Raw genomic sequence first — 115343 nt, forward strand, 5'->3', positions numbered from 1 at the left:
AAACAATCGGAGAGATTCAACGAAAGGAATCGCAGCCTGTTCATTTTTTAGTGTAAAAGAAACCATGCCACTATAACCACTCATTTGTGCTTGCGCAATTTCATGATTTTTATGAGTGACCAAACCAGGATAAAAGACTTGTTCAACTTCAGGACGTCCTTTTAAGAAGTGTGCGACCGCAAAAGCATTTTTTTGATGTTCTGCCATTCGTACACTTAATGTTTTGATTCCTCTTTGAAGTAGCCAGCTGTCTTGTGGCCCTAATACACCGCCAATGGCATTTTGATAATAGCCGATAGCATCCGCTAAGGTTTCATTATTTGTAGTAACCAAACCTGCGACGAGATCACTGTGTCCTCCGAGATATTTTGTCCCGCTGTGTAAGACGATATCTGCCCCTAAGTCAAGTGGTCTCTGGAAATAAGGAGTGGCAAAAGTATTATCAACGATTGTTATCAGTTGGTGTTTTTTTGCTAGTTGACTATTTTTTTGGAGATCAGTGATTTTTAATAACGGGTTACTTGGTGTTTCTAAATAAAGTGCTTTTGTATTGGGTTGAATGGCTTGCTCTACTTGTGCCAAATCACTCGTATCGACAATTGTATATTCCAGACCACTTTTGGTTAGGACTTGATCAAAGAGTCGAAAAGTACCACCATAAACATCATCGCCTAATAAAATGTGGTCTCCTGATTGAAAAAGAGAGAAGACTGCATGAATACCGGCTAAACCAGAGGCAAAAGCAAATCCTTTGATTCCACCTTCCAACTCAGCAATCAATTCTTCAAGGGCAAAACGTGTGGGATTCCCAGAACGAGAATATTCATATTGCTTGGGATTTCCCACGCTATTTTGTCGATAAGTGGATGTTTGATAGATCGGAACACTAACTGCTCCAGTAGTAGGGTCTTCACTGATTCCGCCATGTATTAGTTTTGTTTGAATATGCATTATTTGTTCCTCCTAATTTTTTATATCTGTATTTCGGTCAAAACGACTATTTGTTTTATGAATAGATTCCTTTTGATAAATAACGGTCTGCTTCATCTGGGAAAATAGTTACCACTGAACTTCCTAAAGGTAATCGTTGGACTTCATGTAAGGCTGCCGCAAAAGCAGCGCCGCTAGAACTACCAACTAATAGACCTTGTTGCTTGGCTAGCTGCTTCGTGTAAGCAAAGCCTTCTTGATCAGAAATCGTTTCAAAACCATCTATGGTGATTCCAGAAAGAAATGGTGGGGTAAATTCAACGCCAATTCCCTCGATCTTGTGACTATGAGCAGTACCACCATTCAAAATTGAGCCTTCTGGTTCGACACCAATTAAACGAATGTCTGCATTTTGTTCCTTTAAATATTTAGCGGTGCCCGCAAATGTACCGCCACTACCAATCCCCGCTACAAAGCTAGTGATTGGTTCTGTAAGTTCTTGACTAATTTCCGGTCCGATCGTCTGATAATAGGCCATGGGATTCGCCCAATTCTCAAATTGCATTGGTAGAAAGCTGTGAGGAATGGTTTTCGCTAATTCTTTACTTTTTTCAATCGCACCAACGATGCCCAGTTCACTTGGTGTGTGGATGATTGTTGCGCCTAATGCTTTCATCACTTGTTGTTTTTCCATACTGAATTTTTCAGGAACAACAAAGATTGTTTTGATAGAATAACTTAAAGCAGTTAATGCTAAACCAATTCCAGTATTACCAGCAGTAGGTTCAATAATTGTTGTCTCTTTTGTGATCTGTCCGGTTTGAATCCCTTGTTGGATCAGATAATGACCGAGTCGATCTTTGATACTTCCGCCGGGGTTCAAATACTCTAATTTCGCATAAATAGCTGAATGTTGGGGCATAGGATAATCTTTAGCAGTAAATTTAAAAAACGGGGTGGAGCCAATTGCTTCGGTGATTGTTGTAATGATCATAATTCCCTCCTAAAAAAATAGAATATAAAAAGGAGCTGACTATTAAATCAGCTCCTTGAAAAAATCATGAAATAAGTATTGGAAAACGGAAGAAGGCAATACCAATTTATGAAGGGCTATTAATAGACATGACAAATCGTATGCTGCTTTTATGCACCATACAACAACAAATATTCATTTGTTTTGATTTGCTGTTTGTCATGTGAAGTCCCTCCAAAAATGAATTTCATTAAAAATAGCATGATTAAACGAGAAAGTCAAAGAGTAAAACTTAAAAATAGATAATTCCCTAGTTTTCTAAGCGGTTGTCTGATACAATAAAGTTGATTATGATTAAGTTAAGAAGGAGCAAAAATAATGATCTCAGCAAGTGATTTAAGAGCCGGTATGACATTTGTTCAAGACGGTAAATTAATTAAAGTTTTAGACGCAAGCCACCACAAACCTGGTAAAGGAAACACTGTGATGCGTATGAAACTAAAAGATGTTCGTTCAGGAGCAACATATGACACAACTTTCCGACCAGAAGAAAAGTTTGAAAAAGCACATATTGATACGAAACCAGTACAATATTTATATACAATGGACGACACAGCATTCTTTATGGATCTTGAAACATATGAACAATATGAAATTCCAGTAGAGACTGTAGAAGAAGAAATGAAATATATTTTAGAAAATATGGAAGTAAAAATTCAATTCTTCGGCAGCGAAGTGATTGGTGTTCAACTTCCAACAACGGTTGTTTTGCGTGTTGTTGAAACACAACCTTCAATTAAAGGAGCAACCGTGACTGGTTCTGGTAAACCAGCTACAATGGAAACAGGTTTAGTCGTTAACGTTCCAGACTTCATCGAAACAGATGAACTACTTGAAATCAATACAACAGAAGGCACATACGTAAAACGTGCATCAAAATAATAATAAAGGCTTTTGTTCAAGATCCAGTAGGATACTTGAGCAAAAGCCTTTATTTATAGCTGTTTTTTTAATTTTTCATGGTGGGCATGTGAAAGTCGTTGATACAATGCCGTTTCAAAATCATTGTAACGACAAAAATCAATGACCGCATATTTTGCTGGGTCTAGCTCTGGAGGAATAAGCAAGGGTGAACCAATAATATAAAAATCATACTGTTTCGTGAGTGGCAGATGGGCTTTTTCAATCTCGATAAAAGGAATCTTTTCACCTAGATTAAATATCTCATAAGTGATCAAGTATTCTGAAACGTTGATAAAGCCAACTTTCAATTTATAGTCTTCTTCCAGCTTGGTATAATACGGATAAAGTAAACAAGCTTGGATGAAAGCTAATTCACTACTACAATTTTTTAACCAAAGGAAGTTTTTACGATTCGCAATCTTTTTCCAATAACTTTCGACTTTAGTAGCTAAAATTTGGATCATAGGATATTTCTTTTGGATATACGTAGAAATAAAAAAGGTTGTTAAAGGGATTTTTTGTTTGAATACAGTAAAATTCAACAATGAAAGGTAGATATTCGCATGAAGGGAAGGCTCTTCATGAAAGTTGAAATTACTAATATATTTTTGACAATGCGTTTCAAACTCTTCCAAGACTTTTTTTAAATGGTTGTTCGCCTGCAGATAAGAATGTTCCACGATTGGTAATTGGACATCTGATTTGGAATTTAGAAAAGGCCAATAATAGAACAAATAAAAAAGGGAATTGATTTCTAAAATATCGAGCTTCAAATTAGCAAGTTGAAAGAAATCATAAAAAAATTCAAGATCTGTTCCACTAGGGATAAAAGAAGTGGGAGTTAATTCATAAATATCAGTGAAATGACCCTCTTTAATTCGTAAAAGATTGATTTTACAATGGAGCATAGCTTGCTTCTTGCCGATTGCATATTTATCTTTCAGGTGTTCCGCTTCGTATAACTCAAATAGTGTTTTTAAATCATCGCTAAAATAGAGATCATCTAGACTTTCACCTAATGAAACAAACCAAAAAAAGTTAAAAAACATAATCCGGATCAGTATTTCCGAACCTGTTAGTGTTAAGTTCGTTAAGTTCAAAGTGATATGATAGTCTTTAAAATACTGCGCTAATTTTTTGGTTTGGCGAAAACAAGTGGAACGGCTAATATAGTTGCGTTGACAAAAAGAAGCAAGATCTTCATCTTGCTTCTTGATGATACTAAGCAATAACTGATAAGGGATACTTTGTGTGGTTAAAAAATTTTGATATTGATTGTAATGGATCATTCTTTCACGAATGATCAACTTATTTTTAGCCGTTAATAATTGTTTATTACTTATCTTTGCCAAGTCTTCTTGAATAGAAACAAGGATTTTTTTTAGTTTAACCATACTGATTGTTGTTTCTAAGTTTTCTCTTAGGTTATCGATCAAGTGCTCTCCTGGAGATAACGTTAATAGTTGACCATAAACAGCTAATTTTCCTCGCGAATGATCATCTAACAATAATTGCTCGATCAATAAATCACCATCTTTTCTAATTTAGTATTATTATTATTAACTCATTTTTATCATCTTGTAAATATGTATCTCAGATTTTTATATTTTTTCAGTAATTGTAGAAATGAGAAGAAAGTCAGTGTTTCAAAACCAAGTCTATTCGATCAGTTATTTTGAAAATATAAACTATATCATTATATAAAAATAACAGAACGTTTATAGATATATTTTTTACTTACATATCTTCTATAGATTTAATATAACTAAAAAATCCACTTAAAAATTGAATGAGAATAAAAAGAGAAAAAATAGAGGTTTTTTCTCTTTTTTTATATTATCTAACTGAATTTTAAATAATTTTTAAGGAGGATATCTATGAGAAAGAAACAATTATTCTTTTTGTTAGGGTCTTTAGGAATCATTGTTGTACTCAATTTTTTCTTTCAGAATAGGAAACTTGTCGAAGCAAGTAATGAGGCTACTATGGAAATAATGGCTAATGAATATGGCCAAGTCCAAGCTCATCAATCTGCGGAACAATTGACCGTCGAATTAGGGCTTTCTGAGAATGACCAAGGACATAGATACTTGGTACGGGTTATTGATTCAGAAACAAAAGAAATGCTTCTACCAATTCCAACAACTGAATATACGGAATACCTTAATGAAACTAGTGGAAAATGGCTCACAACTAGCCAATTTTTCAAGCAAGAGTATCACGAGAAGTGGATTTTTGCAGGCATCAAGCAGAATCAGTCAGTTGACGTAGAAGTTTTAGTGGAACAACAAACGGCAGAAAATGAGCAAGGAAAAGCACTCACGCCGATTGTGAAGGAATCATTTAAGTTTCTGGAAAATAATACATTAGAGCAACAAAGTAATAAGGAAACTTCGCTGGAAACAACGGAGCAATCGACTAAATCTAACGAAGCAGACACAAAGGAATCAACAGAAAGAGGAAATGAAGAACAGCAAGCAAAGGAACAAGATCTTGAAGAAGAGAAAAAAGAAGAGGTTGTACGTCCATTTGAATTTCCCGCTCTCTTTTCTGCTGGAAATAATAAACAAATTGTCACACCTATCGTACCAAATTATACCAACGATTCTACCGGGGTCTACCCACAAGCAGCGTGGCAGCCGACAGGAAACAAAACGGTTCTCAATCATCAAGGAAATCAAAATGGTCAGTGGGATGGTGTGACGTCATGGAATGGCGACCCATCTAATCGGTCAAATTCTTATATTGAATACGGGGGAACAGGAGAAGAATCCTCTTATGCTATTCGTAAATATGCACGAGAAACGGCTACACCAGGATTATACGATGTTTTTTTAAATGTACGTGGGAACGTTCAAAAAGAGTTTTCACCTGTAGACGTTGTATTAGTAGTCGATTGGTCAGGCAGTATGAATGAAGACAATCGTTTAGCCGAAGTGAAACGAGGGGTCAATAGTTTTGTAGATACCCTTGACCATAGTGGTATAGCTGAAAAAATCAATCTTGGCTATATTGGTTATTCTAGTGTGGGTTATAACAACGGTTCAATCCCTCTAAGTTCATTCAATTCTGTAAAAAATCAGATTAAAGCGATCACTCCTTCAACGACACAAGGGGGAACCTTTACTCAAAAAGCGTTGAGAGAAGCTGGTGAGATGTTGGCTGAACAAAATAATCATGAAAAAGTGATTGTGTTATTAACGGATGGTGTGCCAACCTACTCCTATCACGTAAACAAAGTGTTTACAGAACAAGATGGTAGTTATTATGGAACTGAATTTAGCGATGTACGAGAAGGAGCCGGAAATACTTCTCTTTTAAGTAGATATTACGATGTTCCAGATCAAAACAATCGAGAGAAGCAAATTCGGAGTACGTTTATAGCGACGATTGGCGAAGCATTAGCGTTGAAAGAACGAGGAATCAAGATCCATGGCTTAGGAATCCAATTGCAATCAGATATTCCAGCTGGCTTATCAAAAGCGGATGTGGAAACAAATATGAAGAAAATGGTATCAACGGATGAATCTGGTCAATTCTATTACGAATCGGCTGATCGTGCCACAGATATTTCTGATTATTTAGCGAAAAAAGCGGTCCATATTGCTGGAACCATCAGTAATGGAAAAGTGATTGATCCGATTGCTCAACCCTTTGTTTACGAAGAAAATACCCTCACGATCAAAGATGTAGGGAAAAATGCTGTCGCAGTAATGCCTACGATTGGTATTTCTGGTTCAACGATCCAAAGCAATCAGCTATATTTAGGGAAAGATCAGGAAATTCAAATCCATTATCAGGTACGAATCCAAACTGAAAGTAAAACGTTTAAACCCGATGTATGGTACCAAATGAATGAAAAAACAACCTTGCAACCGACGGCGGATGCTTCAACAATTGTTGAATTTGGCGTTCCTTCCGCAAAAGCACCAGGCGTAACATTGTCTTTCACAAAAGAATGGGAAGAATATGATCATGATACTAGCCTACGACCAGATCACATCACTTATGAAATAAAACGAACGCCAACAACAGATAAAAATAGTTGGAAAACTGGATTTATCCAGTTAAATAAACCAACTAATGATACCGAGGGAACTTGGAGACGTGAAGACATCAAGTTACTCTCAGCAAGTAATGGCACTGACTATCAAGAAAACATGATGTTGCCAAAATTTAATAACCAAGGACAAGCGTTTAACTATCAAGCAAGTAACGAAATGACCGTTGAAGGCTATGAGGCTGCTAAAGTCAACGATACGACTTGGAAAAATACTAAAAAGTTTACACCATTTGATTTGAACATCACCAAACATTCTTCATCTGGAGCAAAAAATCTTGTAGGAGCAGTTTTCGAATTAACTGGTCAATCTAAAACGATCCGCTTGATCGATAACAAAGATGGCAGTTATCACTTGCCTGCTGATGTTCGATTAATGAAAGGGGAAACCTATACGCTTACAGAGGTACAGGCACCAGACGGACATGAACTTGCTCAAAAAAACACCTGGAAGATTGCGGTATCAGCCGAAGGAAAGGTAACGATCGACGGACAATCCGCAAAAATCGAGGAACAGGCGATTCTTCTAACGATCGAAAATCCTTTCAAAAAAATTCCTTTGGCGATTCACAAATATACGCTTCATGGGTCAGAAAAAGTCCACTTAGCAGGTGCTGCTTTTGAATTACAGAAAAAAGATGCTGCCGATAGTTATCGAACAGTAGCGACAAACGTATCGGAACTAACGGGATTGGCTCATTTTACAGTAGAGGAACCAGGAGAATATCGAATGGTAGAGACGAAAGGGCCCGTTGGCTATGATACGATTGCTGGGAATTATGAATGGACGATTGATCAATATGGCAGGATCAACTATGAACATGAAAATGTTGAGGTAGATCCGCAGTGGACATTACAGCATCAAAACCATCTCAAACCTTTTAATCTTACGGTCTATAAAAAACAAGATAACGGGCAATCATTAAAAGGGGCTAGCTTTAAACTAGAGGGGGAAGGGTCAAGTGTCGAACTACCTCAAGCAGGTGAATCAACGGATACATTTACATTTGAAAACCTTCAACCTGGTTCTTACACGTTAACGGAAACCAAAACACCAGATGGGTATCAAGGATTGAAAAAGCCAGTCTTGATCGTGGTGAAGGAAGATGGAACAGTGACCGTGGATGGGTCCAAACAAGAAAGTGGATTAGTAGCTGGAGACGAAAATAATCAAATTACGTTAACGATTACCAATCAAGTCAAAGTTCCTTTACCTGAGACTGGCGGAATGGGACGTATTTGGTTCTATTTAGCTGGTTTCCTTGCGATAAGCAGCACATGTTTCGTTGCCTTTTTCAAAAAACAAAGAAAGGGCGTGGCGTAATGAAAAAAAGAATCTGGTATATCTTGTTCCTCATTCCGCTGTTGTTGACGATTGGATCGCAAAGAAGTGCGGCTCAACATATTCCGAACCAATCTTCGAATGAGCAGGTACAGATTATCTTGCATAAACTTCTGTTTACGGAAGGGAATTTACCTGATCCACAAAAAAATACGGGTGAAGAGCAAGTATTCTTCCAAGAAGCTCAGGGGCTAAATGAGGTGAGTTTTTCGGTTTATGATGTCACAGCTTCTTTCTATCAATTGAGAGAACAAGGGATCGATGTCACAACAGCACAACAACAATTAGCAAAAAAGGGACAAGAGATCGGAACGTTTGTAACAGAACAAATCACCAAAACCGTTGGTAACGAAGCTGGTATCGCTCAATTTCAATTACCAAAGCAAGATGCACAAGGAAGAGATCAAGTGTATCTTTTTCAAGAAACGAAGACACCAGTAAACGTCAAAGAAAAATCAGCCAATTTAGTTGTGGTACTCCCAATTAATAATGAGCAAGGTCAAGAATTGAAGACGATTCATTTATATCCTAAGAACGAAGAAACGACTCCACTTTCTTTTTTGGAAAAAAAGATCCAAGGAGATTCCAGTGTTTCGTTTGGTGAAATCGTCACTTATACAGTAGATACCATTGTTTCTGACTGTCAAAGCTATCAACTCATTGATGAAGCTGATGATCATTTGTTCTTCTTACCTGATACATGGAAACTCAAAATTGGCGGACAAGAAATACATTCCGGGTATAAGATGGTTTCTCATCAAAATGGCTTTGAATTGACATTGGCCAAAGAGACACTCCAAAAAATGGTTGGACAACCACTTTCGATTACCTATCAGATGCAAGTATCAGCGACAGCAATTCCAGACGAGGAATTGAAGAATAACGTCACGGTCACTACAGAACGTGAGTACCTCCAACGATCAACTGCCATCCGTACGGGAGGAAAGCATTTTTTGAAAATTGATAGTCGAAATCAAAGACCTCTACAAGGCGCTGTATTTCTAGTAAGAAATCAAAGAGGTAAATACCTTCATCAAACGAAGGAAGGCGTTACTTGGCGAATGAGTAGTGAAGGAGCGTATCGACTAACTTCCGACCAATCAGGGAATTTTTCAGTTCGAGGGTTGACCGATGGGAATTATTACCTTGAAGAGATCCAGTCACCGAAAGGTTATATCAAAAGTGAAGAGCTAATTCCTTTTGTAGTTGAAAAAAATTCGTTTCAGCAAAACGGACAACAGGAGGATCCTTTGAAGGTAAAGAATCGTAAAGCAGATTTCGGTTTGCTGCCTAAAACAAATGAAAAAAATAGCCAGTTTTATGTCATCGTTGGGCTAATACTAGTTAGTATCAGTCTGTGGAAATGGAGAAAGAAAGGTGAAAATAAATGAAAAAAGAGTGGAAAGCAATCGACATTTGTTGGGGAATATTATTCGTGTTATCAGCTGTTTTAGGTAGCTGGGTAGGGCAATCGCCTGTCTTTGCAGCTACCGATCAAGAAGTTGCACAAGTGATCTTGCATAAGAAAAAAGCACTTTCTTTACCCAATGTTATTCAAAACAGTGGGAAAGAGATGACAGAGTTTGACCAATATCAAGGTCTAGGAGATGTATCATTTACTGTTTATAATATAACGAATCAATTTTATGAACAACGAAATAATGGTAAATCAGTCGAAGAAGCGCAACAAGCAGTTCAAGAGCTGACTCCTGGAGAACCTATCACGTCGGGAACGACAGATGCACAAGGAAGCGTAACGCTGGAATTGCCAAAATCTCAAAACGGAAAAGATGCGGTTTATGTCATCAAAGAAGAACCGAAAGCAGGAGTAGTCGCAGCTGGCAATATGGTATTGGCTTTTCCTGTTTATGAAATGATCAAACAACCAGACGGCTCTTATCAGTATGGTACAGAAGAATTAGACACGATTCATTTATATCCTAAAAATCTTGTTTCTAATAATGGGGTATTGCAAGTCAAAAAAGTGGGGACAGCCGAAAATGAACCATTGAATGGCGCAGTCTTTAACATTTCAAAAACCGAAGGATCAGTAAAAAAATACCTTCATAGTGTGAAAGACGGTCTTTATACTTGGACAACTGATCAAACCGCTGCTAAATCTTTTTTGACTGGGAAAACGTATCATATCGGAACAGCTGACTTCATTGAAGAAAACAGTGAAAAAGGTCAGATGGAAATTCACGGATTAGAAGTTGGCCACTACCTTTTGGAAGAAGTTAAGGCACCAGATAACGCCGCATTGATTGAGAGTCAAACGAAAACAGCATTTGAAATTACCGAAAATAATCAAACGCCTGTCGAAAAAACGATTAAAAATGATACATCAAAAGTTGAAAAAAGTACGCCAAAATTAAATGGCAAAGATGTAGCAATTGGCGAAATGATCCAGTATGAAATCAAGGTCAATCTTCCCGAAGGAATTGCTGATAAAGAAGGTTCAATGAACAAATACACGAAATTCAATTTAATCGATCAACACGATGCAGCATTGACTTTTCATCATGCAGTCAATGGCGCCAATGGCTATGCACTTTACGATGGAGAAACAACAATCGATCCAAGTCATTATACAGTGATTGAGCAAGAAAATGGCTTTACGGTGGCAGTTGATCCAGCGTATATTCCTTCTTTGACGCCTGGAGGGACATTGAAATTTATTTATTATATGTATTTGAATGACCAAGCAAATCCAACTGCAGGATATCAAAATGAAGCAAATGTAGAAAACGACTATACGAAAGACCAAACACCACCAACTGTTGAAGTAGTTACAGGTGGTAAGCAGTTTATCAAAGTTGATGGAGCGGTTTCAACAAACCAACCGTTAGCAGGTGCTAGCTTTGTCGTTCGAGACCAAGATTCAAGTGAGGCGAACTATTTGTTGATTGATCCTCAAACGAAAGCCGTTAATTGGACGAAAGAGCAAGGAAAAGCGACTGTTTTTACTACTGAAAAAGATGGGTTGATTACCATCATTGGATTAGCTTATGGAACCTACTATTTAGAAGAAATCAAGGCACCAGAAAATTATGTACAGTTGACTAACCGCCTTTCATTTGTAGTCGATGAACAATCTTATCATTTGTCTGGACAAGTCATTTCACCAGAAAAGGTACCAAACAAGCATAAAGGAACATTACCTTCTACAGGTGGCAAAGGGATTTACCTTTACCTAACAATTGGTACAGTCTTATTAATCATGGGAATTGGTTATTTTGTAAAAGTAAAAAAATCCCATCAATAAAAGGAAAAACTAGACAAAAAAGGATGACGATCAATGAGTAACAAAAAGCGGCGATATTTGGATAGTTTCATGACCTTGTTATTCATCACAGGAATCGTAATTTTTATGTATCCTTTTGTTAGTGATCGTATCAATGATTACCTGGATCAGCAAATCATTAGAAAATACCAACAACAAGCACAACAACAAAAGACAGAAGAGTTAGAGAAAATCCAACAAGAATATCTAGAAAAAAATCGAGAACTTGCAAAAAGTAATTCTTCCCCAGGCTCTGACCCATTCGCCGAAGAAGAACCGGAGAAGGTAACACAATCAACGATCCAAAAACATACCATTGGTGTGTTATCAATCCCTAAAATCAATGCGCGACTACCGATTTTTGACCAAACGACTTCTTTTTTTCTGGAAAAAGGTGCCACTTTATTGGCAGGAACTTCTTATCCAGTTGGGGGTGAAAGTACTCATGCCGTTCTTTCCAGTCATCGTGGATTACCCAAAGCCAAACTATTTACGGATTTAGATCAACTAGAGAAAAACGATTTGTTTTTTATCGAAAGTCAGAATGGCAAATTAGCGTATCAAGTGGATCAAATCAAAATTATTGAGCCTACAGATCTTGATGATCTGATGATTGAAAAAGGGCAGGACTTAGTTACATTATTAACGTGTACCCCTTATATGGTCAATAGTCACCGGTTGCTGGTACGAGGACACCGTATTCCCTATGAAGATCAAGACATTGAAAAAGAAGTCAAGAAAATCGATAGCCAAAAAAAACGATCTCTTTTGATTCTTGGATTCGTATTGATTGGATTGCTAGTGGTCGGGATAGTGTGTTTCATTTGCTATTTTAAACATTAAGTTTTAATATAGTTTTGAAAACTAGATGTAAAAGTCTTATAAACAGTATATAATAGGTTTATGAGAAGAAGGCATCAATGATTGGAGGAAATACAAAAATGGAAGTAGAATTTAGTCGGAAGTATCAAATAGTGAATGAAGTGTTGAATGCCGTCACCCATGGAATTGCAGCGTTTTTAAGTCTCATTTGTTTTGACTTGCTGATGGAACAAGCTCATTCAACCCTCGATTATGTTGCGTTTATCATTTATGGCAGTTCGCTGTTTTTGCTTTTTTTCAGTTCTACGTTGTTCCATAGCTTGATTTTTACAAAAGCAAAAAAAGTGTTTCAAATATTCGATCATTGTTCGATCTATTTACTGATTGCCGGGACCTATACGCCTTTTTGCCTGTTAATCGTTCAGGGACTTTCTGGTGTACTATTACTTAGTGTAATCTGGGCAACAGCAGTTATCGGGATCATTTACAAGTGTTTGACTTTAGCGAAAGCCAGTCAGGTTTCTAAAGTATCAACGATTATTTATAATGTGATGGGCTGGGGAATCGTGATTGTTTTACCAAAACTTTATCAAAACATCAATTTGACCGGTTTACTTTTATTGGTCGCTGGTGGGTTAGCTTACTCGATCGGCTCAATTTTTTATAGCATGAAAAGTAAGAGATTCACACATGTTATTTGGCACTTATTTGTGATGTTAGGTGCATCATTGATGTTTTTAGCCGTTTACTTTGGGTATGTGGTTTAAATAAAATCAATTTAAGAATGAATTTTCTGATGAACAAAGGAATAGCTCTCATTTTTACAACGAAGGATTAAATTAAAAAATACGTTTGGTTTCGATGGAATGATCGCAACCAAACGTATTTTTATTTGATGGAGCAGTTGCTTTCACTAGATTGTATGATTGAAATAGTGAGATTTATGAGCATATCCATTGTTTTTTAATCTTTTATTCGCTAGTTTTGTATTTATACAAAAAAATGTATGAATGCACTTTTTTTATTAAATTTATGAATATAGTAGACAATCACTGAGAATTTGTTTAATATTATTCAAATAAAATTCAAATCTTAATGAGAGAAATTTTAAAAAACATTGCGGAAAAGAGGTAGTCTCGAATGTCAGAATTAATGATCGGTGAAATTCCTGTTAGTCAATTAGTAAAACAATATCAAACACCCCTTTATGTTTACGACGAGAAGCAAATGGTGGAGAACATCAAGGCATTTAAACAAGGATTTCAATCAGATCATTTTAAGACAAAGATTTTATATGCATCAAAAGCATTTCAGACCGTCGCCATGTTAAAACTGATTCAATCACAAGGATTAGGTTTAGATGTAGTTAGTGGTGGTGAGATTTATACAGCTGTGTGTGCTGACTTTCCAATGGAAGAGGTCTATTTTCATGGAAACAATAAAACACCTGCGGAAATCCGTTATGCTATCGAAAATGGACTTGTTCATTTTGTAGCGGATAATCTCATGGAAGTTGAATTGTTAGTCGCACTTAGCCAAGAATATCAAAAAGAACTCCAAGTAATGATCCGGTTGAATGTAGGGATCGAAGCACATACGCATGAATATGTCGTTACCGCTCATATTGATTCAAAATTTGGTCTACTCTATGAAAGCGAAGAGTGTCAAAAAGCGATCCAATTTATTCAGGATAGTGAATTTTTACAATTAGAAGGCTTTCATGCCCATATTGGTTCGCAGATTTTTGAACTATCGGCATGGATAGCAGAAATCCATAAACTGATTGGTTATCTTAAAGATTTTGATGAAGTACTTTCGCTAAATCTTGGGGGAGGATTCGGTATTCGTTATACCGAAAGTGATCAGCCATTGCCCATTGAAGAATCTGTTCGAGAATTAGTACGTTTTACGGAAGAAGCTTTAAAAAAACAAGGATTAGTAATCAATGAATTGTTGATCGAACCCGGAAGAAGTATCGTTGGGGAAGCAGGAACGACGCTTTATACGGTAGGATTTATTAAGCAAACGCCAAATAAAAAATATTATTTTGTCGATGGGGGAATGACCGATAATATCCGTCCAGCACTCTATCAAGCGAGCTATCAATGTGATCTGGCAACCAAATTAAGGGAAAAGAAAACCGAAAAAGTCACGATCGCTGGGAAAATGTGTGAGTCAGGTGATGTGGTTATTCAAGAAGCTCTTTTGCCTATCGCTGAACCCGGAGATATATTAGCGGTATATGCCACAGGCGCTTATGGTTATTCAATGAGTAGCAACTATAACCGAGCTTTGACGCCTGCTGTGGTATTCGTCAACGGTGAAACTGCTCGATTAGTGGTACGTAGGCAAGAATATGAGGATTTATTGCGAGGTGAAGTTCAATGATCCTGCATAAATATAATGGTTGCGGCAATGATTTTATCTTAATGGACTATGAAGAAGGAATCGATTATCACCAATTAGCCAGCAAATGGTGTGGACAGGATCGATTTGATACAGATGGGTTGATTGTCGTTCGAGAGCAACCTTTAACGATGCTTTATTTCAATAAAGATGGCAGTCAGGCGCCGATGTGTGGGAATGGGATTCGTTGTTTTGCTCGGCATGTATGGGATAAAGCTATGGTAGAAACTTCACCTTTCGACGTACACACATTAGCGGGTGTGATTTCCATTGAAATTTTGACAGAAGACCCTTTTTATTGTACCGCTCAGATGGGACAACCCGATTATTCGACAGAAAAGTTAGCGGTCAATCAAACAGAACCCATCGTGGATCAAATAGTACGTATTGGACAAGTGGATGTCCAGCTAACTAGTTTGTTTATGGGCACGATCCATACCGTTGTTTTTGTAGAGGATGCAAAAGCGCAACAAATGAAAGCGTTAGGGGAACAGATTTGTCACCATCCATTATTCTCAGAAAAAACCAATGTTAATTTTGTCCAACGAGTCAATGAACAGGAACTGATCGTACGCACGTATGAACGTGGCGTTGGTTGGACATTGGCTTGTGGTACTGGCTGTTGTGCGGCTTATGTCGTAGCTAGAGATCATGGATACTTAGCAAGTGCTAAGGCCATGATCCACTTAGAGCAAGGAGAGTTAATGATTACTGGGGAGACACAAATACAAATGACGGGACCAGCTGTTCATGAATGGTCACAAAAGGAGATGTCGTATGATTAAAGGTTCGATCGTTGCATTGATTACACCGATGGATGCGCTTGGCGAAATTGACTATCAAGGATTAGAGAAACTAATTGAGTTTCATCTTTCAGAAGGTACAGATGGCCTGTTAGTGTTAGGAACAACTGGGGAATCTTCGACGTTAACGCCAGAAGAAGAAGAGGAGATTCTACGTTTTACAGTAGCAAAAGTAAATAAAAGAATCCCAGTCATCGCAGGCGCAGGAACAAACGATACGAAAAAAACAATTGAAAGAGTCCAACGTTTAGCAGCGATTGGGGCGGATCAATTGTTAGTGATCACGCCTTATTATAATAAGACAAGTGATGCAGGTTTGTTGGCGCATTTTACTGCAATTGCTGACCAATCACCACGACCGATCATTTTATACAATGTACCATCTAGAACTGGAATGACGATTCCAATCCCAGTCCTGGAAAAATTAGCGACACATCCACAAATCAGCGGGATCAAAGAAGCATCAGGTGATCTGGCTTATGTGATGGCAGTTGGTCGTCTTTTGACAGACTCGTTTGTCCTTTATAGTGGCAACGATGATGCTATTTTGCCGATATTAAGTGTGGGTGGAACTGGGGTTATCAGTGTTTGGGCCAATATACAGCCTAGATTAGTCCATGAATTAGTCGCAACGTTTGAGCAAGGGAATCTTCGACGAGCGCAACAAATCCAATTAACTGCCTTACCATTGATCCATGCCTTGTTTAGTGAAACAAATCCGATCCCAATAAAAGCCGCAATGGAGATGATGGCTCTTCCTTCAGGTGTGTTACGGCTACCACTTGTTCCTCTGTCTGAGGACAAGCGAGGAGTATTACAGGAATTATTACCTATGAAAGGACGAGAACAGGTATGAAAATTGGTGTAGTCGGACATGGACGAATGGGTAAAAAAATCCAAGAAGTCATTGAATCTTATGAGCATGAAGTCGTTTTTCCAAAGGTCTCCCTTAAAGAAGCGACTGCTTTATCTTTTCCGAGTAATATCTCACTCCTTATTGATTTTTCTCACGCAGATAATTTGGAAAAAGTGCTAGATTATGGAGCAGCACACCAACTTCCAGTCGTGATCGGAACGACTGGCTATAGTGAGGAACAATTCCAGGCAATCGAAGCGTTTGGGCAACGTTTCCCCATTTTATACAGTGCGAACTTTTCTTTAGGGATTTTTGTCATGAATCAATTAGTGAAGCAGGCTGCTGAATTATTGAAAACATGGCAAATCGAATTGATTGAAAAACATCATGACCAAAAAAAAGATGCGCCTTCTGGAACGGCTCAATCACTACTCGCTAGTATGCAAGAAGTCCGTAAACTATCGCCTGTTTTCCAATGGAAAGATCAACCTAGAAAAACCGATGAAATCGGAGTACACAGTTTACGTATTGGTTCTGTACCTGGAGAGCACGAAGTTTTATTTGCATCTACGGATGAAGTATTACAAATCAAACATGAATCGTTTTCCAATCAGATTTTTGCAGAAGGAGCAGTAAGTGCAGCTTTTTGGTTAAGCAATCAACCAGCTGGATACTATCAATTAGCAGATACTTTAGATGGATAAAGGAGAGAAAGCAAATGGACGCACAAGCAATTATACGTTTGATTCAAACAGCTGATAAAAAAACACCGGTTAAAGTGTATTTAAATGTCACTGAACCAATTAAATTTGAAAAGTGTAAAGTATTTGGTCAGGGGAATAGCCAAATTATTTTCGGTGATTACCAAGAAATCGCACCAATCCTCGCAAAAGAATCCGCTAAAATCATTGAGATCGAAATAGAAGAAACAGCTAGAAATAGTGCCATACCTCTGCTTGATTTAAAAGAAATCAATGCTCGGATCGAGCCAGGAGCAATTATTCGGGATCAAGTAACGATCGGTGATCATGCGGTCATCATGATGGGAGCGATCATCAATATCGGTGCGGAGATTGGGGAAAACTCGATGATCGACATGGGGGCAATCTTAGGCGGAAGAGCGATTGTCGGCAAAAATTGTCACATTGGTGCGGGTGCAGTGTTGGCGGGTGTGATCGAACCGGCTTCCGCTCAACCAGTGGTGGTTGAAGACGGTGTCTTGGTTGGTGCGAATGCTGTCATTGTTGAAGGTGTCCGTATTGGCAAAAATGCAGTCGTGGCGGCTGGAGCAGTTGTTTTAGAAGATGTAGCCGCTGATACCGTAGTGGGTGGAACGCCTGCCCGAGTATTAAAAATTAAAGACGAACAAACGAGGGAAAACACCGCATTGATCGCTGCATTACGGGAATTATAGAGAGGATGAAAAAGATGCGCAAAATAGATACCTGTATCGTTGGAGCAACTGGTTTAGTTGGTCAAACGATGTTGAACGTGTTAGCAGAATATGATTTTCCAGTAGGTCGTTTGAAATTATTAGCATCCAAGCGTTCAGCTGGAAAAATCTGTGTGTTTAAGGGAAAAGAATACACAGTAGAAGAATTAACAAAGACATCATTTGACGGGTATGATTTAGCGCTTTTTTCAGCCGGAGCAGAAATTTCACTTGAATTTGCGCCACTTGCTAGAGAACATGGGTTGGTCGTCATTGATAATTCTTCTGCTTGGCGAGAAGATGCGTCGATTCCGTTGATCGTTCCAGAAGTCAATCTAGCAGATCATGAAATGAACCGATTGATTGCCAATCCAAACTGTTCCACGATCCAAGCCGTTTTACCATTAAAGGCATTGCAACAGACATTTGGTGTCAACCGCGTGAACTACTCCACCTATCAAGCGGTCTCTGGTTCGGGGCAACAAGGGCTAACTGATCTTCACGCCACTCAAAAAGGGCAGGAACCTTCGCTTTATCCGTATGATATCAGTCAAACAGTCATCCCCGAAATTGATGCACCGTTGGTTGATGGGTATACGAAAGAAGAACACAAAATGATGGCTGAGACAAGGAAAATCCTGCATTTGCCTAACTTACCTGTCTCGGCTACTTGTGTACGTGTCCCCATCGAAGTTGGTCATGGTGTTTTAATCGCAGTCCAGTTGGCGCAGCCATTTTCACTTGCAGCAGTCCGTCAATGTCTACAACATTTTCCGGGAATAACAGTCGTGGATGATTTGCCCAACCATAGTTATCCGACCAGTATCCTTGCTAAAGGAACAGATGAGGTATACGTCGGCAGACTCCGGCATGATCCTACATTGGAAAATGGGCTGTTGCTGTATACCGTAGCGGATAATATCCGTAAAGGCGCAGCTGCGAATGCTGTACAAATCGCCTCTGCATTGTTATCACCAATCAGGGAGGTGATCCAATGAAAGTCGCAAAATTTGGTGGCTCATCGATGGCTCATGAAGAACAATTCAAAAAGGTAAAATCTATTATTTTAGCTGCCTCTGAACGAAGTGTGATCGTTGTTTCCGCTTTAGGAAAACGAACAAAAGAAGATGACAAAGTCACGGATCTCTTGTATTTGATCCATGCCTATCTTCATCATGGAGTCGACTGGACACCTTTGTGGGAAAGGATCTGTGAACGATTCATTCAAGTGAGAGATGTCTTGTCGTTGACTTTTCCGATTGAAGATGAATTGTTAGAGATCCAAAAAAAATTACAGCGAGAAAAAGTCTCACAGGATTTTTTGGTCAGTCGGGGAGAATATCTCACTGCGAAGTTATTAGCTGAATATGTTGGTTATACGTTTATAGATGCGAAAGAACTGATTTTCTTTGATTATACGGGTGAGATCGATGAAGAACGGACGAAACAAGCAATAATAACTATTTATCAAGAAACAGGCCCACTAGTAGTCCCAGGATTCTATGGTGCTAATCCAGTTGGAAAAGAAAAATTGATGGGGCGAGGTGGGAGCGACATCACTGGCGCAATCTTAGCCAAACTATTGAATGCCGACTGTTATGAGAATTGGACGGATGTTTCTGGGATTATGATGGCTGATCCACGAATCATTGACACGCCAAAAATCATCAAAGAAATTTCATTTAGAGAATTACGAGAGATGGCGTATATGGGGGCAAATGTTCTCCATGAATCAGCTATTTTCCCAGTACAAGAAGCAGGTATCCCGATTCAAATAAAAAATACGAACGATCCAGAGGCGCAAGGCACTAGAATTTCCAGCAAAGAAGTCGAAAAAGAAAATGGCTTAACAGGGATTGCTGGAAAAAAAGATTTTCTTTCGCTAACACTATTTAAACGACATATGTCTGATGAAATCGGGTTTATTTGGAAAGCAATGAGTGTCTTTGCGAATCATGGTATCTCGATCGAACACATTCCTTCGGGGATCGACAATATTGGAGTAGTCGTTTCAGCAGAAGCCATTGCAGATCAATTATTTTTGATTACCAAAGAGTTAAAAGAAAATTTGGGTGTCGAGGAAGTCGAAATTATCGAGAATCTGGCATTGATCTCAGTTGTTGGCGGACCACATAAAGAACTGATTGGACTTTCTGGCAAAGTCTTATCCATCTTAAATCAACTAGAGATTCGGACATCGATCTTATCCCAAGGGGCACAAGAATTAAACTTGATCATTGTGGTAAAAAATGAAGAATATGAAACAGTCGTTAAAGGGCTCTATGAAGGGATGGTGAATGTCGATGTTAGCAAAACATCGCATGGCGTTACATCAAATTCCTGAAATCGGCTTTCATGAATTTAAAACCAAAGCGTATTTGCATGAACAAATCAAGGATCTTGGGGGAGTCCTGCATGAAATCGGCGAGACTGGTTTATTGCTTTATTTTGATCATCAACAAAACGAAACGATTGCTTTTCGGACAGATATTGACGCCTTACCGATCCAAGAAGAAACAAATCTTCCCTTTGCTTCTACTCATGAAGGGATGATGCATGCGTGTGGTCACGATGGACATATGGCAATGTTATTAGGGTTAACGGAATATATCGCAGATCATAAAGAACAGTTAATGTACAACGTTGTTCTGATTTTTCAACCTTCGGAAGAAATATCTGGCGGAGCGGAAAGTGTTATTCAAACAGGTTTGTTAGAGGACTATCAAGTCCAAGCCATTTTCGGGTTTCATTTATGGCCAGGTCTTCCCAAAGGCGAGATCTATTCACGATCGGGCGCCTTTATGGCACAAAGTAGTGAGACAGATATCATTGTCAAAGGGAGATCTGCCCATATTGCCTCTAGTGAACAAGGGATCGACAGTATCCGAGGAGCCATTGGTTTTATGGATGAAGTATACGAGTTGGAACAATCTTTACCTAAAGAATGGCGACGTTTAATAAAGTTTGGACAGATCACTGGTGGTACGATTCGAAATGTTTTAGCAAATGAAGTGACTATCTCAGGCAGCATCCGTTCTTATGATCAGCAAATCCAAGATTCGATCAAAGCACAACTGGCTGATTTAGCAGAGAAATTTCAAAAAAATTCGCAGGTATCGATCCAATTCCGTTATAATGATGGATATCCAGCGGTCATCAATGATCCTCACTTATATACAGCCTTGAAGCAATCAGAAAAATTACATGAGCTTGAACAACCGGTCTTGCAAGCAGAGGATTTCGGTGTTTATACCCAGAAGTATCCATGTGTTTTTTTCTTTCTCGGTGTCGGTGATACACCAGCACTTCATGATGCACGATTTGATTTTGATATGGCTGTGTTAGAAAAGGGTGTCGCTTGGTATCAAACGATCCTTCATACAAAAGGACTTTTGCTAAAAAAGGATCAGTGACAAAGAAGTGATAAAAAGGAGAAAACCACATGAATTTAACCAATCGTTTTAATCACAGGCTTGCAAAAATAGCAGTGTCACAAATCAGAAGTCTTGACCAACAAATTTCTGCTATCCCCGATGTCATCAAGTTAACCTTAGGAGAGCCTGATTTTCCAACACCCGAACATGTTAAACAGGCGGGGATCACTGCTATTGAAGAAAATTATTCCCATTATACGGGGATGAGGGGACTACCCGAACTTTGTGAAGCTGCTTGTTTATTTCAAAAAGAACGTTATGGGTTGGTATACGATCCTCAAACTGAAGTACTAACGACAGTTGGTGCCACAGAAGCAATCGCTGCTTCTTTACTAGCGATTTTAGAAGAAGGCGACAAAGTATTGATTCCTGCGCCTGCTTATCCTGGCTATCAGCCGATAGTGGATCTTGCTGGAGCGGAATTGATCACGATCGATACGTCAGAAACAGGCTTTATTTGCCAACCAGAACAGTTAGAAGCAGCCTTTGCTACTTATGGCGACTCGATCAAAGCAATTATCTTGAACTATCCAAGCAATCCAACAGGAACACTGTTAACTTCAGAACAAATGGCAAAATTAGCTGAAGTCATCAAACAACGATCGGTCTTCGTGATCAGCGATGAAGTCTATGCAGAGTTGAATTATGTCGGAGACCATGTTTCGCCAGCGTCTTATCTTCCGGAGCAAACAATTGTGATTAGCGGTTTATCCAAATCTCATGCGATGACCGGCTGGCGGATCGGCTTTATTTTTGCTCAAAAATATGTGATTGATGAAATCATCAAAGTCCATCAATATTTAGTCACTTCAGCCACTACGATGGCTCAAAAAGCTGCGGTTGAGGCACTTACTACCGGAATGTATGATGGGGAAAAAATGAAAGAACAGTATGCGAAGAGAAGAGATTATCTTTTAGGTCAATTAAGTGAGTTAGGGTTTGAAGTCATACCACCTGATGGCGCCTTTTACCTGTTTTGTAAACTGCCAAAAGAAGTTACCCTAAATTCTTGGGAGTATTGCTTACAGTTAGCAGAACAAGGCAGAGTCGCCTGTATCCCTGGCTCAGCTTTTGGTCCAGAGGGTGAAGGCTATATTCGGATTTCTTATGCAAGTAGTTTGGCAGAACTTACGGAAGCTTGCCAACGGATTCGCCTTTTTTTAGCTGATATGTAATCAAAAAAAATGAAAAGCTACGTTCATTTTATGGAACGAAGTTTTTCATTTTTTGTTTACTTTGTTGATTGAAAGAGGAACATTTGTCATTTTTCTTTTTTAATGGTGTACATTTTTTAGTTTTATTTGGCATAACGAAAGATTATGATCCAATTTAAGGTGCTTAAAATATATACTGGATAATCTGATCAATTTTAGCCATATCTTGTAAAGGTAAATTTTCGACCTTTTTGAGTTTTCTTTCCTTGAAATCAAGTGATTTTAATTGAGAAATAAGTACTTGTCCCTTTGTATCTAAATCTTTGGGAAGCGAATAGCGTGTCGGTAGATTTTTTATAGTAGAAGTAATTGGACAGATTATTGCAAACATTGTTGTGCAATTAAATTCATAAAGAGATACAACCAATCCTGGTCTTTTCTTTTTGAATTTCTTTGCCTGTGGATGGATCAAAATCGATCCAAACAATATCCCCTTTTTTAGGAATATAATTTCTAGCTTTAGGCACTATAAAATTTCTCTCCCTTTAGGAGTTAAGTCTTTCCATTCATCTTTTTCGTAATACTCAGCTTCTTGTCCAGCACTAAATGGATCTTCGATTTTAGGAACTAATGTGATTGTCCCATCTTCAGAGTAGACAACAATATATTCTTGATTTTCTGAAGGTTTTTTACCATTGTCAGACGGTAGAGTAATTACTACAGAACCACCTTGTAATCTAGATTTTGTAATGAGCACATATACCACCTCTTTACTCTTATAGTACTATACAACATTAAGTAACGAAAATTTTTTCCTATATTTATTTGTAAATGTTAAGTGTCCTGAAACGATCTTTTTTGTACAATTATTATTTTTGGTATGTTTTTTTGTTTTTTTTCTAATTTCATGGTTGAGGAGGTCTATAGTACCAACTAACTTTATTAGTATGAAAAATGTCTTTTACATAAATTTTACAAGTTAAGTCAAGTGATATAATTGACAAATAATAGCATAACCGTTTTATTTTTCTGTACGGTTATTTCTTATAAAAAATATTGCCATCTAAAAAAAGTTGATAAACATTTAAGTCAAAAACTTAATAGAGAAAGTCTTATTTTTTCTGTCCAATATTTGGGCATTTCTTTTGATTTATAAAAAATCGAGTGTTATGTTTGAATTGTTTAGAGTTATTCTAAATAATTGAACAAGGAGGTTTCATCAATGGAGAAAACAAAGGTTATTATTGTCGGCGCATCTCATGGCGGACATCAATCGATTTTAGAATTGCTATCTAGATATGGTGAAAATGTCGATATCACCTTATTTGAAGCAGGGGATTATGTTTCGTTCATGTCATGTGGCATGGAATTATATTTAGAGGACCAAGTGACAGATGTTAATGATGTACGAAATTTCAGACCAGAAAACTTTCCACAACCCAATGTTCACATTTTAAACAATCATGAAGTAAAAGCGATTCATGCAGACCAAAAGACAGTAACGGTGACTAGTATCTTAGATAAGAGTACCAAAGAGTATGAATATGATAAATTGATCTTAAGCTCAGGAGTAAAACCAAATTCATTGCCAGTACCAGGAACAGATTTAGAGAACGTTTATTTGATGCGTGGGTACGATTGGGCTACTAGAATCAAAGATAAATTAACTGATCCAGCGATCAAAAATGTAGCTGTTATCGGTGCAGGCTATATCGGGATCGAAGCCGCTGAAGCTTTTCAAAAAGCAGGGAAAGAAGTGACGTTATTAGACGTGATTGATCGACCATTAGGCACTTATTTAGATCCGGAAATGACGGATATTTTAACCGAACATTTAAAAGAAAAGGGTATCAAAGTCGTGACGGGTGCGAAAATCACTGCTTTCACTGGTGAACAACAAGTCGCTGCGATTCAAACAGCAGATGAAGAAATCGCGACAGATCTTGTGATTCAAGCAGCTGGAGTCAAAGCGAATACGGAATGGCTAAAAGGAGTCGTAGATTTAGATGATCGTGGTTGGATCGTTACCGATGAATATTTGCAAACCAATTTACCTGATGTGTATGCAGTAGGGGATGCAACCCTTGCTTATTCGATACCTGCCCGCTCAAAAATGCCGATTGCACTAGCAACAGTGGCAAGAAGAGAAGCACGATATGTAGTCAAACATCTATTTGAGGATACACCAAGCCAACCATTTGGAGGCGTTGTAGGTTCTTCGGCATTAAGTGTTTTTGATTATCACTTTGCAGCTAGTGGTTTGAATAGTTTTACAGCAGGAAAAGCAGGCGTAGCCATTCGCACAGCTTATTATGAAGATACTATTCGTCCTAAATATGTACCTGAAGAATATGGGAACACGAAAGTTTCAATCCAATTATTCTTTGACCCAATGACACATCAAGTCCTTGGCGGAGCTGTTTTATCTACTTATGATGTGACTGCTCAAGGCAATGTACTAGCGCTAGCGATCCAACAAAAACTGACGATCGAAGATTTAGCAGAAGCTGACTTTTTCTTCCAACCAGGTTTTGATCGCCAATGGAATATGATCAATCTAGCCGCGCAACAAGCATTGGGAGAAGAACCATTTGTAGAATAAAATCAAACAATTAGAGACATTCATTAGACATGTTGTATTTTACGTAAAATATAAATGAACCGCCTGAAACACTTCAATTGTTTCAGGCGGTTTTTGTTATTTTTTTGTGTTAATAACTTTTCGCCACTGTTTTACAGTTGGAATTAGTAAGATGCACCATTCATGTTTAAACTACTCTTTTTACATCCGTTTTTTTCGGAAATAATCAGGTGTTTTTCCGGTTTCTTTTTGGAAAAGTTTGAAAATCGAAGGGACACTTTTATAGCCGATTTTTAAGGCAATCGTACTTAAACTATCGTTTGTTTCTAGCATGAGTCGCTTTGCTTCAGATAAGCGTTTTTGATCGATCAACTCTTGGAAACTACTACCGGTTTTATTTTTTAACAAGTTGCTTAAATAGTTTTTGTTATAGCCAAAAGTTTCTCCTAATTGCTGTAAGGTGATTTCTGCATAGTGATCATTGATATAATCTAAGATTTGAATCAGCGGCTCATTACGAATCGTTTTTTTATTCGTGATAATCACTGGTGCTTGGGCGCTTTCTACCATCAGTGAAGAAAATAATAAATTCAGCAAAAGTTGCTTATGCACAGACTCTTTTTGATAAGTGGTCATCATCAGACTTTTAATTAGCTGATACGCTAAGGGACTCATTGATAAGTCTAGGAGGATATAACTAGTATGTTCAGTAGGCGAACGAGTTGCTTGAAAGAAAAAATCTGTGATTAGATTATTGGATTTTGGTAGATTAGGCAATAGAATATTTTGAATAGCTGGAATATCAAGGAGGAAATTGATCAAGATATCCTCTGCTCCTACATAATCGATTTGTTGGATAACCTTACTATCTAACAGAAGTAACTGTCCTTTTTCTAAATGAAAAACGTCACCGTTCAAACGCTGGGTGCACTGCCCATTGAATAAAAAATTCAACTCAATAAAATGATGGGTATGCGCGGGTGTGTAAGAAAATCTTGGATGTTTGTTAATTGCGATTGATCCAAACTCAAAGAACTTACTTTTAGGAATTTCTGGAACGATCGAACGATGATAGTTGAGGTTCATTGTATTAATATTTTTACCTGATTTTTTTTGCAATTTTTCGATTTCCGTTTCTTTGAATAACTCTGCGATCCATTTCTCCATGAACTTCACCTCTTGATGATTATCTTACCTTGCTATTAATGTAACACAACTTTTTAACCAAAAAACCTGTAGATTTGATATAAACATTCTGGATTTTGGAAATTGTTCCCCGAATATGAAAGCGGTTAATATGTAGAGGGAGAAAAAGCATAAGTGTTTAGGAAGTAAAACTTAAATCTTTTAGCTGTTGATTGATAACGACTGTTCCTGTTTTTTTCAAGTGATGGAAAGCGCAAAACGGAAAATTTTAACTTATTTTTGAGGAAGAGTGAGCTATCAAAATGACTAAACAAATGTGTTCATTTGGCTTAACTTTCGCTAGTTTGGGTGAGACGTACGGGGCTGTTTCATTTGTTATTAATCAATGTGTTCAAAAGGCTTAGACTATCAGTTATTGATAATGAGAAAAAAGAATCGTGCATGATTACCATTGCTACGATCCAAAACCAAGGAGTGTGGAAGATGAATAGTGAAAAACAAACAAGATGGTTATGGTACCCAGGAGATTTTGAAATCAGACAAGGATTATTACAAAATTTTTCAAGAGAAGAAAGAGGCTATGACTGGCCTGCTTATTGGAACGTTGATGATTGTCATAAAAATGTGAAATTCAAACGTTACTACGAACTGACAGAACCAACTTCTTTTATTGTTTATGCAACAGGGATTGGCTATGTGGAAGTGAATGGGAAAAAGTATCCACTTAAAGAAACAATCAATTGTCAGCCTGGAAAGAATAAAATCAGGATTTTTGTAGGCAACGCAACTGGATTACCCGCTGTCTTTGTCGAAGGAGAGGTTATCAAGAGTGATGTAGGTTGGCGAGCAAGTAACTTTATTGAAGAACTACCAGCTGGTTGGAGCTCACTTTATTTGGATAAAGCAAACGATCCAAATCATGTCTATTTTGAAAAAAAAGTGGTTACACCTGTTTCAATCAACGAACAGAATGATGGGGTATTGATTGATTATGGTCGTGCGGTTTACGGAACACTGGCGATCAAAAAAATGACACATGGGCAACCGATCATGATTTGCTATGGTGAATCTGCATCAGAAGCATTGGATGTGGAGATGTGCTATTACAAGGAAAAAGCAGCTACTGTTGAAACAATCCCAAGAAAGCGTGCTTTTCGGTATTTGTTTGTTCCAAATGTTGCGAAGGAAGAAATTGAGATCGAGGCGATCCATGAATCCCTTCCTTTAACCAATCATGCTGCTTTTTCTTCAGACAATGTCCTTTTAAACAAGATTTGGGAAGTTTCTGTGGAAACTTTTACCCTATGTAGCGGATTGTTCTTTATCGATGGGATCAAGCGAGATCGGTGGATCTGGTCAGGCGATGCTTACCAAAGCTATTTTATCAACCAATATCTCTTTTTCGATGAAGAAATCAATACCCGAACGATGTTAGCGCTTCGTGGGCAAAATGAAATCAAGCAACATATGAATACGATCGTTGACTACTCGATTTTATGGATCATCGCTGTTGAGAATCACTATTTAATGACGGGCGACACGGTTTTCTTGAAACAAATCTATCCTAAGATGAAGACGATGATGGACTATCTCCAAGCACAAACGAATGAACTTGGCTTTATTTATGGGCGAGAAAAAGATTGGTTGTTTATTGACTGGACGGAGATGGATCGAGAAGGAACCTTGGCAGCAGAACAAATTCTATTGCTTAAATCTTACCAAACGATGATGACTTGTGGAGCTGTTTTGGGTGAGGTAGATGACTACGAACAGAAGTATCAACAACTAAAAGAAAATGTCATGAGCTATTTCTGGGACGAAGAAAAGCAGGCATTTATTGATTCCTATGAATCGAAAAAGCGCCACGTAACTCGTCATGCCAATATCTTTGCCATTTTATTCGATTTAGTGGAACAAGAAAAGAAAGAACAGATTTTAACCCATGTATTGTTAAACCCTGAAATTACCCAGATCACGACACCTTATTTCAAATTTTTCGAGCAAGATGCTCTATGTAAAATGGGTCAAACAGACCAAGTGTATCAAATCATCTGTGATTACTGGGGCGGAATGGTTGAAAGAGGGGCAGTGACATTCTGGGAAGAATATATCCCTGAGGAAACGGGCGAACAAGTGTATGAAATGTATGGGGATCCTTTTGGCAAAAGCTTATGCCATGCTTGGGGAGCAAGCCCAATCTATCTATTAGGCAGATATTTCGCAGGTGTCCGACCACTTTCACCAGGATATCAAACTTTCGTCGTTGAACCTAATCTAGCTGCCTTTGAAAGTCTAAACATGCAAATACCAATCAAAAATGGACTTGTCACAATCAATAAAGAACAAGAACAGTTACGCATTTCAACGACACGAGAAGGAGGGATTCTCCGTATCAACCAGCAAGAGGTTCATTTAGAGCCAGGAAAAAATTATGATATCTCCCTTGAAACAACTAAGAGCAAACAACTGATTTGAAAAAGGAGAGGATTGGAATGCAACAAACACGAATCAGTGTAAAGGAAAAAATTGGTTTTGCTTTAACAAATCTCGGAAATATTCCAGTGATGACGTTGTTGAATACGTACCTTTTGATTTTTTATACCGACGTAATTGGCATTAATCCTGCTGTAGTTAGTACGCTTTTTCTAGTCTCCAGACTACTTGATGGTTTCAGTGATCCTTTATTAGGTTTTTTGATCGATCGTTTCCCAGTGACGCGCTTTGGGAAATATCGCCCGATTTTGGTGCTGGGAACAGTGATTTGTTGTATCAACTATTTACTTGTTTGGTTTGCGCCGTTACTTTTTACTAGTCAAAAAATCGTCGTTATCTATATTTCTTATATTTTGTTAGGTATCACTTTTGATTTAATGGATATCCCATTAAATAGTTTGATCCCAGTATTAACCAATCAAGAAGCCGATCGAAACATCTTGTCGTCCATAAAAGGCGTGGCGTATACAGTAGGACCTACTTGTTTGAATATTTTGGCACCGTTGATCCTTTCCGCTTACAATAATGGACTTTCTGGGTATACCTTGTTGATTATCGGAACGGTACTAGTCGTCTTGTTCTTCACGATTTTTGGTACATTAGCACTGAAAGAAAGAGGGAATGAAGAGCCCGCTGAATTATTGCAAGAACGCGGCTATTCTTATAAAGAAGCGCTTGCTATCTTAAAAATTCGACCAGTAATGACACTATTTATCAGCATGCTTTTTATTACCGCCGCAAGCAATATCTTTAGTGGATCGCTTTTGTATTATTTGAACTATATTTTGAATGACACAAAATTGCTAAGTTTCGCTAGTTTTTTAGGACTGTTTGGTGCTTTAGGAGCAGGTGTGTTGGTCCCTAGTTTATCTAAGCGATGGGGGAAGAAAAAAGTATATGTTGGCGCATTATCTTTACTCTGTTTAGCGATGATCGTGATGATCGGTGTGCATCAATCAAAAATGATTTTCTTAGGGGCTTATCTTGCTGTCCAAGTTGGCTTAGGGCTGACCAATACTTTGCAGTATAGTTTATCCGCTGATAACGTGGATCAAATAAAACACGAGTTGGGAATTGAAACAGCAGCGCTGATCGCTTCATTGAATTCTTTTATCATGAAATTTGCGATGGCGATTGGTGGAGCTATCCCAGGATTTGTTTTGAGCTATACAGGCTATGTAGCGAATCAGGCGCAATTATCTAGCGCATCATTTGGCATTATTTTCTCTACTTTTGTAGTACCACTTGTTTTTTACCTAATCACGCTCGGTGTTTTCCAAATCGGTTATCCAGCGAATTATTTATTTGTTACGACTAAGGAAAAACCTTCCATTGGTTGATTTGCTGCTTTTTCGTTCGTTAGACTGAAAGATAGTTACCTAATTACCTAAAAGATCCGGTTGCTATTGACGAAAAGCTAACTGAAAATGAAGAAAAAGGGGAGGATGCCAGTGTTTACCTTTGAGCAACTAAAAACATTTTTGATGGAAAATAACGAAATTGAATGTCGACAACAAATTGATGGTCAAAATATCAATGACCAACAGTTGCCCTATGAGACAGTCGCAGTACCTAAAATGCCCAAAAACCAATTTTTCAAAGAGGGTAATATCTTTATCAATAAACATCATCGTTACGCTGAAATGCCTGCACATACGCATGAATTTGTTGAATTTAACTATATGTTGTCTGGTTCATGTGTCCAATATGTCAACGATAAGAAAATTCACTTGAAAGAAGGTGAATTGCTGTTATTAGACAAAGAAATCGTTCAGCGTATCGATCCTTTAGGAGAGGAAGACCTTTTGATCAATATTTTATTGAAAGGGGAATCGATTACGACTGACATCGTGATCAATATGGTGAAGTCACGTGGATTGGTCAATGAATTTCTATTAAATGCTTCGCAGGAAAAAGGAAAACATGATGAATTTATCCATTTTCATTGTGGTGATAACTTAGAAGTGCAAGGGTTATTGCACAAAATGATTTTGGAATATTACAACAAACAAGACTATTATATGCGGGCACTGAATCTGAGATTGTCTTTACTATTGATCGAACTTACCCGTGATTTAGAAGAATATGTTACGCAACGTGAGAATCAGGAATTATTAGAGATTTTACGATATATCGATCTTCATTTTCGAAAACTGACACTGAAAAATCTAGCGAAACATTTTGGTTATAATGCAAATTATTTAAGTAATAAATTGAAAAAAGAAACAGGGAGTTCTTTCCAAGAATTGGTCAATTCTTTGCGGTATAAAACGATGATCGAGTTGATGAGAGAAACAAATAAAACTTTTGAAGAAATCTCGTATGAACTTGGTTTTGAAACTCTTGCTTCTTTGTATAAATTAGTCGGAAAATACACAGAACTGACACCTAAAGAACTCAAAGATAGTCTGTTAAAAAAATAGAATAGGCAGTTGTGATGCAACGAGTCCTTTTTCTCAGGTGATCTGTAAAAAGATTTGACCAATCATGAACTGGCAATGAAAAGCGAAGATTAACGAAAGCGTATTCCAAATGTATTGGACAAGTGTGAACCTTCTTTTCATTTCCTGAATGTTCGAAAAAGAATCGCTTGTTTGATTCGCTGAAGCATACGAATGTGATTTGGATAAAAAGAACACTTTTTTTGCTATAGTCCTGAGTAATTCATACGTTTACAATTCTAACTGTTCGAACTTATAAAACTTATTTTAAGGAGTGTTTTTTATGAAGAAACAACAGGCATCAACTACTACCACGGTCAAAGAGTATTCGCCTCTAGCTGTCGCTGCTGGAATTGGCTCCATGCTTGGATCTGGCTGTATTGTTGGACTCTCAGCGACGATTCCCGTTTGGCAAAAGGGACTAGAGCTGACAATTGGACAAGTCGGGATCGTTTCTGGCGGGCTAACTTTTGCAATCGCTTTCGGATCGCTGTTTACTGGACAGATATCAAAAGCATTTGGCTTGATCCGTTCATTTAATTGGATCAATTTGTTCTATGCGATCGGAGCTGCGGTCTGTATTCTAGCCACAAGTTTCCCAATGCTCTTATTAGGCGTGATTATCATGGGCGTAGCATCTGGAGCAGACTTACCATTAAGTTTGACCGTTGTTTCTCATGATGCACCTGATGAGCATACTTCTGCTCGTTTGATTTCTTCCACACAGATTTTTTGGCAAGTGGGGATATTCATTTCTTACATCTGTTCATTTCTTTTATCGGGAATCGAAGGTGTGTTAGGAGCAAGAATTGTTTTTGCCATCTTATTTACGTTTGCAGTGATCACTTGGTTATGGCGGACACTTTCACCTAAGTTTAGACAATTTCATGAAGCCGGAGCTGCTCGACAAGCAATGACCAAAGTGACAAGCGACTCGAAAGAAGTTTCTTTCAAGACAGTACTATTTGGGGAAAACAAACAAAAATACCTTGGCTTTTTCGCCGCTATCTTGATTTTTTATGTGTGTTGGAACCTTTTAGCGAATACTTGGGGACAATTTCAAACCTATGCTTTGACAAATGCCGGAGCTAGTCAAGCACAAGCTACAGGATTAGGGATCGGGTTGAATGTGATTTCTTTAGCAACAACGATTGCATTTGCCTCTGTTGCAGGTGGTAAATTTAGAAACAAAGCTTTCTTTATTGGGGCAGTCGTTCAATTTGGCGCAATGTTAGGTATGGCATTGATCGGTGGTGGTGCAGGATTTATTGCATTAGCGATCACAATTGCTTTTTATAATTTTGGGAATCCACTAGCCGGAGAAGCAATCTACAAAGTGTGGACACAAGAATCTTTCCCAGCAGAAACACGAGCTTCACTTCAAGGGTTCATCAATGGTTTTTCAAGAATGTGTTGTGGATTATTTGCTTTTGTTACCCCTTACTTAGTTGCTCCTGATCGTATCCAGACGTCTATGTTTGGCTTTGCGGGAATCGTTTTAGTAGCAACAATTGCTGGAGTGATCATGATGCGTCTACAGAAAAAATACCCAGTGATTGATCCCGTGGATAAAGAGCTGGCTGAAGGAGAAATGACTGCATCGTTCACCAAGTAAAGAAGAGGAGAAAGCAAGATGGCATTTACTTTTCAAATCAATCAAGATGTGCGTTGGAAGAAAGACGAGGCACTGCTAACCAAAGCACAACAACATGTACCAAATCTTCTGAAAACGAAGATCGAACCAGTAGCAATAACTGAAATCGTTGAAGACCCACATGGTTTGAATGGGTATTCAGCAATTAACAGTGACAAAGAAATCAAACAACTAGCTGATTATACTTTAAAAAGGGATGAAGCGATTATCTTAGATTTAGGGGATCATTATGTTGGGCATTTTAGTCTGTCCATTGACTCGGTTGGTTCGCCAATGGATGCGCCCTTATATTTACAACTGAAATTTGCGGAAGTACCCGCTGAACTTGCGGCAGATTCTAGTGTATATGATGGTTGGTTGTCAAAGTCTTGGATTCAAGAAGAATTTATCCATCTAGATGTTTTACCGGCACGTTTAGAATTACCAAGAAGATATAGCTGTCGTTATATTGAGCTAAAGGTGTTAGATACTTCACCCAAGTGGCAAGCTAGTTTTTCTGATCCGCTTTTTATCGCAGAAAGTTGTGTGTCACTCGACCAATTACCAAAGCCTGTGATTGCTGATGAAGAACTTGCTTCCATCTACCAAGTTTCTGTTAAAACATTATTTGATTGCATGCAAGAAGTCTTTGAAGATGGGCCCAAACGAGATCGCCGATTATGGATTGGTGATTTACGTTTACAAGCGTTAGCGAATTATGCGACTTTCGGTGATTTAGCTTTAACGAAACGTTGTCTTTATTTATTTGGTGGGATGACGACCAGTGAAGGGAAGATTCCAGCCAATGTTTTCACAGCCCCGCAATTGACACCAGATGATACGTTTTTATTCGACTATAGTTTGTTTTTTGCAGTGATCTTAGCTGATTTTTACCATCAGACGAAAGATTCAGTTGTCTTGCAGGATTTATATCCAGTAGCGAAAAAGCAGATGGAACTAGCACTGACATGTGTCGATGAAGAGGGACGCCTGAATTTGTTAGAAGAGTGGCCAGTATTTATCGACTGGTCGAATGAGTTTGAAAAGAGTACAGCAGGGCAAGCAGTGTTGATCTATGCGATGAAACGATTCAACCAGTTGGCAGAACAAGTGAAAGATCCACAACTGAGTCATTACCAAGAAACAACAGAGAAACTGATTGCGTTTGCGAAGCAACAATTATTTGATGAAGAACAAAAGCAGTTTATTATTGAAACAACCGGAGAAATCAATGTGGCGAGTCAAGTTTGGATGGTTTTAGCAGAGGTCTTTGATCAACCAATGAATCGAGAAATTTTGGAGACGATGATTGCGCATCATTTTCCAATCACAGGGATTGCTACACCTTATATGTATCATCATGTAGTCGAAGCGCTATTTGTAGCTGGACTTCAAGAAGAAGCTATCCAGTTAATGAAAAACTATTGGGGAAAAATGATTCAGCTGGGAGCAGACACTTTTTGGGAAGCTTTTAAACCAGAAGAACCAGATTTTTCTCCTTATGGCAGCCCGATCATCAGTAGTTATTGCCATGCGTGGAGCTGTACGCCAGCGTACTTGATCGAAAAATATCTAAATTGAAAAAGCAGTCAGTTACTTTACATTGTCAACTGAAAAAAAGACAGTTGGATCGTTAAGTAATGATTCACTGATTCATCCTAGACATAAGCAAAAAATCTCAAAACCATTTTTGCGGTTTTGAGATTTTTTGCTGTAGTATGAAACGGACGAGCAGTTTATCCGTATAATCAAAGGTTTATCGCTTACGAGAAGACTTGTACGTTTTTTGGGGGGAGTCCATGCGTTCCATATAATAGGATTAGGTGTTCCAATTATATGGCTTTGTTAGGATGTCGGTTCCTTTAGATGTAAAATATCTTCCCAAAAGTGAAAGTATTGATCGGTCAATTGGATTTCCACGATGTCCACCCAATGAATCAATTGCTCATCTAAGGAAAATCCTTTTTCTGTCATGTCTCGTTGGACAAATCCTCGATAAGAGTTGTTATCCTTACAGCGGACAATGATTTCTTGTTTGGCAATAAACGCAGTGATAGCGATCGTTTCAAAATGTTGATGGACTGTTTTCAAAAAATCACTTCTTTCTAGTTTAATGAAATAGGCATTTTATGCTGATCAATGGCAAAACGCTACTCTTCTTCAGGAAAACTTTGGTAAAATTCATCTTTGATCGGAACGATCTCTTCGTTAAGACTTCGGTTACTTAACGTTTCATGTTGTGTGACTGACTGGGGAAAATAGGAAACATCAAACCACTTATCTTCCTGTTTTATTTGAACATGTCGGACGTCACACCAGTGAACGGTCTGTTCTTCAAGGATAAAATAGTCGTGATAAGCTTCACCAGTAAAGAAACCCTCGATGCTTTCTAAGTAGCGGCCAAATTCATCCTTGGTATTTAATTGCAGACTTACTTTTTTATGGTAAAGAAAAGCCTCTAATAAAACACTATCCATTTCTTCTCGAGACATTTGTTCCAACGGACGAATCTCTTTCACTGCCCACGCTTCATTTTTTTTGATCCCAGTGACTAGCTCTTCCATAGCGAATGCGGTGCCCCATTTTAATCCGAATGGGCGATCTCGGTATTCATTGTAGTCGAGAAATTCTTTTTTTGTTCGACGCATAGCCCTCACCTTCAATACCGGCATGACCACCAGCGTGTCCGCCAACGAGTGAACTCCTTGCGATCGCACGGCCACCTTCTAATAAGCTATGGGCATGGACAATTGCACTGAACCCATATTTTTGGCGAATACGATCAACGACAAAATCGATTTTGGCATCGTTGACTTGTTCATCGGGATCTGCAAATAGATTCAATTGCAGACTGTCTGTGTAAATTAGTTTGGAGCAGTTGACACCGATACTGCGAATGTCTTGATGCTGGTAATGTTTACGAAAAAGATTCAATAAAATGAGACTGAGTTCATGACTAGAATTTGTCGGCTCAACTTTTAGTTGTTGATGAAATCCAGTTTTCCCTAGACGATCTCGATAACCTAAAGAGTAGCCCATCCACAAGCTAACAACTTGCGCTTTCGCATGTTCACGCCGCAGACGAGTTCCGACTTGATCAGCCATTTCTTTAAGAACGATTTCAAGTTCTTCACGCCTTGTATAATCACGATTCAAAATTTGACTATTCCCAATACTTTTTGATTTGGGGGTATAGTCTTCTCCCAAAAAGCTTCGATCAATTCCCCAAGCATGGGCAAAAAGCTGGGTGCCAATCACTCCAAATTTTTCTTTTAGTTGGTAATAATCCGCATGAGCTAAATCATGAACAGAATGAATCCCCAGTCGTTTGAGCCGTTTGGCTGTCCGATGACCAATTCCCCAAAAATCGGTGAGAGAAGGAATACGCCAAACGTTGTCTGCCACATCTGCATAGCGCCATTCGGCCTTTCGCTCTTTTCCTTTAGAACCGTTATCCAACGCTAACTTAGCTAGTAGTGGATTATCACCAATCCCAATAGTTGTATGGATTCCTGTTTGTTGGTAGACATCCTGATAGATGATTTCAGCTAGATCCCAAGCACTTTTGACTTTAAAAAGTTTCAAGCTGTTGGTGACATCAAGAAAGCTTTCATCGACAGAATAGACATGGTGATTCTCTTCATCCACGTACTTTTTATAAATAGCATTGATCTCGGTATTTTTTTTCATGTAGTAAGCCATTCGTGGAGGGACCATATAAAGATCGTCGGGATAGGGAAAGGGTAAATCTCTTGCTCGACTGATATTTGTAATATGATAGGCTTTTTTTGCGGCTGGACTGGCAGCTAAGATCAAGCCACTCCCACGTTCATCGGTTTTCCCTGACGGATAGGACATGACGACGAGTTTGGTTGTTAGAGGATCTAAATGACGTTCGGCACACTCAACAGAAGCATAAAACGACTTACAATCGATGCAAAGAATATCTCTCGAAGGTTCTTTTGTGTAATCAAAGACTGGATTTTGATTTCGAATCATATTCGTCACCTCTTCTTATTGATTAGAACACATGTTCGTGTTTTGTGTCAATGAAAAAAACGTGATGGAATGGGTAAAAAAAAGTGGGAAAGAAGATTGTTGTCTTTTTATCGTTTAGAGAAATGGGTAGTATCTGAAGCAAAATTAATTGAAAGAAAAAACAGCTGGATGACCTCATTAGTTAATAAAAAAAGTTATTTTATTTTTTGCTGATCAGAAAGTCATTAGGAAGTTTTACACTGAAAAAAGAATGAGCCTAGATATACTCATCATTAGAATGGTAAAAAAAGATTTGCTTTGAAATTATCGTGTAAAAGTGCACAAAATCGTTTATAATGAATCCGATCGAATGAGAACGATTCTCAATGAAGGAGGAAGTAAAATGAGAGAGATCGATTTTTCCAAAACATTATTTGAATTAGTTACTGAATATCCAGAAATCAAACAAATCATGGCAGAGCTAGGATTTAATGCCATCAACCAACCTGGGATGTTGCAAACTGCTGGTCGCTATATGACGATTCCTAAAGGGGCTCAAATGAAAAAAATCCCTTTAGAACAAATTGTTACGGCCTTTGAAACATCAGGATTTATTGTGAAAGGATTGGTAAAATGAAACCCACGAATCAACGACAAGAACGGATTGTTGAAATCCTGTCACTTTTACATAAAGGTGGTTCTTTTGAAGAAGCAAAACGATTGTTCAATGAAGAATTTGAGGGAGTCGATGTTACGGAAATCACTGCTGCAGAAAAAGCATTGATCCAAAGCGGTCTTGATCCATCAGAAATCCAAAAGTTATGTAATATCCATGCAGCTGTTTTTAAAGGAGCGATCAATGAGATCCATCATTCCAATTATGAACACGCACAACCAGGACACCCGATCCATACCTTAAAGTTAGAAAACCAAGTGTTGCAGTCGTTACTGACGGATGAAATTGACGGGTTATTGGCAAAAATGGCTAAAGGAGATTGGTCACAAAAGGAACGATTGCAACACGCTTTGACTGATTTATTGCAAATCGACAAGCACTATGCACGAAAAGAAACGTTGATCTTTTCTTATATGGAAAAATACGGAATCTCAGCCCCACCTAAAGTGATGTGGGGTGTAGATGATGATATCCGTGAAATGATCAAAGCGCTGAATGCTTATTTAGCTACAGACAAAGCGGCTTATAATCCGCTATCCGAAAAATGGGAAGCAGTAAAAACAGAAGTTGAAGAGATGATTTTTAAGGAAGAGGAGATCATGGTACCCATGACCTTAGATGTGTTTAGCCTTAAAGATTGGGAACAAATCGCTCATGACAGCTTTGATATCGGTTTTGCGTTTATCCCTGAACCACTTCCATGGAAGCCAAGCCAAGAATCACTCGAAAAAGAAAGCGAACGGGAACCAGCTCGTCAATTAGCCATTAAAAAAGCTAAAGAAACGACCGATGGTATTGCTGCTGGTCTTGGGATCGAAGAGTTTACGTCAGAGGCAATTCAAGACGAAACAGCACCTATGACTGATTTAGTTGTGCAATTTCCGACAGGAGCGTTACAGTTGGAGCAATTAGTTGCCTTGTTTCAAGTGTTGCCTGTGGATTTGACATTTGTTGATCATGAGGATCGGGTTCGTTTCTTCTCAGAAGGAAAGAAACGGGTCTTTCCAAGAACTACTTCTGTCATTGGTCGTGAAGTCGTCAACTGTCATCCACCAAAAAGCATGCATCTTGTCCAACAAATACTTGACGATTTCCGTACAGGAACAAGGGATTCAGCAGAATTTTGGATTGATATGAGAGGACGGAAAATTTATATTCGCTACTTTGCTTTAAAAAATGAGACAGGTGATTATCTTGGGTGCTTAGAAGTCACGCAAGATATTACTGAGATCCAAAAGTTAGACGGACAAAAACGATTGTAAGAGCGGGCAAATTTCAAAATAAAGAACAATTTCAGCTCACTTTTGGGCTCGTTTGATTATAGAAGTAGAAGCCGGACATGCTGTTGATACTTTTCTGTGGTATTTTCAGCATTCTCCTGCGACTATTTAGTGGGTAAATTGGAGTTTTTATCAGGTAAAAGCCCTTTTTTCATACCCTTTGATCATTTTATTCAAGAAATTGTTTGACTTCTTTCAAAAACATCTCTATACTTAAACTCAATCTTATATCAGTTTGGAGCGATTATTATGAAAATCACACATAGTTCACAACTGAATAATTATTACTTTAGCTATTTTAGATAAGTTTGTATTCATACGATTATGGGTGCAAACATCAGCGTTTGTTTGTATCTATGATGGCTAAGGATGTTTGAGATGACTTGCTCGCCGCATAGATGAAAAATCTATAGTGGCTTTTTTATTTGATTGATTCAGGGGCTCACTGTAGATGGATTTTCTACGGTGGGCTTTTTTTGTTACATAAAGGGGGAACTAAACGCATTCAAACAAGGTATAAGCAAAGTAACGATTGATTTGCAAGAATTTATGTAATCCAATCAAACAGCGAGGAAATCGATGAAGCGAAACACAAAATAAAAAACAAAGGGAGTTATTGTATGATTCTAATCATTAAACCAGGTATCCAAGAAAGTGAGTTAACACAAGTGATTGAACGTATTAAAGAAGAAGGGCTAGATGTACAGATCAACCATGGTAAAGATCGTTTTGTCTTAGGGCTTTTAGGAGATCCAAAGGTAATTCGGGATGTTCCGTTTGAACGCTACGATATCGTAGAACGTGCCGTACCGATTACCAATACGTACAAATTGACGTCACGAGAATTTCATCCTCAAGATACGATCGTTGATGTAGCTGGAGTGAAAATCGGTGATGGAAGTTTTGTGACAATGGCTGGTCCTTGTTCTGTCGAAGGGGAAGAACAAATCATGGAGACAGCACGAATGGCTAAGGCTGGTGGTGCTAAAATCTTACGTGGTGGTGCCTACAAACCAAGAACGTCACCATACGCTTTCCAAGGATTAGGTGAAGAAGGGTTGAAAATGATGCGTAAAGCTGCGGATCATTATGACTTGAAAGTGATTACCGAAGTGATGGATGAAGCGCATATCGATGTGGTCAGTGAATACGCAGATATCATTCAAATCGGCGCACGAAATATGCAAAATTTCCGTTTATTAGAAGCTGTAGGACGAACAGGAAAACCAATTGGCTTAAAACGTGGCATCTCAGGTACGATCGAAGAGTGGTTAAATGCCGCTGAATACATTGCAGTTCAAAACAATTCAAACATCATCTTCATTGAACGCGGAATCCGCACTTACGAAACAGCTACTAGAAATACATTCGATCTAAGTGCCGTACCACTGATCAAAAAATTAAGTCATTTCCCGATCATCGTTGACCCAAGTCATGGAACGGGTGTCTGGGACTTAGTGACACCAATGGCACGAGCAGGTGTTGCTAGTGGGGCAGATGGAATGATTGTAGAGATCCATCCTGATCCGATTCATGCTTGGTCTGATGGACAGCAGTCATTGAATGAGAAAAACTACCTGAAAATGATGAATGAAGTGGACATCTTAGTAGAAGCGATGAAGAAAATCAACGCTTTATAGAGAGGAGAAACACGGATGTTAGAAGTTGTCTTACCCGAAAAAAGCTATGAGATCATCATCCAGCGAAACGCACTAGATCAAGTCGCAGATTGGCTTTCCGGTTTATGGCAAGAAAAGAAAATTGCGATCATTAGTGATGAAAATGTCTTTCCGCTTTATGGTCAAAAGATACAACAACAATTAGCCGATCGGTATGAGGTTGTGAATTATGTTATTCCGGCTGGTGAAGAAAGTAAATCACTGTCGATGGCTGCTAAATTATATGATTTTCTAGCCACTGAACAATTGACGAGAAGTGATGGCATTATTGCTCTAGGTGGCGGTGTTGTAGGCGATTTAGCTGGTTTTGTGGCATCAACTTACATGAGAGGAATTTCTTTTGTACAGATTCCTACCTCCTTATTGGCACAAGTAGACTCAAGCATAGGTGGGAAAACAGCAGTCAATGCACCAAACGCCAAAAATATGATTGGCACATTTGCACAGCCAGATGGTGTGTTGATTGATCCAAAAACGCTGACGACATTACCAGTAAAAAGGATCCAAGAAGGAATTGCAGAAATCATCAAGTGTGGTGCGATCAAGGATGAAAGTCTTTGGAGAGAGTTAGCTCGTTTTATTGATGTAGCTGATTTAGTAGCACATAGCGAGCTAGTGATCGAAAAAGCTTTACGTGTAAAAAAAGAAGTGGTAGAAGAAGATCAATTTGATCAAGGCAGTCGTTTGTTCCTCAACTTTGGTCACACGATCGGACACGCTATCGAGCAAACAGCAGGATATGGACAGATTAGTCATGGAGAAGCAGTGGCGATCGGCATGGTACAAATCAGTCGGAATGCTGAAAAAAGGAAAGAAACACCTGAAGGAACGACGCAACAACTTATCAAGATGATCCAAAAGTATCAGTTGCCCATTTTTTACGAACCATGGGATGAACAGGCGTTGTTCCAGGCGATCACTCATGATAAAAAAGCCCGGGGAAAACAGTTGAAAATTATTTTATTAGAAAAAATTGGTCAGGCAAAAATCCAATCGATCCCAATCGAAGCAATCAAAAATTATTTAGAAGAAGGTGAGTAAATGCGTTACTTAACAGCAGGAGAATCACATGGGCCTAATTTGACAGCGATTATTGAAGGAGTTCCAGCAGGCTTAACCTTATCGATTGAGGGAATCAATCAAGAATTAGCTAGACGACAAGGTGGTTATGGTCGAGGTGGGCGCATGAAGATTGAAAAAGATCAAGTGACAATCACGTCGGGTATTCGTCACGGCAAAACATTAGGCTCACCGATCACAATGACTGTCACGAACAAAGATTGGAAGAACTGGCAAACGGTGATGTCAGTTACTCCAGTTTCTGAAAAAGAAGAAAATCTACGACGAGTGGCTAAACCAAGACCAGGTCATGCCGATTTAGTTGGTGGTATGAAGTATCAACACCATGATCTTAGAAATGTATTAGAGCGTTCTTCCGCAAGAGAAACGACGATGCGAGTAGCAATCGGGGCACTAGCAAAACAGATTTTAGCTGCTTTAGATATAGAGATTGCTAGTCATGTAGCGATCCTTGGAGGAATCAAAGCGAATGTGCCAGAGAATTTGACCGTGACAGAAATCAAAGAAAAGACGACTATCTCCGAAGTAAACATGGTAGATCTAATGATTGAAGAGGAAGTAAAAGCCTTGATCGATGCTACTAAAAAAGCCGGAGATACTTTGGGAGGTGTAGTGGAAGTTCGGGTCGAAAATGTGCCAGCAGGGTTAGGGAGCTATGTACAGTGGGATAAAAAATTAGACGGTAAGTTAGCTCAAGCGATGTTAAGCATCAATGCTTTTAAGGGAGTCGAATTTGGAATTGGGTTTGAAGCTGCTTCGTTACCAGGATCACAGGTGATGGATGAAATCACTTGGGACGAAAGCGGCTATCACCGAGCAAGTAATCATTTAGGTGGCTTTGAAGGTGGAATGACCAACGGAGAACAGATTATTGTTCGGGGCGTGATGAAACCAATTCCTACTTTATATAAACCTCTCATGAGCGTGAACATCGATACTAAAGAACCTTATAAAGCTAGTGTGGAACGTTCCGATAGTACGGCAGTTCCAGCAGCTTCAGTCGTCGCAGAGCATGTGATTGCGACCACTCTTGTTCGCGAGATACTTGAGCATTTTCCAGCAGATAATATGCAAGAATTAAAAAAAGCCGTTGCAAATCACCGCCAAATGACCAAAGAATTCTAATCGGAGGTAGCGATGAAAAAAAAGGTGTTTGTCATAGGATTGGGTCTGATTGGCGCTTCCTTATGCCGAGCGATCAAAGGGTCAGCAATTACCCTTTATGGCTGGGATCATTCAGAAGAAACAAGAGAAATAGCGGAAAAAACACAGTTAGTCGATCAGGTTGTCACAGGGATCGAGGCAGCTAGTCAAATGGATGTGATTATCCTTGCCGTTCCAGTTCAAGTCAGCCTGGAGTATCTCAACTGTTTGGCGACACTTCCCTTGAAAGAAACAGTATTAGTAAGTGATACCGGAAGTACGAAAGCGACGATAATGGCGCTAGCGAAGCAACTCCCATTTGATTTTATTGGTGGGCATCCGATGGCTGGTTCACATAAATCAGGAGTAAAAGCAGGCAATCCGTATTTATTTGAAGAAGCGTATTATATCGTAACGGATGACTGTCAAAGTGAACGTACAGAAGAACTGATCGCTTTACTAGGTCCTACTCGAGCAAAGTTTGTTCGCTTAACTGCCAAAGATCACGATGAGATCGTTGGGGTGCTAAGTCATTTGCCACATATTGTCGCTTCAGGATTAGTACAAATCAGTGAGCAGCTGAATCAAAAATATCCACGTGCCTCACAATTAGCCGCTGGCGGATTTCGGGATATCACACGGATTGCTTCATCAGATCCCCAAATGTGGACGGATATTTTAATGACGAACCAAGAAATGATGATTCAGTTGATGGAAGACTGGCAAGTCGCAATGGAATCGTTAAAACAGGAACTGATTGATCAAAATCAATCGGCAATTCAAGAGTTCTTTGTGCAGGCAAAACAAACACGGGATCAGTTGCCCCAGAAAAAACAAGGAGCGATTCCAGCTTTTTATGATTTATATGTCGATATTCCCGATATCGCTGGTGCTGTCGCAAAAGTTACTAACGTACTAAGTCAGGCAAATCTTTCCATTATTAATTTAAGCATCCAAGAAACAAGAGAAGATATTTTTGGTGTATTAGAGTTGTCTTTTAAAAATCAAGCGGATTTACTTAAAGGACAGAAGCTGATCGAAGCCGAAAAATTTCATTGTTGGATAAGGAGTTGAAGTCATGAAACTATTGACAGCTAAAAATGGGATCAATGGAGAATTAGTGATTCCTGCTGATAAATCGATTTCCCATCGCAGCATCATGTTTGGTGCGATCAGCAAAGGAACTACGATCGTCAACAATTTTTTAAAAGCTGAAGATTGTTTAAGTACGATTGCAGTTTTTAAGCAATTAGGGGTACGTATTACCGAAAAAAATGAACAAATCATGATTGAAGGAAAAGGATTTGAAGGATTAACAGCACCATTTTCCAGGCTAGATGCAGGAAATTCTGGCACAACGATGCGCTTAGTATTAGGAATTTTAGCAGGCTGTCCATTTACTTCTGAGATTGCAGGGGATGCTTCTTTGAATCGCCGTCCGATGGAACGTGTGATGAAGCCATTGCGTGAGATGGGTGCTGATTTACAAGGAACGGCCGAAGCTGAATTTCCTCCACTAAAAGTAACTGGAAATACATTGCACGGGATCGAGTATCACATGCCCATTGCTAGTGCGCAAGTGAAGTCTGCTATCCTTTTTGCAGCTTTACAAGCCGAAGGAACCACTAAAATCATCGAGAAAGAACAGTCAAGGAACCATACCGAAGAGATGATCAAACAATTCGGTGGGAAGATCCAAGTGGAAGGAAAAGAAATTATAGTCACTGGACCACAGCAGTTGATCGGCCAAGAAGTCACTGTCCCAGGGGATATTTCTTCGGCTGCGTTTTATCTCGTCGCAGCAAGTATTTTAGCAAACAGTGAAGTCCTCTTAAAACAAGTAGGAATCAATCCGACACGGACAGGTATTCTCGATGTGTTGATGCAAATGGGTGCTAATATTGAAGAAAGACAGCTGGATGAGCAAAATCAAGCAGCAGATTTGATTGTCCGTTCTGCGCAACTCCATGCTTGTGAGATCCAAGGAGAAATCATCCCACGCTTGATTGATGAGTTACCAATCATTGCATTAGCTGCTACTCAAGCAACAGGCACAACCATCATTCGTGATGCTCAGGAATTAAAAGTCAAAGAAACAAATCGGATTGATGCAACTGCGGAAGAATTAACGAAAATGGGTGCGAACATTGAACCGACAGAAGATGGTTTGATTATTCACGGACCAACACCTTTACATGGAGCGACAGTGGATAGCCATGGGGACCATCGAATTGGGATGATGTTACAAATCGCCGCTTTACTAACCGCAGAACCTGTCGAATTACTCAATCCTGAAGCAGTCAATATTTCATATCCTGAATTTTTTACGGATCTAGCCAAATTGGTTCAGGAGGACCCATCATGACGTCACTTGTATTGATCGGTTTTATGGGCGCTGGTAAGACGACGATCAGTAAAAAATTAGCGACTCGATTGGATCAACCAGTCATCGATATGGATGACTATTTAGTTCAACAATTAGGCTGTTCCATTGAGCAATACTTTGCTACCTTCGGAGAAGCCGCGTTTCGCGACCACGAAACCGCTCTTTTAAAAACAATTTTACAAAAAAAGGCAGTGATCGCTACTGGTGGCGGGGTTGTCTTACAGAAAGAAAATCAGGAACTATTAAAACAGCAACAAGTCATTTATTTAAAAGGAGAAGCCGATATCTTGATCGAACGGATACGACAAGATCAAACAAATATTCGACCGTTAGCGTTAAAGAATAGTGATACAAAACTACGTGAGATCATGTGGGAACGGGAAAAAATATACAAAAGTTTAGCAAAAATCACGATAGATACGTCTAAGAAATCGCCAGACGAAATTATCACAGAAATCATAAAGTGGGTAGAAAATAATGATGAAAATTGGGTATCTAGGTCCTAAAGGTTCCTTTACTTATAGTGCAGCCACACGTTATTTCAAACAAGGTACTTTTCTTTCTTATGATTCCTTGATTGATTTGATCGATGCACAATTAGAAAAAGAGATTACTTATGCAATGGTGCCAATCGAAAATACGATTGAAGGTTCTGTTTTGCCAACACTTGATCATGTGTATGAGACATTACCTTCTATTCAAGGAGAAATCGTTCTGCCGATCCGACAACAATTGATGGTCCATCCGACCCAACAAGCCAACTGGCGAAATATCACAAAGATTTGTAGTCATCCGCAAGCATTAGCCCAATCACAACTTTTTCTACGGGCAAATTTTCCAAAGGTCGAGATTGAACAAGTAGGTTCCACTGCCCAAGGAGCCCAGCAAGTAGCAACCCATCCAGAAGAATGTCTAGGTGCGATCGGCTCCAAAGAAGCTGCAAACGAATTTGGGTTGACCATCGTGCAATCAGATATCCAGTTCATTGCAACTAATGAGACCCGTTTTTGGGTTCTAAGTGCCGCGCCTGTTGATGCAAAATTACAAAAAAACAGTCATAAAGCGACATTCTTTGTGGATTTGCCAGAAAATAAACCAGGGGCGCTTTATCAAGTTCTTTCGGTCTTTGCTAATAATCAAGTGAATTTAACCAAAATCGAATCACGCCCACAAAAAACGCGGTTAGGCGAATACTTTTTTGTTATCGATGTTGCTATCGATGACAAGATCGACAAGGTGAATGAGCTGATTGAAGTGCTAAAAGAGCAAGGCTATCCTACGCATTTGGTTGGTTGTTATCCGGTTTATCACATCGATGAATGACTAAAAGAAACAAGATGGACGGAGACAAAAACCGATCTTTAGTCCAAACAGATGATTTGCACACTTGAATAAATTCCTTTAGGCTTGAATTAAGCGATAAGAAAGGAAGAGAACAAATGGCAAAAAAAGTTGCAGCAATCGTTACAGATTTAGTTGAAGATGTGGAACTAACGTCACCGAAAGAAGCACTAGAAAAAGCTGGACATACAGTGACTTTGATTGGGTTTGAAGGAAATCAAACAATCAAAGGAAAAAAAGGCGCAGAATTCACAGTCGAACAAAGTATTGCAGATGTTTCTCCTGAAGACTTCGATGCGCTATTGATACCAGGGGGATTTTCACCGGATCAATTACGAGCAGATCAACGATTCGTTGATTTTGTTTCTTACTTTTTAAAAAATGATCAACCGTTATTTGCAATTTGTCACGGTCCACAATTATTTATTCAAACAGGTTTAACTGAAGGACGGACAATGACAGCTTATGATACGGTACGTCCAGATATCGAATATGCCGGTGCCGTCGTGAAGGATGAGCCAGTGGTAATTGATCGAGGCTTGATTACTAGCCGAAATCCTGATGATATTCCAGCATTTAACGAAGCAATCGTTGAAGCACTAGCAAACTAATTTGAAAAGTTTAGTCCTAAACATTAAAAAAGCAGTCGTATCGGTCGAAAATGGCATCAGCTATTTTCTGAAGGATGCGATTGCTTTTTGTCGTTTTTCGAAAAACTCTTTCTTATTTCTTGATGCTACACACTTTTATCTCAACCTCAGACGATGTGCTATTAGTCCATGTTGATAAAGATTCCCATATTTTTCTACAAGCACCAAATAACCGTTTTTCGAATACTTAGCGATCTAAGTACTTGAAAAACGGTTAGTTAGTGAAACGAATGGTTCTTGACATGATTAGTTAGAGAGTAAATATAAATGGCTACTTCCTGGTTGTAAGCGAGAATCATTTGTATGTAAATGTTCACCATCAAAAATTTGATAAGAATCATTTTTAGTCTTACAAAGTTCTTTTATTTTTCGGACTGTATTTGTGCCTTCAATTAAGACACCAAAGTCTTGTTCACAGGAGTAGTTATACACTACAGCAGAAGGATGTTTGGTGATGCCCATTTCTCGAGCAATTTTTTGATCAGAGAAAAAAACTTCTTTAACAAACTCGGATTGACGATCTTCTTTGAACATCTCGATATCGCCGCCGACTTCTGCAAAAAGTGATTCAGCAAGTTCTGGTGAATACGGTACTTTATTACAACCTACAGCTTCTTGCATTTTGATCAAAAATTGACGTCCTTTTTTCTTACCTTGGAACTGTGCCGCTTTACAGTCTAACGCAGCAGAATAGGTAGTTGAAAATAAGTGGTTACGCGTAACGAGGTCGTTTTGAGAAATTCCGTTACGTTGCATGACATCCCCAATTGTCTGCAAATTAACTAAAGGCAGAAAACGAAATTGCATCTTTTCTTTGGATGTTTTTCCGTACTCTTCTTCAATAAATTGTAATAACTGTTGTTCTAGTGTAAAACAATGTTTCCCCAAAGGATTAACAAATAAATAGATTTCGATCATATGAATCTCCCCCAAAATAGATTCTATACAACTCGTGAATTCTTTTATTCACAACGTATAACTTAACAGAAAAATGATAAAAAATGAACTCAAGTGCCTTGTGAAAATGATAGAACTTTAATTTTTCGCTGCTAGCATCCGTTGAATTTTATTTTTAGCTGGTCGATAAGGGAAAGAATGTCTTTCCAAAAACGCTAAAAAGGCAGATTTACCAAGAGTAGCATCAGATACTTCTAACTCCAGTTCAAAATCATGTAATTGTTCTCCAAAACTTTCATCAATCGCTAAAAGACCTTCCTCAATGTGAAATTCCGCACGTTTGGTAGTAATGTCTCCAATTTTGCCCAATTCATCCGAAGGAACAGCCAATTCTAACAATTTTTGAAAAACAGCACCCTGACGTGGTAATTGACGTTGCTCAATGAAAGAGAGTGCTTCCTCTTTTCTTAAAGTATCAGTGGTTTCAAGTTTTCCTTCTTTTGCAGGTGTTTTTAGTGTATATTCTGCCCGATCTTCAAGTAATCGGATGCGTAACCCACAATTTTTTTGTGCTAATTGTCCATCTGGTGTATCAAAATAGATATTCGTTTGAACCGTAAAATCTTCTGGTTTTAGTTGATAATACTGGGTCAATTGATTATATTCTTGTTGCGTCAGCATGGACTTGTATTCAATTTCTAACATTTCAGACATAATGATCGCCCCTTTCATTCATTCTGCCTAATTTTTCCTTTTTGGTCAATACAAAAAGCCGAGAGGTACAAAAAAACTTCATTTATATGTTAAAATAGAAAAGAATGTTAACGAAGTAGAGGGATCAGCGATGGAACGAGATTGGGAAGAGTTTTTAGCACCGTATGAACAAACAGTATCAGAATTAAAAGTAAAGTTACGCGGGATCCGTAAGCAATTCAGAGAACAAAACCGACATGTTCCGATTGAGTTTGTTACTGGACGAGTCAAACCAGTCGATAGCATTGTGACAAAATCACAGCTGCGTCATATTCCGATGAGCCGTTTAGAAGAAGAAATGTCTGATATTGCTGGATTACGAATCATGTGTCAGTTTGTAGAAGATATCCACCAAGTAGTAGATATCATTCGTAAAAGAAAAGATATGAAAGTGATTCAAGAAAGAGATTATATTACAAATAAAAAAGCCAGTGGGTATCGTTCGTATCATTTAGTGATTGAGTATCCTGTTCAGTTGATCAGTGGCGAAAAGAAAATTTTAGCTGAAATTCAAATCCGGACGTTAGCTATGAACTTTTGGGCGACAATCGAACACTCATTGAACTATAAATATCAAGGCGTGTTTCCTGAAGAAATGAGTGAAAGACTCCAACGTGCGGCAGAAGCGGCTTATCAATTGGACGAAGAAATGTCCAATATTCGGGAAGAAATCCAAGAAGCTCAACGTCTATTTTCCCATGGAAGAGGAAAACGAGATGACGTTTACTATCGTACCGTATTAAATCGAGAGAAAAAAGAGGAGGTCACGGATGAAAGTAGCGATCGTTCATAACCAAGAAGCGAAAACAATTGAAGTTACCGAACGATTGAAAGCTCTTTTGACACAATCGGCTATTCAAATCGACGGACAACGCCCCGATTTAGTGATTTCCGTAGGTGGTGATGGGACGTTATTGTCCGCTTTTCACAAGTATAGCCATCTATTAAATGAAGTTCGTTTTTTAGGGGTCCATACAGGGCACTTAGGTTTTTATACGGATTGGCGTGACTATGAATTGGAAGAATTAGTCAATAGCTTACAGACCAATCAAGAACAAAGTGTAAGTTATCCTTTGCTCGATATAAAGATCAGTTATTTAGATGATAAGCCGGCAAAACATTTCTTGGCTTTGAATGAATCGACGATTAAACGATCAAATCGGACGATGGTTGCCGATGTATATATCAAAAATGAATTGTTTGAAAGTTTCAGAGGGGACGGATTGGCTGTGTCTACGCCAACAGGTTCAACCGCTTATAATAAAAGTATCGGCGGAGCAGTTATTCATCCGAGTATCAATGCCTTTCAGTTAACTGAAATTGCTTCATTAAATAATCGAGTCTTTCGTACACTCGGTTCGCCTATGGTCATCGCACAAGACGAATGGCTGGAAATCAAATTAGAAAATACAGAGGATTATCTTGTTACAGTCGACCAATTGGATATTAAGGAATCGAATATTCGTTCCATCTATTATCGCATTGCAAAAGAGCGAATTCATTTTGCTTCTTATCGCCATATGCATTTTTGGCATCGTGTAAAAGATTCCTTTATTGGTGAGGGATAACATGGAATTTGTGTGGACGTATGAAAAAAATCATCCGCAGCAGATAAAATATTTTTTAAAAGAAAAAGGAATTTCTAAAGGTTTGTTAGCGAAAATCAAATTTCAAGGTGGCGAGATCAAAGTAAATGGTCAAACTGAAAATGTCTTGTTTTCTCTATCGTACAATGATAAGGTAACGATTGTCATTCCAGCAGAAGGCGAACACGAAACGGTACTTTTAGATGAAACACCGATCGAGATCGTTTACGAAGATGAACATCTATTAGTTGTGAATAAACCAGCTGGCGTTTCTTCGATTCCAGCACAATATCATCCAAACTATACGATGGCTAATCGAGTAAAAGCTTATTACAAACGACAAGGTTACGAAAATCAAGTCATTCATGTGGTGACAAGACTAGATCGGGATACTTCTGGGTTGATGTTGTTTGCCAAACATGGCTTTGCTCATGCAAAGTTAGATGTACAGCTTCGAGAAAAACGATTTGTGAAGAAATACCAAGCACTTGTGAGTGGCGAAATAACTAAATTAGCACCTCACGGCTGGATTGACCTTCCAATTGCGAGAGACCAATCTTCTTTACTGAAACGGATGGTTTCGACAGCTGGGCGAAGCGCACAAACCGAATATTGGTTAACGAAAAACACCGCAGAGGTTGCTTTGGTAGATATCCAACTGCATACGGGGAGAACCCATCAAATCAGAGTTCATTTTTCAGAAATTGGCTGTGCGCTATTAGGAGATGAAATGTATGGTGGGCGTATGGATCTTGGAATAGCAAGACAAGCTTTACATTGTTACGACCTGCGTTTTGATCATCCTTTTACACAGGAACGATTGGAATTTAAACAGCCTTTGGCTAAAGATATGGCGACTGTTCTCCAGCATTTTGAAAGTTAGGGTGAGGTGAGATAGAGTTGGATGAAAATCAAGAACTAGAGGAACGATTTGCCCAGTTACTACAGGATTTAAGAGAAAATAACCTACAGGAATTTAGAAATAGTTTCCTGGAAATGCATATTTACGAGCAGGGGCAATTCTATCAATCTCTGAACGAAGAGGATCGTCAACTGATCTATTCCTACTTATCTCCTAAAGAATTGGCAGATATGTTTGATGTGATTGAAGAAGACAATGAATATATGAAAGAGTATTTAGCTGAAATGCGTCCGAGTTATGCTGCAGAAATGCTTTCAGAGATGTATACCGATAATGCGGTAGATTTGCTAAATACCTTAGATAAAAAACAAGTCGCTAAATATTTAAGTTTAATGACTACTGACGATGCTAGTGAAATCAAAGAGTTATTACACTATGAAGATGAAACAGCTGGCGCGATCATGACGACAGAATTTGTTTCGATCGTGGCGAATCAAACGGTTCGTTCTGCGATGTATGTCTTAAAAAACGAAGCAGATGTAGCTGAGACCATTTACTATATCTATGTCGTCAATCAAGAAGAACAATTGGTTGGAGTTATTTCATTGCGGGATTTGATCGTTAATGATGATGATGCAATGATCTCTGACTTGATGAGCGAACGTGTGTTATCCGTCCATGTGGGAGATGACCAAGAAGATGTCGCGCAAACCTTTCGTGATTATGACTTTCTAGCATTACCCGTAACAGATTACGATGACCATCTACTGGGGATCGTAACAGTTGATGATATTATTGACGTTATTGATGATGAGGCTGCCAGTGATTATTCTGGTTTGGCAGGGGTCAATGTTGAGGAAATCAATGAAAATCCCGTGAAGTCAGCTGCTAGACGTCTTCCTTGGTTGATCACCTTATTATTTTTAGGGATGTCTACGGCTTCGTTGATCAGCCATTACGAAGAACTGGTGAGTGAAGCAAGTATTTTAGCCGTCTTCATTTCGTTGATCACCGGAACTGCGGGGAATGCTGGCACCCAATCATTGGCGGTTGCAGTTCGCCGTTTGGCTGTTTCTGACGACAAAGATGCTGGTTTTGTCCGTTTGATTCTAGCTGAAGTACTCACAGGACTTGTGACAGGGGCAATCACTGGCTTGACGATCTTTTTGATTGTAGGAATTTGGAAGCATAACTTTATTTTAGGCTTTGTGATTGGGATTGCCATGTTATTTGCGATTACTGTAGCCAACTTGGCAGGAAGCTTGATTCCGATGTTGATGGATCGCTTAGGGTTTGATCCTGCCGTGGCTAGTGGTCCTTTTATTACCACCTTGAGTGATTTGACTAGTGTCTTGATCTATTTCAACATCGCTTCATTGTTTATGGGGTATTTTATGTAGCCATTCCTTTTGAGATGGTGCAATAAGTCTGTGATAAAAATAAAAAACGTAAGGAGCAAAGTAATCAACTTGCTTCTTACGTTTTTATTATTACTAGAAAAAATTTAGTCGAATGAAACGATCTTTGTTCCATGAACTTCATTCACGCCTAGTTCTTTGGCAACATGTTCTGCATTTTTGTAATCGATCTTGCCACCAGGTAAGATGATCAGACGTCCGTCAGCATAAGCAATCAATTTTTTTAAATGGTCAAAATTGGCTTCAATTGGTGCGTTCGCATCTCCACCATGAGTTAAAATCCGGTCTACACCGTGTTCAACCAGCCAATCAATTGCTTCAAATTGCCGTTCTTGCGGGATACAATCAAAAGCCATGTGGAACGTGATTTGTAGTCCTTCTGAGGTTTCGATCAATAATTCCATTGCCTCTTCATCAATCCAATTTGAAGGAGTCAAACAGCCTATAACTACGCCATCTGTACCTAATTTCTTCGCTTCGATTAAATCAGTATGCATGATCTTTAATTCAATATCATTATAGACAAAATCGCCACCTCGTGGTCGGATAATTGTCATTACAGGTACTTCTTTTTCATTGGCATAGCTTAAAACTTCTTCGATTACTCCGGTGCTAGGTGTGGTTCCGCCAGCAGCTAAGTTATCGCATAATTCGATCCGGTTCGCTCCCTTAGCAATTGCTAGAGGAATGGAAGTATAATTTTCTGCACAAAATTCTTTGATCATTTGCCTGCTCCTTTATCATTCGCCTTCTTCTTCTAAAATTGTACCATATTTTTTGTAGTTGCTAAAGTTTTCTTCTAACGGTAAGATGAAAAGGGAATAAAGCAATATTCAACGATTAAAACAAGAAATGAGCAAAAAAAATGTTAAAAAAAATTGATCAAGGTCGCCAATTTTTAAAGGGAAATCAACAGTTGTTCCGATGCCCACTTTGCCATGCTGGAGTAGCAGTCACTGAGAACGGTTTGGTTTGTCATCAGAACCATCGCTTCGACTTATCCAAAAAAGGCACGCTTTACTTTTTATCTCATGGGGTAAAAACGGAATATGATCAGAGTATGTTTGATCCCAGACGTAGTATGATCCAAGCCGGGATGTATCAGCCAGTGATCGACTTGTTAGCACAACAAGTATCGCAGGGATCAGAGGTCTTAGATGTTGGCTGTGGCGAAGGAAGCTTTTTAAATGAATTAGCACGACTGCAACCATTGAAAAAGGCCGTAGGTTTTGATCTTTCTAAAGAAGGTGTTTATGCGGCTACTGCTCAGCCGGTCGAGGCGTTTTGGTGTGTAGCAGATTTAACCAATCTTCCTTTTGAAGACCAAACATTTACTACAATTCTAAATATTTTTTCGCCTTCTCACTATAAAGAATTTCAACGTGTGCTAACCGATGATGGGGAAGTCTTGAAAATCGTTCCGCAACAAGATTATTTAAAAGAATTACGCCAAGCGTTTTATCCAGACCAGCCTGAGAAACAACGGTATTCAAATGAACGAGTGGTGGCTAAGTTTGCGGAGTCCTTAGAATTGACTGAACGTCAACGTGTTACCTACGAATTTGATATCCCAGAAAAAAATCGGCAAGATTTGTTAGCGATGTCTCCGCTCGAATGGCAAGTCAGTCAAGACGTCAAAGAGCGTGTGTACCAAAATCCTTTGAAAAAGATTACAATTGACGTAGAATTATTAAAAGGAAATAAGAGAAAACGATTGCAATGAAATTATTCATTTCTAAAGGTTGCAAAAAGAGTTTGTTGATGATATAGTAACGACAAGTTGTTTTTTCATTGGTTTTTATCAGGTTCCTGTTCTGATAAAAGTTAGTGAGAAGAGCTTCACTAACGTAACGACTCGCAGTGACTGACACCGAGTTGATACGTTTTTTTTTATGCCAAAATCACTACTAGTTAGTTAACATATAGATGAGAGGATGGATCTTAATGAACCATATCGTTTTATTTGAACCATTGATTCCAGCAAATACTGGAAACATTGCCCGAACTTGTGCAGCAACCAACACGCCCTTGCACTTGATTGAACCGTTAGGATTTTCAACAGATGATAAACATCTAAAACGTGCAGGATTGGATTATTGGAACGATGTCAATATTACCTATCATCAAAATTTAGATGCTTTTATGGCTTATTTAGGGGAACGTAAACTTCATTTGGTATCGAAGTTTGCCCATAAAGTATATAGTGACGAAAATTTTGCTGATGGAGAAGACCATTTCTTTTTATTCGGCAAGGAAACAACAGGATTACCTGAAGAATTTATGCGTGAAAATGAAGAAAAATGTTTAAGAATCCCAATGAATGACGAACATGTCCGTTCATTGAATCTCTCAAATACGGCTGCAATGATCGTCTATGAAGCATTGCGCCAACAAGGATTTCCTAATTTAGAGTTAACGCACCATTATGAAAATGATAAACTAGACTAGAGGTCATTTTCCAAGTGCTCTGATTCAAGCATTAAGGAGAAACAAAGAAAAACAGCTTTTCATGTTTTACTTGGTTTAGACTTAATGCACAGAATCAACTTGGAAAATACCGTTTATCAAGAGGTCATTTATCAAGTATTCTGATTCAATACGAATAATCACAAGGACTTTTTATTGAAGGAGTTCTTTGTTTTTAAGGAACAAATTTTATAAAATAGTAGCATCATCTTTGTCTAAATGAGCCTATAAGGAGTCCGATATAAATGGAATTATATTTTACCCGACATGGAAAAACACAATGGAATCTCGAACGCCGTTTTCAAGGAAGCCAAGGCGACTCACCACTTTTACCTGAAAGCTATGAGGAAATCAAAGCATTTGGTAAAAAAGTGAAGTATGTACCATTTAAAGCAATCTATTCAAGTACCGCTAAGCGTGCCCGTGACACAGCCGAAGGGATCAACCAAGAATTAGCGCATCCAGTCGAAATTATTTATACTGATAAATTAAGAGAATTGGGTTTAGGAGAATTAGAAGGTCAATCAATTGATGAAATGTACGAACGATATCCGGAAAACCTTCCCAATCTACGTAACCACTTAGATCGTTATGATCCGACACCTTTTAAAGGAGAAGCGATCGAATGTGCCATTACTCGTATTGAAACAGCTGTGGCTGATGCCGTTGCTTTACATGATGGACCGATCTTGTTTGTTGGACATGGGGCATCATTAACTGCGGCGATCCAATGGTTGACAGGAAAAAAACTGAGTCAACTAAGAGAAATGGGTGGCTTATATAATAGTAGTTTGACGATTTTAGAAACAGGAGAACCCAACAATTTGTTGCCTTATGAATTAAAAGTTTGGAACGAAATTGACTTTTTAGGAAAAGAGACAAAACCAGAACCATTACTCTAATTGGAAAGGAGGCGGCAAGATGCAGCCAGAAGAAATGCCTTATTTTGTTGGTACAGTTGCCGCAATCTTTTTTCAAAATCCAAGTAATTTTTATAAAGTACTGTTGGTTCGGCTCACTGAAACAACAGCTGACTATCGTGAAAAAGAAATTGTGGTCACTGGAAGCTTTGGTGAGATCCAAGAAAATGAGCTTTATCGTTTTTACGGCGAATTAGTCGATCATCCTAAATATGGGCGACAGTTAAAGGTTGAACGCTATGAGCAGGAGAAACCAACAACAGTCAACGGGATCGTGGGTTATCTATCCAGTGAAAAATTTCCTGGGATTGGCAAGAAAACAGCTGAGAAGATCGTGGAGCAACTAGGTGAAGAAGCGATTGAAAAAATCATCGAAGAACCGTCCGTATTAGAACAAATCGCAGGCTTGAATCAAGCCAAAAGAGACATGATCGTTGAGACGATTCGTTTGAACCATGGGATGGATCAAGTGATCATGGGCTTGAATCGTTATGGCTTTGGTAGTCAGTTAGCTTTTAGTATCTATCAAGCATATAAAAATGAAGCTTTAGATATCATCCAGGAAAACCCCTATCAGTTAGTCGAAGATGTGGAAGGAATCGGCTTTAAAAGAGCAGATAATCTTGCAGAACAATTAGGGATCGCGGCTGATTCACCAAGACGGATTCGAGCTGCAGTTTTACATCAGATTTTTCAACATGCTGTTCAAACTGGCGATACATATGTACCAGCTGAAACGCTTCTTCATCAAACAATCAAAATTCTGGAAACCAGTCGACCAATTGAGATCCAACCTGATCAAGTAGCGACGGTCATTATTCAACTTGTGGAAGAAGGTAAGATCCAACAAGAAGAAACCAATCTCTATGAAAATAGTCTGTATTTCTCAGAATGGGGGATCGGTAACTCGATTCAACGGTTACTTAGTCGGAAAAAAGAAATCAACTATGACGAAAAAGAAGTGCAGAAAAACATTCGGCGAATTGAAAAAATATTTGGTATCCAATATGGAGAATCGCAAGAAAAAGCAATTTCGGAAGCAATCCGATCACCTTTATTTATTTTAACTGGGGGTCCCGGCACAGGGAAAACAACAGTTATCAATGGGATCGTCAACTTGTTTGCAGAATTAAATGGCTTAGAATTAGATCCAAACAAATATACCCAAGAAATTTTTCCGATTCTACTGGCTGCACCAACTGGTCGAGCAGCCAAACGAATGAATGAGACGACAGGATTACCTGCCAGCACGATCCATCGACTACTAGGTTTGAATGGTCGAGAAAAATCTCCTTCAGTAAGTACGAAAGAATTAGAAGGTGGGTTGTTGATCATCGATGAAATGTCGATGGTCGATACATGGCTAGCTAATACGCTATTTAAAGCCATCCCTACCAACATGCAAGTGATTTTAGTAGGAGATAAAGATCAATTACCTTCTGTCGGACCGGGACAAGTCTTGCATGATTTATTAGGAATTGACCAAATCCCGAAAGTGGAATTGAATCAAATTTATCGGCAGGGAGACGGATCGAGTATTATCCCCCTTGCTCATGAAATCAAAGAAGGTCATTTACCAAGTGATTTTTTGCAAAACCAAAAAGATCGTTCTTTCTTTCGAAGCGATGCCTATAGTATCGAACCTTTAATCGCAAAGATTGTTGAAAAAGCCAAAAATAAAGGCTTCACTGCACAAGATATCCAAGTCTTGGCGCCAATGTACCGTGGACCAGCTGGAATCGATGCGTTAAACAAAATGATGCAGTCGATTTTTAACCCTGGAGGTGCAGGGCGGAAAGAAGTCCACTGGAATGAGACTGTTTATCGAATCGGTGATAAAGTATTACAATTAGTGAACACACCTGAACTCAATGTGTTTAATGGTGATATGGGTGAGATCACGGGAATCGTGTTAGCGAAAGATTCAGAAGATAAAGTGGATGAATTAGTGATTCAATTTGATGCGAATGAAGTGACTTACAAACGCAATGAATGGAATAAAATTACTCTTTCTTATTGTTGCTCGATCCATAAATCTCAAGGAAGCGAATTTAAGATGGTCATTTTGCCGATGGTTCATCAGTACCAACGGATGTTGCAACGGAATCTTCTCTACACGGCTGTCACAAGAAGTAAAGAACTATTGATTCTACTAGGGGAAGAACAAGCTTACGTTACTTGCGTTGCGAATGAATCGGCTAGTCGAATGACGACATTGAAGAAACGGATCGAAGAAAATGACAGTATGAGTCTTGTTACACGAACGAAACTTGTCGCTTATGAAGATTCCCTTGTAGGTAATGATCCTTTTGAAGAAGGAAATTATACCAAGGCGGGAGAAACTGCTCATCCCGTAAAAGCAGAGACAAGTCAACAAGCCACTCAAGAAAATGCCGTAGATTCAACGGAGGGAAATGTTGGCGATGATCTCTTTACTTTATCAGTAGAACAAGACACAACCGAAACGTCTGTCGAATCAAAAGTGATGGAAGAAGCACCAACAGAGCAACTACCAAAAACATATATTTTAACAACCGAAGCGATTGAAAAACAGTGGATTGATCCAATGATTGGGATGGAGCAAGAGGCTGTGAAAGAAGTGTTTAGCTCCGAATAAGAGAGGATTTTTTAAAATAGCTCCTCATATTTTAGAAAATCATCGCTTATTGTTGAGGAGTTGCTTCTTGAACGCCGTGAATCAGAGGTCGTGAAAACATCGGGTAGCTCTGATGACAATAAGAAAGAATTTTTTGAAACAGCTTCTCATGTTTTGAAAAATTCAGGCTTATTTCAAGGAGCTGATGTTTGAACACCGTTTATCCGTTTTTAGAGATAGGTAGAAGAGCCTGAGGCAAGTTTTGGCTCAGGCTCACTTGAATCGCTCCTAATGAGAATGTTACTTATTTTTTAAGAGCCAAGAGATAGATAAAGACCGCAAAAGTTAGCCAAACAAGTCTGACTTTTGCGGTCTCTTCAATATCTCCAGCTCTTTTTATGGGGTTATCTTACCCATGGAAGAAAATGTATATAAAATAGGCAAAATCAATGTGACACGTTACACCAAAACAGTTGCTTTTTGGTAGCTAATTGCAAATCAAAAGGTTGTTTTTGGCTATCTTCACCATCTTCTTGACCATACTGAGGAACAGTTGATAGTATGCGCAATCTGCTAGTAGTAAAATGATGGAAATTTTTTGATTTCATTTGCTTTTTCTGTAGTAATAAGAAGATAATTCCTAAGATTTTGAATAAATTCACTCGTTCAACAACAACTAGATCGATCGTTGGTTTGGCAATTTCTGCTGTCGGCGCAATCGCTACACCGCCGCCAAAATAAGGATGGTTCGTTGCAGTACATAAAAAGGCTTTGTCAAAACTGATTTGTTTTCCGCCAATGTCCACTAAGATTGGAAACCCTTTTTGCCAAAAAAAGACACGTAGGATAGAAAATAGGTAAGCAAAAGAACCTAAATTATATTTATTTAATTTTGTTTTTGAAGTAGAGTGGTTTGTAGCATGGACGATTGCCGCATCTAAGCCAATACCAAAATTGTTTACTACTACACCTTGTTTGTCACTCACTTTTTCCTCGTAAGTTAAGAGGTTGATTTCTTGAGGTTTGTTCGTCTTTAGGATATTTTCTAATGCTTTCTCGGCATTTCTAGGTAACCCAATCCCTCGAGCGAAATCATTGCCAGAGCCTGCGGGAATATAGGCTACTGGAAATGCCACATCTAGTTGATAAAAGGTATTTAACACTTGATGCAGTGTGCCATCACCACCGATGATCACGAGTAGGGGAAATTCAGACTCGCTTTCTTGTGGTTCGTCTGTCCATTCAACTAATGTTTCTTTCGCTAACTCTTCGGCAATTTTAGCATCATGCCCTGGATACTCACTGTATTGGATCGAATAGTGAAGCTTTTTTTCGGCAAATAGCGGAATCATTTTTTCTGCTACTTTTTTACCAGCACCACTTCCAGCAGCTGGATTGATCAATAAGTAATAATGGAAATTCATTTTTACCTCCTGTATCTGATTCAGAAGATGAGTAAATCTCACTCATTCCACTCATTCATTAAAATAGAAAAAATGATCAAACTATTTTTTGCTTAGTCATTTAGTGAACAAGCAACTGAAACTTCTATCGTTAATTTTACATGGTTTGTGTCTTAGCGAAACTAAGAAAACAAACATTATTTTTTATCCTTGGCTATTATAGCAGAGAAGAGGAATTTTGAAAAAGCACCGTGCATAAATAAGAGGTAAAGTTCACCCTGATTTGAATAAATAGCATGGAAGCAAAAGACTTATATTTAGAGAACGTTTTTTGTAGGAGCAGTTTCAAATCGCGGGGATATCTGCTATAATGAATCCTTGCTTATGACAGCTGCGGTTCATCAACCATCCCGCATTAAAAAAACTAGGAGAAATGAGGAATATTTTATGCAAAAAACGGTGGAACGCCAACGATTGATGGTCGTTGTAGTAAATGGAATTATTATGGCTTTGTATTTGGCACTTACGATTTTAGTGGCACCAGTCTCTTCTGGACCTATTCAATTTCGTATTTCTGAAAGCTTGAATCACTTAGTAGTCTTCAACCGGAAATTACTTTGGGGCGTGTTAGGTGGCGTCATTGTCTATAACGCATTTTTTGGTTTTGGTATATTAGATGTGGTCTATGGTGGGGGACAAACCTTGATTTCATTGGGGTTGACTGCTTTGCTACAAAATAAAGTAAAGAATGTCAAAATAAGATTAGCATTAAATACGCTTTTCTTTACAATTAGTATGGGATTGATTGCGTACATGTTGGTACCAACTGGTGGACAAGCATTTTGGACAACTTACGGTACGCTAGCTTTGAGTGAGTTCATCATTATGGCTATTTCTGCACCATTGATGTATTACTTGGATCGTTCCCTAGACTTTGAAAAAAGAGTATAGCGATCAATAGGTAGATATAGGAAAACCTGTTAATCAGTTAAAATATATTTATAAAAAGGGATAACAGTAGTTAAAAGAAATTCATCTTTAGCTACTGTTTTTATTTACGCAAAATTAGAGGTTGTGAAAGAAGCGTTTAGCTCCGAGCGAATAAGAGAGGAGTTGCTTCTTGAACACCGTGAATCAGAGGTCGTGAAAACATCGGGTAGCTCTGATGACAATAAGAAAGAATTTTTTGAAACAGCTTCTCATGTTTTGAAAAATTCAGGCTTATTTCAAGGAGCTGATGTTTGAACACCGTTTATTCGTTTTTAGAGATACTAGAAGAGACTGAGACAAGTTTTGTCCCAGTCTCTAATCTTAGTATGTTTTTTTCTATCGTAAAGTCGTAAAGTTGACTGATCCTTTACACATTTATTCAGGGTTTTGTAAATTTTCGATTTCGATCACTTTGTAATTTTTCTTTTCAAGATGGTTCACGATCGTGTCGCAAACTTTTTGATCTGTATGTGCAGGTAACGTGATCAGTGTACGACGGATGTATTCTTCTTTTTCAATATCTAACGTGATGCAACTTGCGATACTACTATGTTTTGCGATGATTTTAGCGATCGTAGCTAAATCTCCTTGTTTTCCAGTAGAAGCAATCGTTAAAACATAGCTGCCTTGTTCTACGCTCCAAGATTGTGAAAGCATGTTTAGCAATGTACTGTGGGTCAAAATACCGTAGAAATGATTGTCATTGTCAAGAACAGCGATATAAGGCAACTCTTTGATCGTAAAAAATATTTTAAAGAATGAAGTATCTAAATAAATGAATTTTGTTGCATTTTTCAAGAGGTGGGTGACGGGTAAAGTCATATCTCCACCATTCGCTTTGTGACGATAAATGTGCATTTTGTAAATATTTCCACGGAAAATATTTCCTGAAGCATCTAAAATTGGCACACAACGATAACCAGAGGATTCTAGAATCGCTAAGGCTTCTTCCAAGGTACTAGTTTCTGTGACAGTTGTTAAATCTTTTTTCTTATATACGAGTGTTTTTAGTAGCATAAAGTTACCTCCATGTATCTCATTTTTACTTAATTTCAAATTAATCATATCATAATTAATTATAAAACAATAGGTTATTCAATCTCGAATTGACAGAAAATCTTTTCCATGATACTGTAAATGAGTATAATTTTGATTTTCAGTGAGGAGGTAGGAGCGGATGGCAAAGAAGAAAGCAGCATTAGCTTGTTCCGTTTGTGGTTCTAGAAACTATACCAAATCGGTTAGTGAAGGAAAAAGTGGCGAACGTTTGGAAATCAATAAATTTTGTAAATATTGTAATCAATACACATTACATAAAGAAACAAAATAGAGGACAGGAGGGCCCGCAATGAAATTCATTAAAAGTGTAAAAGATGAAATGAAACAAGTGACTTGGCCTAGTGGCAAACAATTACGCAAAGACACACTAGTTGTCATTGAAACATCAATTATCTTTGGTGTGATGTTTTTCGTAATGGACACAGCGATCCAAAGCTTATTTGCTTACTTACTAAAATAAGTCGCTAGTAAAAGCAAGGATATCGTGCTATAATCAACGTGAAGAAAAACTTCGGGAAACTGGGGTTTTTTTATTTTACAACGAAATGAGGAGCCTTTAATGGAATCTTTTGAAAAAAATTGGTATGTACTACATACATACTCTGGTTATGAAAACAAAGTAAAAGCAAATATCGAATCACGTGCGCAAAGTATGAAAATGGCTGACTTTATTTTTCGTGTAGTTGTTCCTGAAGAAACTGAGAAAGAAGTAAAGAACGGAAAAGAAAAAGAAATCGTTCATAAAACATTTCCTGGTTATGTCTTAGTAGAAATGATTATGACAGATGCTTCTTGGTATGTTGTACGTAATACACCTGGTGTAACAGGATTTGTAGGGTCACATGGTGCAGGTAGTAAGCCAGCTCCATTATTGCCAGAAGAAGTAAGTCACATCTTACGTTCAATCGGTATGAGTCTTCGTCAAACAGATCTAGAGATCGAAGTTGGCGAAGTAATCAAGATCATCGAAGGTGCTTTTGCAGGCTTAGAAGGTCAAGTAACTGAAGTAGATGAAGAAAAAGAAAAACTAAAAGTTAATATTGATATGTTTGGTCGTGAAACAAGTACTGAACTTGATTTTGAACAAGTAGATAAAATCGACTAAGTATTCAACTATCTGAGGATGAATTTTTAAATAGAAATCCATGCGACGATCAGATAGCATCACGACTAAAAGATTGAAACCGAGATTTGCAAAAATTGTTTAACCTATTTTTGCAATATTTCGGTTTATTTTTTCAAGTCGTTCACGAATAACCACTAATATAGGTTGGGAATTTGAGCCGATTTGTCAGTGGAAAATTGAGAATGCTAGTCAGAGAATCGATCAAATTAGAAAGGAGAAACAATGAAAAATTGGAGAAAGTCTGGAATCGTCGGCTTTTTATTGATGGTCAGTGTTCTTTTTATAAGTGGCTGTCAGACAAAAGAAACAAGTCAGTCGTCTGAAGCTGCTAAAACAGTTGAAACAACGCAAGCAACGAAAGAAAAGGAAACGCAATCGACTACCCCTACTTTGTTTTTCCATGGATATAGTGGGACAGTTAATTCATTCAAAGGAATGATCCAGCGTTTGGAATTATCAGAGAGTGGGAAAAAAGAATTAACATTGACGGTTGATGTCAATGGCAATGTACAGGCAGAAGGAGAACTTTCAAAAGAAGCAGATAATCCAATGATCCAAGTTCTATTTGCAGATAATAAAAATAATGAATGGAACCAAACAGAATGGATCAAAGACTGCTTAAGTTATTTGCAACAGACGTACGGAATCAATCAAGTGAATATGGTAGGACATTCGATGGGAGGCGTCAGTGGTCTTCGGTATTTAGCTACTTATGGACAAGATCAAACGTTGCCTAAAGTGGATAAATTCGTGGCAATTGCCGCACCATTCAATGACTTTGAAGAGAATAATGGGCAAAGTATCAGCGATGAATTAGCTAATGGCCCAGCGATAGCTTCTAGTCGTTATCAAGACTATCAACGACTTATTGGCAATGTGCCAACCACTACACAAATCCTGCTGATTGCAGGACAAGTGAGTGAGACGGATTTAAGTGATGGGACGGTGCCATTAAGCAGCGCTTTAGCAGTGTATGCGTTATTGAAGCAACATGGAAATCAAGTGGAAGAAAAAGTGATCACAGGGGAGAACGTAACGCATAGTATGCTTCATGAGAATAAAGAAGTTGATGCCCTCACGCGCCAGTTTCTTTGGAACATGAAGTAGAGGGCATTAAAAAGTGTTTCATTCTGGGGTGAGATTAAGAAAAAGAAGGACGAAAATCGAAGATTAACGATTCAGAGCATCAATCAGTGTGAGATACGACGTAAAGGTGCAGCTAAGATGAAAATAGAGACTGGGACAAAAATTGTCTCAGTCTCTTCTACATATCTCTAAAAACGAATAAACACTTTTGTCTCAACCTCTAAAATATAGTTGTATTCATGGGGAGTAAAGGATCATAAACCCAAGTAATGGTTATCGATTCAATATATCTTCAGTCAAACGCTTTGCTGTCGGTGTCACCGCCAAGCCACCTTCAGCTGTTTCTTTAAAGATGGCTGGCATTTGACGACCTACTTGATACATCGCTGCGACGACTTCATCTGGTGGGATGACACTTTCGATTCCTGCTAATGCCATATCTGCCGAAATGAACGCCTGAGAAGAGCCAAGGGCGTTTCTTTTAACACAAGGGACTTCAACGAGGCCTGCGACAGGATCACAAATCAGACCCATCATGTTTTTCAGCGTAATTGCGATAGCTTGGGCTGCTTGATGGGGCGTACCATTTTTTGCACAGACAAGAGCGGCAGCGGCCATTGCACTTGCTGAACCTACTTCTGCTTGGCATCCGCCTTCTGCACCACTGATGGAGGCGTTATTGGCAATGACTAATCCAAAGGCGCCAGCGGTAAAAAGAAACTCAATCTGTTGTTCGTGGGTCAACGACAATCGGTCACGGACAGCCATGAGGACGCCGGGTACAACACCAGCGCTTCCCGCTGTAGGTGTGGCACAAATCAATCCCATTTTTGCATTTACTTCGTTGACAGCAATAGCATTGCGGACTGCTGACAAAATGGTTTCACCACTTAAAAAGTCGGCTTCTTTTAAGTAACGAGCTAGTTTTTGGGCATCACCGCCAGTGATTCCAGTCACAGACGTTACACCTTCGTTTCCTTCAGCGATGGATTGTTCCATGACACTGAGGTTTTTTTCCATGATTGCAATGATTTGTTCTCGTGGACGACCACTCATATCCATTTCAACAGCAATCATTAATTCTGCGACACTAGGATAATTTTCTGCTTGGCGAACCAACTCTTCAATAGAGAAAAACATCTTTCTTCCTCCTTTAATCAAAATAATTAACGCTGTCGATCTTCGGTAATTGCGTTAGTTTACTTATAGTGTCATCTACTTGTGGATCATCTACTTCGATAATCATAATGGCATTTTCACCCTTTGATTCTCGTGTAACAGTCATTGTACCGATATTTGTATTTGTTTCTGAAAGGATATTCGTTACTTTAGCAATCATCCCAGGTACATCTTGATGAACGATGATAAAGGTCGGTGTTCCCATGCTTAATGAGATTTTGAAGCCGTTTAATTCCGAGATTTGGATATTTCCGCCACCAATCGAGATACCAGTGACTGAAAGTTTCCGTTTTCCTTTTTTCAACAATAGTTTAACGGAGTTAGGATGCTCTGCTTTTTCACCCTTAGGCACAAAGAGAACTTCCATTCCTGCTTCATAAGCTAACTGCAGTGAATCTGCCAGACGCTCATCATCTGGTTCCATGCCTAACAAACCACCAACTAAGGCGATGTCTGTTCCGTGTCCCCGATAGGTTTTTGCAAATGATTCATAAAGATAGATATCCACAGAATCTGGTTGTTCCCCAAAAATACTACGGACGATTTTGCCGATTCGAGCAGCTCCAGCAGTATGAGAGCTGCTTGGACCGATCATGACTGGACCAATAATGTCAAAAACACTACGATATCTTAATTCTTTCATTTTTCCACCTCTTTAAAATAGATAAACACCCCAGCAAAAGTAAGTGAACTGTGTATAGCTCGCTTACTCGTTTCCTCATCATTTTTGAAACATAAACAACATTAGTTAAATTAAATAAATATTTCACAAGCGTGCATTAATCTAAGGAACGCATCAATGATAGCTATGAAAATATATCGAACAATATTTTTATATTTTTAAATAGAAGAAAGCAGAAATTTCTAAATTACTAATGAGTGAGCGGCAGTGATACCTTATGTATTTTCGCTTGTTTTCTTTTCAGCGTAAGTGTATCACAAAAGAAGGAAGATGAGGGGGACTTCTAGTTGATTTTTAGTTTTTTTTTAGAGGTTAAAGCAATAAATTAAACATTTATCAGAAAAAAATCTTGAAAAAAAGAATATATTTGCTATACTGTATCAGTGTGCATTGTCATATGCATTATTTTGACTGATAATCGAAGGATTATGAGTGAAAACGTGGGAGGAGAAATATGCATCTCCAATTAACCACATCACGGACTTAAGGAGGTATGTCTCGTGGCAAAGAAAGTAGAAAAAATCGTTAAATTGCAAATTCCTGCAGGTAAAGCAACTCCAGCTCCACCAGTAGGTCCTGCACTAGGTCAAGCGGGTATCAATATCATGGGATTCACTAAAGAATTCAACGCTCGTACAGCTGATCAAGCAGGTTTAATCATTCCGGTTGTTATTTCTGTATACGAAGACCGTTCATTCACATTCGTTACAAAAACACCACCAGCTGCAGTATTATTGAAAAAAGCTGCAAAAATCGATAAAGGTTCAGGCGAACCAAACAAAACTAAAGTTGCTAAAGTTTCTAGCGATCAAGTAAAAGAAATCGCTGAATTAAAAATGGAAGACCTAAACGCAGCTGACATCGAAGCAGCTATGCGCATGGTTGAAGGAACTGCACGAAGCATGGGGATCACTGTAGAATAATCGCTACACCCTAAGAAAGTAGCTTCTCAGTTGGCTCTGTATTGAAAGATATAGAACACGTGGGAGGTACAACCGTTATAACCACAATCAAGGAGGAACCAAAATGGCTAAAAAGAGCAAAAAAATGCAAGACGCATTAAAAAAAGTTGATTCAAGTAAAGTTTATCCTGTTGCCGAGGCTGTAGCTTTAGCAAAAGAAACAAACATTGCAAAATTTGACGCGACTGTTGAAGTTGCATACCGTTTGAACGTAGACCCTAAAAAAGCAGACCAACAAATTCGTGGTGCTGTAGTATTACCAAACGGAACTGGTAAAACACAAACTGTTTTAGTTTTTGCTAAAGGAGACAAAGCAAAAGAAGCTGAAGCAGCTGGTGCAGATTTCGTTGGTGACGACGACATGGTTCAAAAAATCCAAAACGGATGGTTTGACTTTGACGTAGTTGTTGCTACACCTGATATGATGGCAACTGTTGGTCGTCTAGGACGTGTTTTAGGACCTAAAGGCTTAATGCCAAACCCTAAAACAGGTACTGTAACAATGGACGTAACAAAAGCTGTTAACGAAGTAAAAGCTGGTAAAGTTACTTACCGCGTAGACAAAGCTGGAAACATCCATGTACCAATCGGTAAAGTATCATTCGACAATGAAAAATTAGTTGAAAACTTTGCAACAATCCATGATGTATTAGTGAAAGCTAAACCATCAGCAGCTAAAGGTCAATACATGAAAAATATCACAGTTACAACAACATTTGGACCTGGTATCCATGTAGACCAAGCTTCTTTCTAATTCTTGAATTAGAACGTTGATTGATCCAACTGAAAAATAATTCTTGACTCAACTAGTTTAGCATGCTAAGCTAGTTGAGGTTAATAATTAACTTGTACCGAAGACAGTAGGTGGCGTAGCCTTAATTTCCTACCGAGGACGTTTATTGAATACTTTCAATAGTCCCTCTATGTCTACGGTGGCATAGAGTTTTTTTATTGTGAATCACTAAGAACGAAGTGAGTAGATGATGAACAATACTTGGCGAACAGAGTGAGCGAAGTTCCCTCTCAAGCGAAGCATGATGAATCACTAAGAACGAAGTGAGTAGATGATGAACAATACTCGGTCAATGATCAAGTGTAAAAACTCTTCCATCAAAATTCAGGAGGTGAAACTCAAAAATGAGTGAAGCAATTATCGCAAAAAAAGCAGCAATCGTTGATGAAGTGAGCGAAAAATTTACAGCAGCAGCTTCTGTAGTCGTAGTTGACTACCGTGGTTTAACTGTTGATGAAGTGACTCGTTTACGTAAACAACTTCGTGATGCAAACGTAGAAATGAAAGTTATCAAAAACTCAATCCTTTCACGTGCCGCTAAAAAAGCTGGATTAGAAGGCTTAGACGAAGTATTCACTGGACCTACAGCCGTTGCATTTAGTAACGAAGACGTTGTAGCACCAGCGAAAATCATGGACGAATTTGCTAAAGAAGCAAAAGCATTAGAAATCAAAGGCGGTATCATCGAAGGTAAAGTATCTTCATTGGAAGAAATCACAGCATTGGCAAAATTGCCAAACCGCGAAGGACTTCTATCTATGTTGCTATCTGTACTACAAGCGCCAGTCCGCAACGTGGCTTACGCTGTCAAAGCAGTGGCAGACAAAGAAGATGGAGATGCAGCTTAATAGCCGCATAGCATAAATAAAAATACGAACATCTAAAACGGAGGAAATTATAATGGCAATGAACATTGAAAACATTGTTGCTGAGTTAAAAGAAGCAACTATCCTAGAACTTAACGACTTAGTTAAAGCTATTGAAGAAGAATTTGGCGTATCTGCTGCTGCTCCTGTAGCTGCAGTTGCTGCTGGTGGCGCTGCTGCTGCTGAAGAACAAACAGAATTCACTGTAGAATTAACTGCAGCTGGAGACCAAAAAGTTAAAGTTATCAAAGCAGTTCGTGAAGCAACTGGCTTAGGCTTGAAAGAAGCTAAAGCTGTAGTTGACGGAGCTCCTGCACCAGTTAAAGAAGGCGTATCTAAAGAAGAAGCTGAAGAATTAAAAGCTAAACTTGAAGAAGTTGGCGCATCTGTAACTGTTAAATAATTTTATTTAATGATTCGAGTACCGCAATCCTGTTCACTTAGGATTGCGGTACTTTTTTTGGCTCTTTGTCAAATGATGTTGCTATAGAGAAATCTTATAATAACTGGAACAGAAAGAAGAAAAGCTTCTTTTTGTTCTTTCTAATATCATATTCGGTGATTTCTGTATTATCGAAATATTTAAACGTGTTATGTTTGGTATTTTTGTATTGAATATATTTTTTCTCCAATAAATTTAGTTTGACTAGGATAAATAGAATTATTTAATTTTTTTATTTTAAAGTAAAAAATGTTATTTTTTAGAGAAAATAATGTATAAATAATATATAAATAAAGATTTAAAGTTACAAAACATAACATCTTCTATTAAAAAACATAAATTATTTAACAAATTAAATAAAAATGTGTTTTAATGTAGTTAACATAGAAAGCGCTTCCTATGAAAAAAGGTTAAAATAACAGAATATAATATTGGAGGTAAGTTATATGAATATAAAAAAAATAGCGGTGTTATCTTCGGCAACTCTTATGTTAGTTGCAACTTCTGTCTCCCCAGTGCTAGGATTGAGTAGTACTGTATTTGCAGCTGAAATTGGAACAAAAGTTGATAAGATTAATGATTTACCAGAATCCAAGTTATTTACTGATGCGGTTGCAAATAAAAATCCGAAATTTAGTGTAAATGTTTCTTATGATGGTGATACTAAAATCAGTCAGTTGTTAGATGAAAATTTAAATGCTGTAGCTACTGAAATTTCAAACCCTACCACTTCGGAAATTTTAGCCGTGAAAAGAACAGATAAAGAAGTAATTGTTGAAAAAACAATAAAAGGGTATGATGGCAACTATGTTGTAAACACAGAGCATTTTGCGTATGCTACAATTGATGAGAGTACAAATCCTATCAATATTAGTCCAAGATATTATTATACGCCTTGGAGATATACTAATATTGCGGTAGGAACAAATCTTTTTTCATTCCTTACTGATCTTTCAGTAGGAGCAGTAGTTGCATTTACAGCAAATGTTTTTGGTATTACTGCAAAAGCAGCTGATTTGTTACTAGGATATATGGGAGCAAAAGGATTAAGTACTGGAGAGGCTATTGCAGCAGCACTAGATACAAATGGGAACGGTTGGATTGGATTATACGTTCGGGAAATGTGGAATGATTCGCAGACTGTTTTTATTGGAACAGAATATAAAACAATGTAAGTAAGGTGTAATGATGAAAAAGTTCGATTCCAGATATATAATAGGTGTATTTCTTGTATTGTTTATTTTAATAGGAAGTGTAGAATTCATTTTGAAAGGGCATCACTCATTTATTCTCAATGAAATTTATTTTAGAGTACCTATTGTTGTTGTCGGTATGGTTGAGATGCTACCAAATGAGAAAGGTTGGGGAACGTTTCGTGTGCTTTTTCTCGTTTTTTTGAGTGATTATTTATTAAAAAAAATATTCGATCATTTTGGGTTAGAAGAAATAACACTTACATTTATACCCTATCTAATTATCTTAGGAATCCTTTTGGTTATTTTCTTTGCCAGATTAACGATAAAAAAAGACTTTTTCAAACACATAAAAAAGGAAAATAAATGAACAGAAGAGGCTGTGACAGAAGTGTCTAGCTCTGAGAAATAAGCCGGAGAATCCAAAAATAGCATCCCCTATTTTTGGTGTTCTACGGCTTATTTTCTGATAGAATTTGGAATACCGTGGAAATGAGGTTGTGAGAGTATCGGGTAGCTCCAATGACAATAAGAAAGAATTTTTTGAAACAGCTGCCCATGTTTTGAGATTTTTTGACTTATCGCCTAAGGTCAGCTCTTTGAATACCGTTTACCCGTTTTTAAAGTGATTCCCCAGACTCTTTTTCTCATACTTCTGAATAATTACCAATGTGATAAAAAGCGTAAAATGAATAAAAAAGACTCATAGTTATTTTTGTGATACTCTAATAGAAGATGGATTATTTTAGGCAGGTGAAAAAATGAAAACAAAAAAACTACGTGTTTTCTTAATCATTATTGGACTCCTTTTGATTCTATTTATTGGTTATCGTTTATATTTGGAGTATCAGACGGATATCCAAATGTTTTTGGATCCCAAGACCAGTCGACAAGCATTACTGGATCAGATTCGATCACATGGCTTTCGGACAGCGCTCTTTTTGATATTACTGATCAGCGTGATGTGTGCTGTTCCAGGTATCCCTACTTCTGTCATCGGTGTATTGGTAGGTTTAAGCTATGGTCCGTTGCTAGGAACTTTAATCAATGTCTCTGGTAATGCTTTTGGGAATATGTTATCGATTTTTTTAATGCAACATTTAAAGCTGTTTGATCATTCAAAAAAATCCAATCGCTGGGTAACTGCGATCCGCAATATGAAACATCCCAAAATTGGCGTAATGGTGGGGTACATGGTTCCTGTGATCCCTTCTTCCGTTATCAACTTTGCAGCGATGACGTTAAATCTACAAATTCGTGACATCATTTTATCAATCGTGATTGGCGTGATTCCTTCCTCGATTCTTTATGCTTGTGGAGGCGAAGCGTTATTTCATGGCTATAGTAAGACGGCTTTGTTGTTAGTAGCTAGTGTCCTTATTTTGACACTTCTAGTGGTAATTATTTACAAGGATCGTAGAAAACGACATGTAAAATAATTGATATTATCAATGATTAAAAGAAATATCCCTTTGATTTCGTTCTATACTTTTAAGATTCTTTTTTATTTTAATTTCACGATAACTTATGTTTCATAAAGTAGTAAAACACTGAACTTTCCTATTTCCAATTTTTCTAAGAAGTTGTAAACTAATAAAGGAAATGAGGGAAATAAATGGATAAAAATGAAAAAACGACGTTAACATCTTCACTGATTTTGCTCTTATCAATTACTTGTGGTGTGGTAGTAGCGAATATGTATTATATCCAACCGATCGGTACGAAAGTGGCAACCAGTTTATCGGTTAGCACTAGTGCGATTGGTATTTTGACGATGTTGACTCAACTTGGTTATGCGTTAGGTTTGTTGTTTTTGGTGCCATTAGGGGATGTAGTCGATCGTCCGAAGTTGATTATCCGAATGGCTGCACTCTCTGCGATTTCATTATTAGCGGCCTTTTTTGCACCGTCATTTACATTATTTGCGTGTGCTTCTTTTTTGATCGGCTTATTATCGATCGTGCCCCAAATCATTATTCCCTATGGAGCAGTATTGGCAGGGCCCAAGGCTAGAGGGAAAGTGATGGGGACCTTGTTAAGCGGTTTATTAGTAGGGATCTTACTTTCACGGACGGTTTCGGGCATTGTAGCAAGCCTCTTTTCTTGGCGGATGATTTATCTTTTTGCTTTAGTGTTAGTGGCTATCTTGACCGGATTATTGTATTGGAAAATGCCAAGAACGCAAATAAAAACAACTTCATCTGTATCGTATCTTGATTCCTTAAAAAGTTTACCTTATTTAGTGAAAACACAACGCTTATTGAGAGAAGCGTCTATTAGCGGCTTTTTTATGTTTGGAACTTTTTCGATTTTTTGGTCAACATTGATTTTTTATATCAGTAGTCCGGTGTATCATTGGGGAACATTTGAAGCAGGAATTTTGGCGATTTTTGGACTATCAGGAGTAGTAGCTGCACCGATTGTTGGCCGGTTGTCTGATTCTTATTCCGAGAGAAAGATTGTCGGAATGGGACTTGCGATGCAAACGCTCAGTTTTGTTGCTTTATTAGTTGCAGGGAGTCATTTAGTCGTTTTGTTAGTGGCAATTATTCTGTTAGATGTCGGGAATCAATTTGGGCAAGTGGCAAATCAGACACGAGTACAAGGACTAGGCGAAGCAGCAAGTAATCGGAATAATACAGTATTTATGTTTATGTATTTTATTGGTGGTGCTACTGGTTCATTACTAGGCACAACGATGTGGCAACAATTTGGTTGGCTCGGTGTGACACTTACTGGTTTAGCCTTTCAATTATGTGCCTATATTTGTCAATACATCATTTTTCAAAAGCGGTTGCGATAGAAGTGTCCAACTTGAAAAGTAAGCTGAAGGATTCGAAAGTCGTTTTTCGATTCTTTCGCTTACTTTTTTAATATACTTCTATCCTATTTTATTTGGGAGTTTCTATAACTGATTTCGTGATCAACCGCAGTTATTAGAAAATTTCGTGTAACTTCCAACGAAAAAATAATATGGATACGTTCAATAGTATAAAATCACTTTGTTTAGTACCAGTTATATTATGAAAGATCCAAAAAAATATTCAGTAGACTACTTAGAAATTTTTATATTTAATTTGTATAACATTTTCATATGAAAATGAGTTGTTTCCATAAAAATCTATTCACTTGAAAGATATGTTTTGATAATTTCGTTAAACTGAGTTTAACTTAATTTAGCAAAAGGATTGGAGATGAAAGATATGGAAACAGTAGCAAGAAAAATAGGTAATTCTGTGGGGGCAATTTTCCCGAAGGATATATCTCCAAAAGTGGGAGAATTATTTACTATTTTGAAAGTAGGAGAAGCATATATATTGAAACCTAAGAAAGAAGATATTTTTAAAAACGAAAAGGCTTGGGAAGGTTTTAGAGAATCGATTACAGCCGAAGAATCCGAATGGGATAGCATGAAACTTGAAGGCGAGGAATACTAGATGAAATATCCAAAACAAAAGGATATTATTTGGATTGACTTTGACCCTTCTAAAGGTAAAGATATAAGAAAGCGTAGACCTGCGTTAGTAGTTAGTAGAGACGAGTTTAATGAGCGTACAGGTTTTTGCTTAGTTTGTCCTATCACTTCTACAAAGAGGAACTTTGCAACATATATTGAAATAAAAGACCCGCAGAAAATAGTGGGTGAAGTAGCTACACACCAATTAAGATCGGTTGATTACACCACAAGAAATATTGAAAAAATTGAACAATGCGATTTGTTGACGTGGATTGAAGTGGTGGAAGTGATAGGGATGTTTATTTAGTAGGAGATAACAGGCAAAGTAGTAATTTCCATTTTAGAGAAAGTTAGATTACTCACCGCTTTTACGACGTTGGTTTTGCTAATAATTGACCATGTAGAAAAAAGTAACCATCTTCGAACTTTGGCGAATGAAGATACAATAGACACTTAATAAGACTACTGTTTTTTTTACGGTTCTAAATTGGGGCGATGTTTACCTGAACACTTAAGAAAAAAGAAAAGATTGTAAAAAACGATGAGCGAAACAGCAATAGCCCCATCCACACAAGGGTTCTTGTGTAGAGGAGACAGGCTGGTGTTAAAGGCTGTACATAATCTATTTTTAGAGAATTTAGTCAATTTTATCCCTCGATTTCAATGACTCGATCGACTAAATCCTGGTAAAATTCTTGTTCATGAGAGACGATGATCACCGTCCCAGGAAAATGCTTGATACCGGTTTGTAAGCTATCTTTTGTTTCATGATCGATATGATTCGTTGGTTCATCAAGAATTAATAAGTTTCCTTGGTTCATCGTGAGTTGTGCCAATTTTACTTTGGTTTGTTCACCACCGCTAAGAGTAGAAAGTGGTTCACTAGCTAGTTGATTGACTAAACCAGATTTGGCTAGTTGTCTTCTTAATTCTTTAACGGTTGCTTTAGGAAACTGTGCGCCTAGATATTGTAAGGGTGTTTCTAAAGGTTTTTCCCAAATGAGATCTTGTGAAAAATAATTGATCGCTGTGTTGTCGGGAAAGTGATATTCGCCGGCTAGTTGTTCGATTTCGCCAATCAAGGTTTTCAAAAGTGTGGATTTACCAATACCGTTAAATCCACGAATCGCCACTTTTTCACCAAAGCGGATGGTTAGGTTGATCGGCGAAAGCAAAGGTCGGTCATACCCAATAACTAAATCGGTCGTTTCAACAGCCAATGTCGTTACGATCGGAGAATAAGGAAAATCAAAGATTGGCTTAGCTGTTGAGGCAGGCGGAGTCAATCGCTCAATTTTATCTAATTGTTTTTGGCGACTTTTTGCCATGGTAGAGCGAGAACCAGCTTTATATTTTCGGATATAAGCTTCGGTTTTTTCGATGTGCTTTTGTTGGGCATGGAATTGGCGTAGATAACTTTCACGGTTTTGTTCTTTTTGTCGTAATGCTTGTTTTAAATGACCCGTATATTTGGTGATTTTACCAAATTCTATGTCAGCGATATGGGTTGTGATTTTATCTAAAAATTCCTGGTCATGAGAAATCACGATATAAGCGCCCTCGAATGATTGTAAAAATTGAGTAAGCCATTGGATATGTTGGTCATCTAAGTGATTGGTTGGTTCATCTAAGATCAGAACATCGGGATTTTCTAAGAGTAATTTTGCCAAAATCACTTTGGAACGTTGACCACCACTCAGTTTTTTTAGAGGAGTGGACAATCCTAAAACGTCAATGCCTAGACCACTACTCATCTCAGCGACTAAGGTATCAATTTGATAGAATACTCCTTGGTCTAATTCTGTTTGAAGCTTTCCCGCTTTTTCGAGTAATGCCTCTTCCATTGTTTCGCTATATTCTTGATAAAGTTGGGTAATCAATGCTTCTTTTTTAAATTCATCAGAATAGGCTGTTTTTAAAAATTCTTCGATGGTCAATGTTTCATCCACCGCTACATATTGATCTAAATAGCCTCTATGGATATTTTTTTGCCAATGAACTTGTCCGTCATCTGGTAGAATTTCTCCTGTGATGATCTTGATCAATGTACTTTTGCCAGCTCCATTTTGTCCGATCAATCCTAGATGTTCTCCAGCATTGACTTGGAGTTGTACATTTTCATATAAGATTTTATCTCCAAATTGTTGCGTGATGTTTGTTAATGTTAAAAGACTCATGTTCTGTTCCTTTCTAATAATGTTATGCATGTTAAGAAGACTAATAGAAGAAAGCAAAACAAATAAAAAAGCTGATCTGAAGTTGTTCAACATACTATAGGATCATTCGACATGATCGAACGAATCTAGGAGAACATGTCAGTTAAAATTTTTAAATAAGTTGCTCGTCTTTTAGAAAATCGTTTCTCAGTTAATGAGAAGTAGCGATTGTTTTCTAAATTTCTTGGTCTTTAATGTTTTAATTATAAAAAACGTATACTAAAAGTATCAGTTTAAAGGACATGCGATAGGTTATCTTATGCAACCTAACATGCAAGGGACAAGATTGTCAAGAAAACGAAAATTGTCGGTTTTGGTCTATACTAATATTGTAAAAAAAGACAAGTCGTGCTATAATTGGGCTATACCAAAAACAAAGGAGTAGTCGTTATGGAAATCATTCGAGTGAAAAATGCTGAAGAGGGCGGAAAAAAAGCTTTTGAAATTATTAAAAAAGGCATGGAAAATGGGGCAAAAGTATTAGGTCTTGCAACAGGTAGTACGCCAATTACTTTATACAAAGAAATGACTTCAAGCGATCTGGATTTCAGTGACATGACTTCTGTAAACTTAGACGAGTACGTTGGACTAGGCGGTTCAGATGATCAAAGTTACCGTCATTTTATGAATAGCCAATTGTTTGATAAAAAACCATTTAAAGAATCATATGTACCAGATGGAAAAGCTGCTGATCTTGAAGCGGCTTGTCAAGAATACGATGAAATCCTTGAACAACATCCAATCGATATCCAAATTCTAGGAATTGGTCAAAATGGGCATATCGGATTCAATGAACCTGGAGCACCATTTGATGGCACAACTTCAGTAGTGGACTTAACAGAATCAACGATTAATGCGAATAAACGATTCTTTGAAAAGGCAGAAGATGTTCCAACAAAAGCTGTCTCAATGGGGATTGGTTCGATCTTAAAAGGAAAAGAGATTGTCTTACTTGCTTATGGTGAAAACAAAGCAGATGCAATCAAAGGAATGATTCAAGGACCAATGACCACTGATTTGCCAGCAAGTGCTTTGCAAGAACACGACAACGTGATCGTGATTATTGATGATGCAGCAGGAAGCAAACTATAAGAATAAATAAAAATTTTGGGGGGCTGCTCGTTTTCAGCTCCCTTTTTTGATCGAATAAGATTTTTAATCTGTCGCACAAAGCAATGGGGGGATTTGCTTTGTTTGAAGTTGCGAAACATGCTATATTGGTTTGGAGGGGATTTATATGGATGAGATGATCTTATCGGTCCCAGAAATCATCTTACGACTAGGGATTGCATTGATCTTTGGCGGGGCGATTGGATTTGAACGGCAATATAAAAATCGTCCAGCAGGGATGCGGACGCATATTTTAGTATGTATGGGTGCTTGTATCATTGCGCTGATCCAAGTGGAAATTGCAAGTAAAGCGTTACGTGATGCGTTAGAATACCCAGAACTAGTTGGTACGATTCGCTCAGATGAAGCACGTTTGATTGCACAAGTCGTTAGTGGCGTTGGGTTTTTAGGAGCTGGCACGATCATTGTGACGAAACAATCAGTCACCGGGCTAACCACAGCTGCTTCCCTGTGGGCGATTGCTGGACTAGGAATCGCTATTGGTATGGGATTTTATTGGATTGCGATCATTAGTTTTATCGGGATCGTGATTGCATTAACGGTTGTCAAAAAAATTATCCACGTACCAACGACCAAAAAACTAGAAATCCAATATATTCATCGGAAAGAAACCAAAGATTTCTTGACCGAGTATTTTGAACAACGAGGAATTATCATTGAAGACGTAAATTTTGACGTGGATTTCGTGGAGGATTATCGGGTATATAAAAATATTTATACAATTGACTTACCAAAGGACATGACTTATGCAGATGTCATTGAAGAGTTATCTGTCCATAAAAATATCATGAAGCTTCATTTAGTTAGTGTGGCACAATGAAACAATTCCTTTCAGTTGGTAATATAAGGCTTTTCACACATTGGTTTTATGAAGAGTCGGTTACAAAAGAAAAAACGCTCATTCGCTAAGAGAGTATTTCCTATTTTAGCCAATGAGCGTTTTTGGTGTCTTTTTTTGATTTATTTGCATTTGTTTAGATAATGATTTCAGTCATTAAGCTTAGAAGTTTTTTAAATTTGAAAATTAGCTACTAGTAATTAGAAAAAGAAAGAATATTTTTGTAGCTGTTTATCAGAAAAGAGCGCTTTAATTCTAATAAAATGATAAAATGAAAGTATCAAGTGTTGGAGGAGATGTATGCAAGCAAAGTTTAAAAATTCAAAATTATTATTTTGGACTGTCGAGTTGGTACTGACGATTATTGGGGTATATTTTATTTTACAGATGCCAAATGTCTTTAGTCCAGTGTTAAAAATGTTATCAGCGATTTTATTGCCATTGCTGGTTGCTGGATTTTTCTATTATATGTTTGATCCGGTCGTTGTTTTTTTGGAAAAACGAAAAATCCCAAGGGTTTATGGATACATATTAACGCTAGTTGTTCTAGTCGTACTAGCGGTTTTAGCGATAATGAATGTGATTCCACAATTGGCAGAACAGACGATCCAGTTGACTAAAAGTTTGCCGATGTATGCGGAAGAGACAAGTAAATGGCTCAATGAATTGGCACAGCGTGAGGAAATCAAAAATTTCAATATTGAAGAACAATTAGCTTCGGCTAATCTTTCGTTGAGTAATTTGTTCAATATTGTATTGGTAAGCTTATCCAGCAGTGTCTCTAAAGTTTTTTCATTTATGATGCAGTTTTTTGTTTTACTGTTTACCGTGCCTTTTATTCTATTATTCATGTTTAAAGACGGACACAAATTTATCGATGCTTTAGCAAAATTCTTTCCACAAGGGATTCGAGGTGAAGTACGTCAAACGGTCAAAGAACTAAATGAGACGTTATCGGCATATATCAGTAGTACGATCGTTGATGCGGTTATCATTGGTATCATGAGTTTTATTGCTATGACCATCTTTAAACAACCATATAGTTTATTGTTAGCTGTATTTTGTGGTATCACCAATATTATTCCATATGTGGGACCTTTTATTGGTGCTGTCCCGGCAGTGATCGTTGGTCTATTTGTTTCACCATTCCAAGCATTATACATGGCGCTTTCGATCCTTGTTATCCAACAATTAGATGGAAATGTAATCAAACCGTTATTATTTGGGAAAAACATGAATATGCATCCATTAACGATTATCTTAGTGTTGATCGGTGCTGGCAGTGTCGCAGGGATTCTAGGAATGTTGATTTGTATTCCGGTGTATGCTGTCATTAAAACATTAGTCTTGAATATCAGAAAAATTTACTTATTGCGAAAGTTTGATTCTGGTGTGGAACCAACGATCCAAGAGATAAAAACGAATGGACGTGAAAATTAAAGGTACTATAAAGAAGTAGAAGGTAGCACAACAGTAGTCACTAAGTAATTTTGTACACCATTCATTATTTATTAGAGAGAGCCTGGGACAAAACTTGTCTCAGGCTCTTTTAGTATCTCTAAAACGAATAAACGGTGAGACAAAAGCAGCATCTTCGGAAATAAGCCGAAATTTACCAAAAATTTGAGAAGCAATTTTCGGAAATTCCTTCTTATTTCTTGATGCTAAACACTTTTGTCTCAACCTCCTCTTTTTTTGTTAAAATTCTTATGAGTTCCTGGGATTATTTGAAAATGAGTAATTTTTGCCCATAATAAGTTAAAAAAGACTATAATAAACAAAATCTTTCTTACGCTTTCGTAAAAAGTAAGTAACGGATAACGAAGTTAAAGAAAACGCATACAAAATTGTCTGTTGCAATGGACAAAGTCCAGTGAAACAAAATAAATAATGTGTCTTATGATAAAGATACACAGGGGGGATGAAACATGACTAGTCAGATGAATCGAGAAAATAAGTTGATCCTTTTGTTATCAAAACAAAAAGATTATATGACTTCAGAAGAACTAGCCATTCTATTAGAAACTTCGACCAAAACAATTTACCGTTTGATAAAGAAAATCAATCTTGAATTTCCTAACGGTCACTTGATCCTAGCCGAAAAAGGTCGGGGGTACAAATTAGATTATGGGAAGTTTATCGAACAAACCAATGAACTGAATAAACCCTCTGTAGAGCTATCGCCTGCTGAACGTCAAGATCGAGTAATGGAAGAATTACTGATGGTTTCACCTAAAGCACTTAAAATCACTGAGCTGTTCAGAGATTATTATGTTGGTGATTCTGCTATTGCCAATGATGAAAAGCAGATAGCTAAGAAAATAAAAAAGTTTGATCTTGAACTGATCCGTAAAAATCGCACGCTTGCGATCCAAGGATCAGAAACAAATATTCGGCGAGGGATCGCCGAAGTCATCTGGCGGATGAATATTCTTGATATTGATGAAATCAATCGAACAAAAGAGTTGAATTTTAATCGTTACGATGTGTTGTTTGTATCAGAACAATTGAAATTGATTGAAAAAACATTAGGCGGTGGAATCCCTTATCCTTATAACGTCAATATTTTTTCACATCTGTACATCATGATCAGCCGTTCCAGAAAGACGAATTACCAAATCAAAGAAATCGAGTTATCTACCGAGCAACTTCAATCGTTAGACCACGAAAGTCCAATTTATGAGATGGCGATGATCGTGATCCAAAACGTGGAACGTTATCTCGTTACTCGCTTACCGATGAACGAAGTCTATTATTTGTATCAATATCTGGTATCCTCACGGATGGAAAAAACAACGCAAAAGAAACAGGTTTTTCCAGATAAAGTATCAGAAATTACCTCTTATTACCTGAAAGAGGTGGGCGATAAAATCAATCTGAAGGTGGCGAATGAAGCGATTTTTGTTGATCTAGCCAATCACATCAAACCAATGCTCAATCGGTTAAAAAATCATATCCATGTCAAAAACGGATTGTTAGAACAAATTCAATTGACCTATGAAGAGATTTATAAAAATGTATCAGTTGTTTCTAAAGATGTTAGCAAAAAGTATCAGCTGCCTTTGATCAATCAAGATGAAATCGGTTTTATCACATTATATTTTGCACGGATGTTGGAAACACAGCAACTACCGATTCAAACACTGATCATGTGTACTACAGGGATCGGTACTTCAGAATTATTAAGAGCAAAAATCAATAAGAAGTTTCCTGAACTGGCGGTCGTTGATGTGATTGCCACCAAGAATTACCAATCAGCATTAGAAAAAAATCCCGGAATTGAATTGATTTTAACAACCATTGGAATCAAAGATCCGCTGCCTGCACGTACATTACTTGTTAGCGGCATGTTAACAGCAGATGATCAGTTAAGAATCCAACGAAAGATTGAGGAAATATACAATGAAAGATGATTGGCTCGAATATGTTCCTCCCACAGTATTCCATTCACGAAATGAAGTCTATGAATGGCTAGCACAGCAAGTCGATTCAGAAATGGGAATAAAAAAAGAACAAATCGTACAAGCGTTGTTGGAACGCGAGGAAACTGGAGATATTCAAATTGATGAAGGGGTACTTCTACCTCATATTGAAAATCAATTAGTCAAAGCAACAAAAGTCATTATTTTGCCATTAGAACAAAGAATTGCGAACTGGAACCCAGCAATCCAACAAGTCGAGTTGATTCTTGCGGTATTTCTGGCACCGCAAGAAAAAATCGAAACCAAGCGTCAAATAGCAAACTTCATGCGCCTACTAGCAGATGAACAAGTAATCGAAACTTTAAAAGAAGGAAAAAGACTGGAAACAATCGATGGAAACGAAAGGAGAAATGACAAATGAAAATCATTGGAGTAGCAGCTTGTACCGTGGGGATTGCCCACACCTACATTGCTCAAGAAAAATTAGAAAATGCAGCTAAAAAAGCAGGGCATGAGATACACGTAGAAACCCAAGGAACCATCGGGATCGAGAATGAACTAACGCCTGCACAAATCAAAGAAGCAGATTTGGTGATCTTAGCAGTGGATGTAAAAATCAGTGGTCGAGAACGGTTTGAAGGAAAGCGGATCATCCAAGTACCGACTGAAATTGCGATCAAATCACCAAATAAGTTGATTGAGAAAGCCATGGAAGTCGTAAAACAGTAAAGAATAGGAGTGAAATTTGATGGTAGAAGTAGCAAAAATCATTGATCCAAATAATATTAAGACCAATTTAGTGGGGGAAACGAAAGATGAAGTACTCAAAGAATTGGCAACGGTGTTATTGCAAAATCATTATATTACAGATGTAGATGGCTTCATGGCAGATATCTATGCGCGAGAAGAAGAAGGACAAACTGGGATCGGCAATTATATTGCCATTCCTCATGGGAAAAGTCCTTATGTAGATAGAATTGGTGTAGCAATCGGTGTTACAGAAAATGAAATTCCGTGGGAATCATTAGATGGTAAGGGAGTCAAAGGAATTATTTTATTTGCAGTGGGGGATGATAATGAAGGGGCACAAGAACACTTGAAGTTACTTTCGCTATTTGCTAGGAAACTAGGTAATGATGAAGTAATCGAGCAATTGATCCAAGCAAAAGATGCAGATGAAGTGGTCGCAGCATTCAGCTAAAAATCAAAGGAGGATAAAAAGATGAAAATCGTTGGAGTAGCAGCTTGTACCGTGGGGATTGCCCACACCTATATTGCCCAAGAGAAACTAGAGAATGCGGCAAAAAAAGCAGGACATGAGATGCACGTAGAAACTCAAGGAACCATCGGGATCGAAAATGAATTAACACCCGAACAAATCAAGGAAGCAGATTTGGTAATCTTAGCAGTTGACGTGAAAATCAGTGGTCGAGAACGCTTTGAAGGGAAAAGAATCATCCAAGTACCAACTGAGATTGCGGTGAAATCACCCAATAAATTGATTGAAAAAGCGCAAGAAGTGTTAGTACAGCAAAGTATTTCATAAAAATAAGGAGGAAGACTGATGGAAAAGATAAAGAAGCTGAATCTGAAAGGGCATTTGTTAACTGCCATCTCTTATTTAATTCCCATTGTGTGTGGTGCGGGATTTCTGATTGCGATTGGGATGGCATTTGGTGGAACGAGCCAAGGAACTTTGGTGCAAGGCGAATTTTCATTTTTTGATGCCTTAGCAACGATGGGTGGTGCTGGTTTAGGCTTATTACCAGTCGTGATTGCTACGGGGATTTCTTACTCGATTGCTGGAAAACCTGGTATTGCTCCTGGCTTTATTATTGGTTTAACAGCTAATGCGATCGGTGCAGGGTTTATTGGTGGAATATTAGGTGGTTATCTAGCTGGTTATCTTGTTTTAGCAATTTTAAAATATTTCAAAGTGCCAAATTGGGCAAAAGGCTTGATGCCAACATTGATTATTCCTTTTGTTGCTTCATTTATTGGTGGATTAGTGATGGTCTATGTGATTGGAGCTCCAGTCGCAGCATTCACTTCTTTACTAACGAACTTCTTGGATGGATTAGGAAACTCTTCCTTGTTGATCTTTGGGGGAGTGATCGGTTTACTAAGTGGTGTTGACTATGGTGGACCAATCAACAAGACAGTTTTTGCTTTTGTGTTAACGATGCAAGCAGAAGGCGTGAACGGTCCTATTACAGCTTTACAACTTGTGAATACCGCTACACCAATCGGTTTTGGCCTAGCTTATTTCATAGCTAAACTTTTCCGCAAAAACATTTATACAAAGGTTGAAGTGGAAACCTTAAAGTCAGCAGTTCCTATGGGTGTGATCAATATCGTTGAAGGGGTCATCCCGCTAGTGATGAATGATATTGTTCGTGGGGTTGTAGCAACTGCAATCGGGGGCTTTGCTGGTGGTGCGACTACTATGATCTTAGGTGCAGATGCAACGGTTCCTTTTGGAGGCGTTTTAATGATCCCAACGATGTCACGTCCTTGGGCAGGCGTTATCGCCATTTTAGTCAATGTGATCGTGACAGCGGTTGTTTTAGCCATCATTAAGAAAGATGTTGGTGAGGAAGTCACAACAGTCCCAGAAAAAGAAGAGGAAGACATTCGTTTAGATGACATTCAAATCTTTTAAGCGATAAAGCAAATTAGTTAAAAGGTGTCGCTATAGTGTAGATAAATTATAGAATAAAGGAGTTTTTTCAATGAGCAAAGTAGCTTTTTCACCATCCTTAATGACGATGGATTTAGATAAATTCAAAGAACAAATCGAATTTTTGAATGAACATGTTGATTCTTACCATATCGATATCATGGACGGCCATTACGTTCCGAACATTACATTATCGCCATGGTTCATCGATGAAGTACGTAAAATCAGTCAATTACCTATGTCTGCTCATTTAATGGTCAGCGATCAAAGTTTTTGGGTAAATCAACTAATCCAACAAAAATGTGAGTGGATTTGTATGCATGCTGAATTACTTGACGGTTTAGCTTTTCGTTTGATTGATCAAATCCATGATGCTGGCTTAAAAGCTGGAGTAGTCTTAAACCCTGAAACACCAATTGAAACGATTTTTCCTTATATCGAATTAGTTGATAAAGTAACGATCATGACAGTTGATCCAGGATTTGCTGGTCAACGATTTATCGAAAGTACATTAGATAAAATCACCGCATTACGACAATTACGGCAAGAAAAAGGATATCATTATTTGATCGAAATGGATGGTTCGTCTAACCGTCAATCATTTAAGCGAATTGATCAAGCCAATCCAGATATTTATATTATTGGGCGTAGCGGATTATTCGGCTTAGATGAGGATATCAAAACTTCTTGGGAGATCATGAAAAAAGATTTTGAAGAGATGACTGGAAAAACAGTCGAATCAAATAGTATAAATGCGTACAGTCTATAGCTATACAAGAATCAAAAATTACTTTTAGGGAATAAATACGCTTTTCTTGCAATACCCGTGTAAGGAATGCTGAGAATATAAACAAAAAATAAACCAAAGAACTTCAAAAATAGGGAAATCTATTTTTTGAATTCTTTGGTTTATTTTGCGTACTTAGGTTTAGGTACCTCTGTCACGATCTCTCAAAAATGATCGATCAATAGAGAAATTCGGTATCGTGTTTCAATGCAAGTTGTAAGTAATCATCTGCTGGTTGTTGATCCGTGACGATGTATTCAAAAGAGGTCCAATCAGAAAATTTATACGCATGTTTTTTATCAAATTTTGTATAGTCGACTAATAACAAACTTTTATCTCCTCTAGACATTACCTTCTTTTTCACTAAGGCTTGAGCAAAATTAGCTTCATAGATCCCTGATAAATCAATTCCTGTCGAACTAAAAATACATAAATCGATTTGAAAAAGGTCTAAGAAAGAATTCCCATAGTCCCCAACAACGCTCTCGGCATCCTTGATTACTTCACCCGCCAGCATAAAAACTTTGGAATCTTCCGTACAAGCTTGAGAAAGCTCATAGGCGATTTTCAAGCCATTGGTTATGACAACGAGATTTGACAGTTTAACTAAATAGGGAAGCAGCTGTTTCACAGTTGAACTTGAGTCAATAAAAAGACTCATTCCTGGTCCAATAAATGTGCTAGCGATCTCCGCAATTTTTTCTTTTTCTTGAACCATGACATTTTCACGATAATTTGTTGAGATGACGTGATTTCTTTCGACTTCTAAAACGACACCACCACGGTAACGACGGATGATCCCATCTTTTTCAAGTGCGACTAATTCACGCCTTAAAGTCGAAGGAGAGCAAAACAACTGTTTTTGCAGTTCTGAGTTATCTAATTTTTTATATTTTTTTAGCAAAGTTAAGATTTGTTCTTTTCGTGACTCAGTCATGGCTATCCCTCCTTAACCACTGGTCTAACATGACTAAAGTGTACCACAAGAAACTTATTTTTGTCCGTATGTTTTAAAACGAATCGCCATATTTGCCATTTCTTCTTCAGACATCAAGGTTGGTTTGCCAACACTTGAAGCAATGATATGGACTTTTGAACAATATTCTAATTCTTCTAAAACGGCAAAGGCTTCAGTCATTGTCTTTCCACCAGTTAAAACGCCATGATTTGCTAATAAAACGGCTTTTCGATCTTTCATGGCTTCATAGGCATTTAGAGATAATTCTTCCGTGCCAAATGAAGCATAGTCTGCACAACGAACATCTTTACCGGCAACAGCAATCATGTAATGTGATGCAGGCAATGGTTGTCTGAGGACCGCTAGCGCAGTGGAATAAATCGTGTGACCATGGATGATATAGTCTAGATCTTCCCGCTTTTCATACATGATCCCGTGCATTCGCCATTCACTGGAAGGGCGACGATGACCTTGAACGATCGTTCCATCTAATCGCATAGTCACGATGTCAGGTAATTCGATTTTATCAAATGGGATTCCAGAAGGCGTGATGAGCATCACTTCATCTTGTCGGATATACGTACTTAAATTTCCGCCTGTTCCTAAGGTATAGCCATCTGCTATTAATTTATTTCCATAATCGATCAATTCTTGTTTTTGTATTGAATACATCATAATCCTTCTTCCATCATCTTATTTATAAAAGGGGCCAAATGATTGGCAAGCATTGAAATCAGCTGCTTCTAAATCTTTTGTTCCGAAACCAGAAAAGGCGTGGGGTCTAAAGATTTTTTCACTAGGTACGTTGTGAAGTGAAACGGGAATGCGAAGCATACTGGCTAATGTCAGTAGTTCTGCGCCTACGTGACCGTGGACACTAGCGCCATGGTTACTTCCCCAGTGGTTCATCATCGTATACACATCTTCAAAGCCTTTTTCACCTAAGTTTGGTGCAAACCAGAGTGTTGGCCATGTTTGATCGGTTCGTTCGTTTAAGATGTCATGGACTTCATCAGGTAATGAACAGGAATAACCCTCTGCTACTTGTAAAGTTGGTCCCACACCTTCAACGATATTCAAACGAATGAGCGTTAAAGGTAATTCTGCTTGTAGATGGTATTGACTGGAGAAGCCACCGCCTCTAAAGTATTCATAATTAGCACGACACCATTTTGTTTTTTCCAAGCAGGCTTGGATATCGGTTTTCGTCATATTCCAAAATTCTTTCATCGTTGGATTACCTTCGTGATCGATACTTCCACCACTGCCATCTAAAGCACTCGCACCTGAATTCAGTAGATGGATTAAGCCATGTTGTGCTTTACCCGTTAATTTGTGCCCAGTGATTCTTTCCACTGACTCCGCACTCCAATAGGTTCTGACATCGGAAAAAATCGGTGCTTTATTAGTCAATAAAGAGCCAAATAACATAGCAGCAGCGTTACAGGTATCATTTTCAGTAGCGAATGAGACGGGTTGTTTAGGGCCGTTCCAGTCAAAAGTACTGGTTAAAATAGATTCCATAAAATCACCATTGGGTAGCCAGTCGGTCCATTGTCGTTGTCCTTGGAACCCTCCAGCAATGGCATTTCTGCCTTTTGCTTCTTCCAGCCAACCCAATTTTGCTAGTTCAGGGTTGCCAAATAAAAGATCACGAACGATTAGTGTTTGTTTGGCAATAAAGTCCCACTGATCTTCTTCAGCGATATAGCGTGATTTTGTAATGACTTCTGGGAATGACTTGCCTGCATTGATATCGATTCCTTCCTGACAATATTGTTTGATCCAAGTTCTAATGGTGTCATATTCTTTCGGATCAAAGATATTTAGTTCGATTCGACGTAAGACTTCAGTCATATCCACATATTCAACTTGCATCCCTAGATATTTTTCAAAAAAGGTTTGATTGATTTGACTACCGGCAATTCCCATCGAAGAAGCACCAATGTTCACATAAGATTTGTTTTTCATTTCCCCGGCAGCCACACTCGCACGTGCAAAGAGTAAGATTTTTTCTTGGACGTCAGCTGGAATCGACTTGTCGTCACTATCTTGGACTTGTTCACCATAGATCTTATAGGCAGGGATTCCTTTTTGCGCATAGCCACTCATAGCGGCAGCTAAGTAAACAGCTCCTGGTCGTTCTGTACCATTAAATCCCCAAATCGCCTTAAAGGTATCTGGTCGTAAATCGATCGTTTCTGTGCCATAGCACCAGCAAGGTGTCACCGTTAAGGTAGCAACCACATCTTGACGGGCAAAATCATCGTCAACAAAGCTGGCATCGGCGTAACCGCCAATCGTTTGTTCTGGTAAAACGCACTGTACTGGAGTGCCATCCATGTAATAAAGGGATGTTTCGATCAATTCTTTTGCTCGACGCGCCATGTCCAGCGTTTGTTGTTCTAATGATTCACGGACGCCTCCTTGTCTGCCATCGATCGTGGGTCTAATGCCGATTTTAGGATAATTCATTGATGTTCCTCCTCATAAATTGTTTATAGTTGATATAAGTTTGGTTAAAGGGTGTCGAAGTTTCTGGAAAAAAAGAAATTGGTGGATAATTTTCTGTAACGAGTGTCACCAATTCCTCTCTATTTTTGATTGCTTTGATCGCTAAAAATTGGGCTAACGCATTACCTAAAGCTGAATTTTCAGAATAGCAGACCTCTATCGTCGTTTGCGTTAAATTGGCTGTTAGTTGAGTCAAAAAGTGTGATTTACTCCCACCACCAAATAAATATAGCTTAGTGAAAGGAGCGGAACCTGCTAATTTATCGAACGTTTCAGCGTATTTAAATGCTAGATTTTGATAGATGGCTAAAAACAATTGTTGTGGCTCTTCAATTGATGAAAAATGATGTTGGTTTCCGTATTGCTGCAATTTTTTTACAAATTGACCTTTACTCAAAAATTCAGGATGTTCGTTATCAAAGAAAAAATGAATCGGCTCAGCAGTAAGTAGCATGTCTTGGATCTGTTGGATCGTGATTGACTGGGTTTGATTGCTGAACGCTAAAGCTTCCTCAATGAACCACATTCCTAACATGTTTTTGAGTTTTAATATTTTTCCATCACCGGCTTGTTCATAAGAATAGTTCGTATCTAATGGATGATTGACCAAAATTCCTCTTTCTGATTTTTCTCCTAGAACAGACCAGGTGCCAGAGGATAAAAAGAAACAAGAGTGATCGTTGGTTGGTAAAGCAAAGATCGCACTAGCAGTATCATGGGACATCACCGAATGAATCGGAAGTTGTTTTTCGGCTAGATTTATCAAACCGATTTTTGTATATGGAAGAACGATCGTTGAGAACAAGGAAGGGGAAATCCCTAATTGTTCAATAAGGTCGGATGCCCATTGATGTTTATCGATATCGAATAATTGACTCGTTGAGGCGATCGAAGATTCTGTTAAGATCGTACCTGTTAATAAAAAATGGATCAGATCAGGCATCATCAAAAGAGTACTTGCTTTATTTAGCTGCTCAGGATAATGTTCTTTCAAGTAGAGTAGTTGGGAACTGGTATTGATCGATGCATTTGGAATCCCTGTACGTTCGTGAAAGTGAGTTGGTAAATCCCCACCATAATGTAAATTAGGTTCTTTCAGCATAGTTTGATAGCAAAGTGGTGGTAGCACTAGCTGTCCTTTTTTATCTATCAAACCAAAATCACAGCCCCATGTATCGATGCCGATACTTTCAATGACATATTCTGTAGTTGCTAAAGTAATGATTTCCTTGATATTCGTCATGATTTTCTCAATATTCCAATGGATTTCATCTTTGTTGGAATCAATCACTTGGTAATCAGTGAAACGATAAACTTTTTCTTCCTTGATTTGACCATTCATTAAGGAAAAAACGATACCTCGCGCACTGGTAGCACCTAAATCAAAGGCTAAGATCGTACTCATAGATTTTTCCTCCTTTTCTAAGTGGATAGCAAATCTGCTTCGGTTATAATCATACAATAGAACGCTTACATATTTTCGCGTGAATCATTTTTTGAATAAATGTCAACAAATTATTCAAGTATGGAAACGTTTTAAATTGCTCGTTATACTTTGGTTAAATCAAATAGAAATGTTAACGGAGGAAAAAAATGAGTGTAAATAGTGAACGAAAATGGTTTTCTGAGAGTCGATATGGTTTATTTATTCATTTCGGATTGTATTCAGTGGCAGGAAGACATGAATGGGTCCAGACTTTAGAAGAAATCAGTGTAACAGATTACCAAAAATATCTGGATCAATTCGATCCTGATTTATTAGATCCACATGAATGGGCTCAAAAAGCCAAAGAAGCAGGTTTTAAGTATGTCATTATTACAGCAAAACATCATGATGGCTTTTGTTTATGGCATACAAAAGAAACAGAATATCATATAGGAAAAACACCGTATCAAAGAGATTTGTTAGGAGAATTGATTGAAGCATTTCGTGAAGTGGGGATCAAAATTGGTCTTTATTATTCTTTATTAGACTGGCATCATCCAGATTTCTTAGTAGATGGCTATCATCCAATGAGAAATAATCCAACCTATATCGAACAACATCCTGGCAACATGGAAAATTATCGCCAATTTATGGCGAATCAAGTCAGAGAATTATTGACAAGTTACGGTACGATTGACTATCTATGGTTTGATTTTTCTTATAAAAGCAGAGATTGGGGGACTTCGGTCGGTAAAGGGGCGCAAGATTGGGGAAGTGTTGAATTAGAAAAAATGATCCATGAGATTCAACCCAATATTTTGATCAATGACCGGTTAGACTTACATCGTGGTGTACTTACCCCAGAACAATTTGCTAGAAGTAAGGCAATGGACAACGAAGAAGAGGTATGGGAAACCGTTCAAACCTTAAATAATAGTTGGGGTTACGATCGGGACAATCTTAATTTCAAAACGAGTGAAATGGTAGCGAAACAACTAGTGGATACTGTCTCCAAAGGTGGGAATTTCACGATGAATATTGGACCAAACGCACGAGGAGAGTGGGATGACAATAGCAATAGCATTTTAAGTTCTGTTGGTCAATGGCTACGAAAACATGGAAAAGCGATTTACGGTGCGGGGTTATCTAGTTTTACACCACCTCAAGATTGTCGATACACTCAAAAAGGAAATAAATTATATCTTCACATTTTTAGTTGGCCTTATCGAACGATTTTATTACCAGAATTAGGTGGGAAAGTGAAGTTTGCGAAACTACTCAATGATGGTTCCGAGATTCGTTTTGTCGATACGAAGCATTTAGGAGGAGAAAGAAAAGCGACAACTAATTTATACAAAGAGATTACTGAAGTTCATGTGAAGGAGGCGCTTGACCCGAGCATGTTGATGCTAAACATTCCGATTAAAGAACCAAATGAATTGATCCCAGTGATTGAATTAACACTAAAGGAGGAAGAAAAATGAGTATCGGCATTATTCTTGCAAGCCATGGCGAGTTCGCTTTAGGCGTAAAGCAAACGGGAGACATGATCTTTGGAGAACAAGAACAGGTAGATGTGTGTGTATTGATGCCTGAAAATAGTCCAGAAGAGTTTCGCCACCAAGTGGAACAGGTGTTAGCGAAGTATTCCGTTGATGATGAACTATTGTGTTTAGTTGATCTATGGAGTGGGACACCTTTTAATCAGCTGAACCAGCTGAAAGAAGAAGGAAGCAGAAAAATCGAAATTGTTTCTGGTTTGAATATTCCGATGCTGCTTCAAGCTTATAGCGAACGCTTTAATCCTAAGGCTTCGCTGAATGAAATCGTTCAGACCATTTCGACCGTCGGTGTTCAAGGGATTAAAACGTCCCTTGGAAGCACCGCAGCGGATTTACCATCGAACACAGCAGAGACTGAGCCATCAGTTGTGGCTTCCGTTTCCAACAAAATGAGTGAATTGGGGATCAGCCATGTCCGATTGGATGAACGGTTGATCCATGGTCAAGTAGCGACACTTTGGTTAGGGAAAATGGGAACAACAAGAGTTATGATCGTTGATGATGGAGTGGTCAATGATCCAATTGCTAAGGCCTCTTTAAAAGCTGCTGTTCCTGGTGGTATCAAATTGAGTATATTGAAAACGGTTACCGCTGCAAAACGGTTAAAAGAAGGGATTTATCAAGATCAAAAAATCATGTTGCTTACCAAAAAGATTCAAACGATCTTTGATTTGATCGATGCGGGTGTACCAATTGAATCATTTAATTTAGGCAATGCCAGTTCGAGAGAAGGAACCCTTCAAATCAAAAAATCCGTCTTTTTAACCGAAGCAGAAATTGCGAAGATTTTAGAGTTGGAAAAAGCAGGAGTCGTTGTGACGGCACAAATGGTACCAATGGAAGAAGAAAAACGATTTTCACAATTTTACGGAAAGTAGGGGGAACGAATGAATATAGAAATTTGGCAAATCATCGTATTATCACTGTTAGGATTTTATGTCATCATCGAAAATTTAGGGATCAATGTGATTGCTAACCAAGCACTGATCGTAGGTACCATTACAGGTTTAGTAATGGGGGATCTGACCACTGGATTGGCAGTAGGTGCGACATTGCAATTAATGGGATTGGGTATTCAAGCTTATGGAGGAGCAAGTGTCCCAGATTATATGACCGCTTCGATCGTGGGAACTGTTTTTGCGATTACGAGTGGAAGAGGTGTGGAATTTGGTATCGGATTAGCTGTTCCAGTAGCATTGTTGATGATTCAGCTAGATATTTTTGCTCGATTTTGCAATGTGTTCTTTCAAAAGAGAATCGATAAAAATATTCGTTTAGCTGATACTAAAAAAATAAGAATTTATCACTTGTTGGGAGCAATGAGTTGGGGATTATCACGAGGAGTACCTATTTTTATCGTCTTTAGTTTTGGTGACCGAGTGATTCAAATTGTTTCAGATGTAATTCCAGAATGGTTGACTGGCGGGTTGGCAGTTGCAGGTGGCATGTTACCAGCAGTCGGTATCGCCATTTTATTAAGATTTTTACCAGTTAAAAATTTCATTACGTACTTGATGATTGGGTTTTTGGCAGTTGCTTACTTAAAGATGCCTATGTTTGGCGTGGCTTTATTAGGATTGGCTTTAGCCATTTTACAATTTAAGAATTTGATCGGAAAGCAAAACAATCTGACACAAGTGGCTCAAGCTGATGTAAATGGAAAAGGAGGATTAAGTGCTGATGAGTACGAAGATTAATCAAAAAGACCTAGATAAAGTAAGTATCAATTGGTTGTATGGTAGCCAATTGTCTTGGAACTACGAGCGAATGATGGGTGGGGGCTATTTGTACTCCATGTTACCGATCATCGAAAAACTCTACGGCGACGATGAAGAAACCAAGATTGCCATGATGAACATGCAAAGTCAATTTTTTAATACCACACCACATATGGGCGGTTTTATTTTGGGAATCGATATCGCTACTGAAGAAGCGGAAGGCAAACAATCAAAAGATACGGTGTCTAGTTTGAAAACTGGATTAATGGGTTCATTTGCTGGTGTCGGGGATACGATTTTTGGGGTATTGTTCCCAACTGTTTTTGGTTCAGTGGCTTCCTATTTAGCTCTACAAGGAAACGCGATCGGAGTTGCTGTTTGGGTATTAGTGAATCTGGCGATTTTAGTCTTTCGATTTTTCTCTGTAAGAATAGGTTATACTCAAGGCGTGAAATTAGTGACTAGTATGTCCGGACATTTGAATGCGTTGACCAATGCTGCTACTTTATTAGGGGTCACGGTGATTGGTGCCATGATTCCATCGGTGATCAATGCCCAAATTACTTGGACCTTTAAAACGGGAGATGTCGAACTTAACCTTCAAGAAACACTAGATCAGATCATGCCGATGATGATTCCAGCCCTTTTAGTGGGTGTCATTTATTGGTTGTTAGGCAAAAAATACTTTAATTCAACAAGAGCGATTTTAGCGATTATGGTGTTATCGATTTTATTAAGAGTATTCGGAATCATGTGATTTTCTAACTAAATGAGGAATAATCATAAAAAGGAGAGAGCCTTATGACACTCGCATTTTTTGAAGAATGTAAAAAATTAACTGAAACATTAGAGAAGTATGAAACAGAAAATATAACGAAAGCAGCCCAAATCGTAGCCGATGGAATTATGAACGGTGGGATTACGCAGGCTTTTGGTAGCGGACATTCCCATGCAGCAGCGCTAGAAATCAGTGGGCGTGCAGGTGGATTGATACCGTCAAAACTGATTTTAGATCCTGCGGGGGGCATGTATGAACAACATGCTGGTGTCGGACGAACACTCATGCACAAAGTGTCCATCCATCCCAATGATGTCTTTTTCCTGATTTCTAATTCTGGAAGAAACCCCATGGCAATTGAAATGGCTGAGGAAATCAAAAAGCGTGGAAATAAATTGATCGTGGTCACGGCATTGGCTGCCTCTAAAGCATCCACTTCACGACATGAAAGTGGAAAGTTATTGTATGAATTTGCAGATGTTGTTTTAGATAACCACTCTGTTTATGGTGATGCGGTATTACCTGTTGATGGATTAGAGACCAAAGTCTGCGGGACTTCGACATATGCGGCTACATTGTTACTCCAACAAACGATGTTAGAAGCCATTGAGCGAATGGTTGCTCAAGGTTTTGAACCGCCAGTTTATTTAAGTGCGAATATCGATGGGGGACACGAACGAAACCTAAAAATCGAAGACCAGTATGCAGAGAGAATTTTCCATATTTAGTTTCATGAACATATCAAATGATTGACTGAGAAAAAGCACATAAAAAAGAACGTTTAAGGTGGGGACAACCCAACGCTTAAACGTTCTTTTCCTATTTAGTCATCTAAACCAATCAAATAATCGTCATCTTGCATTGCTTCCACATGCCCTAAGAGGTAGCCATTTCCCACTTGTGAGAAGAAATCATGGTTGCTGGTACCGGTAGAGATACCGTTCATCACGATTGGATTGACATCATTCGCTGTATCTGGAAAAAGTGGATCCATTCCCAGGTTCATCAATGCTTTATTGGCATTGTAGCGCAAGAATGTTTTTACTTCTTCCGTCCAACCGATTGGATCATACAGTTCCTCGGTATAACGTTCTTCATTTTCGTACAATTCATATAATAAATTATACATCCAGTCTTTTAGCTGTTCTTGTGCTTCTTCTGATAGTTCATTGTAACCTAATTGGAATTTGTAGCCAATGTAAGTCCCATGAACAGATTCATCTCGAATAATCAATTTGATGATTTCTGCTACATTCGCTAACTTATTATTTCCTAAATAATAAAGAGGAGTATAAAAGCCGGAATAAAATAAGAATGTTTCTAAGAACACACTAGCGATTTTCTTTTCTAAAGCTGTGCCATTTTTGTAGATTTCATTGATACGTTCCGCTTTTTTTTGTAAATAAGGATTTGTATTCGTCCATTCAAAGATTTCTTCGATTTCTTTTTTTGTATTCAATGTACTAAAAATGGAAGAATAACTTTTTGCATGGACCGATTCCATAAATTGGATATTGTTCAATACAGCCTCTTCATGCGGCGTACGGACATCCTTACGCAGCTGATCCATTCCGCTTTCTGATTGGACAGTATCGAGTAAAGTCAGTCCACCGAAGACATGGCCAACCGTATCTTTTTCTAACTGTGACAGTGTCCGCCAGTCATCTAAATCATTAGACAAAGGAATACGGGTATCTAACCAAAATTGTTCAGTTAGTTTCTCCCACGTAGATTTATCAATGATATCTTCAATTTCATTCCAGTTTATTGCTTCATAGTAAGTTTCTGACATGAGAAATGCTCCTTTATTTAAATTACCTGTCTGTTCATTTTTTGCTTACTTGTTTTAGATGACACAACTTTCACATTGATTGCTGCCGATTTCTTCTGCATCATCAGTAAACGTCCGAACGTAATAAATTGATTTGATTCCTTTATGGAAAGCGTAGTGACGTAAGATATTCAAATCACGTGTTGTTTGTTTAGTCGTTGTTTTCCATTCATATAGACCTTCTGGGATTTCAGAACGCATAAATAGGGTTAAACTCATTCCTTGATCTACATGTTGTTGAGCAGTTGCGTAAATGTCAATGACTTTTCGCATGTCCATGTCATAAGCTGAAGTATAGTAAGGAATTGTTTCATTTGACAGATAAGGCGCTGGGTAATAGATTTTCCCGATTTTCTTTTCTTGACGCTCTTCGATCATGCGTGTAATCGGATGAATACTTGCACTAGTGTCATTGATATAAGAAATCGAACCATTCGGCGCTACAGCTAGACGATTTTGATGGTATAAACCATCGGTCATGATCGCTTGCTTTAAGTTTTCCCAATCTTCAGCAGTTGGAATAAAGATTCCTTCAAATAAAGCTTTTACTTTATCAGATTTTGGTTGGAATTCTCCAGTAACATATTTATCAAAATAGCTTCCATCTGCATAAGCAGATTTTTCAAAGTTATGGAAGACTTGTTTTCTTTCACGAGCAATCGTATTACTTTCAACTAATGTCCAGTAATTTAAAAGCATAAAGTAAATATTTGTGAAATCTAAGGATTCTTCAGAGCCATACGCCATTTGTTCCTTCGCAAAGAAAGTGTGTAAGCCCATTGCTCCTAGTCCGATCGTATGATTCAATTTGTTTCCATTTTGGATTGGAGGGACAACATCGATATCGGAAGCATCTGTGATGTAAGTCAATGCCCGTGTCATCGTACGCACAGACTGACCAAAATCAGGGCTGTCCATCAAGTTAACGATGTTAGTCGAACCGAGATTACATGAGATGTCCGTTCCTAATACTTCATATTCTTGTTTTCCATTGATAACAGAAGGTGTTTGAACTTGTAGGATTTCCGAACACAAGTTACTCATGATGATCTTTCCGTCAACTGGATTTTCACGATTAGCTGTATCAATATTGATGATATAAGGATAACCGGATTCTTGTTGTAATTTCGAAATTTCATTTTCAAGTTCACGTGCTTTGATTTTTTGTTTCCGAATATTAGGATTCGCTACTAAATGATCATACTCAGCAGTGATGTCGACATAAGAAAATGGCACGCCATATTCTTTTTCCACACTATAAGGACTGAAAAGATACATTTCTTCATTTTTACGAGCTAACTCGTAAAATTTATCAGGGACGATTACACCAAGTGAAAGTGTCTTTACTCGGATCTTTTCATCTGCATTTTCTTTCTTGGCAGAAAGAAAAGCAATGATATCTGGGTGGAAGACGTTCAAATAAACGACACCAGCACCTTGACGTTGACCTAATTGGTTTGAATAGCTAAAACTATCTTCAAATAATTTCATAACAGGGACAACACCACTTGCTGCTCCTTCATAACCTTTGATCGGTGCACCCGCTTCACGTAGGTTTGAAAGAGTGATCCCAACACCACCACCGATACGTGATAGTTGTAAAGCAGAGTTGATCGAACGACCGATAGAGTTCATATCATCAGTTACTTGTGTCAAGAAACAAGAAACGAGTTCCCCACGACGTTTCCGACCGGCATTTAAGAAAGAAGGGGTAGCAGGTTGGTAACGTTGGTGGATCATTTCATCTGCTAAAGACAGCGCCAATTGTTCATCACCATTAGCAAAATAAAGTGCGTTGAAAGCTACTCGATCTTCATAAGATTCAAGATAAGCAGTCCCATCATTCGTTTTTAACGCATATTGTGAATAAAATTTGTAGGCAGCCATAAATGATTTAAAGGTAAAGTGTTGTTCTGCTAAAAATTGATAAAGTGATTCAATAAATTCAGCAGAGTACAGTTGGATAAATTCTGACTCTAAATAGTCGTTTTCAATCAAATAATTGATTTTATCCATTGCTGTTGCAAACGTCATCGTGTTTGGTTTGACATTTTCCTCAAAAAAAGCGGTTAGCGCTTCTTTATCTTTATTTAGCGGGATCTGACCATTTACTGGTCGATTGATTTCATTGTTTAATTTAAAGTAACTAACATCTTTTAACTGCTTAAGACTCATAAGTACGCCCAACCTTCATTCCATATTTTGATAGTGAATATTGTTTCGTGCTGTAAAAAAGGATTTGGGGAGTTTACGGCAAAAACAAGTGCCTCAATTCCATCAAATCCAATTCTACGTTCTTTTCCATTTCGATTGACTGGTGACTAACTAGCAAGTTTGCGAAGTTGATCTGGTCGAAACCCGATCACCGTTTGTGCATCTGACGTAATGACAGGAACACTTTGGAATCCTTGAGCTTTTAACCATTCAATTGCATCTGGTTGTTCGTCGATATTAACTTCTTCAAAATCGATTTGGTTGTCAGTTAAAAAGCGTTTGACCATCTTGCATTGCATACAATTATTTTTAGAAAATATTTTGACATTCATGTGTATTGCCTCCTCCACAGCTCTTGTTTATCTATAATGAATAGTATAAAACTATTAGTAAAAAAGTCAAACAACAAACACTACATCTTGTGTTGTGGAAACTGTGGAATACTATGTTTTGTGGTTTTTGAAAAACAGCTGAAAACAAGTAACAGGGGAAAAAATACTTGTTTTAGTACAGTGAAGGTTGTGGAAAAATCCCCGAAAAGATTTTTTTATCTCCTTATTAAGTGGTTAAATGAAAGTTCGCTCATAAAATCACAACGTTCGTTGACTTTATCAAGTAACGAGAGTATTCTTATTGAGAATGATTCTCAATGTATGTTGATAAATGAAGTAAATAATAGGGAAAATAAATAGAAAGAACTATCATGATGTTTTTCACAAGAAGGAGATGAAAATCGATTTATGAATTTGAATGCTACTTTATCTTTAGATGCCACTGTCCCTTTAGAAGAAGCGAAGCTAAATCTTGTTTACCAAATTGAAAAATTGCAAACGAGTGAAGCAGTCAAAAAACATTTGCAAAATCTCGGTATAATCGTTGGAAGTAAACTCGTTGTTATCAATCGATCAGGAAGTAATGGAATCGTCCTGCTAAAAAATAATCGGATCGCGATCGATCGAGAGTTGTTTAAACAAATTTTAGTGAAAAAGAACGAACTTTCTAAGGATAACTGGACTTCATTAGATCAACTGACTGTTGGAGAACGAGGAATCGTTGTAGGGATACATGGAAAAGGCGCTGTTAAACGGCGTTTGATGGATATGGGTGTAACGAAAAATGTTCCTTTGACCGTAAGAAAATTAGCACCACTAGGAGATCCGTTAGAAATTACCTTGCGAGGGTATGAGTTAACGCTTCGTAAAGAAGAAGCAATGTTGATCCTTGTGCAAAAAGAGGTGTAAAAAATGAAGGTAGCTTTAGTTGGTAACCCTAATAGCGGAAAGAGTAGTTTATTCAATGCCTTAACTGGTGCTAAACAATACGTAGGGAATTGGCCAGGGGTAACGGTGGAAAAAAAAGAAGGAAAAATGAAGAAGAATCCGATAATCAAGATTCAAGATTTACCTGGAATCTATTCCCTGTCACCTTATACACCTGAAGAAGTAATTGCGAGAGATTATCTGACCAACGAATGTCCTGATCTGATCATCAATATTGTCGATGCCACAAATTTAGAAAGAAATCTTTATCTGACTGCACAATTATTAGATCTAGGCATCCCCATCATTATCGGACTGAATATGATGGATATCATTAAAAAAAATGGCAAAAAAATCAATGTCGAAAAATTAAGTTATGGTTTAGGCATACCTGTGGTTCCTATCAGTGTATTGAAAAAAGAAGGGTTGGATAAACTCACGAAGAAAATCATTGATGCCTTCAAGCAGCCAAAAGAACAGAAGGTATCCTTACTAACTAATTATGACGATCGACTAGAAGCTGCAATCCATGAAATCGAAGAGATATTAGGAAAAGATCAGCCTTTTCAACGCTGGTCTGCCATCAAATATTTTGAGCGTGATCCACAGTTATGGGAAAAACAAACAATAACGACAAAACAAGAAAAAGAAATTGAGCAGCTGATTCGTCTGACAGAGAGACTATTTGATGAAGATAGCGAAACAATAGTTATTAATGAACGATATGAATGGCTAACGCAACTTACTGCACTTTGTGTCGTGTCTACGGATTCATTTCGCTTGTCCATCAGTGATAAAATCGATCGAATCGTTACTAATCGCTGGTTCGCTTTACCAATTTTTGCTTTTGTCATGTGGCTGATCTATTATTTAGCGATTCAAACAATCGGAACAATGGGAACTGATTGGATCAATGACACGTTATTTGGCAGCTGGTTGCCACAACACGTCGAACAGGTACTGGTCAACTGGCAAGTGGCACAGTGGATGCAACAATTGATCCTCAATGGAATCATAGCAGGGGTAGGCGCAGTGTTGGGCTTTCTACCTCAGCTGATCGTCTTGTTCTTGTGTTTAAGTTTCTTGGAAGATTGTGGCTACATGTCACGGATCGCTTTTGTGATGGATCGTTTATTTCGGAAATTTGGTTTGTCAGGGAAATCGTTTATTCCTATGTTGATTGCTACAGGTTGTGGTGTTCCAGGAGTGATGGCTAGCCGAACCATTGAAAATGAGCAAGATCGGCGCTTGACGATCATGGTCACAACGTTTATGCCATGTTCTGCTAAATTACCAATCATTGCTTTGATTGCAGGAGCGTTTTTCCCCCATACTTCTTGGGTAGCCCCCTCTGCTTATTTTCTAGGTATGTCTTCCATCGTTTTATCAGGGATCATGTTGAAGAAGACGAAGTTATTTGCTGGCGATACCGCACCATTTATTATGGAACTACCAGCGTATCATTTTCCACAAGGAACAACGATTTTACGCCAAACCTATGACCGCAGTAAATCATTCGTCAAAAAAGCAGGAACGATCATCTTTGTTTCAAGTATTTTGATTTGGTTTACTTCTTCGTATAACTTTTTTGGTCAACCTGTTACGGAAGATCAAAGTATTCTAGCAAGTGTTGGACGGATTGTGGCTCCTCTTTTCCAACCACTAGGATGGGGGAATTGGCAAGGAACAGTAGCTACGATCACTGGATTAGTGGCCAAAGAAAATGTCATTGGGACTTTTGGTATTTTGTTTGGGCACAAAGAAGTAGCGGAAAATGGTCGAGAGATTTGGCAAGCATTACAAGGGACGTATACTTCCGCTGCTGCTTATTCCTTATTGTCCTTCAATCTGCTTTGTGCTCCCTGTTTTGCAGCAATCGGTGCGATCCATCGTGAAATGAATTCAAGGAAATGGACACTGATCGCAGTTGGTTATCAATGTGGGTTTGCTTACTTGGTAAGCTTCATGATTTATCAGTTCGCTCATTTATTAGAAGGCGGCTCTATCGTATTTTCGACTTATTTAGCAGGTATGGTTCTGATTGGATTAGGTTACGCTTTATTGAAAAAGCAGCAGAAGAAACAAGAAATTTTGACGTTATCATTAGAAGGTGGAAATTAAATGGCGACTTTTTTATTAAGTGTATTGATCTTTGGCAGTGCTGGTTATATCGTGTTTTCACGTGTCAAATCAGGAAAAACGTGTGATGACTGTAAAAGTGCTTGCCCAGTAAAGAAAGTCTAACGGATGAGAGATGATAAAAACAACGAGTGATGATCGAAAAACAGTTCATCGTTCGTTGTTTTTTTGAGTGGTTGATTCTGCTTCTTTTGATTTTTCTCCAAGGAACAGACTTAAAACCTTTTTAAGATTTTTTGCTTATTTTGATTTCCCATAGTAAGATGTAACTGAAAAAGAGAAGGAAGAGGAGAATAAATGGCAGGAAAGAAAAAAATTGTTCGTCCAAGATACCAACAAATCGCAGTTGATCTGGCTGAACGAATCGTGGAAAACCGTTATCAGGTGGGGGAGAAAATCCATGCGAGATCCACTTTAGCAAGTACATATAATGCTTCTCCTGAAACTACAAGAAAAGCAATCAATGTGCTAGTTGATCTAGGGATCATGGAGGTTCGCCATGGCAGTGGGGCATTCGTTGCCTCAAAAGAGAAAGCCAAAGATTTTTTATTGCAATACCAAGATGTTCAATCGATCCAAGAAACAAAAGCTGAAATTATGGCAAGTGTAGAAAAGCAACAAGAAGAATTGGATCATTTTTCACAATTATTAGATCAATTAGTCAGTCAAACGAAACGGATACATAAGATGAATCCTTTATTGCCATTTGAATTAACGTTGACGAAAGAAGCGACCCATCTTGACCGCTCCATCAGCGAGTTGAATATTTGGCAAGCAACAGGAGCGACAGTGATTGCGATTTCCCATAAAGAAGAGTTGCTCGTTTCACCTGGACCGTATGCCAAATTCACAGCGGGTGACACTGTACATTTCATTGGAAACGAATTTACCTTACAAAGAATGACTAATTTCTTCTATCCAGAAAACTAGTCCTTCAATTATTTTTTATCATCAAATTTTAATCTTGAATAAGCCTAACCGCTAGGGCTTTATTCAAGTTTTTTTTATTTTGGAAGCAAACAAAAAAGTCTCCTTTTTGACAAAGTGACTACACGATGTTAGTATAGTGTGGTCACTTTTTTCAGAAAGTAAAATGAATTTACATAAACATAAAAAAGGAGAAATTTGTTTGGTAAAGGTAGAAGTAAAAAATTTAACAAAAATATTTGGTAAAAAGACACAAGTAGCTTTAGAAATGATGAAGAATCATCAACCGAAGACAGATATATTGAAAAAAACCGGCGCAACGGTCGGTGTGTACGATGCTAGCTTTGATGTTCAAGAAGGCGAAATATTCGTTATCATGGGTCTTTCAGGTAGTGGGAAATCAACCTTGATTCGATTATTGAATCGTTTGATCGAACCAACAGCAGGAAACATCTATATCGATGGAGAAGACATCTCAAAATTGAGTAAAGAAGAACTTCGTGAAGTTCGTCGTCACAAGATCAATATGGTTTTCCAAAACTTTGGGTTATTTCCACATCGTACGATCTTAGAAAATACGGAATATGGTTTAGAAGTTCGAGGAGTTCCGAAAGAAGAACGCCAACAAAAAGCAGAACAAGCACTTGAAAACTCAAGTTTGCTTTCATTTAAAGATCAATATCCAAATCAATTATCTGGTGGGATGCAACAACGTGTGGGGCTAGCTCGAGCATTAGCCAACGATCCAGAGATTTTATTGATGGATGAAGCTTTTTCTGCTCTTGATCCGTTGATTCGCCGTGAAATGCAGGATGAACTACTCGAATTACAATCAAATGTCCAAAAAACAATCATTTTCATCACCCATGATCTAAACGAAGCGTTGCGAATCGGTGACCGTATTGCATTGATGAAAGATGGTGAAATCATGCAAATCGGCACAGGGGAAGAAATCTTAACGAATCCTGCTAACGATTATGTTCGAGAATTTGTGGAGGAAGTGGACCGCTCCAAAGTCTTAACAGCTCAAAATATCATGGTTCCAGCGTTGACTACCAATATTGAATCAGATGGTCCGAATGTTGCATTGACTCGAATGCGCAACGAAGAAGTAAGTATGTTGATGGCAGTCGATAGAAAACGAAACTTAAAAGGAATCATTACAGCTGATCAAGCGCTAGAAGCCAGACGCCAAAAACGGCCGTTGATTGATTTCTTAGATGAAAATGTCACTGTCATTGGGAAAGACATGATTGTCAGTGATATCTTCAATATTATTTATGATTCACCTACGCCACTAGCAGTCGTTGACAACGGTAAACTTAAAGGGGTTGTCATTCGAGGAAGTGTGATTGAAGCATTAGCAGAATCAGGTGAGGTGAATGAACATGAATAATTTATTAAACTATCAATTACCCGTAGCAGATTGGGTTGAAAAATTGACAGAATGGTTTACGACTACGTTTGCAGGACTATTTGCTTTTCTACAAACGATCGGGCAAGCAGTGATGTCTGGGATCACTAATTTATTATTAGTTATTCCAGCGCCAGTGTTCATCCTTTTATTAACAGTCGTTGCATTCTTTATCTCTAAGAAACGTCCAGGACTGACCTTGTTTACGTTGATCGGTCTATGGTTTATTTACAATCAAGGGTTATGGTCTGATTTGATGAATACTGTGACACTTGTCTTATTGTCTAGTATGATCTCCATCATTATTGGTGTACCATTAGGAATCTTAATGGCAAAAAGCAGCAAAGCGCAAAGTATCATCAAACCGATCCTTGACTTTATGCAAACTATGCCAGGATTTGTTTACTTGATCCCAGCAGTTGCATTCTTTGGGATTGGGATGGTTCCAGGGGTATTCGCCTCAGTTATCTTTGCGTTACCACCAACTGTTCGTTTCACAAATCTAGGTATTCGCCAAGTACCAAAAGAATTGGTGGAAGCATCTGATTCATTTGGTAGTACCAGTTGGCAAAAACTGTTCAAGTTAGAATTACCATTGGCTAAAAGTACGATCATGGCGGGGATCAACCAAACCACCATGTTGTCACTTTCAATGGTCGTGATTGCTTCAATGATTGGAGCGCCAGGATTAGGTCGTGGCGTCTTGTCAGCATTACAACGTGCGCAAGTCGGAAATGGATTTGTTAACGGGGTAGCTTTAGTTATCTTGGCGATCATCATTGACCGTTTTACGCAACATTTGAATCAACCAAATAATAAAAAAGCGACAGGTGCGAACAAACAAAAAAGTAAAAAACGCCAAGGAATCATTATTGGAGCTGTAGTGGTTGTGATTTTAGGTGCCATTGGCTTAGGTAGTTTAGCTAATAACAAAGAAACGAAAAAAATCAATCTTTCATATGTAGAATGGGATACTGAAGTAGCTTCAACGAATGTAGTTGCTGAAGTACTCAAAGGAATGGGCTATGATGTGTCGATCACACCATTAGATAATTCCATCATGTGGGAATCTGTTTCTAAAGGAGAATCAGATGGGATGGTATCTGCGTGGTTACCAAAAACCCATGGTTCTCAATATGCACAGTACAAAGACCAAATAAATGATCTAGGTGCTAATTTAACTGGTGCTAAAGTTGGCTTAGCTGTTCCAAGCTATATGGATGTCAACTCGATTGAAGAATTAACCAATCAAGCAGGTAAGAAAATCACCGGTATTGAACCTGGTGCCGGAGTCGTCAATGCTGCTGAAAATACAATCAAGCAGTATGACAATTTAAAAGATTGGACCGTAGAAACTTCTTCTTCAGGTGCGATGACAGTGGCATTAGGTCAAGCCATCAAAAAGAAAGAACCAATCGTTATTACTGGTTGGACCCCACATTGGATGTTTGCTAAATATGACTTGAAGTATCTTGAAGATCCTAAAAAAGCTATGGGAAGTGCTGAAGAAATCCATACGATCGTCCGCAAAGGATTAAAAGAAGACCAACCAGAAGCATATAAGGTCTTAGATAATTTCCACTGGTCAGAAAAAGATATGGAAAAAGTCATGTTAGAGATCAATAACGGAAAAGATCCACAACAAGCAGCACAAGACTGGATCAAAGAAAATCAAAAAACAGTCGATAGCTGGAAAGAATAATGTTTAGGTAACTGATCACGAAAAGTTCGATCAAACTCTAGTAAATCATAATGAAGCGTTCTGAAAATAGTCTTTACTATTTTTGGAACGCTTCATTTTTTGTTAGTATTCAGAACTTTTTTATGTAACTCACTGTTGATGGGAAAAATACATAAGCCATGGTACTAAGGGAATGTAAAAGAGGCTATTATTGTTTGCTATTTTTATTCTATGATAAAATAGAAGATTTTCTTAAAAAATATAATAATTAAGTTCTTTATCTCTCAATATAATTTCCTTAACTAAATGTACATTTAAGGAGAAAAATAAAGTGGACAAACAAAAATTTGGCGATAAGAAAATAAAATATGCACTAAGAAAATTCCCATAAGGTGTTTTTTTTAAGACTATAGGCTCGGTATTACTCTATGGAATACCGGTAGTTCCTAGTGTTAATGAGGATCTCTTGCTTACAGAACCTAAGCGGGTAATTGAAAAACTGAATAAACAGGAAAAATTTCTACAGGTCGAATTTATCCCCATATTAAAAACTAATTTAAGCACAGTAGAACAAGAAAAAATCAGTACAGAGCTGCCTAAAACTGTTTTAACTAAAAATTAAAAATATTATTTAGTTTATAAAAAAAATAATCAACGTGTCTTGTCGGAAACAGATGATACAGGTTTATCACTGATTTATATCTATATTGATTCAGGTATGTTGCTAGCCAGCTGGATTTTATTGTCTAAGAAAGCATAAAAATCTAAATTTTTATTTAGTATTTTATTACTGAAGGCTTTTACCGGTAAGAACGTATTAAGTTTATCTATGATAGGTCACCCCTCGGTAGAACATTAGCACCAAACATTTGAAGTTCCCATTGGTAGTAGACTCCCACAAATTGATCCCAATATTCATGAGTATACTTTCTAAGGATACGTGCATACAGAAGAAATCCCAAATAATCATGTACCAACGAATTCATTAACAAGTACGAATGTTGTGACAACTTCAAAAAATGAAATGGACAATCAAGCGCAATCAATGAAAAAGATTTGTTCAAACCAATTACCGTCAATTGAAACAGTCTACGGACGATTCATTCTTCTAATGAATTCGAGATACTATTCCAAGATGCTTTGAATAAAGATTTAACACTAGCGAAACAAAACAGAAAAATGCATTATATGGATGATTTAAAAGCGCAAGTAATGAAATCTTATCATTTAGCAACACATGACTTTGAAAAATCAATCTTTCAATAAAAAAACAAGAATCAATTACATTTTTGATTTTTTTTGTGATTCTTTATTTAAAAAATTTTTTCTAGTTCATAGAGACTTTTTGAGTGAAAAAATGGTGTAAATTCCAATTTTTTTATAAAGGCATAAACGAAATTATTTTTAGACAAAATGTCAAAACTGTTAATTCATTATAAAAAAGAAAAGATGATAAATTAAAAGAAAAAGTGAGGAAATCAGTTTGGTATATTGAAATCAATCATAAAAACCGATAGTAGAAAGGTGACCAAAAGATATTGAAACAAAAATTTTTGATTGCGGGAATTTGTTTTTTTACAGGTGTCTTATTGGTGGAAGTTATTTCACTGCGGGCTTTACATTTAACAAAAACCACCGTAACGCAACAAACAATTACCTCATCACAGACAATAGAGACATCGAAAGAACAGGAGCTTAAGCCTTCTACAGCAACAACTAATACGGAAACTAAAGCACAAAAAACGATTGCACTCAGTTTTGACGACGGACCAAATGGAACAACGACACCAAAACTCTTAAAAATTTTGAAAGACCAACAGATACATGGCACGTTTTTTGCGTTGGGCCAAAATATTCAGCTATACCCTGAAGTTGTGAAACAAGCAGTCATGGACGGTAATGAAGTTGGAAATCACTCATATGATCACCAAGATCTCACGAGACTCTCTCTGGAATCAGTTGAGAGTGAGCTCAAAAAAACGGACGAAGAAATTAAAAAGGTGACAGGTAAAACAGCTGCGTTCGTACGTCCACCATACGGGAGTACATCAAATAGAGTCGCTCAACTAATTAAACGCCCCATCATTTTATGGTCAGTTGATTCAGAAGATTGGAAAACCAGAAATTCGGAAATGATTGTACAACGTGTTCAAAATACCGTTCATAATGGGGCTATCCTGTTATTCCATGATATCTATTCGGAAACAATCAATGCGATGCCTCAAATTATTGAATATTTAAAAGGACAAGGGTATCAATTTAAAACAGTTGGAGAATTACTTGGCTATCCAACTGCAGTAGAATGCTATTACGGTAAAGATGATCACAGAAAGGTGCCATAATGCAAGGAGGGTATCAGTTAGTTTCTCACATGATTGGAAACGGATGTTAGATGAGGAGATGCTATAGCAAAAACAGCCTATTTAAATTTTTATGAATCATCAGCTTGATACTAAAAAAATAGGAAAATTTGTACAGCGCTCTGTTTTTTAGAGTAGCGATCGAAAGCTAAATGATAAGTAGAAGTTGAAACAAAAGTGTTTAGCATCAAGAAATAAGAAGGGACTTCCTGAAATTTCTTCTCAAATTTTTTGAAGATGCTACTTTTGTTTCAGTCTCCATACTTGGAAATTTAAAAATGAGCTCTAAAACGATCATTTATGAAAAAATTTTTGAGAAAACATGATATCTTCCCACTAATGGGAAATCAATTACTATGAGGGTTCATTAAAGCAAACTGATCAGGTGAAGATTGTCTTGTATGATCAAGATTACCAAGAAATCAGTCGTCAAATGGTGCCGATGTCTGTAGAGCAAGTCTTTGATATCAAAGGACAATCAGTTGATGGGAATCCAAATAAATTATTGATCAAGTTCAAAGATCAACAGCTAACGATCAGCGAAAATTATCTACCGGGTCGGTCAGTAATGATGAATGATCAATTTAAAAATAAACTGTATTTCAGTATCTCAGTAATGGGGCCTCAAGGAGAAAATCTTTTTAGTATGTCATGGAATGGAAATAGTCGCGTTTCAAATCGACAAATGGGAACCTTCGAAATTCCAAATGGAAGTACGATTAGCATGTATCATGCGCAAGGAAATACTCTTTTTGATACAAACGATAATGTAACTTTAAGAAATAAAACAGGTAATAATTATACGTATAAAGTTGAAAATGATCGATTGGTGTTAATCAACGTGTCTTAATTAATATTGGGTTACATGTTATTTCTTCCCAGAGCGCGGTGTTTTTAGTAATCAGTCAAAAAATCTCAAAACATCTTTTTCATGTTTTGAGATTTTTTGTTTGAGACGAGCATTTGGAAAAGACTAGCGTACTTTCATTTGTGACTAGTCTACGTCATGCCGAATTAACTCAGGCATCTTCGCTGTCAGCTGACTCCTTGCAAAATCTAAATCATTAAGCCAGTCTTTAATCTGTTCTTTTGCTAGGATTAAGGGCATGCGATCATGAACGGGAAGCACTGATTGACTTGGTTGAGTGGTCAAAATGATTGATTCGGTTTCAAATCCAGCTTCATTTTTATGGATCCGATAAAAACCACCGACATAAAGGACGGACGTTTGACTGTCAGTGAACATTACTTTGTGTTTGTCAGAATCCCATTCATAAAAACCCGACATTGGGAAAACACAACGAGTCTCTTTGAAAGGGTGAGAGAATGTCTTTTTTTCTTCCACAGTTTCTGCTCGAGCGTTGATCATTAGCTGTCCTTTTTTAAAACCGGTAAAGCCCCAACGAGTGATACCTGGCACAACAACGGATTCTTGATTAAGACCTAATGTTACTACATGGTTCGATGGAAAAATTTCATTTTTTCCAATGTGGATTTGCCGACTTTCTGCTTGTGGCTTTACTTGTTCATAATATTTTTTCAGCTCATCGGATGCTAAATCAAAAAAATAACGTCCACACATAATTTTTTCCTCCAATCACTAGTTGATAAAACGATCCAATAGTTAGTTAATGGTTGGCAAAAGGCTGTCTCATCAACTAAATAGGATCCCAAGGTGTACGAACTTCTCTGGTAATATGTCAAAAGGGCTAGACTTACTTTGTTTCATTGAAACTTTAATTAGATTGTAACGATAAATGCTCTATTAATAAAGTAAACGCTATCATTTTGTTGCGATGAAGAGATCTGTTAGAGGAAGCAATGTGGTTTAATTAATTGAAGGTTTGGCGGAGTTCATTCATTCGTAGTTTTTTCCAAAACAATACTAAGTGATCAATTAAAAGAATATATCCGAAAAACAAAAAATGTCATCACGTACACTCTTTTCGAAACTACCGAAGTAGCCAAGAATGTACTGATGACGTGGGTTTGGCACCCAATGGGCCGTGAGGGGCTCGAACCCGCGACCCGCTGATTAAGAGTCAGCTGCTCTACCAACTGAGCTAACGGCCCAATAAATTTATGAAATATTTACTGAATATTACTTAATAATAGTAGCACTGTGGATTTTAAAATGCAAGACTAGCTTAAAAAAAATCATAAAAAACTTTACGTCTTTATAGAAATTCATTCATAGTTTATTCACAAATGCTCAGTATGATATAACCATACCAACCAACAAAAGTTCTTGCAAAAGAACTAACCCTAACACTTTTTCATTTTTACTCCTTCCCGCCATTTTTAATGGCGGGTCTCCTATTTTAGTAGGTAAAACCATGCAAATGATCCACTTCCTCAAATCCTGCTGCGATCCCTTTTTGTTCCAAAAGCGTTTCATTATTTTTTTGTAACGTTACATAGATTTCTGTACTGGCTTTTTCACGAATCACTCGATTCATCAATCCTTTGTGAGGCGCCATTAATGGATGTCCGTCTTTTTGCAGGACTGCCAGTGTTAATTTAAGCTGTTGTTGTTTGATCGTGATAACTAAATAGTCTTTTTCTTGGACGATCGATAAAATTTTAGCTCCGTAGTAAGTAGCAAAGCGATATTCTTCGCTCTGGATCTGCAACACTGCGATGATTCCCAAAAAACGTCCACCAAGAAATGGAATTTCTGCTGCAGAAAAGAAAAAACGTGCATCGGACGTCTCAAATTGATTACACTGGGCCCATACATAAGTTGCAGGAAAAGAAGAGCCCCAATCTTTTTCTACATAACCAATCCCCTGATCAAAATCAATGGGTTGATCATTCCAGACTAATTCTCCCTGTAGTGAATGTTTCATGCTTAATATCCCATGGTAACATTCCATAAAAGCGAAATAAGAAAAAGGACCCATGATACTAGGAGCATAGTAGGTCCGATGGATAGGTGTAAAATCGCCATAATCAATCGTTCCATGAATCGACAGATTGTCATTGGTTAACGAAAGAGAAATACCCTTTTCACTAAAGATATTTTCACCAATTTTTATGAAAAAATGTTCTTTTTCGATAAAGAGTTGCGCACTATCAAAATAAAAAATCTCGGAATGTTCATGACTGATTACTTGTATAAAGGGAGACTTTTCGCCATTTTCCGCAATCGAATAGCCAGGAATGAAAGCATAAACGTTATTTCCGATTTGATGTTTAAAATACCATCCTTCAAAAAAAGGGTGGGTTTTGTTTTCTCCTTGAAAAAATTTATCTGTTGGAATCATCTTTATTTCCCTCCATTCACTCTTATTCAGTGTACCATGCCGAATGGACTGAAGGTTTCAAATAAGCTTAGAAGTAAGCAAGTTACTATCCGTAGGTCTTAAGGAATCAGAAAAGTAAGAAAAAATAGCAAACAAAGAACCAAGGTATCTGTTTAAGGAGGGAAAGATTTTTTTATTTTAGGTATTCGCAAGTAAAATTGTTTTATTTTCTCTAGAAATTTAATATAATTGAATTACCTAGTTAAAAAAACTAGATTGGATGTTTTTAATAACTCTAATAAGATGTTTGTGAAAACAACAAAGGAGAACAAGTAATGGAAAAAATGCGACAACAATTAATTGAATGGGGAAAAGAACTGGAAAATTATCATTTACCTCAGTGGGATGAACTTCCTGATTTAGAACTTTATATGGATCAGGTCAGAACGTTAGTTGATCGCTATCTTTCTCCTGTTATCCGAGGGGAGAAACATCCATTGTTGACCTCTTCAATGGTAAATAATTATGTGAAATTAGGGCTAGTTCCAGCGCCCATCAAAAAACGATACAACAAAGAGCATGTTGCATTTTTAATTGCAATTACATCATTGAAGCAAGTTCTAACGATTCCGGAAATTAAAGAAGGAATCCTCTTTCAAGGGAAAACGGTTGGTATCCGTGAAGCCTACAATCTATTTTGTCACGAACAAGAAAAAGCCATCAAAATGGTTAGCCAATTGGCTCAAGGAGAAGTCTATCCACAGATATTGGAGCAAGAGATACCCGTAGAATATATCGCAGTTCGATCGGCGACCTTATCATTTGCGATGAAATTGTTGGCAGAAAAAACGATTAGTCTAGAAACTGAGTATTTAATTGAGGAGAAAAAAAATGAAAAATAAAGTGGCGATTTTAGTAGACTCTGGGACAGACGTTCCACAAGAGCTAATTGAAAAATATCAAATGTATGTGATTCCATTAAAGATTATTTATAAAGATCGAGTATATACTGATAAAGTTGATATTACTCCGGAGGAAATCTATCAAAGATTACCTCAAGAGATTCCAGGAACATCTTTACCTGATGGCGAAACAATTACCAAAATTTTTGAACAGATCAAACAGGACGGCTATGAAAAAATCTTAGCAGTAACAATCTCAAGTGGATTAAGTGGTACGTATAACATCGTTCGGTTGATTGCCCAACAACAAGAAGAATTGGAAGCGTATGTACTAGATACTAAGAACATTGGGATCGGAGCAGGCTTTTCAGCAATTCAAGCAGCTAAATGGTTAGAAGAAGGAATGGAATGGTCATTATTGATTGAAAGACTCAATGAATTAGTCAAACAGACCAAAGTATTCTTTAACGTGGCAACCCTTGAATATTTACAAAAAGGGGGAAGGATTGGGTTAGTTGCTTCTATATTAGGAACGGCTTTAAAATTAAATCCAATCATTTCTTGTAATGATGAAGGCATTTACTATACAGTGGGCAAAGCAAGAGGTCGTAAAAAAAGTCTAGATCGAACTGTTTCCTATGTGAAAGAACGAGTTGGAACAGCTAAAGTCTTTAACTTAGCCGTTGCGCATGGAGACGCCAAAGAAGAAGCAACTGAGATGATGGCTAGATTGAAAGAAGAATTTCCACAAGCGCAACAAATCTATTTTGGTCAAATATCCCCTGCACTTGTTGTTCATACAGGTCCTGGTTTGTTAGGCGTCGGGGTTCAAGTATTAGAAAAGTAATCAGAAAAATAGCTATTCAACAAAGTCAAACAGCTTAAAATAGCAAAGAAGAGGTTGAAATAAAAGTGTTTAGCATCGAGAAATAAGAAGGGATTTTCGAAAATTGAAACGAAACATAAATACTAGTGTTTGCTGTTAATTGTTATCTACTTGGCACTTCTCAAATTTTTGGTAAATTTCGGCTTATTTCCGAAGATGCTGCTTTTGTCTCACCGTTTATTCGTTTTTAGAGATACTAGAAGAGACTGAGGCAAGTTTTGCCTTAGTCTCTTTTTGATCGTTTTTGATCGTTTAGCTAAGAATGACTCTGAGCGATAGGAAAGATAAAAATCAACATTTTACAACTTAAACAAAAAAAGATAAATATTATATAGCTTAAGTAGCGATGTATTTGGCAGCGTAAAATGTTATAATACGAACTATTAATAAAAAGAGGTGGTATAAATGAAAAAAGTAGGATTTGTAATGGTTATTTCAGCTTTTCTTCTTGTTGGTTGTGGCACAAAAGGAAATAAAGCAGAAGAATCAAAGGCTGCTTCATCCAGTGAAACTCAAACAATGACTAACTCTTCAAGTTCAGCCAAACAAGCATCATCACAAACCCAATCTACTACGACTAACTCCCAGTCTGTCGCGAAAAATACGAATACTACGCAAAATGAAACAACGAGCGCATCAACGACAATCAGCAGCACCACCGAAACAATGGTCACTCCCGATCCGCTAAGTGGCTATACAAACGACCAAATTGAATATGCCCGTGTCTGGTTAGCAGTTATGGGTACACATTACAAAACCGATTTAGCCAGTGGGAATTTTAAACTTCATGTGTCACATTCAGCTGCTGGAGCAGCAGTCAATCCTTATGATAGCACGAGTTTGACTTTTCCAACTGAAACGGTCACTCTTTCAGGAGAATATGGTTATCAAAGTTTAGTTGTTTATTCAAGCAATCATAACGGTACGATCACTTGTTATCCTGTTCCGAGTCATTTTCAAGGTGATCCAAGAGATCAAGCAGCAGTGAAAAAGCAGGAACAAGAAATCCTTGATCAAGCAACGATTGTTTCGATCCCGACTGGCAATCCTGAAGATGTCAAAGAATTAATTGCAGTACAAGTTGTAGATAACTGATGAATACCGTCGTTTTCTATAAAAAATAAAATAGCCCTATCAATCAGTAAAACGAATCGAAAAAAATGCTATTTTTTGATTCGTTTATTTTTTGTCACCAAAAACAAATAAAGGATAAACAAAATGAGGACTCAAGTGAGAAGTGTATGTTTTCTGTAAGGCTTTTTTTACAAAGATGAAACATCTTGGAAAATACGTTATAATGGGAGAGTATGACAATAATAAAAAAGAGGTGGCTCTTTAATGAAAAAGATTTTAGTTGTCGATGACGAAAAGCCGATTTCGGATATCGTCAAATTCAATTTAGCCAAGGAAGGCTATGATGTTTATACTGCATATGACGGGGAAGAAGCCTTAGAAAAAGTCACTGAGGTGGAACCTGATTTGATCTTGCTAGATTTGATGTTACCAAAAATGGATGGCTTAGAAGTCGCGCGTGAAGTACGGAAAACCTACGACATGCCGATCATTATGGTGACTGCAAAAGATTCTGAAATCGATAAGGTATTAGGACTGGAATTAGGTGCTGATGATTACGTGACGAAGCCTTTTTCTAATCGTGAACTAGTGGCTCGAGTGAAAGCCAATCTTCGTCGTGGCGCAACTGCTACCAAAGAAGTAGAAGAAATTGCCCCTTCTGAACTCGTGATTGGTGACCTGACGATTCATCCGGATGCTTATATGGTAACGAAACGAGGCGAAACAATTGAATTAACGCATCGTGAATTTGAATTGCTTTTTTACTTAGCAAAACACATCGGACAAGTGATGACACGAGAGCATTTGCTGCAAACCGTGTGGGGCTATGATTACTTTGGTGATGTGCGAACTGTAGATGTAACCGTGAGACGTCTACGCGAAAAAATTGAAGATAATCCAAGTCATCCTAATTATTTAGTGACACGGCGAGGTGTTGGTTACTATTTACGTAACCAGGAACAGGAGTAATTGATGAAAGGAAAAGTGCGCTTTTTTCGATCAGTCAATTTCAAAATTGCGATCACGTTTATTTTGATCTTACTGATTTCGATTGAGATTATTGGTGCCTACTTTATCCGAGGGTTAGAGCGTTCAACAATCAATACATTTATCAAAGATATGAATCAAACAGTTGAATCTTTAGCGACCACGATCAGTCCCGAATTAAATCGTAAAGACAACGCAGACATTGAAGAAGTCAATGCCAATATCAAACGATTCATTGAAAACAATGCCTCGAGTGACATTTTAGAGATTCGAGTTATTGATGAAAAAGGGATTATACGTGGGACAACGGATGTTAGTGATCAAAGCTCAATCGGTAAGAAAAACGATTATGTAGATATCAATGATTTCACAACAAAAAGGTATGTCGCATTAGATAGTGACGATAAGCGAGTGAATATCAATATTCAACCGATCCTGTCCCCGACCGGCGATGCCGTTATCGGGGCTCTTTACGTCAAAAGTAATATTGAGCAAAAATATTCTGAAATCAATAATACTGCGATTATATTCTTCACAGCTTCGTTGATCGCAGCCCTGATCTCCATGGTCGTATCAGTCTTAGTCGCACGGTCGATCACTCAGCCAATTGGCGAGATGCGAGAGCAAGCGATTAGGATTGCTCGGGGAGATTATAGTCGTAAAGTTAAAGTCCATGGACAAGATGAATTAGGG

General features: G+C 37.9%; 107 protein-coding genes, 1 tRNA gene, 1 pseudogene and 1 other annotated feature (2 of these 110 only partly in view). Of the genes and pseudogenes, 82 read left to right on the top strand and 27 right to left on the bottom strand.

Annotation, left to right across the window (positions count from 1 at the left end):
* Window positions 1-951, bottom strand: partial view of a cystathionine gamma-synthase gene (locus IGJ32_RS01615; RefSeq protein WP_053765858.1) — the 5' portion only. Its footprint begins 198 nt before the window's first position; the window shows 951 of its 1149 coding nt (coding positions 1-951); the start codon lies at window positions 949-951; its stop codon lies beyond the left edge, outside the window.
* A gap of 55 nt (window positions 952-1006) precedes the next feature.
* Entirely contained in the window at window positions 1007-1924 is a 918-nt protein-coding gene (locus IGJ32_RS01620) for a PLP-dependent cysteine synthase family protein (RefSeq protein WP_342081675.1), read from the bottom strand.
* A 357-nt stretch (window positions 1925-2281) separates the two neighbouring features.
* Here IGJ32_RS01620 and efp point away from each other — a divergent pair, with 357 nt between their 5' ends.
* A complete protein-coding gene (gene efp, locus IGJ32_RS01625) occupies window positions 2282-2845 on the top strand; it encodes an elongation factor P (RefSeq protein WP_010720208.1) in 564 nt (187 codons plus the stop codon).
* A 53-nt stretch (window positions 2846-2898) separates the two neighbouring features.
* Here the strand turns inward: efp and IGJ32_RS01630 are convergent, their stop codons facing one another.
* Window positions 2899-4389: a helix-turn-helix domain-containing protein gene (locus tag IGJ32_RS01630; protein ID WP_342081674.1), complete on the bottom strand. Its 1491-nt coding sequence runs from the start codon at window positions 4387-4389 to the stop codon at window positions 2899-2901.
* A gap of 354 nt (window positions 4390-4743) precedes the next feature.
* Between IGJ32_RS01630 and IGJ32_RS01635 the strand changes: the two genes are divergently transcribed.
* The 14 genes from IGJ32_RS01635 (at window position 4744) to IGJ32_RS01700 (ending at window position 22479) form a co-directional block, all read left to right on the top strand.
* Window positions 4744-8250 (top strand): SpaA isopeptide-forming pilin-related protein, encoded by a 3507-nt coding sequence (locus IGJ32_RS01635; RefSeq protein ID WP_342081673.1) that lies wholly within the window; start codon window positions 4744-4746, stop codon window positions 8248-8250.
* A complete protein-coding gene (locus tag IGJ32_RS01640; protein WP_342081672.1) occupies window positions 8250-9659 on the top strand; it encodes a SpaH/EbpB family LPXTG-anchored major pilin in 1410 nt (469 codons plus the stop codon). Before IGJ32_RS01635 ends, IGJ32_RS01640 begins: the two co-directional genes overlap by 1 nt.
* Window positions 9656-11533 carry a SpaH/EbpB family LPXTG-anchored major pilin gene (locus IGJ32_RS01645; protein WP_342081671.1) on the top strand — a complete coding sequence of 626 codons (1878 nt, stop codon included), beginning with the start codon at window positions 9656-9658 and terminating at the stop codon, window positions 11531-11533. The genes IGJ32_RS01640 and IGJ32_RS01645 overlap by 4 nt, the downstream gene beginning before the upstream one ends.
* A gap of 33 nt (window positions 11534-11566) precedes the next feature.
* Window positions 11567-12394 (top strand): class C sortase, encoded by an 828-nt coding sequence (locus IGJ32_RS01650; RefSeq protein ID WP_342081670.1) that lies wholly within the window; start codon window positions 11567-11569, stop codon window positions 12392-12394.
* Window positions 12395-12492: 98 nt separating this feature from the next.
* Window positions 12493-13140, top strand: coding sequence for a PAQR family membrane homeostasis protein TrhA (gene trhA / locus IGJ32_RS01655; protein WP_025480259.1), 648 nt, complete (start codon window positions 12493-12495; stop codon window positions 13138-13140).
* 373 nt (window positions 13141-13513) lie between these two features.
* Window positions 13514-14761, top strand: a complete 1248-nt coding sequence (gene lysA / locus IGJ32_RS01660; protein ID WP_063626509.1) for a diaminopimelate decarboxylase — start codon at window positions 13514-13516, stop codon at window positions 14759-14761.
* Window positions 14758-15564 (top strand): diaminopimelate epimerase, encoded by an 807-nt coding sequence (gene dapF / locus IGJ32_RS01665; RefSeq protein ID WP_178306214.1) that lies wholly within the window; start codon window positions 14758-14760, stop codon window positions 15562-15564. Before lysA ends, dapF begins: the two co-directional genes overlap by 4 nt.
* Window positions 15557-16438, top strand: coding sequence for a 4-hydroxy-tetrahydrodipicolinate synthase (gene dapA, locus IGJ32_RS01670; RefSeq protein WP_178306213.1), 882 nt, complete (start codon window positions 15557-15559; stop codon window positions 16436-16438). The genes dapF and dapA overlap by 8 nt, the downstream gene beginning before the upstream one ends.
* Window positions 16435-17142 carry a 4-hydroxy-tetrahydrodipicolinate reductase gene (gene dapB, locus IGJ32_RS01675; RefSeq protein ID WP_373169198.1) on the top strand — a complete coding sequence of 236 codons (708 nt, stop codon included), beginning with the start codon at window positions 16435-16437 and terminating at the stop codon, window positions 17140-17142. The genes dapA and dapB overlap by 4 nt, the downstream gene beginning before the upstream one ends.
* Before the next feature lie 14 nt (window positions 17143-17156).
* Window positions 17157-17852, top strand: coding sequence for a 2,3,4,5-tetrahydropyridine-2,6-dicarboxylate N-acetyltransferase (gene dapD, locus IGJ32_RS01680; protein WP_034699414.1), 696 nt, complete (start codon window positions 17157-17159; stop codon window positions 17850-17852).
* Between the two features lie 14 nt (window positions 17853-17866).
* Window positions 17867-18868 (top strand): aspartate-semialdehyde dehydrogenase, encoded by a 1002-nt coding sequence (locus tag IGJ32_RS01685; RefSeq protein ID WP_342081668.1) that lies wholly within the window; start codon window positions 17867-17869, stop codon window positions 18866-18868.
* The gene (locus IGJ32_RS01690; protein ID WP_430610663.1) at window positions 18865-20214 is read left to right on the top strand and encodes an aspartate kinase; all 1350 of its coding nucleotides are present in this window, start codon (window positions 18865-18867) and stop codon (window positions 20212-20214) included. Before IGJ32_RS01685 ends, IGJ32_RS01690 begins: the two co-directional genes overlap by 4 nt.
* Window positions 20174-21283 (top strand): M20 family metallopeptidase, encoded by a 1110-nt coding sequence (locus IGJ32_RS01695; protein ID WP_053765861.1) that lies wholly within the window; start codon window positions 20174-20176, stop codon window positions 21281-21283. The genes IGJ32_RS01690 and IGJ32_RS01695 overlap by 41 nt, the downstream gene beginning before the upstream one ends.
* Window positions 21284-21312: 29 nt before the next feature.
* Window positions 21313-22479 (top strand): pyridoxal phosphate-dependent aminotransferase, encoded by a 1167-nt coding sequence (locus IGJ32_RS01700; protein WP_342081666.1) that lies wholly within the window; start codon window positions 21313-21315, stop codon window positions 22477-22479.
* Between the two features lie 163 nt (window positions 22480-22642).
* Here the strand turns inward: IGJ32_RS01700 and IGJ32_RS01705 are convergent.
* Both IGJ32_RS01705 and mazE read right to left on the bottom strand, forming a co-directional pair.
* A pseudogene (locus IGJ32_RS01705) lies at window positions 22643-22985 on the bottom strand (type II toxin-antitoxin system PemK/MazF family toxin).
* Complete coding sequence (gene mazE, locus IGJ32_RS01710; protein WP_088745657.1) at window positions 22985-23215, bottom strand: type II toxin-antitoxin system PemI/MazE family antitoxin; 231 nt, start codon at window positions 23213-23215, stop codon at window positions 22985-22987. The pseudogene IGJ32_RS01705 and the gene mazE overlap by 1 nt, the downstream one beginning before the upstream one ends.
* 465 nt (window positions 23216-23680) lie before the next feature.
* Between mazE and IGJ32_RS01715 the strand changes: the two genes are divergently transcribed.
* Entirely contained in the window at window positions 23681-25060 is a 1380-nt protein-coding gene (locus tag IGJ32_RS01715; protein ID WP_010720192.1) for an FAD-dependent oxidoreductase, read from the top strand.
* A gap of 180 nt (window positions 25061-25240) precedes the next feature.
* Here the strand turns inward: IGJ32_RS01715 and IGJ32_RS01720 are convergent, their stop codons facing one another.
* Window positions 25241-26206, bottom strand: coding sequence for an AraC family transcriptional regulator (locus tag IGJ32_RS01720; protein WP_081127653.1), 966 nt, complete (start codon window positions 26204-26206; stop codon window positions 25241-25243).
* 462 nt (window positions 26207-26668) lie between these two features.
* On the opposite strand from IGJ32_RS01720, the gene IGJ32_RS01725 reads away from it, so the two are divergent.
* From IGJ32_RS01725 to IGJ32_RS01745, 5 genes are all read left to right on the top strand, one after another.
* The gene (locus tag IGJ32_RS01725) at window positions 26669-28660 is read left to right on the top strand and encodes an amylo-alpha-1,6-glucosidase (protein WP_342081664.1); all 1992 of its coding nucleotides are present in this window, start codon (window positions 26669-26671) and stop codon (window positions 28658-28660) included.
* A gap of 17 nt (window positions 28661-28677) precedes the next feature.
* A complete protein-coding gene (locus IGJ32_RS01730) occupies window positions 28678-30018 on the top strand; it encodes an MFS transporter (RefSeq protein WP_342081663.1) in 1341 nt (446 codons plus the stop codon).
* A 111-nt stretch (window positions 30019-30129) separates the two neighbouring features.
* The gene (locus IGJ32_RS01735; protein WP_088775604.1) at window positions 30130-31101 is read left to right on the top strand and encodes an AraC family transcriptional regulator; all 972 of its coding nucleotides are present in this window, start codon (window positions 30130-30132) and stop codon (window positions 31099-31101) included.
* Window positions 31102-31402: 301 nt separating this feature from the next.
* Complete coding sequence (locus tag IGJ32_RS01740) at window positions 31403-32734, top strand: MFS transporter (protein WP_207427843.1); 1332 nt, start codon at window positions 31403-31405, stop codon at window positions 32732-32734.
* Window positions 32735-32752: 18 nt separating this feature from the next.
* Window positions 32753-34333 (top strand): alpha-rhamnosidase, encoded by a 1581-nt coding sequence (locus IGJ32_RS01745; RefSeq protein WP_342081662.1) that lies wholly within the window; start codon window positions 32753-32755, stop codon window positions 34331-34333.
* Between the two features lie 264 nt (window positions 34334-34597).
* On the opposite strand, the gene IGJ32_RS01750 is transcribed toward IGJ32_RS01745, so the two are convergent.
* From IGJ32_RS01750 to IGJ32_RS01760, 3 genes are read right to left on the bottom strand one after another with little or no spacing between them, the layout of a single operon-like run.
* A complete protein-coding gene (locus IGJ32_RS01750) occupies window positions 34598-34843 on the bottom strand; it encodes a hypothetical protein (RefSeq protein WP_034699443.1) in 246 nt (81 codons plus the stop codon).
* A gap of 59 nt (window positions 34844-34902) precedes the next feature.
* Window positions 34903-35400 (bottom strand): hypothetical protein, encoded by a 498-nt coding sequence (locus IGJ32_RS01755; protein ID WP_053765838.1) that lies wholly within the window; start codon window positions 35398-35400, stop codon window positions 34903-34905.
* Window positions 35363-36751, bottom strand: coding sequence for a Y-family DNA polymerase (locus tag IGJ32_RS01760; RefSeq protein ID WP_342081661.1), 1389 nt, complete (start codon window positions 36749-36751; stop codon window positions 35363-35365). Before IGJ32_RS01760 ends, IGJ32_RS01755 begins: the two co-directional genes overlap by 38 nt.
* Window positions 36752-37133: 382 nt before the next feature.
* Between IGJ32_RS01760 and IGJ32_RS01765 the strand changes: the two genes are divergently transcribed.
* The 10 genes from IGJ32_RS01765 (at window position 37134) to IGJ32_RS01810 (ending at window position 46926) form a co-directional block, all read left to right on the top strand.
* A complete protein-coding gene (locus IGJ32_RS01765) occupies window positions 37134-37367 on the top strand; it encodes a DUF1858 domain-containing protein (protein ID WP_207427841.1) in 234 nt (77 codons plus the stop codon).
* Window positions 37364-38668, top strand: coding sequence for a DUF438 domain-containing protein (locus IGJ32_RS01770; RefSeq protein ID WP_342081660.1), 1305 nt, complete (start codon window positions 37364-37366; stop codon window positions 38666-38668). Before IGJ32_RS01765 ends, IGJ32_RS01770 begins: the two co-directional genes overlap by 4 nt.
* Before the next feature lie 638 nt (window positions 38669-39306).
* On the top strand, window positions 39307-40326 hold the full coding sequence (aroF, locus tag IGJ32_RS01775) for a 3-deoxy-7-phosphoheptulonate synthase (RefSeq protein WP_010738525.1): 1020 nt from the start codon (window positions 39307-39309) through the stop codon (window positions 40324-40326).
* 15 nt (window positions 40327-40341) lie between these two features.
* Complete coding sequence (gene aroB, locus IGJ32_RS01780; RefSeq protein ID WP_342081659.1) at window positions 40342-41406, top strand: 3-dehydroquinate synthase; 1065 nt, start codon at window positions 40342-40344, stop codon at window positions 41404-41406.
* Window positions 41407-42570: a chorismate synthase gene (aroC, locus tag IGJ32_RS01785; RefSeq protein ID WP_342081658.1), complete on the top strand. Its 1164-nt coding sequence runs from the start codon at window positions 41407-41409 to the stop codon at window positions 42568-42570. It begins immediately after the preceding gene.
* A 12-nt stretch (window positions 42571-42582) separates the two neighbouring features.
* Window positions 42583-43662 (top strand): prephenate dehydrogenase, encoded by a 1080-nt coding sequence (locus IGJ32_RS01790; protein ID WP_342081657.1) that lies wholly within the window; start codon window positions 42583-42585, stop codon window positions 43660-43662.
* 4 nt (window positions 43663-43666) lie between these two features.
* On the top strand, window positions 43667-44953 hold the full coding sequence (aroA, locus tag IGJ32_RS01795) for a 3-phosphoshikimate 1-carboxyvinyltransferase (protein ID WP_088745418.1): 1287 nt from the start codon (window positions 43667-43669) through the stop codon (window positions 44951-44953).
* A complete protein-coding gene (locus IGJ32_RS01800) occupies window positions 44950-45480 on the top strand; it encodes a shikimate kinase (RefSeq protein ID WP_342081656.1) in 531 nt (176 codons plus the stop codon). Before aroA ends, IGJ32_RS01800 begins: the two co-directional genes overlap by 4 nt.
* Entirely contained in the window at window positions 45452-46297 is an 846-nt protein-coding gene (gene pheA / locus IGJ32_RS01805; protein ID WP_342081655.1) for a prephenate dehydratase, read from the top strand. The genes IGJ32_RS01800 and pheA overlap by 29 nt, the downstream gene beginning before the upstream one ends.
* Before the next feature lie 116 nt (window positions 46298-46413).
* On the top strand, window positions 46414-46926 hold the full coding sequence (locus IGJ32_RS01810; protein ID WP_010738518.1) for a type 1 glutamine amidotransferase domain-containing protein: 513 nt from the start codon (window positions 46414-46416) through the stop codon (window positions 46924-46926).
* Between the two features lie 285 nt (window positions 46927-47211).
* On the opposite strand, the gene IGJ32_RS01815 is transcribed toward IGJ32_RS01810, so the two are convergent.
* Together IGJ32_RS01815 and IGJ32_RS01820 are read right to left on the bottom strand one after the other, a co-directional pair.
* On the bottom strand, window positions 47212-47883 hold the full coding sequence (locus tag IGJ32_RS01815; protein ID WP_034699468.1) for a ClpXP adapter SpxH family protein: 672 nt from the start codon (window positions 47881-47883) through the stop codon (window positions 47212-47214).
* A 117-nt stretch (window positions 47884-48000) separates the two neighbouring features.
* Window positions 48001-48576, bottom strand: coding sequence for a CYTH domain-containing protein (locus tag IGJ32_RS01820; RefSeq protein WP_342081654.1), 576 nt, complete (start codon window positions 48574-48576; stop codon window positions 48001-48003).
* Window positions 48577-48706: 130 nt separating this feature from the next.
* On the opposite strand from IGJ32_RS01820, the gene IGJ32_RS01825 reads away from it, so the two are divergent.
* From IGJ32_RS01825 to mgtE, 4 genes are read left to right on the top strand one after another with little or no spacing between them, the layout of a single operon-like run.
* Entirely contained in the window at window positions 48707-49408 is a 702-nt protein-coding gene (locus IGJ32_RS01825; protein ID WP_010720170.1) for a GTP pyrophosphokinase, read from the top strand.
* On the top strand, window positions 49386-50183 hold the full coding sequence (locus tag IGJ32_RS01830) for an NAD kinase (protein ID WP_010720169.1): 798 nt from the start codon (window positions 49386-49388) through the stop codon (window positions 50181-50183). The genes IGJ32_RS01825 and IGJ32_RS01830 overlap by 23 nt, the downstream gene beginning before the upstream one ends.
* A 1-nt stretch (window position 50184) precedes the next feature.
* Complete coding sequence (locus tag IGJ32_RS01835) at window positions 50185-51084, top strand: RluA family pseudouridine synthase (RefSeq protein ID WP_010720168.1); 900 nt, start codon at window positions 50185-50187, stop codon at window positions 51082-51084.
* A gap of 17 nt (window positions 51085-51101) precedes the next feature.
* Window positions 51102-52463, top strand: coding sequence for a magnesium transporter (mgtE, locus tag IGJ32_RS01840; protein ID WP_010720167.1), 1362 nt, complete (start codon window positions 51102-51104; stop codon window positions 52461-52463).
* 104 nt (window positions 52464-52567) lie between these two features.
* On the opposite strand, the gene IGJ32_RS01845 is transcribed toward mgtE, so the two are convergent.
* On the bottom strand, window positions 52568-53206 hold the full coding sequence (locus IGJ32_RS01845) for a copper homeostasis protein CutC (protein WP_010720166.1): 639 nt from the start codon (window positions 53204-53206) through the stop codon (window positions 52568-52570).
* Window positions 53207-53346: 140 nt separating this feature from the next.
* Here IGJ32_RS01845 and IGJ32_RS01850 point away from each other — a divergent pair, with 140 nt between their 5' ends.
* The 4 genes from IGJ32_RS01850 to recD2 all read left to right on the top strand — a co-directional run bounded on the left by IGJ32_RS01850 (window position 53347) and on the right by recD2 (window position 58484).
* Window positions 53347-54204 (top strand): methyltransferase domain-containing protein, encoded by an 858-nt coding sequence (locus IGJ32_RS01850; RefSeq protein ID WP_342081653.1) that lies wholly within the window; start codon window positions 53347-53349, stop codon window positions 54202-54204.
* Between the two features lie 221 nt (window positions 54205-54425).
* Window positions 54426-54929: a tRNA (uridine(34)/cytosine(34)/5-carboxymethylaminomethyluridine(34)-2'-O)-methyltransferase TrmL gene (trmL, locus tag IGJ32_RS01855; RefSeq protein WP_010720164.1), complete on the top strand. Its 504-nt coding sequence runs from the start codon at window positions 54426-54428 to the stop codon at window positions 54927-54929.
* 263 nt (window positions 54930-55192) lie between these two features.
* A complete protein-coding gene (locus tag IGJ32_RS01860; protein WP_034699484.1) occupies window positions 55193-55849 on the top strand; it encodes a histidine phosphatase family protein in 657 nt (218 codons plus the stop codon).
* A gap of 19 nt (window positions 55850-55868) precedes the next feature.
* Entirely contained in the window at window positions 55869-58484 is a 2616-nt protein-coding gene (gene recD2, locus IGJ32_RS01865) for an SF1B family DNA helicase RecD2 (protein ID WP_207496051.1), read from the top strand.
* Window positions 58485-58909: 425 nt separating this feature from the next.
* On the opposite strand, the gene IGJ32_RS01870 is transcribed toward recD2, so the two are convergent.
* Window positions 58910-59887 (bottom strand): diacylglycerol/lipid kinase family protein, encoded by a 978-nt coding sequence (locus IGJ32_RS01870; RefSeq protein WP_063626527.1) that lies wholly within the window; start codon window positions 59885-59887, stop codon window positions 58910-58912.
* Between the two features lie 426 nt (window positions 59888-60313).
* Between IGJ32_RS01870 and IGJ32_RS01875 the strand changes: the two genes are divergently transcribed.
* Window positions 60314-60817 carry a QueT transporter family protein gene (locus IGJ32_RS01875; RefSeq protein ID WP_010720160.1) on the top strand — a complete coding sequence of 168 codons (504 nt, stop codon included), beginning with the start codon at window positions 60314-60316 and terminating at the stop codon, window positions 60815-60817.
* A gap of 414 nt (window positions 60818-61231) precedes the next feature.
* Here IGJ32_RS01875 and cbpA read toward each other — a convergent pair whose 3' ends face one another.
* Window positions 61232-61873 carry a cyclic di-AMP binding protein CbpA gene (gene cbpA / locus IGJ32_RS01880; protein ID WP_010738510.1) on the bottom strand — a complete coding sequence of 214 codons (642 nt, stop codon included), beginning with the start codon at window positions 61871-61873 and terminating at the stop codon, window positions 61232-61234.
* Between the two features lie 160 nt (window positions 61874-62033).
* Here cbpA and rpmG point away from each other — a divergent pair, with 160 nt between their 5' ends.
* The 4 genes from rpmG (at window position 62034) to IGJ32_RS01900 (ending at window position 64148) form a co-directional block, all read left to right on the top strand.
* Window positions 62034-62186, top strand: a complete 153-nt coding sequence (gene rpmG / locus IGJ32_RS01885) for a 50S ribosomal protein L33 (RefSeq protein WP_002294578.1) — start codon at window positions 62034-62036, stop codon at window positions 62184-62186.
* Window positions 62187-62204: 18 nt separating this feature from the next.
* Window positions 62205-62375: a preprotein translocase subunit SecE gene (gene secE / locus IGJ32_RS01890; RefSeq protein ID WP_010720158.1), complete on the top strand. Its 171-nt coding sequence runs from the start codon at window positions 62205-62207 to the stop codon at window positions 62373-62375.
* A 99-nt stretch (window positions 62376-62474) separates the two neighbouring features.
* Window positions 62475-63020 (top strand): transcription termination/antitermination protein NusG, encoded by a 546-nt coding sequence (nusG, locus tag IGJ32_RS01895; protein ID WP_010720157.1) that lies wholly within the window; start codon window positions 62475-62477, stop codon window positions 63018-63020.
* Window positions 63021-63263: 243 nt separating this feature from the next.
* On the top strand, window positions 63264-64148 hold the full coding sequence (locus IGJ32_RS01900; RefSeq protein ID WP_342081651.1) for an alpha/beta fold hydrolase: 885 nt from the start codon (window positions 63264-63266) through the stop codon (window positions 64146-64148).
* A gap of 252 nt (window positions 64149-64400) precedes the next feature.
* Here the strand turns inward: IGJ32_RS01900 and sdaAA are convergent, their stop codons facing one another.
* Both sdaAA and sdaAB read right to left on the bottom strand, forming a co-directional pair.
* On the bottom strand, window positions 64401-65267 hold the full coding sequence (gene sdaAA / locus IGJ32_RS01905) for an L-serine ammonia-lyase, iron-sulfur-dependent, subunit alpha (protein WP_010738508.1): 867 nt from the start codon (window positions 65265-65267) through the stop codon (window positions 64401-64403).
* Between the two features lie 13 nt (window positions 65268-65280).
* The gene (gene sdaAB / locus IGJ32_RS01910; protein ID WP_010720152.1) at window positions 65281-65949 is read right to left on the bottom strand and encodes an L-serine ammonia-lyase, iron-sulfur-dependent subunit beta; all 669 of its coding nucleotides are present in this window, start codon (window positions 65947-65949) and stop codon (window positions 65281-65283) included.
* Between the two features lie 539 nt (window positions 65950-66488).
* Between sdaAB and rplK the strand changes: the two genes are divergently transcribed.
* The 10 genes from rplK to IGJ32_RS01960 all read left to right on the top strand — a co-directional run bounded on the left by rplK (window position 66489) and on the right by IGJ32_RS01960 (window position 74008).
* The gene (gene rplK / locus IGJ32_RS01915) at window positions 66489-66911 is read left to right on the top strand and encodes a 50S ribosomal protein L11 (RefSeq protein WP_010720151.1); all 423 of its coding nucleotides are present in this window, start codon (window positions 66489-66491) and stop codon (window positions 66909-66911) included.
* A gap of 103 nt (window positions 66912-67014) precedes the next feature.
* Window positions 67015-67704, top strand: a complete 690-nt coding sequence (gene rplA / locus IGJ32_RS01920; protein ID WP_010720150.1) for a 50S ribosomal protein L1 — start codon at window positions 67015-67017, stop codon at window positions 67702-67704.
* 79 nt (window positions 67705-67783) lie between these two features.
* Window positions 67784-67909: a sequence feature (ribosomal protein L10 leader region), on the top strand.
* 178 nt (window positions 67910-68087) lie between these two features.
* Window positions 68088-68591: a 50S ribosomal protein L10 gene (rplJ, locus tag IGJ32_RS01925; RefSeq protein ID WP_010720149.1), complete on the top strand. Its 504-nt coding sequence runs from the start codon at window positions 68088-68090 to the stop codon at window positions 68589-68591.
* 52 nt (window positions 68592-68643) lie between these two features.
* Window positions 68644-69012 carry a 50S ribosomal protein L7/L12 gene (gene rplL, locus IGJ32_RS01930; RefSeq protein ID WP_010720148.1) on the top strand — a complete coding sequence of 123 codons (369 nt, stop codon included), beginning with the start codon at window positions 68644-68646 and terminating at the stop codon, window positions 69010-69012.
* Window positions 69013-69497: 485 nt separating this feature from the next.
* Window positions 69498-70226, top strand: a complete 729-nt coding sequence (locus tag IGJ32_RS01935) for a hypothetical protein (RefSeq protein WP_161652239.1) — start codon at window positions 69498-69500, stop codon at window positions 70224-70226.
* A 13-nt stretch (window positions 70227-70239) separates the two neighbouring features.
* On the top strand, window positions 70240-70614 hold the full coding sequence (locus IGJ32_RS01940) for a hypothetical protein (protein ID WP_342081650.1): 375 nt from the start codon (window positions 70240-70242) through the stop codon (window positions 70612-70614).
* A gap of 391 nt (window positions 70615-71005) precedes the next feature.
* Window positions 71006-71683 carry a TVP38/TMEM64 family protein gene (locus IGJ32_RS01945; protein WP_010720092.1) on the top strand — a complete coding sequence of 226 codons (678 nt, stop codon included), beginning with the start codon at window positions 71006-71008 and terminating at the stop codon, window positions 71681-71683.
* A gap of 176 nt (window positions 71684-71859) precedes the next feature.
* Window positions 71860-73047, top strand: coding sequence for an MFS transporter (locus tag IGJ32_RS01950; RefSeq protein ID WP_373169196.1), 1188 nt, complete (start codon window positions 71860-71862; stop codon window positions 73045-73047).
* Window positions 73048-73447: 400 nt separating this feature from the next.
* Entirely contained in the window at window positions 73448-73681 is a 234-nt protein-coding gene (locus tag IGJ32_RS01955; RefSeq protein WP_178306194.1) for an AbrB/MazE/SpoVT family DNA-binding domain-containing protein, read from the top strand.
* Complete coding sequence (locus tag IGJ32_RS01960; protein WP_010720089.1) at window positions 73682-74008, top strand: type II toxin-antitoxin system PemK/MazF family toxin; 327 nt, start codon at window positions 73682-73684, stop codon at window positions 74006-74008. It abuts the gene before it with no gap.
* Between the two features lie 340 nt (window positions 74009-74348).
* Here the strand turns inward: IGJ32_RS01960 and IGJ32_RS01965 are convergent, their stop codons facing one another.
* Window positions 74349-75878 (bottom strand): ABC-F family ATP-binding cassette domain-containing protein, encoded by a 1530-nt coding sequence (locus tag IGJ32_RS01965; protein ID WP_053765776.1) that lies wholly within the window; start codon window positions 75876-75878, stop codon window positions 74349-74351.
* A gap of 429 nt (window positions 75879-76307) precedes the next feature.
* On the opposite strand from IGJ32_RS01965, the gene IGJ32_RS01970 reads away from it, so the two are divergent.
* The 10 genes from IGJ32_RS01970 to alsE all read left to right on the top strand — a co-directional run bounded on the left by IGJ32_RS01970 (window position 76308) and on the right by alsE (window position 84757).
* Complete coding sequence (locus tag IGJ32_RS01970; protein ID WP_010720087.1) at window positions 76308-77009, top strand: glucosamine-6-phosphate deaminase; 702 nt, start codon at window positions 76308-76310, stop codon at window positions 77007-77009.
* 145 nt (window positions 77010-77154) lie between these two features.
* Complete coding sequence (locus IGJ32_RS01975; protein WP_010720086.1) at window positions 77155-77868, top strand: MgtC/SapB family protein; 714 nt, start codon at window positions 77155-77157, stop codon at window positions 77866-77868.
* Between the two features lie 318 nt (window positions 77869-78186).
* Window positions 78187-79326: an AI-2E family transporter gene (locus IGJ32_RS01980; RefSeq protein WP_010738456.1), complete on the top strand. Its 1140-nt coding sequence runs from the start codon at window positions 78187-78189 to the stop codon at window positions 79324-79326.
* Window positions 79327-79814: 488 nt separating this feature from the next.
* Window positions 79815-81299 (top strand): BglG family transcription antiterminator, encoded by a 1485-nt coding sequence (locus IGJ32_RS01985; protein ID WP_010720084.1) that lies wholly within the window; start codon window positions 79815-79817, stop codon window positions 81297-81299.
* The gene (locus IGJ32_RS01990) at window positions 81289-81729 is read left to right on the top strand and encodes a PTS sugar transporter subunit IIA (protein ID WP_034699503.1); all 441 of its coding nucleotides are present in this window, start codon (window positions 81289-81291) and stop codon (window positions 81727-81729) included. The genes IGJ32_RS01985 and IGJ32_RS01990 overlap by 11 nt, the downstream gene beginning before the upstream one ends.
* On the top strand, window positions 81726-82037 hold the full coding sequence (locus IGJ32_RS01995; RefSeq protein WP_010720082.1) for a PTS fructose transporter subunit IIB: 312 nt from the start codon (window positions 81726-81728) through the stop codon (window positions 82035-82037). Before IGJ32_RS01990 ends, IGJ32_RS01995 begins: the two co-directional genes overlap by 4 nt.
* A gap of 19 nt (window positions 82038-82056) precedes the next feature.
* Entirely contained in the window at window positions 82057-82509 is a 453-nt protein-coding gene (locus tag IGJ32_RS02000; RefSeq protein WP_010720081.1) for a PTS sugar transporter subunit IIA, read from the top strand.
* 21 nt (window positions 82510-82530) lie between these two features.
* Complete coding sequence (locus IGJ32_RS02005; RefSeq protein ID WP_010720080.1) at window positions 82531-82854, top strand: PTS fructose transporter subunit IIB; 324 nt, start codon at window positions 82531-82533, stop codon at window positions 82852-82854.
* A gap of 18 nt (window positions 82855-82872) precedes the next feature.
* Window positions 82873-83970, top strand: coding sequence for a PTS fructose transporter subunit IIC (locus tag IGJ32_RS02010; protein WP_010720079.1), 1098 nt, complete (start codon window positions 82873-82875; stop codon window positions 83968-83970).
* Window positions 83971-84040: 70 nt separating this feature from the next.
* On the top strand, window positions 84041-84757 hold the full coding sequence (gene alsE, locus IGJ32_RS02015; protein WP_010720078.1) for a D-allulose 6-phosphate 3-epimerase: 717 nt from the start codon (window positions 84041-84043) through the stop codon (window positions 84755-84757).
* 196 nt (window positions 84758-84953) lie between these two features.
* Here alsE and IGJ32_RS02020 read toward each other — a convergent pair whose 3' ends face one another.
* Genes IGJ32_RS02020 through IGJ32_RS02035 form a run of 4 tightly spaced genes read right to left on the bottom strand, consistent with a single transcriptional unit; the run spans window position 84954 to window position 89652 of the window.
* On the bottom strand, window positions 84954-85712 hold the full coding sequence (locus tag IGJ32_RS02020) for a DeoR/GlpR family DNA-binding transcription regulator (protein WP_010720077.1): 759 nt from the start codon (window positions 85710-85712) through the stop codon (window positions 84954-84956).
* A gap of 54 nt (window positions 85713-85766) precedes the next feature.
* On the bottom strand, window positions 85767-86405 hold the full coding sequence (locus tag IGJ32_RS02025) for an L-fuculose-phosphate aldolase (RefSeq protein WP_010738454.1): 639 nt from the start codon (window positions 86403-86405) through the stop codon (window positions 85767-85769).
* Between the two features lie 21 nt (window positions 86406-86426).
* On the bottom strand, window positions 86427-88208 hold the full coding sequence (locus IGJ32_RS02030; RefSeq protein ID WP_081127700.1) for an L-fucose isomerase: 1782 nt from the start codon (window positions 88206-88208) through the stop codon (window positions 86427-86429).
* Complete coding sequence (locus tag IGJ32_RS02035; RefSeq protein WP_342081649.1) at window positions 88195-89652, bottom strand: rhamnulokinase; 1458 nt, start codon at window positions 89650-89652, stop codon at window positions 88195-88197. Before IGJ32_RS02035 ends, IGJ32_RS02030 begins: the two co-directional genes overlap by 14 nt.
* A gap of 188 nt (window positions 89653-89840) precedes the next feature.
* On the opposite strand from IGJ32_RS02035, the gene IGJ32_RS02040 reads away from it, so the two are divergent.
* From IGJ32_RS02040 to IGJ32_RS02060, 5 genes are read left to right on the top strand one after another with little or no spacing between them, the layout of a single operon-like run.
* On the top strand, window positions 89841-91157 hold the full coding sequence (locus tag IGJ32_RS02040) for an alpha-L-fucosidase (protein ID WP_342081648.1): 1317 nt from the start codon (window positions 89841-89843) through the stop codon (window positions 91155-91157).
* Window positions 91154-92113 (top strand): PTS mannose/fructose/sorbose transporter subunit IIAB, encoded by a 960-nt coding sequence (locus tag IGJ32_RS02045; protein ID WP_088745399.1) that lies wholly within the window; start codon window positions 91154-91156, stop codon window positions 92111-92113. Before IGJ32_RS02040 ends, IGJ32_RS02045 begins: the two co-directional genes overlap by 4 nt.
* Before the next feature lie 9 nt (window positions 92114-92122).
* Window positions 92123-92932: a PTS mannose/fructose/sorbose/N-acetylgalactosamine transporter subunit IIC gene (locus tag IGJ32_RS02050; protein WP_123875091.1), complete on the top strand. Its 810-nt coding sequence runs from the start codon at window positions 92123-92125 to the stop codon at window positions 92930-92932.
* Window positions 92916-93710, top strand: coding sequence for a PTS system mannose/fructose/sorbose family transporter subunit IID (locus IGJ32_RS02055; RefSeq protein WP_010720070.1), 795 nt, complete (start codon window positions 92916-92918; stop codon window positions 93708-93710). The genes IGJ32_RS02050 and IGJ32_RS02055 overlap by 17 nt, the downstream gene beginning before the upstream one ends.
* 44 nt (window positions 93711-93754) lie before the next feature.
* Window positions 93755-94459, top strand: a complete 705-nt coding sequence (locus IGJ32_RS02060; RefSeq protein WP_010720069.1) for an SIS domain-containing protein — start codon at window positions 93755-93757, stop codon at window positions 94457-94459.
* Between the two features lie 95 nt (window positions 94460-94554).
* Here the strand turns inward: IGJ32_RS02060 and nrdF are convergent, their stop codons facing one another.
* The 3 genes from nrdF to nrdH all read right to left on the bottom strand — a co-directional run bounded on the left by nrdF (window position 94555) and on the right by nrdH (window position 98108).
* Complete coding sequence (gene nrdF / locus IGJ32_RS02065) at window positions 94555-95523, bottom strand: class 1b ribonucleoside-diphosphate reductase subunit beta (protein WP_010738448.1); 969 nt, start codon at window positions 95521-95523, stop codon at window positions 94555-94557.
* Between the two features lie 54 nt (window positions 95524-95577).
* A complete protein-coding gene (gene nrdE / locus IGJ32_RS02070; RefSeq protein WP_010720067.1) occupies window positions 95578-97737 on the bottom strand; it encodes a class 1b ribonucleoside-diphosphate reductase subunit alpha in 2160 nt (719 codons plus the stop codon).
* Between the two features lie 146 nt (window positions 97738-97883).
* Window positions 97884-98108, bottom strand: coding sequence for a glutaredoxin-like protein NrdH (nrdH, locus tag IGJ32_RS02075; protein ID WP_010738447.1), 225 nt, complete (start codon window positions 98106-98108; stop codon window positions 97884-97886).
* 408 nt (window positions 98109-98516) lie between these two features.
* Here nrdH and IGJ32_RS02080 point away from each other — a divergent pair, with 408 nt between their 5' ends.
* The 8 genes from IGJ32_RS02080 to IGJ32_RS02115 all read left to right on the top strand — a co-directional run bounded on the left by IGJ32_RS02080 (window position 98517) and on the right by IGJ32_RS02115 (window position 108406).
* Window positions 98517-99017 (top strand): FeoA family protein, encoded by a 501-nt coding sequence (locus tag IGJ32_RS02080; protein WP_010720065.1) that lies wholly within the window; start codon window positions 98517-98519, stop codon window positions 99015-99017.
* Between the two features lie 3 nt (window positions 99018-99020).
* Entirely contained in the window at window positions 99021-101156 is a 2136-nt protein-coding gene (gene feoB / locus IGJ32_RS02085) for a ferrous iron transport protein B (protein ID WP_088745395.1), read from the top strand.
* The gene (locus IGJ32_RS02090) at window positions 101157-101279 is read left to right on the top strand and encodes a hypothetical protein (protein WP_053765766.1); all 123 of its coding nucleotides are present in this window, start codon (window positions 101157-101159) and stop codon (window positions 101277-101279) included.
* A 192-nt stretch (window positions 101280-101471) separates the two neighbouring features.
* Window positions 101472-102104 (top strand): GntR family transcriptional regulator, encoded by a 633-nt coding sequence (locus IGJ32_RS02095; RefSeq protein WP_010720062.1) that lies wholly within the window; start codon window positions 101472-101474, stop codon window positions 102102-102104.
* Window positions 102105-102303: 199 nt separating this feature from the next.
* Window positions 102304-103497 carry a quaternary amine ABC transporter ATP-binding protein gene (locus tag IGJ32_RS02100; RefSeq protein ID WP_010720061.1) on the top strand — a complete coding sequence of 398 codons (1194 nt, stop codon included), beginning with the start codon at window positions 102304-102306 and terminating at the stop codon, window positions 103495-103497.
* On the top strand, window positions 103490-105217 hold the full coding sequence (locus IGJ32_RS02105; RefSeq protein WP_063626546.1) for an ABC transporter permease/substrate binding protein: 1728 nt from the start codon (window positions 103490-103492) through the stop codon (window positions 105215-105217). Before IGJ32_RS02100 ends, IGJ32_RS02105 begins: the two co-directional genes overlap by 8 nt.
* Window positions 105218-106734: 1517 nt before the next feature.
* Window positions 106735-107538 carry a polysaccharide deacetylase family protein gene (locus IGJ32_RS02110; protein ID WP_202607881.1) on the top strand — a complete coding sequence of 268 codons (804 nt, stop codon included), beginning with the start codon at window positions 106735-106737 and terminating at the stop codon, window positions 107536-107538.
* Between the two features lie 415 nt (window positions 107539-107953).
* On the top strand, window positions 107954-108406 hold the full coding sequence (locus IGJ32_RS02115) for a hypothetical protein (RefSeq protein ID WP_342081646.1): 453 nt from the start codon (window positions 107954-107956) through the stop codon (window positions 108404-108406).
* Window positions 108407-108550: 144 nt separating this feature from the next.
* On the opposite strand, the gene IGJ32_RS02120 is transcribed toward IGJ32_RS02115, so the two are convergent.
* The 3 genes from IGJ32_RS02120 to IGJ32_RS02130 form a co-directional block, all read right to left on the bottom strand.
* Entirely contained in the window at window positions 108551-109138 is a 588-nt protein-coding gene (locus tag IGJ32_RS02120) for an SOS response-associated peptidase (protein ID WP_053765762.1), read from the bottom strand.
* Window positions 109139-109556: 418 nt separating this feature from the next.
* Window positions 109557-109629: transfer RNA gene (locus IGJ32_RS02125), tRNA-Lys, on the bottom strand.
* 248 nt (window positions 109630-109877) lie between these two features.
* Entirely contained in the window at window positions 109878-110822 is a 945-nt protein-coding gene (locus IGJ32_RS02130; RefSeq protein ID WP_081127709.1) for a tocopherol cyclase family protein, read from the bottom strand.
* A 314-nt stretch (window positions 110823-111136) separates the two neighbouring features.
* Between IGJ32_RS02130 and IGJ32_RS02135 the strand changes: the two genes are divergently transcribed.
* The 5 genes from IGJ32_RS02135 to walK all read left to right on the top strand — a co-directional run.
* Window positions 111137-111703, top strand: coding sequence for a DUF1836 domain-containing protein (locus IGJ32_RS02135; RefSeq protein ID WP_010720056.1), 567 nt, complete (start codon window positions 111137-111139; stop codon window positions 111701-111703).
* A complete protein-coding gene (locus tag IGJ32_RS02140; protein ID WP_010738442.1) occupies window positions 111693-112550 on the top strand; it encodes a DegV family protein in 858 nt (285 codons plus the stop codon). Before IGJ32_RS02135 ends, IGJ32_RS02140 begins: the two co-directional genes overlap by 11 nt.
* Before the next feature lie 444 nt (window positions 112551-112994).
* Complete coding sequence (locus IGJ32_RS02145) at window positions 112995-113684, top strand: hypothetical protein (protein ID WP_053765760.1); 690 nt, start codon at window positions 112995-112997, stop codon at window positions 113682-113684.
* Between the two features lie 243 nt (window positions 113685-113927).
* Window positions 113928-114632 carry a response regulator YycF gene (yycF, locus tag IGJ32_RS02150; protein ID WP_010720053.1) on the top strand — a complete coding sequence of 235 codons (705 nt, stop codon included), beginning with the start codon at window positions 113928-113930 and terminating at the stop codon, window positions 114630-114632.
* 3 nt (window positions 114633-114635) lie between these two features.
* Window positions 114636-115343, top strand: partial view of a cell wall metabolism sensor histidine kinase WalK gene (gene walK / locus IGJ32_RS02155; RefSeq protein WP_010738440.1) — the start only. 1128 nt of this gene lie beyond the right edge of the window; only the first 708 of its 1836 coding nucleotides appear in the window; its start codon is at window positions 114636-114638; its stop codon lies beyond the right edge, outside the window.

Origin of the sequence: Enterococcus sp. DIV1639a, from assembly GCF_050530445.1 — a bacterium.
In the GTDB taxonomy this organism is placed as follows: domain Bacteria; phylum Bacillota; class Bacilli; order Lactobacillales; family Enterococcaceae; genus Enterococcus_B; species Enterococcus_B hirae.

Coding starts and splice junctions, on each gene's coding strand:
- IGJ32_RS01985 (WP_010720084.1), top strand. CDS start 79,815: ATGACTAGTCAGATGAATCGAGAAAATAAGTTGATCCTTTTGTTATCA.
- IGJ32_RS01760 (WP_342081661.1), bottom strand. CDS start 36,751: ATGATTCGAAATCAAAATCCAGTCTTTGATTACACAAAAGAACCTTCG.
- IGJ32_RS01640 (WP_342081672.1), top strand. CDS start 8,250: ATGAAAAAAAGAATCTGGTATATCTTGTTCCTCATTCCGCTGTTGTTG.
- aroC (WP_342081658.1), top strand. CDS start 41,407: ATGCGTTACTTAACAGCAGGAGAATCACATGGGCCTAATTTGACAGCG.
- IGJ32_RS02025 (WP_010738454.1), bottom strand. CDS start 86,405: ATGTATTCAATACAAAAACAAGAATTGATCGATTATGGAAATAAATTA.
- rplL (WP_010720148.1), top strand. CDS start 68,644: ATGGCAATGAACATTGAAAACATTGTTGCTGAGTTAAAAGAAGCAACT.
- alsE (WP_010720078.1), top strand. CDS start 84,041: ATGAGCAAAGTAGCTTTTTCACCATCCTTAATGACGATGGATTTAGAT.
- IGJ32_RS02105 (WP_063626546.1), top strand. CDS start 103,490: ATGAATAATTTATTAAACTATCAATTACCCGTAGCAGATTGGGTTGAA.
- IGJ32_RS01975 (WP_010720086.1), top strand. CDS start 77,155: ATGGATGAGATGATCTTATCGGTCCCAGAAATCATCTTACGACTAGGG.
- IGJ32_RS02000 (WP_010720081.1), top strand. CDS start 82,057: ATGGTAGAAGTAGCAAAAATCATTGATCCAAATAATATTAAGACCAAT.
- yycF (WP_010720053.1), top strand. CDS start 113,928: ATGAAAAAGATTTTAGTTGTCGATGACGAAAAGCCGATTTCGGATATC.
- dapF (WP_178306214.1), top strand. CDS start 14,758: ATGATCCTGCATAAATATAATGGTTGCGGCAATGATTTTATCTTAATG.
- IGJ32_RS02030 (WP_081127700.1), bottom strand. CDS start 88,208: ATGAATTATCCTAAAATCGGCATTAGACCCACGATCGATGGCAGACAA.
- IGJ32_RS02120 (WP_053765762.1), bottom strand. CDS start 109,138: ATGTGTGGACGTTATTTTTTTGATTTAGCATCCGATGAGCTGAAAAAA.
- IGJ32_RS01790 (WP_342081657.1), top strand. CDS start 42,583: ATGAAAAAAAAGGTGTTTGTCATAGGATTGGGTCTGATTGGCGCTTCC.
- IGJ32_RS01995 (WP_010720082.1), top strand. CDS start 81,726: ATGAAAATCATTGGAGTAGCAGCTTGTACCGTGGGGATTGCCCACACC.
- recD2 (WP_207496051.1), top strand. CDS start 55,869: ATGCAGCCAGAAGAAATGCCTTATTTTGTTGGTACAGTTGCCGCAATC.
- IGJ32_RS01990 (WP_034699503.1), top strand. CDS start 81,289: ATGAAAGATGATTGGCTCGAATATGTTCCTCCCACAGTATTCCATTCA.
- IGJ32_RS01850 (WP_342081653.1), top strand. CDS start 53,347: ATGTTAAAAAAAATTGATCAAGGTCGCCAATTTTTAAAGGGAAATCAA.
- IGJ32_RS01965 (WP_053765776.1), bottom strand. CDS start 75,878: ATGAGTCTTTTAACATTAACAAACATCACGCAACAATTTGGAGATAAA.
- aroB (WP_342081659.1), top strand. CDS start 40,342: ATGTTAGAAGTTGTCTTACCCGAAAAAAGCTATGAGATCATCATCCAG.
- sdaAA (WP_010738508.1), bottom strand. CDS start 65,267: ATGTTTTTCTCTATTGAAGAGTTGGTTCGCCAAGCAGAAAATTATCCT.
- IGJ32_RS01765 (WP_207427841.1), top strand. CDS start 37,134: ATGAGAGAGATCGATTTTTCCAAAACATTATTTGAATTAGTTACTGAA.
- IGJ32_RS01815 (WP_034699468.1), bottom strand. CDS start 47,883: ATGATCGAAATCTATTTATTTGTTAATCCTTTGGGGAAACATTGTTTT.
- IGJ32_RS01870 (WP_063626527.1), bottom strand. CDS start 59,887: ATGAATTTCCATTATTACTTATTGATCAATCCAGCTGCTGGAAGTGGT.
- trmL (WP_010720164.1), top strand. CDS start 54,426: ATGAACCATATCGTTTTATTTGAACCATTGATTCCAGCAAATACTGGA.
- dapD (WP_034699414.1), top strand. CDS start 17,157: ATGGACGCACAAGCAATTATACGTTTGATTCAAACAGCTGATAAAAAA.
- IGJ32_RS01755 (WP_053765838.1), bottom strand. CDS start 35,400: ATGCGTCGAACAAAAAAAGAATTTCTCGACTACAATGAATACCGAGAT.
- rplA (WP_010720150.1), top strand. CDS start 67,015: ATGGCTAAAAAGAGCAAAAAAATGCAAGACGCATTAAAAAAAGTTGAT.
- IGJ32_RS02035 (WP_342081649.1), bottom strand. CDS start 89,652: ATGAGTACGATCTTAGCCTTTGATTTAGGTGCTACCAGTGCGCGAGGT.
- IGJ32_RS01770 (WP_342081660.1), top strand. CDS start 37,364: ATGAAACCCACGAATCAACGACAAGAACGGATTGTTGAAATCCTGTCA.
- IGJ32_RS01690 (WP_430610663.1), top strand. CDS start 18,865: ATGAAAGTCGCAAAATTTGGTGGCTCATCGATGGCTCATGAAGAACAA.
- IGJ32_RS01950 (WP_373169196.1), top strand. CDS start 71,860: ATGGATAAAAATGAAAAAACGACGTTAACATCTTCACTGATTTTGCTC.
- IGJ32_RS01730 (WP_342081663.1), top strand. CDS start 28,678: ATGCAACAAACACGAATCAGTGTAAAGGAAAAAATTGGTTTTGCTTTA.
- IGJ32_RS02095 (WP_010720062.1), top strand. CDS start 101,472: ATGGCAGGAAAGAAAAAAATTGTTCGTCCAAGATACCAACAAATCGCA.
- IGJ32_RS01700 (WP_342081666.1), top strand. CDS start 21,313: ATGAATTTAACCAATCGTTTTAATCACAGGCTTGCAAAAATAGCAGTG.
- IGJ32_RS02055 (WP_010720070.1), top strand. CDS start 92,916: ATGAGTACGAAGATTAATCAAAAAGACCTAGATAAAGTAAGTATCAAT.
- IGJ32_RS01645 (WP_342081671.1), top strand. CDS start 9,656: ATGAAAAAAGAGTGGAAAGCAATCGACATTTGTTGGGGAATATTATTC.
- nrdE (WP_010720067.1), bottom strand. CDS start 97,737: ATGAGTCTTAAGCAGTTAAAAGATGTTAGTTACTTTAAATTAAACAAT.
- IGJ32_RS01800 (WP_342081656.1), top strand. CDS start 44,950: ATGACGTCACTTGTATTGATCGGTTTTATGGGCGCTGGTAAGACGACG.
- IGJ32_RS01650 (WP_342081670.1), top strand. CDS start 11,567: ATGAGTAACAAAAAGCGGCGATATTTGGATAGTTTCATGACCTTGTTA.
- sdaAB (WP_010720152.1), bottom strand. CDS start 65,949: ATGAAAGAATTAAGATATCGTAGTGTTTTTGACATTATTGGTCCAGTC.
- IGJ32_RS01745 (WP_342081662.1), top strand. CDS start 32,753: ATGGCATTTACTTTTCAAATCAATCAAGATGTGCGTTGGAAGAAAGAC.
- IGJ32_RS02060 (WP_010720069.1), top strand. CDS start 93,755: ATGACACTCGCATTTTTTGAAGAATGTAAAAAATTAACTGAAACATTA.
- nusG (WP_010720157.1), top strand. CDS start 62,475: ATGGAATCTTTTGAAAAAAATTGGTATGTACTACATACATACTCTGGT.
- trhA (WP_025480259.1), top strand. CDS start 12,493: ATGGAAGTAGAATTTAGTCGGAAGTATCAAATAGTGAATGAAGTGTTG.
- aroA (WP_088745418.1), top strand. CDS start 43,667: ATGAAACTATTGACAGCTAAAAATGGGATCAATGGAGAATTAGTGATT.
- IGJ32_RS01720 (WP_081127653.1), bottom strand. CDS start 26,206: ATGGAGAAATGGATCGCAGAGTTATTCAAAGAAACGGAAATCGAAAAA.
- IGJ32_RS01685 (WP_342081668.1), top strand. CDS start 17,867: ATGCGCAAAATAGATACCTGTATCGTTGGAGCAACTGGTTTAGTTGGT.
- IGJ32_RS01935 (WP_161652239.1), top strand. CDS start 69,498: ATGAATATAAAAAAAATAGCGGTGTTATCTTCGGCAACTCTTATGTTA.
- IGJ32_RS01620 (WP_342081675.1), bottom strand. CDS start 1,924: ATGATCATTACAACAATCACCGAAGCAATTGGCTCCACCCCGTTTTTT.
- IGJ32_RS01835 (WP_010720168.1), top strand. CDS start 50,185: ATGGAATTTGTGTGGACGTATGAAAAAAATCATCCGCAGCAGATAAAA.
- IGJ32_RS01860 (WP_034699484.1), top strand. CDS start 55,193: ATGGAATTATATTTTACCCGACATGGAAAAACACAATGGAATCTCGAA.
- rpmG (WP_002294578.1), top strand. CDS start 62,034: ATGGCAAAGAAGAAAGCAGCATTAGCTTGTTCCGTTTGTGGTTCTAGA.
- IGJ32_RS02040 (WP_342081648.1), top strand. CDS start 89,841: ATGAGTGTAAATAGTGAACGAAAATGGTTTTCTGAGAGTCGATATGGT.
- IGJ32_RS01900 (WP_342081651.1), top strand. CDS start 63,264: ATGAAAAATTGGAGAAAGTCTGGAATCGTCGGCTTTTTATTGATGGTC.
- efp (WP_010720208.1), top strand. CDS start 2,282: ATGATCTCAGCAAGTGATTTAAGAGCCGGTATGACATTTGTTCAAGAC.
- lysA (WP_063626509.1), top strand. CDS start 13,514: ATGTCAGAATTAATGATCGGTGAAATTCCTGTTAGTCAATTAGTAAAA.
- IGJ32_RS01810 (WP_010738518.1), top strand. CDS start 46,414: ATGGCAAAAAAAGTTGCAGCAATCGTTACAGATTTAGTTGAAGATGTG.
- IGJ32_RS02145 (WP_053765760.1), top strand. CDS start 112,995: ATGAAAAAAGTAGGATTTGTAATGGTTATTTCAGCTTTTCTTCTTGTT.
- IGJ32_RS01845 (WP_010720166.1), bottom strand. CDS start 53,206: ATGATCAAAGAATTTTGTGCAGAAAATTATACTTCCATTCCTCTAGCA.
- IGJ32_RS01695 (WP_053765861.1), top strand. CDS start 20,174: ATGTTAGCAAAACATCGCATGGCGTTACATCAAATTCCTGAAATCGGC.
- IGJ32_RS01715 (WP_010720192.1), top strand. CDS start 23,681: ATGGAGAAAACAAAGGTTATTATTGTCGGCGCATCTCATGGCGGACAT.
- IGJ32_RS02080 (WP_010720065.1), top strand. CDS start 98,517: ATGAATTTGAATGCTACTTTATCTTTAGATGCCACTGTCCCTTTAGAA.
- IGJ32_RS02045 (WP_088745399.1), top strand. CDS start 91,154: ATGAGTATCGGCATTATTCTTGCAAGCCATGGCGAGTTCGCTTTAGGC.
- secE (WP_010720158.1), top strand. CDS start 62,205: ATGAAATTCATTAAAAGTGTAAAAGATGAAATGAAACAAGTGACTTGG.
- IGJ32_RS02050 (WP_123875091.1), top strand. CDS start 92,123: ATGAATATAGAAATTTGGCAAATCATCGTATTATCACTGTTAGGATTT.
- IGJ32_RS02090 (WP_053765766.1), top strand. CDS start 101,157: ATGGCGACTTTTTTATTAAGTGTATTGATCTTTGGCAGTGCTGGTTAT.
- IGJ32_RS01740 (WP_207427843.1), top strand. CDS start 31,403: ATGAAGAAACAACAGGCATCAACTACTACCACGGTCAAAGAGTATTCG.
- nrdF (WP_010738448.1), bottom strand. CDS start 95,523: ATGTCAGAAACTTACTATGAAGCAATAAACTGGAATGAAATTGAAGAT.
- feoB (WP_088745395.1), top strand. CDS start 99,021: ATGAAGGTAGCTTTAGTTGGTAACCCTAATAGCGGAAAGAGTAGTTTA.
- IGJ32_RS02005 (WP_010720080.1), top strand. CDS start 82,531: ATGAAAATCGTTGGAGTAGCAGCTTGTACCGTGGGGATTGCCCACACC.
- aroF (WP_010738525.1), top strand. CDS start 39,307: ATGATTCTAATCATTAAACCAGGTATCCAAGAAAGTGAGTTAACACAA.
- IGJ32_RS01970 (WP_010720087.1), top strand. CDS start 76,308: ATGGAAATCATTCGAGTGAAAAATGCTGAAGAGGGCGGAAAAAAAGCT.
- IGJ32_RS02010 (WP_010720079.1), top strand. CDS start 82,873: ATGGAAAAGATAAAGAAGCTGAATCTGAAAGGGCATTTGTTAACTGCC.
- cbpA (WP_010738510.1), bottom strand. CDS start 61,873: ATGCTACTAAAAACACTCGTATATAAGAAAAAAGATTTAACAACTGTC.
- IGJ32_RS01940 (WP_342081650.1), top strand. CDS start 70,240: ATGAAAAAGTTCGATTCCAGATATATAATAGGTGTATTTCTTGTATTG.
- IGJ32_RS02140 (WP_010738442.1), top strand. CDS start 111,693: ATGAAAAATAAAGTGGCGATTTTAGTAGACTCTGGGACAGACGTTCCA.
- dapA (WP_178306213.1), top strand. CDS start 15,557: ATGATTAAAGGTTCGATCGTTGCATTGATTACACCGATGGATGCGCTT.
- IGJ32_RS01825 (WP_010720170.1), top strand. CDS start 48,707: ATGGAACGAGATTGGGAAGAGTTTTTAGCACCGTATGAACAAACAGTA.
- IGJ32_RS02135 (WP_010720056.1), top strand. CDS start 111,137: ATGGAAAAAATGCGACAACAATTAATTGAATGGGGAAAAGAACTGGAA.
- dapB (WP_373169198.1), top strand. CDS start 16,435: ATGAAAATTGGTGTAGTCGGACATGGACGAATGGGTAAAAAAATCCAA.
- IGJ32_RS01960 (WP_010720089.1), top strand. CDS start 73,682: ATGAAATATCCAAAACAAAAGGATATTATTTGGATTGACTTTGACCCT.
- rplJ (WP_010720149.1), top strand. CDS start 68,088: ATGAGTGAAGCAATTATCGCAAAAAAAGCAGCAATCGTTGATGAAGTG.
- IGJ32_RS02130 (WP_081127709.1), bottom strand. CDS start 110,822: ATGATTCCAACAGATAAATTTTTTCAAGGAGAAAACAAAACCCACCCT.
- IGJ32_RS02020 (WP_010720077.1), bottom strand. CDS start 85,712: ATGACTGAGTCACGAAAAGAACAAATCTTAACTTTGCTAAAAAAATAT.
- IGJ32_RS01955 (WP_178306194.1), top strand. CDS start 73,448: ATGGAAACAGTAGCAAGAAAAATAGGTAATTCTGTGGGGGCAATTTTC.
- IGJ32_RS01945 (WP_010720092.1), top strand. CDS start 71,006: ATGAAAACAAAAAAACTACGTGTTTTCTTAATCATTATTGGACTCCTT.
- IGJ32_RS01830 (WP_010720169.1), top strand. CDS start 49,386: ATGAAAGTAGCGATCGTTCATAACCAAGAAGCGAAAACAATTGAAGTT.
- pheA (WP_342081655.1), top strand. CDS start 45,452: ATGATGAAAATTGGGTATCTAGGTCCTAAAGGTTCCTTTACTTATAGT.
- IGJ32_RS01820 (WP_342081654.1), bottom strand. CDS start 48,576: ATGTCTGAAATGTTAGAAATTGAATACAAGTCCATGCTGACGCAACAA.
- IGJ32_RS01725 (WP_342081664.1), top strand. CDS start 26,669: ATGAATAGTGAAAAACAAACAAGATGGTTATGGTACCCAGGAGATTTT.
- IGJ32_RS01875 (WP_010720160.1), top strand. CDS start 60,314: ATGCAAAAAACGGTGGAACGCCAACGATTGATGGTCGTTGTAGTAAAT.
- nrdH (WP_010738447.1), bottom strand. CDS start 98,108: ATGAATGTCAAAATATTTTCTAAAAATAATTGTATGCAATGCAAGATG.
- IGJ32_RS01635 (WP_342081673.1), top strand. CDS start 4,744: ATGAGAAAGAAACAATTATTCTTTTTGTTAGGGTCTTTAGGAATCATT.
- IGJ32_RS01980 (WP_010738456.1), top strand. CDS start 78,187: ATGCAAGCAAAGTTTAAAAATTCAAAATTATTATTTTGGACTGTCGAG.